The sequence below is a fragment of the Chloroflexota bacterium genome (assembly GCA_013152435.1).
Taxonomy (GTDB): Bacteria; Chloroflexota; Anaerolineae; order DUEN01; family DUEN01; genus DUEN01.
In genome coordinates this window covers 57439-146249 of sequence record JAADGJ010000012.1, presented here as the reverse complement: position 1 = coordinate 146249, position 88811 = coordinate 57439, and the positions used below count along the sequence as shown (strand labels likewise).

The 88811-nt window shown below is 64.7% G+C and carries 65 protein-coding genes and 1 pseudogene (1 of these 66 running past the window's edge); 30 read left to right on the top strand and 36 right to left on the bottom strand.

Annotated features, from left to right (window positions below):
* The 11 genes and pseudogenes from GXP39_01755 to GXP39_01705 all read right to left on the bottom strand — a co-directional run.
* The coding region (locus tag GXP39_01755; protein NOZ26765.1) for a tetratricopeptide repeat protein at window positions 1-1028 on the bottom strand (1028 nt) is incomplete at its 3' end.
* A gap of 2345 nt (window positions 1029-3373) precedes the next feature.
* The gene (locus GXP39_01750) at window positions 3374-4102 is read right to left on the bottom strand and encodes an SIS domain-containing protein (protein NOZ26764.1); all 729 of its coding nucleotides are present in this window, start codon (window positions 4100-4102) and stop codon (window positions 3374-3376) included.
* Window positions 4102-4833, bottom strand: coding sequence for a sugar isomerase domain-containing protein (locus GXP39_01745; protein ID NOZ26763.1), 732 nt, complete (start codon window positions 4831-4833; stop codon window positions 4102-4104). Before GXP39_01745 ends, GXP39_01750 begins: the two co-directional genes overlap by 1 nt.
* Complete coding sequence (locus GXP39_01740) at window positions 4827-5780, bottom strand: hypothetical protein (protein NOZ26762.1); 954 nt, start codon at window positions 5778-5780, stop codon at window positions 4827-4829. Before GXP39_01740 ends, GXP39_01745 begins: the two co-directional genes overlap by 7 nt.
* 3 nt (window positions 5781-5783) lie before the next feature.
* Complete coding sequence (locus tag GXP39_01735) at window positions 5784-8777, bottom strand: DUF5107 domain-containing protein (protein ID NOZ26761.1); 2994 nt, start codon at window positions 8775-8777, stop codon at window positions 5784-5786.
* Window positions 8778-8816: 39 nt separating this feature from the next.
* On the bottom strand, window positions 8817-9701 hold the full coding sequence (locus GXP39_01730) for a carbohydrate ABC transporter permease (protein ID NOZ26760.1): 885 nt from the start codon (window positions 9699-9701) through the stop codon (window positions 8817-8819).
* A gap of 1 nt (window position 9702) precedes the next feature.
* Window positions 9703-10578 carry a sugar ABC transporter permease gene (locus tag GXP39_01725; protein NOZ26759.1) on the bottom strand — a complete coding sequence of 292 codons (876 nt, stop codon included), beginning with the start codon at window positions 10576-10578 and terminating at the stop codon, window positions 9703-9705.
* Between the two features lie 102 nt (window positions 10579-10680).
* Entirely contained in the window at window positions 10681-12144 is a 1464-nt protein-coding gene (gene ngcE / locus GXP39_01720; protein ID NOZ26758.1) for a carbohydrate ABC transporter, N-acetylglucosamine/diacetylchitobiose-binding protein, read from the bottom strand.
* Between the two features lie 112 nt (window positions 12145-12256).
* Window positions 12257-13060 carry a GntR family transcriptional regulator gene (locus GXP39_01715; GenBank protein ID NOZ26757.1) on the bottom strand — a complete coding sequence of 268 codons (804 nt, stop codon included), beginning with the start codon at window positions 13058-13060 and terminating at the stop codon, window positions 12257-12259.
* Window positions 13061-13594: 534 nt separating this feature from the next.
* Entirely contained in the window at window positions 13595-14260 is a 666-nt protein-coding gene (phoU, locus tag GXP39_01710; GenBank protein ID NOZ26756.1) for a phosphate signaling complex protein PhoU, read from the bottom strand.
* Window positions 14261-14539: 279 nt separating this feature from the next.
* Window positions 14540-15887 (bottom strand): annotated as a pseudogene (locus tag GXP39_01705) (transposase).
* Between the two features lie 1100 nt (window positions 15888-16987).
* Between GXP39_01705 and GXP39_01700 the strand changes: the two are divergent.
* The 8 genes from GXP39_01700 to GXP39_01665 all read left to right on the top strand — a co-directional run bounded on the left by GXP39_01700 (window position 16988) and on the right by GXP39_01665 (window position 27814).
* Window positions 16988-19021, top strand: coding sequence for a hypothetical protein (locus GXP39_01700; protein ID NOZ26755.1), 2034 nt, complete (start codon window positions 16988-16990; stop codon window positions 19019-19021).
* 115 nt (window positions 19022-19136) lie between these two features.
* Entirely contained in the window at window positions 19137-20123 is a 987-nt protein-coding gene (locus GXP39_01695) for an ABC transporter permease (protein NOZ26754.1), read from the top strand.
* Window positions 20124-20208: 85 nt separating this feature from the next.
* The gene (locus GXP39_01690) at window positions 20209-21345 is read left to right on the top strand and encodes an ABC transporter permease (GenBank protein ID NOZ26753.1); all 1137 of its coding nucleotides are present in this window, start codon (window positions 20209-20211) and stop codon (window positions 21343-21345) included.
* Between the two features lie 12 nt (window positions 21346-21357).
* A complete protein-coding gene (locus GXP39_01685) occupies window positions 21358-22434 on the top strand; it encodes an ABC transporter ATP-binding protein (GenBank protein ID NOZ26752.1) in 1077 nt (358 codons plus the stop codon).
* Window positions 22435-22442: 8 nt separating this feature from the next.
* Complete coding sequence (locus GXP39_01680) at window positions 22443-23480, top strand: ATP-binding cassette domain-containing protein (GenBank protein NOZ26751.1); 1038 nt, start codon at window positions 22443-22445, stop codon at window positions 23478-23480.
* 17 nt (window positions 23481-23497) lie between these two features.
* Window positions 23498-23833 (top strand): hypothetical protein, encoded by a 336-nt coding sequence (locus GXP39_01675; protein NOZ26750.1) that lies wholly within the window; start codon window positions 23498-23500, stop codon window positions 23831-23833.
* Window positions 23834-24338: 505 nt separating this feature from the next.
* A complete protein-coding gene (locus GXP39_01670) occupies window positions 24339-26069 on the top strand; it encodes an alpha-glucosidase (protein ID NOZ26749.1) in 1731 nt (576 codons plus the stop codon).
* A 35-nt stretch (window positions 26070-26104) separates the two neighbouring features.
* A complete protein-coding gene (locus GXP39_01665; protein ID NOZ26748.1) occupies window positions 26105-27814 on the top strand; it encodes an alpha-amylase in 1710 nt (569 codons plus the stop codon).
* Window positions 27815-28170: 356 nt separating this feature from the next.
* Here GXP39_01665 and GXP39_01660 read toward each other — a convergent pair whose 3' ends face one another.
* The 4 genes from GXP39_01660 to GXP39_01645 all read right to left on the bottom strand — a co-directional run bounded on the left by GXP39_01660 (window position 28171) and on the right by GXP39_01645 (window position 35903).
* Window positions 28171-29217: a hypothetical protein gene (locus GXP39_01660; protein ID NOZ26747.1), complete on the bottom strand. Its 1047-nt coding sequence runs from the start codon at window positions 29215-29217 to the stop codon at window positions 28171-28173.
* An 849-nt stretch (window positions 29218-30066) separates the two neighbouring features.
* Window positions 30067-32475, bottom strand: a complete 2409-nt coding sequence (locus GXP39_01655; GenBank protein NOZ26746.1) for a hypothetical protein — start codon at window positions 32473-32475, stop codon at window positions 30067-30069.
* Complete coding sequence (locus tag GXP39_01650) at window positions 32472-34199, bottom strand: cellulase family glycosylhydrolase (GenBank protein ID NOZ26745.1); 1728 nt, start codon at window positions 34197-34199, stop codon at window positions 32472-32474. The genes GXP39_01655 and GXP39_01650 overlap by 4 nt, the downstream gene beginning before the upstream one ends.
* 324 nt (window positions 34200-34523) lie before the next feature.
* Window positions 34524-35903, bottom strand: a complete 1380-nt coding sequence (locus GXP39_01645) for a hypothetical protein (GenBank protein ID NOZ26744.1) — start codon at window positions 35901-35903, stop codon at window positions 34524-34526.
* A 465-nt stretch (window positions 35904-36368) separates the two neighbouring features.
* Here GXP39_01645 and GXP39_01640 point away from each other — a divergent pair, with 465 nt between their 5' ends.
* Complete coding sequence (locus GXP39_01640; protein ID NOZ26743.1) at window positions 36369-37343, top strand: D-2-hydroxyacid dehydrogenase; 975 nt, start codon at window positions 36369-36371, stop codon at window positions 37341-37343.
* Between the two features lie 244 nt (window positions 37344-37587).
* On the opposite strand, the gene GXP39_01635 is transcribed toward GXP39_01640, so the two are convergent.
* Window positions 37588-38181: a class I SAM-dependent methyltransferase gene (locus tag GXP39_01635; GenBank protein NOZ26742.1), complete on the bottom strand. Its 594-nt coding sequence runs from the start codon at window positions 38179-38181 to the stop codon at window positions 37588-37590.
* A 116-nt stretch (window positions 38182-38297) separates the two neighbouring features.
* Here GXP39_01635 and GXP39_01630 point away from each other — a divergent pair, with 116 nt between their 5' ends.
* A complete protein-coding gene (locus tag GXP39_01630; GenBank protein NOZ26741.1) occupies window positions 38298-39113 on the top strand; it encodes a fasciclin domain-containing protein in 816 nt (271 codons plus the stop codon).
* A 131-nt stretch (window positions 39114-39244) separates the two neighbouring features.
* On the opposite strand, the gene GXP39_01625 is transcribed toward GXP39_01630, so the two are convergent.
* A complete protein-coding gene (locus GXP39_01625) occupies window positions 39245-39832 on the bottom strand; it encodes a hypothetical protein (GenBank protein NOZ26740.1) in 588 nt (195 codons plus the stop codon).
* Window positions 39832-41010, bottom strand: a complete 1179-nt coding sequence (locus tag GXP39_01620; protein ID NOZ26739.1) for a DNA double-strand break repair nuclease NurA — start codon at window positions 41008-41010, stop codon at window positions 39832-39834. The genes GXP39_01625 and GXP39_01620 overlap by 1 nt, the downstream gene beginning before the upstream one ends.
* A 617-nt stretch (window positions 41011-41627) precedes the next feature.
* Here GXP39_01620 and GXP39_01615 point away from each other — a divergent pair.
* From GXP39_01615 to GXP39_01590, 6 genes are all read left to right on the top strand, one after another.
* Window positions 41628-44081, top strand: a complete 2454-nt coding sequence (locus tag GXP39_01615; GenBank protein NOZ26738.1) for a hypothetical protein — start codon at window positions 41628-41630, stop codon at window positions 44079-44081.
* 276 nt (window positions 44082-44357) lie between these two features.
* Window positions 44358-45128, top strand: coding sequence for a helix-turn-helix domain-containing protein (locus tag GXP39_01610; GenBank protein NOZ26737.1), 771 nt, complete (start codon window positions 44358-44360; stop codon window positions 45126-45128).
* Window positions 45129-45158: 30 nt separating this feature from the next.
* Complete coding sequence (locus tag GXP39_01605; protein ID NOZ26736.1) at window positions 45159-46391, top strand: NAD(P)/FAD-dependent oxidoreductase; 1233 nt, start codon at window positions 45159-45161, stop codon at window positions 46389-46391.
* 12 nt (window positions 46392-46403) lie between these two features.
* Complete coding sequence (locus GXP39_01600; GenBank protein ID NOZ26735.1) at window positions 46404-47120, top strand: DUF1641 domain-containing protein; 717 nt, start codon at window positions 46404-46406, stop codon at window positions 47118-47120.
* 72 nt (window positions 47121-47192) lie between these two features.
* On the top strand, window positions 47193-47504 hold the full coding sequence (locus tag GXP39_01595; protein NOZ26734.1) for a TusE/DsrC/DsvC family sulfur relay protein: 312 nt from the start codon (window positions 47193-47195) through the stop codon (window positions 47502-47504).
* 25 nt (window positions 47505-47529) lie between these two features.
* Window positions 47530-48012, top strand: a complete 483-nt coding sequence (locus tag GXP39_01590) for a hypothetical protein (GenBank protein NOZ26733.1) — start codon at window positions 47530-47532, stop codon at window positions 48010-48012.
* Between the two features lie 183 nt (window positions 48013-48195).
* On the opposite strand, the gene GXP39_01585 is transcribed toward GXP39_01590, so the two are convergent.
* The 7 genes from GXP39_01585 to GXP39_01555 all read right to left on the bottom strand — a co-directional run bounded on the left by GXP39_01585 (window position 48196) and on the right by GXP39_01555 (window position 57332).
* The gene (locus GXP39_01585) at window positions 48196-49941 is read right to left on the bottom strand and encodes a hypothetical protein (GenBank protein NOZ26732.1); all 1746 of its coding nucleotides are present in this window, start codon (window positions 49939-49941) and stop codon (window positions 48196-48198) included.
* A gap of 22 nt (window positions 49942-49963) precedes the next feature.
* Window positions 49964-50371, bottom strand: coding sequence for a hypothetical protein (locus tag GXP39_01580; GenBank protein NOZ26731.1), 408 nt, complete (start codon window positions 50369-50371; stop codon window positions 49964-49966).
* A 2-nt stretch (window positions 50372-50373) separates the two neighbouring features.
* Window positions 50374-51393 (bottom strand): ABC transporter ATP-binding protein, encoded by a 1020-nt coding sequence (locus GXP39_01575; protein NOZ26730.1) that lies wholly within the window; start codon window positions 51391-51393, stop codon window positions 50374-50376.
* Window positions 51394-51512: 119 nt separating this feature from the next.
* Window positions 51513-52661: an ABC transporter permease gene (locus GXP39_01570; protein NOZ26729.1), complete on the bottom strand. Its 1149-nt coding sequence runs from the start codon at window positions 52659-52661 to the stop codon at window positions 51513-51515.
* Window positions 52662-52680: 19 nt separating this feature from the next.
* Entirely contained in the window at window positions 52681-53679 is a 999-nt protein-coding gene (locus tag GXP39_01565) for an ABC transporter permease (protein ID NOZ26728.1), read from the bottom strand.
* A gap of 143 nt (window positions 53680-53822) precedes the next feature.
* A complete protein-coding gene (locus GXP39_01560) occupies window positions 53823-55976 on the bottom strand; it encodes an ABC transporter substrate-binding protein (GenBank protein NOZ26727.1) in 2154 nt (717 codons plus the stop codon).
* A 345-nt stretch (window positions 55977-56321) separates the two neighbouring features.
* The gene (locus GXP39_01555; protein NOZ26726.1) at window positions 56322-57332 is read right to left on the bottom strand and encodes an ABC transporter ATP-binding protein; all 1011 of its coding nucleotides are present in this window, start codon (window positions 57330-57332) and stop codon (window positions 56322-56324) included.
* A gap of 624 nt (window positions 57333-57956) precedes the next feature.
* Here GXP39_01555 and GXP39_01550 point away from each other — a divergent pair.
* The 14 genes from GXP39_01550 (at window position 57957) to hemL (ending at window position 76808) form a co-directional block, all read left to right on the top strand.
* Complete coding sequence (locus GXP39_01550; GenBank protein NOZ26725.1) at window positions 57957-59279, top strand: class I SAM-dependent methyltransferase; 1323 nt, start codon at window positions 57957-57959, stop codon at window positions 59277-59279.
* A 628-nt stretch (window positions 59280-59907) separates the two neighbouring features.
* Window positions 59908-61758, top strand: coding sequence for a GAF domain-containing protein (locus GXP39_01545; protein ID NOZ26724.1), 1851 nt, complete (start codon window positions 59908-59910; stop codon window positions 61756-61758).
* Between the two features lie 366 nt (window positions 61759-62124).
* A complete protein-coding gene (locus GXP39_01540; GenBank protein NOZ26723.1) occupies window positions 62125-62334 on the top strand; it encodes a heavy metal transporter in 210 nt (69 codons plus the stop codon).
* 13 nt (window positions 62335-62347) lie between these two features.
* Complete coding sequence (locus GXP39_01535) at window positions 62348-64822, top strand: copper-translocating P-type ATPase (GenBank protein ID NOZ26722.1); 2475 nt, start codon at window positions 62348-62350, stop codon at window positions 64820-64822.
* Between the two features lie 635 nt (window positions 64823-65457).
* Window positions 65458-67101: a nitrite/sulfite reductase gene (locus GXP39_01530; protein NOZ26721.1), complete on the top strand. Its 1644-nt coding sequence runs from the start codon at window positions 65458-65460 to the stop codon at window positions 67099-67101.
* Window positions 67102-67174: 73 nt separating this feature from the next.
* Window positions 67175-68029, top strand: a complete 855-nt coding sequence (locus GXP39_01525; protein NOZ26720.1) for a phosphoadenylyl-sulfate reductase — start codon at window positions 67175-67177, stop codon at window positions 68027-68029.
* Between the two features lie 7 nt (window positions 68030-68036).
* The gene (locus GXP39_01520) at window positions 68037-68732 is read left to right on the top strand and encodes a bifunctional precorrin-2 dehydrogenase/sirohydrochlorin ferrochelatase (protein ID NOZ26719.1); all 696 of its coding nucleotides are present in this window, start codon (window positions 68037-68039) and stop codon (window positions 68730-68732) included.
* 30 nt (window positions 68733-68762) lie between these two features.
* Window positions 68763-69548 carry a uroporphyrinogen-III C-methyltransferase gene (cobA, locus tag GXP39_01515; protein ID NOZ26718.1) on the top strand — a complete coding sequence of 262 codons (786 nt, stop codon included), beginning with the start codon at window positions 68763-68765 and terminating at the stop codon, window positions 69546-69548.
* A 689-nt stretch (window positions 69549-70237) separates the two neighbouring features.
* Window positions 70238-71572 (top strand): glutamyl-tRNA reductase, encoded by a 1335-nt coding sequence (locus GXP39_01510; GenBank protein ID NOZ26717.1) that lies wholly within the window; start codon window positions 70238-70240, stop codon window positions 71570-71572.
* Window positions 71559-72554: a hydroxymethylbilane synthase gene (gene hemC / locus GXP39_01505; GenBank protein NOZ26716.1), complete on the top strand. Its 996-nt coding sequence runs from the start codon at window positions 71559-71561 to the stop codon at window positions 72552-72554. The genes GXP39_01510 and hemC overlap by 14 nt, the downstream gene beginning before the upstream one ends.
* A gap of 47 nt (window positions 72555-72601) precedes the next feature.
* Entirely contained in the window at window positions 72602-73393 is a 792-nt protein-coding gene (locus GXP39_01500) for a uroporphyrinogen-III synthase (protein ID NOZ26715.1), read from the top strand.
* Window positions 73390-74415 (top strand): porphobilinogen synthase, encoded by a 1026-nt coding sequence (gene hemB / locus GXP39_01495; protein ID NOZ26714.1) that lies wholly within the window; start codon window positions 73390-73392, stop codon window positions 74413-74415. Before GXP39_01500 ends, hemB begins: the two co-directional genes overlap by 4 nt.
* Window positions 74416-74419: 4 nt before the next feature.
* Complete coding sequence (gene hemE / locus GXP39_01490; GenBank protein ID NOZ26713.1) at window positions 74420-75451, top strand: uroporphyrinogen decarboxylase; 1032 nt, start codon at window positions 74420-74422, stop codon at window positions 75449-75451.
* A gap of 76 nt (window positions 75452-75527) precedes the next feature.
* Complete coding sequence (gene hemL / locus GXP39_01485) at window positions 75528-76808, top strand: glutamate-1-semialdehyde 2,1-aminomutase (protein ID NOZ26712.1); 1281 nt, start codon at window positions 75528-75530, stop codon at window positions 76806-76808.
* A gap of 276 nt (window positions 76809-77084) precedes the next feature.
* Here hemL and GXP39_01480 read toward each other — a convergent pair whose 3' ends face one another.
* The 11 genes from GXP39_01480 to GXP39_01430 all read right to left on the bottom strand — a co-directional run.
* A complete protein-coding gene (locus GXP39_01480) occupies window positions 77085-78170 on the bottom strand; it encodes a c-type cytochrome (GenBank protein NOZ26711.1) in 1086 nt (361 codons plus the stop codon).
* A gap of 121 nt (window positions 78171-78291) precedes the next feature.
* Complete coding sequence (locus tag GXP39_01475; GenBank protein NOZ26710.1) at window positions 78292-79722, bottom strand: 4Fe-4S binding protein; 1431 nt, start codon at window positions 79720-79722, stop codon at window positions 78292-78294.
* Window positions 79719-80180: a hypothetical protein gene (locus GXP39_01470; GenBank protein ID NOZ26709.1), complete on the bottom strand. Its 462-nt coding sequence runs from the start codon at window positions 80178-80180 to the stop codon at window positions 79719-79721. The genes GXP39_01475 and GXP39_01470 overlap by 4 nt, the downstream gene beginning before the upstream one ends.
* A gap of 7 nt (window positions 80181-80187) precedes the next feature.
* Entirely contained in the window at window positions 80188-80313 is a 126-nt protein-coding gene (locus GXP39_01465; protein ID NOZ26708.1) for a hypothetical protein, read from the bottom strand.
* Between the two features lie 9 nt (window positions 80314-80322).
* Window positions 80323-80643, bottom strand: a complete 321-nt coding sequence (locus GXP39_01460; protein NOZ26707.1) for a hypothetical protein — start codon at window positions 80641-80643, stop codon at window positions 80323-80325.
* Between the two features lie 54 nt (window positions 80644-80697).
* Window positions 80698-81564, bottom strand: a complete 867-nt coding sequence (locus GXP39_01455; protein ID NOZ26706.1) for a DUF2085 domain-containing protein — start codon at window positions 81562-81564, stop codon at window positions 80698-80700.
* Window positions 81561-82190 carry a DUF1405 domain-containing protein gene (locus GXP39_01450; GenBank protein ID NOZ26705.1) on the bottom strand — a complete coding sequence of 210 codons (630 nt, stop codon included), beginning with the start codon at window positions 82188-82190 and terminating at the stop codon, window positions 81561-81563. Before GXP39_01450 ends, GXP39_01455 begins: the two co-directional genes overlap by 4 nt.
* A gap of 60 nt (window positions 82191-82250) precedes the next feature.
* Window positions 82251-82652 carry a hypothetical protein gene (locus tag GXP39_01445; GenBank protein NOZ26704.1) on the bottom strand — a complete coding sequence of 134 codons (402 nt, stop codon included), beginning with the start codon at window positions 82650-82652 and terminating at the stop codon, window positions 82251-82253.
* A 107-nt stretch (window positions 82653-82759) separates the two neighbouring features.
* Window positions 82760-84289, bottom strand: a complete 1530-nt coding sequence (locus GXP39_01440) for a hypothetical protein (GenBank protein ID NOZ26703.1) — start codon at window positions 84287-84289, stop codon at window positions 82760-82762.
* A gap of 109 nt (window positions 84290-84398) precedes the next feature.
* On the bottom strand, window positions 84399-86939 hold the full coding sequence (locus GXP39_01435) for a copper-translocating P-type ATPase (protein NOZ26702.1): 2541 nt from the start codon (window positions 86937-86939) through the stop codon (window positions 84399-84401).
* Between the two features lie 404 nt (window positions 86940-87343).
* Window positions 87344-88811, bottom strand: the 3' portion of a protein-coding gene (locus tag GXP39_01430) for a beta-propeller fold lactonase family protein (GenBank protein ID NOZ26701.1). 119 nt of this gene lie beyond the right edge of the window; 1468 of the gene's 1587 nt are visible here — the last part of the coding sequence; the start codon falls outside the window, past its right edge; the stop codon is at window positions 87344-87346.

Genomic DNA, 88811 nt, shown 5'->3' with positions numbered 1-88811 from the left:
TCCTGGGAGGCCTGCAGGGCCTCCTGCCGCCGCCCCAGCTCGGAGAGTCGAGTGCCCAGGTTGTTGAGGCTCCCGGCCAGATCAGGGAGGAAGGCGTCGGGGTTGCGGTCGGCCAGCTCCCGGTAGTGCTTCACGGCCTCCTGGGAGGCCTGCAGGGCCTCCTGCCGCCGCCCCAGCTCGGAGAGTCGAGTGCCCAGGTTGTTGAGGCTCATGGCCAGATCAGGGAGGAAGGCGTCACGGTTGCGGTCGGCCAGCTCCCGATAGTGCTCCACCGCCTCCTGCGTCGCCTGCAGGGCCTCCTGCCGCCGCCCCAGCTCGGAGAGGATATTGCCCAGGTTGTTGAGGCTTGTGGCCAGGTTGGGGAGGAAGGCGTCACGGTTGTGGTCTGCCAGCTTCCGGTAGTGCTTCACGGCCTCCTGGGTGACCTGCAGGGCCTCCTGCCACCGCCCCAGCGCGGAGAGGATCATGCCCAGGTTGTTGAGGCTCCCGGCCAGGTTGGGGAGGAAGGCGTCGGGGTTGCGGTCGGCCAGCTTCCGGTAGTGCTTCACGGCCTCCTGGGTGACCTGCAGGGCCTCCTGCCGCCGCCCCAGCTCGGAGAGGGCTCCAGAGAGGTTGTTCAGAAGCCGGGCTCGTTCCTCTCCAGCCCCCTCGGGCGTTCGTTGTAATAGTGCCTGGTGGACCCCGGCCACCAGGGGTCGCCGGAGAACCGTGCGATCTGGATAGGGAAGTTCGCTCTCCAGGGTGTAGAGAAATCTCCAAGCGGCTTCCGGGCTCAGGTCGGATTCTCCCAGGATACGGTCCAGATAAGCCTGTACCTGCCTCAGCCCGGCCTGGGCCACGGTGGGATATGGATCGTGTAGATGCACGAGCGCGTCTAAGGCTCGCGACACGACCTGGGCGGCCTCGGCCGGATGCACGGCTACCTCCGCGACCGTGGGCAACGCCCGATCCAGCAGCTCCGGCTGCTCCTGCAGCCGCCTGGCCAACACGAAGTCCGCCAGAGGGTCCGGCCGAATGGGCGCCAATATCCCCCGCTCGTCTGCGTCGGCCGGATCGGCCGGCAGGAGCTGTACCAGATTCCGGGCCAGCCAGGAAGGGAGCGGTGTATGGCCGTACCTGTTCCGTGGCAACCAATCCTGTGCTTCGAGAAACGCGGCCAAGTCCTGCTCCGTCGCGAAGGTCCGGCCCAGGGTGGTCACCACCAGCACCTTTTCAACGATGCCCGCCTGTGTCAGGTCGTCTGGGACCAGGGATCTCAACCAGTCTGAATCCACTTCCGGGTTGTTTCTAAGCCGGTAGCGCCAGCGGTTGCGGATCCAGTCCCATACCCGGGCCAGGATGCTGTTCTCATCGGCTGTATCCTCCGGCCAGGGCTCCCCGGCCACGGTCAGCAGAGCCAGCAAGAGCACGTATAACGGCCGCCGGGGCAATCGGGCGGGAGGGGAGCTGTCCTGCGGTGGCTTCTGATTGATGGCCCTGGCCAGCCCTACCACGCCGGCTTGATAGATCTCCGGCAAATCCTCGGGCTCGATCTGGGGCACTTGGTGCGCTCGGGTTTCCACGGTCGGCGGCAGGGATAACTCGGGGCGTCCCACGTAACCTAGATCCGAGCCCTGCTGCAAGGCGGATCGGAACCAGCTCGGCTGGCTGCGATCCAGCAGCACCAGGGCGAAGGGGTCCTGGCGATGCCGGTTCTCGGCCAGGGCGTCCAGCAGGGCCTCTACCTCGCCGGAGCGGGTCCCTGCGTAGTCCACGATCAGCAGCGTTGGGCCGGGCGCATCCACCAGCCAGCAAGCGTTCTCCTCGGTGGCCCCATCCACGGCCAGGAAACCTGTGGACCAGCCCTCCGCTCGCAGGGCGTCCCCCACCTCCAGGAGCAGGCGGGTCTTCCCCGCACCTCCGGGGCCCACATAGAGACGCACGCCTACCCGCTGGTCCACAGGCTGTTTGGCCAATCCCCGCAGCCAGGCCAACAGCTCGTCTCGGGCCTTCTCATGAGCCTGGCTCTTGTTGTAGTCCACCAGCCTGTATTCCGGTCGCAACATGACGGGCTGCAGGCCCCATTCGGGGGCGTAGCTGCGCACGGGCCAGCGCACGTGGCGACGGGCCCGCACCCGGTCGGCCTCCAGCAGACGCAGCAGGAGGTCCTGTAGTTTCTCGCTCCCTTCCAGCAGGACGGCCAACGCCTCCACACCTACGTAATTTAGGGCTCGTTCATGGGACAGCAGCAGGCGATAGTGCTCGCGCACCAACCGCTTCACCAGGTCTTCCGTGGCCTGCTCCAGGTCCCGTAGATAAGCCGCGCCATCGCGAAGGGTCTGCCGGGCGGCCCGGTCAGGGTCCAGGCCCTGGGCGACTAGCCCGTCAGGCCCCAGACCGTGATGGACCAGTATGCCCAGGGCAGTCTCCACCGCCTGGGAGAGATCAGCGCGGTCCCTCTCGGCCTCCAACAGCTGCTGGTAATCCTTTCTCAGGGAGGCGAGAAGATCTCGGGCTTCCCGGGGTAGGCTCTTCCGCTTCGTGGTGAACAGTGCTGTGAGCTCTGCCGTCAGGGCGGCTGCTCCGGCGAGAAGCGGGCCTTCAGGGGCAGGAAACACATTCGCGGCCTCGACGAAAGCCAGCAAGGCGGCCCGTATGAGGACCCAGCCGCGTTTGGAGCCTATGGCGGGCATGTTCAACACCTCGCGCTTGAGGGGAGGAAGCCGACTTTGCCTGCTCTATTCTACCATGACAGGGAGCCTCGCCGCAACGGATATCGACTCGCTTCGAGGAGGGCAGATATGGAAATCTGCCCCTCTTGGTTTTGCTGCCATGACAGGAAACCTCGCCGCAATGGATATCGACTCTCGCTTCGAGGGGGCAGATATGGAAATCTGCCCTCCTTTGGTTTTGCTACCATGACAGGAAGTCTCGCTGCAATGGATATCGACTCGCTTCGAGGAGGGCAGATGTGGAAATCTGCCCTCCCTTGGTTTTGCTGCCATGACAGGGAGCCTCGCCGCAATGGATATCGACTCGCTTTGAGGAGGGCAGATGTGGAAATCTGCCCTCCCTTGGTTTTGCTGCCATGACAGGGAGCCTCGCCGCAACGGGTGTCGACTCTCACTTCGAGAGGGCAGATATGGAAATCTGCCCTCCCTTGGTTTTGCTGCCATGACTTCGAGAGGGCAGATATAGAAATCTGCCCTCCTTTGGTTTTGCTCGCTGGCGGCCCGTTCGGCAGCGTTCGAGCACGTCCATGCAAGCCTTCGAGAGGGCAGATATGGAAATCTGCCCTCCCTTGGTTTTGCTACTACTACTTTGGTTTTGCTTGCTGGCGGCCCGTTCGGCAACGAGCCAACGGCTGCCGATCATCCCTGGCCTTCTCTGCCCTTCATAGGTACGTGAGCCGTCCTCGGTAGCGTTCGAGCCACTGCCGATTGCTCTCGTCCCCGCCTTCCACGTTGGCGCTGACGAAGATCGGCACCTCCTCCCCCCGCTCGGATAGGATCTCCGCCGTCCGCACGACCACCGCGTTCAGGATCGCCGCCCCCGTCACCGTGGATGACGGCCCGACCCGTTGGGGCAGGCCGTCGATCTCCACCAGGGCATCCCCGATGGGCGCCCGATTGTCCAGCACCAGATCGGCGATCTCGAAGAGGCGGGGCATGCCGGGCCTGCGGGGGGCGACGGAGCGGGAGTACTGGAGCGACGTCAGGGCGATGATCCTCGCCCCACGGGCCTTGGCCGCCTGGGTGGCCTCCACCACCGTCACGTTTCGCCCCGATACGGAGACCGAGATCAGCACATCCCCCGGGCCGATGGGCGTCTCCTCGATGATCTGAGTGCCGAAGCCGGGCAGCCGCTCCAGCCGGGTGGTGAGCGTGACCGGGCGCACGTCCGTCGTCAGGCCGGGGGGGAGGATCGGGTTGATGGGCACCAACCCGCCCGCCCGATAGAAAAGCTCCTGGGCCAGGATGCCCGCGTGGGAGGGGCCGAACACGAAAATCATGTGATCGTTCATGATCGCGTCGGCCATCATCTCGGCCGCTCGCTCCATCGCCTCCACCTGCGTCTCACGGACTTCCTGTAGTAGATCGATGATCTGATCTAGGTATCTCATCAGCATCCCTTCTCCAGGGCTCTTTCTTCCGCTTCCCGTACCCGTTCGGGGCCATCCGGCAGGTTGACGCTGGGGTAGACGGTGGGCGTCAACCCCCGGGAGAGGAGCTCCTCGATGATGCCCGCCGTCACCCCCCAGAGCACGTACGCCGCGCCGATCCCGGAGGCGGGGCAGATGGGGGTATCCAGCCCCTCCACCGTGAGCATCGCGTCGCCATAGGGCGCATGGTTGTCCAGGACCAGATCGGCCGCCTCGAACAGCCGCCGGCCGCTGGGGTGCTCCGACGTGAGCCGGGAGCTGTAGGCCACCGCCGTCAGGGCGATCACGGTCAGCCCGTGGGCCCGGGCCTGTAGGGCCAGCTCCACGATGGTGGCCGATTTCCCCGACACGCTGCCGACGATCAACACGTCGCCACTGCGCAACTGGCCTCCGTCGAAGATATGCTCGATGTAGCCGATACGCTGGCGCACGTCCGGATCGGGTGGGGCGGGCCGGGTGCGGACCTCATTGTCCACATTCAGCGAGAAGGAGAGACGGCTGAGGGCGACCAGCCCCCCGGCCCGGCGAACCAGCTCGTGGGACACCAGGTGTCCGCTATCGTAGATGTGGATGGCGCCGCCCTGGGCCAGCGCGTCCGCGCACAGCCGGGCGGCCTGTCGGATCGGCTCCAGATCCGAGGCGATCTCGGAAAGCTTGGCTTGCATGGCCTCAAAGTAGCGTTCGATCAGCACGGTGACACCTCACCTCTCGAAGAGATATCGTAAAGAGCCAGCCGGCCCAGGGCGACGGCTGGCTCCTCCGTTCCGATTTGGAGCGTGGCGGCGGGGTACTCCGCCCGCAACCGCTGGCGTAGAGGGCTCAGAATGGGCTCCCCCGCGTTCAGCAGGCCGCCGGCCGCCACCACGACGAGCGCCTCCTGGGGGGAGAACAGTTGTCGGACGGTCTGGAGGCCCAGCTCCGCCAGATCGTGCGCCGCCCTGTTCACGACGCGGCGCGCCACCGCATCCCCTTCCGCTGCCGCTCGCGTGACCGCCCGGGCGAAGCCGGCGATCTCCGTGCGGCTCAGCGGCTTGCGGTAAGCCAGGCGGATCAGCGCCTTTTTGAAATCGGGATCGCGCAGGCCGAAGTGCTCGCGCACGGCCTCGATCAGGACGGTGGGCGCCTCCCGTCCCTCCCAGGCCTTCGCCGCCGCTCGCAGCCCCATCAGGCCGACGGCGTAGGCGCTGCCCTCGTCCCCCAGGAGGGAGCCCCAGCCGCCTAAGGCCATCTGGCGCCCGTCGTCCTGGCGCATCGCCCAGGCGCTGGTCCCGGTGCCGGCCACGATCGCCACGCCGTGGGGCCGGTAGTGTCCCGCCCGGGCGAACACCACCTGACCCTCCCCGTATGGCTTCCGCTCGGCCTGGGGGCATGCCCGTTGCAGGGCGTGCAGCGCGACCTCGGGGGTGCTCACCAGCGCGTAGGCGACCCGTTTCACCTCGGTGGGGATGGCGCCTGCCGCACGAAGCACGGCGGCGACGGCCTCCTCCACCGCGGCCCGCGCCTGTTCCGGCGTGGTGAAGTTCACGTTCACCGGGCCCGACTGGGCCGTCGCCAGGAGCTCACCCGTGAGATCGAAGAGGGCCGCCTGGGTGCGGGTGCCGCCTCCCTCGATGGCGATCAGAAGCCCGCTCGGTGGCATGGGCTACCCCTCGCGCAGCCAGGCCCATTGGGCGTCCAGTTGGGCTCGCAGGCTCGGGTCCATCCCGGCGAGCATCGCCTCGGCCTCCTTTTCTCGCCCCAGCGCGCGCAGCGCCAGCGCCTGATGGTATCGCAGCGGCGACTCGGGGGGATGGCTCTCCTGAGCGGCGGCCTGGTAGAACGACGCGGCCAGCTCTCGCCTCCCCAACGCGTCCGCCGCCCTCCCCGCCAGGTAGGCGATCGCCGCGTCCGCCGTCTGATGGGGGCGACCCACCCGGATGTTGGGCGGGTACTCCAGCGCCCGGCGACAGTCGGCCAGCGCGGCCTCGTAATCTCCGCGGCGATACGCCTCGCCGGCTCGTCCCAGGTATGCGTCCACGTACACCTGCCGGGCGCGCTTTTCCCCCTCCCATGGATGGAACCAGGTGGACTCCAGCAGGTCGATCGCGGCGTCGTATTCGCCGACAAGGGTGTGCAGATGGGCCAGTTGGAGCGCAACGCGATGGTCCGCCCGGACGCTGGCGGGGGCCCGGCGCAGCCAATCCAATCGCTGGCGGGGCTCCACGCCCGCCTCCCGCCCCGCCCGATCCCGCTCCAGGTGCGGGCGTACCTGGTCCGGAGCCAGCCGGACGGCCTCCTCGTAGTGCCGCAGCGCCTCTTGGTATCTGCCAGCCTGGTAGGCGGCCAGCCCCAGGTTGCGATGGGCGACGGCCAATCCCGGCTCGTGACGGACGGCGGCGCGCCACGCCTCCTCCGCCTCCGGGCGCCTCCCCAGGGCGTAGAGGATCTCGCCGCGGTACAGGTGTGCACGGGCGTCCGCCGGGTCGTGGGCCAGGGCGTAATCGAGGGCGTCCAGCGTGCTCAGCCGGTGGGGGAAGATCTCGGCGGGGGGCAGCCGGCGGGCCCGTCGGAGCGCCTGTCCAGCGGCCGCCCGATCTTCCGCCCGGTCCTGGAGGCGCCCGAGGTGATACCAGGCGATGGGGTGATCCGCGGCCGGGTGCCCCTCGTCGGTGGCCCAGGATAGCAGCTCCCGGGCTTCGTCCGTGGCCCCCAGATCGGCGTAGAAGAGGGCCACGTCCAGCCACATCTCCGGCTGGTCCATGAGCGCCGCCCGCAGCGCGTCGAAGTCCGCCGTCTCCCGGGTGGCGAACCACACCTCGGCCCAGGCCGCCCCGTCGCAATGATCCCGTTCCACGGCCGCCCGGCTGTGGCGCAGCGCTGACTCCGTCCGTCCGAGGCGGCGGAACGCCAACGAGAGGCGGGGGCCGGTCAGCGGGGAGGCCGCCTGCTCGTACAGCTCGATCGCCTCCGGCCACCGCCCCGCCCGCGCCGCCAGATCGCCCAGCGCGACGAAGGCGGGCGTGGCCCAGGCGGGATCGCGATGGAGCTGCCACAGCGTTGTCTCGGCAGCCTCGTCGTCGCCCAGGGCCGCGTGGGCCAGGCCGGACAGGTAGATCGCCTCCCCGTGATGGGGGTCCCGCTTCAACGCCTGCTCCGTGTGCTCCAGGACATCCCTCCATAGCCCCTGCCGGGCCGACAGCCGGGCCAGCCCCACGTGGGCCGCGGAGAACCCCGGATCACGGGAGAGGGCCTCTCGAAAGAGGTCTTGCGCCTCGTCGTACTCCGCCTCCGTCTCCTTCACGCGCGCGGCGACGGTTAGCTCCTCCGCCGTCATGGACGCGCGGGGTGGACGGGGCCGCTCGGGGGGAAGCGGGACGTCCGGCGTATGCACCTTCGGATCGTAGGCGATGATCGTCTCCCCGGAGATGTCGGTCACGTGTACGGACAGGCGCTCTCGGGCGGACGCGTCGAGGGAAAGCTCCGCGCTCGTCGTGAAGGGGCGCTCGGGCGCCAGATCGGCGTGGGCTTCCCAGAGGATGCGATCGCCGTCCTGCAGCGTGATGCGGCAACGCCCCAGCGGGCGGGAGGGGCAGACGCCCACCTGCACCCGGCCGTCCGTGGCCTGTAGGTTCACGGCCGCCCGATCGTTGGCCCACACGAACCCCCCGATCGCCCGCACGGGCCACCACCGCTCGTCCCAGGCGTGGACGGTCTGGGGCGGGAACATGTCCCACACGTGCTGATCGAGCTGGGGGCTGGCCTGCAACTCGACATAAGGTCCGTCGCCGTCGCTCAGGATCTCGGCCCACATCAGCCCATGCTCGTCCACGCCCCAGGTGAAGAACTTCTTCCCGGGTGCCCGGCGCGCGTCGGCGAAGTGGACCAGCCCATAGTGGGCGTCGTGGTCGTAGCACCCGAAAAAGTCACGGTGGGGTGCATACAGGAAGGCGTCGGAGCTGCCGGGGATGTTGCGGTACCATTGGAGGTCCCGGCCCTCGTGCACGGGCCAGCGGAAGCGATTCCCCCTGGATCCCCATCCGCTGCTGGCCGGGCAGATGATCTGAAGCCCGTCGGTGGCCGCCTCGGCGCTGTTGCTCCAGAAGTAGTAACGGTGGGCGATTCGGGTGGGGTTGCTCAGCCGGATGTCGACGTAAATGGCGGCGTCGTCCGGGCGAAGGGTGATCCGCACCTGCCAGCGCATGTGGGAGACCCACTCCGGGTGTCCCACGATGATGCTGGCGCTGCCGTCGTCGTTCTGGGCGATCCAGCCGTTCACGGGGGACAGCGTGTCCACATGGTGTCCCTTGCGGAAGTTCCACTCGATGCCGCCGGCGATCCAGGCCCCGCGCAGCGCGATGAGGGCGGGCTTGATGACTCGCGTCGTGTAGAACATGTCGCGCTGGCTGATCTTGTCGAGGACGCGATAGATCCGCCCGCCCAACTCCGGGAGCACCGTCACCTGGAGGTAGCGATTCTCCAGCATCAACGCCCGGTATTCGCGGCGCTCCTTCTCCGTGGAGAGGGTGTCCAGCAGAGGATACGGGTAGACGCTGGCGTTGCCCGTGAGCTGGTAGGGCGGGAAGGGATCGGGCGGCCCGATCGGATAGGTATCGAGGGCCAGGGTGGTCTCCCAGGCGCGTACGGGGGAAGCGGACATGATGGCACACCTCAAAATGCTTGTGGTGGGGAGGTCGGCCTATCCCTTCAGCGCGCCCACGGTGATGCCCTTCTGGATCCTCCCCTGGAAGATCGAATATACCAGCACGGTGGGGATCATCACGAGGGTGACCGCGGCGAAGAGGCCGCTCCAGTCGTTCAGATAATACTGCTGATGGAGCATATAGGCCAATCCCTGGGTGAGCAGGTACTTGGCGCTGTCGGACATCAGCACCAGGGGCAGGATATACTGGTTCCACATGCCCAGGAAGTTGAAGATGCCGATGCTGACCAGGCCGGGCTGCGCCAGGGGCAACATGACCCGGAAGAAGACCTGGTACTGATTGGCGCCGTCGATGATCGCCGCCTCGTGGAGTTCGGAGGGGAGCGTCTTGAAGAACCCCGTGAGGAAGAAGATGCTGAAGGGCAGCGAGTAGGCGATGTACACCAGGATGAGCCCCGTGTAGGTGTTCAGCAGGCCGAGGCCGTTCACCAGGAAGAAGAGGGGCACCAGGGCCAGGAAGACGGGGAACATCATCCCGCTCAAGAAGAGATAGAAGATGGCGCGGTTGCCCGGGAAGGGGAACCGGGCCAGGATATAGGCGGCCATCGAGGAGAAGAGCAGGGTCAGCAGCAGGGAGGGGATGACGACGACCAGGCTGTTGAAGAAGTAGGTGCCGATGTGCGCCTTGGTCCACGCGCGTGAGAAATTGTTCCACTGGGGCGTGGCCGGGAGGGACCAGGGATTGAAGAAGATCTCCTGATCCGTCTTCAGAGAGCTGTAGAGCAGCCACAGCAGGGGGAAGATCACCATGATGGCCCATGCCATCAGCAGGATGCCGATGATCAGGCGCACCAGGGTCGCGGAGATGTTGCTCGAGCCTTTCCGTCGGGTCCCGACCGGGGAGAGGGTTTCTGTCGTCATCTCAGAACTCCAGGGCCTCGCGTTGAGTCACTCGCATGAGGATGATGGAAAGCGTCAACACCAACAGGAACATGGAGACGGCGATGGCCGTGGCGTAGCCGAACTCGCTGTTCAGGAAGGCGGACTCGTACAGATAGGTCGCCAGCACGTCGGTCGCCCGGCTGGGGCCGCCCTCCGTCATCGTCTGCACGATGGTGAACATGTCGATGGCGCCGATGGCCAGGAAGACCAGGGCCGTGCGCACCGTATCCCAGAGGAGCGGCAGCGTGATCTTCCAGAAGAGCTGCCACTGGGTGGCCCCGTCGATCAGCGCTGCCTCGTAGAAGGTGATGGGGATGGACTCCATCCCGGCGATGAAGAGCACCATGTAGAACCCCACGGTCTGCCAGACCACGACGGCCCCCACGGCGCCCAGCGCGGTGGACGGGTTGCCCAGCCAGACGGGCGGCGACTGGATGCCGATCAGCTTCAGGAACGCGTTCAGGATCCCCAGGGTGGGGTGATAGACGAAGCTCCACAACACGCCGATGGCCACGACGGACATCACCTGTGGGAAGAAGAAGACGATGCGATAGAAGTTCGCAAAGCGCACCCCCTGGGTCAGGAGGAAGGCCATGAAGAGCCCGATGGCGATGATGATGATGGGCAGGGTGAACAGGTAGATGATGTTGTGCTTGAGCGCGTTCCAGAAGTACTGGTCGTGGAGCATCTTGGCGAAGTTCGCCAGGCCGATGAACTCCGGGTTGGGGGTCAGCCCTCGCCACCGGGTCAGGCTCACGTACATGGCCCGCAGGTAGGGATAGAGGACGAACGTCAGGTACAGGGCGATGGGTGGAAACAGGAAGGGGATGATGATGCGATATTTGCCGCGATACACGGAGCGCCTCCATGCGAGATACAAGGCGTCTGGCCCGCGTCCGCGCGGGACGCAGGCCAGACACGTATCCTGATACCGGTCGCCGAAGCGAGGCGTATGGCTTTAGCGGTGGTACTTCTTGATGTCCGGATCGGCCTTCACCTCGTCCGCCACCTTCTGCACGGCGTCGATGAACTCGTCCGGGGTGATGCGCTTGGTCAGCAGCTCGCCGGTGCGGTTGCTGACCTCCGTGCCCAGCTTGCGGTACCAGCTGCTGAAGCGGTAGACGAAGATCTCGTCCCCGGCGGCCGCCACGGCCTTGATGGCCGAGTCCATGGCCGAGCTCAGCTGCACGCCCTCGGTCCCGCCGATGACCGGCATCATCGAGCTGACCTCGGTGACGAAGAACTTGGCGCTGGCCTTGGACATCAGGCAACGGAGGAATTCCATACCGCCCCTGGGGTGCTTGGCCTTGGCGGGCACGAAGTAGGTCTCCCCGGAGGAGGCGTAGATCGACTCCGGCGATCCCTTGCCGCCCTGGACGCCCGGGACGGGCTCGACCACCATGTCGAAGCCCTCCGGGGTGACGCCCTTCATCTCGTTCTCCAGCCAGGTCCCGCACGGGATGAAGATGGCGTTCCCCTTCAGCCATTCGGCCTGGGCCTCGGTGTGGGTCAGGCCCTCCGTGCCCGGCATGATGAGGTCACGCACCGCGAGCTGGTACATAAGCTCGACCGCCTGCTTGACCTCGGGCGCTCGCCAGGCGTCCGGCTCCAGGTTGTCGATGTTGATGATGGCCTCGTTGCCGCCGATCTTGTAGATGAGCGGCATCAGGACGCCGAACACCATGTAGCCGGGATACTTGCCCTGGTAGGTCCAGGGGTAGATGCCCTCTTCCTTCTTCACCGTCTCGCAGAACTCCAGCATCTCGTCCCACATCTTGGGATAGGTCCATCCCTTCTTCTCGAACAGGGACTTGCTGTGCCAGATGCCGAAGACGGTGTAGGCGATGTTCAGGAAGAGCTGCTTCCCGTCGAACACGCCCACATCCTGGGAGCCGGGGAAGAGGGTCTCCTTGAACAGCTTGCCGGGGGTGTCCAGCGCCGGCGCGTTCATGAGCGGCTCCAGGTCCAGAAGCTGCCCCTCGGCGGCCAGGGCGGTGGTGTCCAGGTTGCCGGCGCCGCTGTTGTCGATGACATCGGGCGGATTGCCCGCGATGAAGCGGGGACGCAGCTGCTCGCCGACGCGCTGGATGCCCGTGACCGACATCTTCGTCTCGGGGTGCAGCTTCTCGAAGATGTCCGCGGCGTACTTGATATAGTCGATCCCGTAGCCGCCCTGGAAGAAGACGCCCTCGATGGTGACCCCCTTCTCGACGTTCAGCGGATCGATGGCCTCGGGCGCCACCTCGAAGGGCAGCTCGGGCGCTGCCGGAGCGGGCGCCTCCGGGGCCTTTGTGGGCTCCGGCGCGGGCGTGGACGGAGCGCAGGCTGCCAGCGCGCTGCCTCCCAGAACGGCGCCGGCGCCGAGGACGGCGGTGTGTTTCAGGAACTTACGGCGGGAGAGATTCTTCTGTGTGCTCATCATGCACCTCCGTTAAGGTTTTGAATGTGGATATTGGGACGGCGACGAAGAAGTGGTCGACCACTTGCCGACAGATCACGACCTGGATGGTGGGCGGCGATGGTGTGGAAGGTCCTCAGGTTTGGGTTGGCAGGACAAGCTGTTGTACGGCGCTCTCCGCTTCGGCGCCTACGTCCAACGCCACGCGCAGGCGGAACCGGTCGGAGCGGTAGACGGATTGCACGAACTCGATGGGCGTCCCGTTCGAGTCGTACGTGATCCGTTCGAAGGCTAGAAGGGGGGCCCCCACGGAGACCCCGAGCAGCTCCGCCGTCGCCTCGTCCGCCAGCGTCGCCTCCACGACCTGTTCGGCCCGCTGCAGGATGACCCTGTAGGAGCGACGCAATACGTCGTAAAGCGAGTTGGCGGCGAAGTCGAACTCGAGAAGGTTGGGGAACATCTCCAGCGATAGCCAGGCCTTCTCAATGGCCACGGGCTGGCCGTCGGCCAGGCGCAGGCGATGCAGGCACATCACCTCCGCACCCGGGGCGATGCGGAGCATCCGTGCGCAGTTGGCCGGGGCGGGGATGCGCTTCTGGGACAGCACGCGTGATGTGGGTGCCAGCCCCTGGTTTCGCATCTCCTCGGTGAACCCGGTCAGGTTGCGTAGCCGCTGCTCGATCTTGGGATCGGCCACGAAGGTGCCCTTCCCGGGTACGGTGTAGAGGCGGCCCTCCAGGATCAGGCTGCGTACCGCCTGCCGGACGGTCATCCGGCTGAGGCCGGTGAGTTCGCTCAGCTCTCGCTCGGAGGGGATCCGGTGATGGGGTGTGAGGTCGCCGTTTTCGATGGCCTCCAGCAGGGATTCTTTGAGCTGGACGTATAACGGCTTGGCCGCCTCTTTGTCGATGGCTTGTAGGAGGAGCCGGAAAGAGCTCATGTGTTTGGCTCCTTGGTGTGCTTGTGGAAGGGTGCTCTATACCAGTCTATACTAGATGATACCACGCGAGGCAAAAGATGGCAAGTGGACGACGGAGCGATCGTGCATCTTTCTTGGTGGAAACACAACGGGGAGCATTGAGGGGCGCAGCCCCTCAAAAGAAATTTTCTGATTCCGCCCCTCACCTGTCTCTCCCGGCCTTATCCACCCGAATCAGGCCGGGAGAGGGCGGGTGTCAGGCGGAAAAGAGGGTGTTTGGGCGGAGGGACCTCCCTTCGCATCACCCCTGTGGACTTGCGATGGGCGTCGCGGGTCGCCTGGCGGGATTCCCATCCTTTTGGATACACTACCGGCGGATCAGGGAAGTCGCCTGTGTGTGTATATCGTGAGGGCTTCAAGTCGTAGGGCGGGCCGGGACCCGCCCTCGCGTGGCTGGATCCAGGGGCGTGGGTACGGGCGGGGATAGTGTGGAGCCGCGTGGCGGATGAGGGCCCCGCGTGCGGCCGATCGCCCCGGTGGGAGGGTGCGCTGGGGCTATATCTCCTCGGTGTCCACCTCGATCATCTCGCCTTCCACGGTGAAGATCACGCGCTCGCAGATGTTGGTCACCCGGTCAGCGGCCCGCTCCAGGTTGTGCGCGGCCCACAGGAGGTAACTGGCTTGTTCGATGGTGCTGTGGTCGGACATCATGATGGTCAGCAACTCCCGATACACCTGGTTGTACAGGGCGTCCATCTCGTCATCTTCCTTGGGGATCTCCCGGGCGGCCGTGACGTCCCGCTCCGCGAAGGCCTTGAGCGCGCGGCTGAGCATGTCGCACGCCTTCTCGGCCATGCGGGGGATATCGATCAGCGGCTTGATGAGGGGGGCGTTGCCGATCAGCAGATTGATCTTGGAGATCCCCTTGGCGTAATCGCCTGTGCGTTCCAGCTCGGTCGCGATCTCCAGGATAGCGGCGAGGGTGCGCAGGTCGCTGGCCATGGGCTGCTGTGTGGCGATCAGGGTGAGGCAGTCCGACTCGATGGCGAACCGCTTCGCGTTGATCTGGCTGTCGTTCGCGATGATCCGGCGGGCGCATTCCTGATCCTGTCTCTTCAGACATTCCACGGATTCCAAGAGCGCCTTTTCCACCATATCACCCAGGGCCAGGATATCATCCTGGAGCCGCTGCAACTCTCGGTCAAACGTTTGTCTCAGCATGCGTCACCTCAGTGGTCGCGTGTCGCCGGGCTTCTCGGTGATCTTGGCAGGGGATCTGCAGGGATAGGGGGATATTAGCGCACATCCCGGATTTGTGCAACCCGATTTCGGCGTGGATGGGGGCGTGTCGCCTCGTCGTCGGCGTCTGCGAATGTGTCTGAAGAACACGCCACGAAGCCACCAAGACACCAAGAAGGGCATGGAAAGGAGTATAGCGAGGCCGCTTCTCACACTCGTAAGCTCTCCAAACTCTGAGGATCTTAGCTCGACTTTGTACGTTCAGGTAGCGTAACAGACGGTATCTACCAGGCGATCCAGAAGGGATCGCGGGATTTTCACCATATCCGACTCGCGAGGCGACATGCAAAAAGTCGCCGTCGGGAACCAGAGTGCTTGACGGACCCAACTGATGGCATCAGAGAAGGTGGGGTGCACCTTCACATACCAGGCAGCCTGGCGCACCGTGACCTGGTGCTGTTGGGCCAGAAGATGGGCTGCCAAAGTGATCCAAGAAAAGAGGCCCAACAGGGCGGGCGTCGTGCGGGCAATGGCTTTGTCCGACCATTGGCGTTGTGTTTCCACACCGAGGTGCATGCGGACTTCTTCAAACGTCACTTCGAGGCGCCAGCGTTGCACAAACCAGTTGACGATCTGGATGGGAGCGAGGTCGGGGTCGGTCGCCAATAGGGCGATCGTTTCATACTCCCCCTGCGGGTCACGCACCAACACCCAGCGCAGCGGGACCGGTGGTTTGCCGGGGTGGTACCAGACGGCGGTATGGGAGACGATTTCCATGGTGCGGGGATGCTGATCATACCAGGTCACGGTCACCGTTTGCCAGACAGTTTGAGCGCTGTTGAGCACGGCCTCCAGGGTGGGCAAGCGTTGGCCTTTCTTGCGGGGGCGTCCCTTGCCGGAGTAGGGAGGGGCCGGTTCATACAAAGCGGCGTCCAGGCGCAGGCGGGTAATCAGGGTCACAGGATGGGCCAACTGCTGACAGGCATGGAGAAGCTCCAGCACAGCATAGCTGTAATCGGCCACCACGACCAGCGGCCGATGGGGGATCCAGCGCCGGAGTTGAAAGATCATCTGCCGGGCCCAGTCCGTCAACGTCTTATGCCGTCGCACCGACGTTTCATAATAGCCTTCCGAGGGTGCGAGCACGGTGAGAAAGGGCAAGGCCCAAGTCCGGTGGGCCCAGGGGATCCATGTCAGCCACATCATACTGATCCAGCGCAGACCACTGGTCTTGACAAAGTGTTGCTTGCTCGAGCGCACCGCATCGCGATAGATGCCCCGGGCCGTGATCTTTAGCCCCCAACATGGTTTCATCGATCCCAAACACGAGGGGGCCCGTGCCCTTATCCAAATGGACCATCAGCAGCGCCAGCAGCATCTCGGCCACCCGGTGGGACGACCAAACCGCTCGGTTCAGCACGTGATGGTACTTGGCAAAACCGCTTTCATCGCTCACCCCCATCACTCGCAGAGCCGAGGTAACGGTGCGCTTGCCCACCGCCAGAATGGCCCCCACGAGCAGAACCTGCACCTTGACCCACGTCGAACGATGGAACAGTGGACAGAACGGCTCCAACAATGGCATAATTGCTTCGGGCAGGGTAAGCATCTTTGACCTCCTCTGGAGTAGAGTCTGGTCAAAGCTTACCTTGCCCACGCTTATTTATCAAACTTCGTACAAAGTCGAGCTTAGAGTGTGTCTGAGAAATGCCATTGCTTCTGCCCCTCCCTGGAGTTTGTCCTTTTTCTTTGAGGTCCTATATATGCGGCCTCTTTTATGGCATCCCCCTATATCTTGGTATGGGTAGCGAAGGGTACTACCCTTCGCTACCCAAAGGGCCAAACCGGAGGGAGGGGCTCTACCTCTCCGGAGAAAGCCTTTCTTCTGCCTTCGACCTGCCTGACCTCGGCCTGGGCCCTTCGGGAAGGGCCGAGAAAGGCAGGTGCAGGCCGGAAAAGTGGGGTTTTCCGTGGAGGGGACCTCCCCCTGTGGAGCTGGTCGCTGAGGGAGACCCTCAGACACCGTGCCGGTAAATTCTCAGACACGCTCTTAGTGCTTTGGTGGTTCCCATCGCATTTTCTGAGCATCTCCGGCTGTGGGCGATCGCCCGCGCTGAAATTTATGAGGCGCTCCCCTTCTCTTCCCTGCATCTCGGGGTGAAAGTGCTTTCATAGAAATTAGGTGTACTTCGTTGACACCCGGGGGAGAAAGTGGTATAATCTCCATCGAGTTGTTGCCCTCTTTATCTTCCCACATTTTCTGCTGTTTCATAATCGCTCATCGGGAGCCTCGACGGGGGCAAGGATGTCACCCTCTTTTCGAGAATGGAAGGCCGGTTGGCGTATCCGGGTGGATCCACATACCGGGAGACGTTCATCGAATCCGGCGGCTTTGCTCGATCCGTGTGGTCATCGATCGGGCGGTTTGATCATTCCTCTCCCCCGCGCCGTTACGGTTCACAGCGTATTGGTTGTAGGCGGATTGGCGCTATAGGGGAAATTGCTGAATGGCGATGCCTATCGACCCCATCCCGTTTGCTGTGGGCGTGGCGCTGGCATCAGATGAGCCGGGGGCGGAGAGAGCCTGTGTCTCCCCTCCCAGGCATTCTGTCGAGGGAAGGAGGTGGTGTGAACGGGCGACACTGGCGATGAACCGTTGATTTTCCGAGCATCCTTGCGCGTTTTCATATCTCGCCTGGAGGTGAAACCATGAGCAAGCGATCCATAACCCGTCGTGAGTTCCTTCGGCTGTCCGCGATCGTGACCGCGGGGGCCGTGTCCGCTGCGTGTGCGGGCGGTGCCGCGCCGACGCCGACGGCGGCGCCGGTGGAGGAGGCCAAGCCGACGCCGACCGCTCCGACCGGTGCCATCAAGGCTGAGGAGGCCACGCCGACTCCTGTGCCGGTGGAGGTGAGCAAGTACAACGAGGCGCCCATGCTGGCGGAGCTGGTGAAGGCTGGCAAGCTCCCGCCCGTGGACGAGCGCCTGCCGGAGGATCTGGACGTCGTCGCCCCGCAGGAGTCCATCGGCCAGTACGGCGGCACCTGGCATGCCGTGACCTGGGATCCGAGGATTCCCAACATCAAGATGTGGCTGTATGACCCGCCCATCCGCTGGAAGCCGGACTACACCGGGTACGGCCCGGGCCTGGCCTACAAGTACGAGTGGTCCGAGGACGGCACGACCGTCACCCTCTACTTCCGCAAGGGCGTCAAGTGGTCCGACGGCGAGCCCTTCACCATGGAGGACCTGAAGTTCTGGTGGGAGGATCTGGCCACTAACGAGGACTACAAGGTCGTCCAGGTGCCGTGGTGGGGTTGGAAGAGCACCCAGGAGCCCATGGATGTGGAGTTCCCCGATGACTACACCATGGTCATGAAGTGGGACACGCCGCAGTGGATCACCCCCTACATCCTGGCTCAGGGCTTCTGGGAGTGGGAGCCCTTGATGAAGCCCAAGCACTACCTCAAGCAGTTCCACCCCAAGTACAACCCCGACAGCGACTACGACACCCTGGAGCAGATGGACAAGTGGTGGGAGAATCCGGACTATCCTGTCCTCTTCGCCTGGCGTACGGTGGAGTATGTCGCCGGTGAGCGGGCGGTGCTGGAGCGCAACCCCTACTACTGGAAGGTGGACACGGAGGGCAACCAGCTCCCGTACATCGACAAGCTGGATATCGCCATCGTGCCGGAGAAGGAAGTCCGGGTGCTCCAGATCTCGCAGGGGAAGTACGACTGCACCTTCCGTGGCACCGACGACCCGCGCGACATCCCCTTCCTGGCCGAGCAGGCCGAGTCCGGTGGCTACCACCTGCAGGAGGGCTGGATGAACGGCGCCGGCGGCTGGCCGTGCTGGCTGATCAACCAGGACTTCGTCGATGACGAGGAGATTCGCGACGTCCTGCGGGATAAGCGGTTCCGCAAGGCCATCTCCGTGGCGCTGGATCGCGAGCATCTCATCGACGTGGTGTGGGATGGCATCGGCACGCCGCAGCAGGCCACCATCAGCCCGCAGTCGTGGCACTTCGCCAGCCCGGAGGGCCAGAAGGTCTTCAAGGAGTGGCAGCAGGCCGACGCCGAGTACGATCCGGACAAGGCCAAGGCCTGGCTGGATGAGATGGGCATGGTGGACCAGGATGGCGATGGCTGGCGCGAGCTGCCCAGCGGCAAGAAGTTCGAGCTCATCATCGATGTGGGTCTGTGGGGTGGTGAGCAGGTTCCGGTCGAGGGCTCCCAGGTGCTGAAGGAGGCCCTGGAGGCGGTCGGGATCAAGTGCATCCTGAACAACCTGCAGGGGCAGCCGGATTGGGACCTGCGGCAGCGAGAGGGGAAGTACATGCTGCGTGCTGCCCACGCCTCCGAGGTGGACATCTGGACCTATCCCGACTGGATCTTCCCCACCCGGGGCAATCGAGCCTGGCCCATGGAGGGCAAGTGGAACGAGACGGGTGGCAAGGAAGGGTGGAAGCCGGAGCCTGGAAGCCCCGCCGATCGGCTGCTGAAGCTCTACAAGAAGGGGCTGGCCGAGCCGGATATCGAGAAGCGGCATGAGATCGTGTGGGAGGCCATCCGCATCCACATCGAGGAAGGGCCGTTCACGCTCGGCGCGGCGGGCGACCAGCCGATGCCCGTGGTGGTCAAGAACAACTTCCACAACGTGTCCAACTACGGCATCCTGGGCCCGTGGGCGCCTGGCAGCCCCGGCAACCAGCATCCGGAGCAGTACTGGATCGAGCAGTAACCGTAGTGGACAACATGGCGGGGACCCGTCCGCCATATCTTTATAGGCAATGAGGTAGCGAGGGCTGACGGGCTTGAAGAGCTCGTCAGCCCTATGCCCAGGTTGGGAGGTTTGTATGCTCACTTACCTGATACGACGTGTGGCGTACGCTCTGATCATGGTCGTGCTGGTCTCCTTCGTCGGCTTCCTCATCATCGATCTCCCGCCAGGCGATTTCCTGACGCAGAAGCTGGCCGAGCTGGAGGCCCGAGGGGATCGCAGCGCCGAGTTGCGCATCGCCGAGTACCGGGCTCGCTACGGCCTGGACAAGCCGCTCCTGACGCGCTACTGGATCTGGGCGTCGCACTTCATCAAAGGGGATTTCGGTGAGTCCTTTCAGTACGAACGCCCCGTGAGCGACCTGCTCAGCCAGCGTCTCATGTTGACGGCGGTGTTGGCGATCGCCACCCTGGCGATCACCTGGATCATCGCGATCCCTGTGGGCGTTTACTCGGCCGTAAACCAGTACTCCGTGGGGGATCAGATCTTCACCACGATCAGCTTCATTGGCCTGGGCACGCCTGGTTTCCTTTTGGCTCTTATCGTCTTGTTCTTCGCCGCCGTGATTTTGAAGCAGGATATCGGCGGGCTCTTCTCTCGCGAGTATCAGGACGCGCCGTGGAGCCTGGGGAAGGTGATCGATCTGCTGAAGCATTTATGGATCCCGGCGTTGATCGGCAGCGTCACCGGCGCGGCCGGCCTGATCCGCATCATGCGGGGGAACCTGTTGGATACATTGGGGCAGCCCTTCGTGGAGGCGGCGCGGGCCCGTGGTCTGCCCAACCGGACCGTCGTGTGGAAGCACGCCGTGCGGGTGGCCATCAACCCGCTGATCGTCATCCTGGGATCCGAGGCGCTGCCCAGCATCATCGGCGGCAACGCGTTGGTCGCCATGGTGCTCAACTTGCCCACAACGGGGCCCTTGTTCGTGACGGCGCTTCAAACGCAGGACATGTACCTGGCTGGCACGGGGCTGGTCTTCTATACCATCTTCCTGCTCATCGGCAACTTGCTGGCTGACCTGATGCTCGCCTGGGCCGACCCGCGCATCCGACTTGAGTGATGGGTGGATGGCATCGCAACGGCGGCTTTGTGGATGGGCCTGCTGTTGGTGAATCACCGGCTGGTACTGTTGGAGGGAAAGCGTGATGACTGTGAACGAGTCGCCTGAGACCACTGGGCGCCCCAAGAAGCAGATCAAGCAGAGCTATTGGAACCTGGTATGGTGGCGGTTTAAGCGGAATAGGCTGGCCATCGTGGGTGCGATCATCGTTTTGTCCTTTTATTTCGTGTGCGCGCTGTTCGCCGAGTTCTTCGCCCCGTATCTCCTGGAGCATAAGTCGGATTACCTGGAGGCTCGGCCGCAGTGGATTCATTTCGTCGATACGGAGGGGAAGTTCCACCTGCGGCCCTTCGTGTACGGTCTGGAGAAGAAGATCGATCCGGTGCTGCGGAAGCGCACGTACGTGGTGGACACGTCCAAGCGGTACCCCATCTATTTCTTCGTGCGCGGCGAGCCGTACAAGCTGCTCGGGTTGATCCCGATGGATATCCATCTCTTCGGCACCGACCCGAACGATCCGGAGGCGCACGTGTTCCTGTTCGGCACGGATCGCCTGGGGCGTGATCTCTTCTCCCGGATCATATACGGCGGCCGCCTGTCCCTGTTGATCGGCCTGTTGGGGCAGATCATGACGATCCTCTTGGGGACGGTGTTGGGCGCCATCTCCGGGTATTACGGCGGCGCGATCGATATGTTCGTCCAGCGCGTGACGGAGTTCCTGGCCGCGTTCCCGGATATTCCGCTCTTCATGGCGCTGGCGGCGGTGATCCCGCCGCAGTGGTCCCCGATCTGGGTGTACTTTATGCTCACGCTGATCCTGGCCATCGTGCGCTGGGGTGGGCTGGCCCGGCAGGTGCGAGGCATGGTGCTCTCCCTGCGCGAGCGGGAATACGTGTTGGCGGCCTTGAGTTTCGGGGCCAGCGATAGACGGGTCCTGTTCCGCCACCTGATCCCCGGCGCCTTGAGTCATATCATCGTCATCGCCACGCTGGCCATTCCCGGCATGATCCTGGCGGAGACGGCGCTGAGCTGGCTGGGGCTGGGGTTGCGGCCGCCGCTCACCAGCTGGGGGGTGCTGTTGCAGGAGGTCAGCAACGTGCGTTCCATCCGCTTCGCACCCTGGCTGCTGACCCCTGTGCCCTTCGTCATCACGGCCATCCTCGCCTATAACATGTTGGGTGACGGGCTGCGGGATGCGCTAGACCCCTACGGTAGCCGATAGGAGGACTGGGTGATGAGTGAGCCGCTCGTAGAGGTACGAGACCTGAAGGTTCAGTTTGATGTGCGGGAAGGCATCATCAAGGCGGTGGACGGGGTCACCTTCGATATCAAGCGGGGCCAGACGCTGGGGGTCATCGGCGAGAGTGGCTGCGGCAAGTCCGTCACCGCTCGGGCGATCCTGAACATGGTCCCCAGGCCGGGCAAGATCGTGGGCGGGGAGATCCTGTATTATCGCCGCTCTCAGGACAATGGCTCTGAGATCACGGAGACGGTCAACCTGGTTGAGCTGGACCCGGATGGCCAGGAGATCCGATCGATCCGGGGTGGGGAGATCGCCATGATCTTCCAGGAGCCCATGAGCTCCCTGACCCCCGTGTACACCGCCGGCGCTCACATCATCGAGGCGGTCACCCTGCATCGGCTCGTGCCCGTGCGCAAGGTCGGCAGCCAGATGACGGAGGCGATCCAGGCGTACCGACACGTCTCCAAGCAGGAGGCGCGTGAGATCGCCATCGAGATGTTGCGCAAGGTCGGGATCCCCAATCCGACCGAGCGCGTGGACAGCTATCCCCATCAGTTAAGCGGCGGCCAGCGGCAGCGCGTGATGATCGCCATCGCCCTCTCCTGTCAGCCGGACATGTTGATCGCCGACGAGCCTACGACGGCGCTGGATGTGTCCATCGAGGCGCAGATCCTGGATCTCATGCGGGATCTGCAGGAAGAGGTGGGCATGGCCATCATGTTCATCACGCATAACCTGGGCGTCGTGGCTGAGATGGCGCAAGAGATCGTGGTCATGTACCTGGGCAAGGTCGTGGAGCGGGCTGACGTCGTCAAGGTGTTCTACGAGCCCAAGCATCCTTACACGCGAGCCTTGCTGGAATCCATTCCTCACCTGGGAAAGAAGAGGCGACAGCGGCTGGCCTCCATCAAAGGCATGGTGCCTGACCCCTTCCATCTGCCGACGGGGTGTCTCTTCCATCCCCGATGCCCGGACTTCATGCCGGGCAAGTGCGACCGTGTCGAGCCGGAGTGGCTTGAGGTCGAAGAGGGGCATTGGGTTAAGTGCCTGCTATACGAGGGGGAGTGAGCGTAACCATGGCGGAGCAAAGGCAAGAGAACATCCTGCTGGAAGTCCAGGACCTGAAGAAGTACTTTCCCATCCAGCGCGGGCTCCTTCGGCGGACCGTGGGATACGTGAAGGCGGTGGACGACGTCAGTCTGTACGTTCGGGAGGGCGAGACGCTGGGATTGGTGGGGGAGAGCGGCTGTGGCAAGACCACCACGGGGCGATGCATCATCCGCCTGTACGAGCCGACCTCGGGCCGGATCCACTTCAGGACGAGCGTGCTTTCGTCCAACGGCGAGCAGGAGATGGTGGACCTGCTCAGCCTGGACAAGGAGCAGATGAAGCTGGTCCGGCAGGAGATGGCGATGATCTTCCAGGACCCCATCAACTCTCTGAACCCCCGCATGACGGTGTTCGACATCATCGCGGAGCCGATGGAGATCCATGGCATGGGGCGGGGACCCGAGGTGGAGGAGACCGTCGTCCGGCTTCTGGAACATGTGGGGCTTCGGCCGGAGCACATGCGCCGCTACCCACACGAGTTCTCGGGCGGCCAGCGACAGCGGATCGGCATCGCTCGCGCGCTGGCCTTGAACCCGCGCCTGGTGATCTGCGATGAGCCTGTGTCCGCTTTGGATGTGTCCATCCAGGCGCAGACGTTGAACCTGCTGCTGGATTTGCAGAAGGACTTCAACCTCTCCTATATCTTCATCGCCCATGATCTGAGCGTCGTTCAGCACGTCTCCGATCGCGTGGCGGTGATGTATGTGGGCAAAGTGGTGGAGATGGCCGACGTGGAGCATCTGTATACGAATCCACTGCACCCGTATACCGAGGCGTTGCTCTCCGCCGTGCCCAAGCCCGATCCGCTGTATAAGTCGGAGCGTATCTTGATGCCCGGGGATGTGGCGGACCCGGCGAGCCCGCCCAGCGGGTGCTATTTCCATCCTCGCTGTCGGTACGCGGAGCCGATCTGTGAGCAGGAGCCGCCGGAGTTCCGGGAGCTGAAGCCAGATCATTGGGTCGCGTGTCACCGGGCGGATGAGCTGCAATTGCGCGGGGTGTGAGCGTTCATAGGAGGGGTATGCGTCTCAAACGAGTGCCGGCGGGCGTGCTTGCCCTGGTCTTGTGGATCGGCACGCTTCTTGTTGGGTTGTGGGAGATCGTGATCATCCGAGACATGCTGTTTCGGATATACGCCCGATTGGGCGGGGTCACGGACGTGCATGATACCATCTATTGGGCGGCCGTCTCTATGGGGCACTGGTCCGTGCTCGTTATGGGCCTGGTGTGGCTGGCGCTCGCCATTGGGACGGGTGAGTATCATTACAAGCGGGTCGGGCAGCGGTCATCGTGGCGGCTGTTCGGCTGGACGATCGGTATCGAGTTGGCGATCCTCTTGCTGGCCCTCGTCGTGTGATGTGAGGTTATCGGGTGTTCATCGACGAATGTGTCGGCTTCCTTCGGCGGCCGGGTGACCTGCCGCCGTTTTTTCGTGGCGTTCACGGCCCACACGGGGAGGCCCGGAGAGGCTCCGTCCCTCCCTGGAGTTTGGCCTTTTTCTTTGAGGTCCTATATATGCGGCCTATTTTGTGGCATCCCCCTATATCTTGTATGGGTAGCGAAGGGCACTGCCCTTCGCTACCCAAAGGGCCAAACCAGAGGGAGGGGCTCCACCCCTCCGGAGAAAGCCCTTCTTCTGCCTTCGACCTGCCTGGCTTCGGCCTGGGCCCTTTGGGAAGGGCCGAGAAAGGCAGGTGCAGGCCGGAAAAGTGGGGTTTCTGTGGAGGGGAGGACCCCTCCACACCTCCCCCTGCGGAGCTGGTAGCTGAGGGAGCCCCTCAGACACCTTGCCGGCAAATTTTCTAAGGGCGTGTCGGCCCGGTGAATCCTCAGATACGCTCTGATAGATCACGTGGAGGAGAATGATGTTGACGTGGTGGCAGAAGGCTGTCTTCTATCAGATCTATCCTCGCAGCTTCGCCGACGGCAACGGCGATGGCATCGGCGATCTGCCGGGGATCATCGAGCGTCTGGACTACCTGCGGGATCTGGGGATCGACGCCATCTGGCTGTCTCCTCATTACCCGTCGCCGCAGTTCGACTGTGGCTACGATATCTCCGACTACAAGGGAGTGGCGCCTGAGTATGGGACGTTGGACGATTTCAGGCGATTCCTCGACGAGGCACATCGGCGAGACATCCGGGTGATCCTGGACCTGGTTCTGAACCACACGTCCCATTTGCATCCCTGGTTCCAGGAGTCTCGCTCCAGCCGGGATCATCCCAAGCGAGATTGGTATATCTGGCGCGATGGGAGGGACGGCGGCCCGCCGAACAACTGGTATTCCATCTTCGGCGGTTCCGCCTGGGAGTATGACCCCGCCACGGATCAGTACTACTATCACTTCTTTCTCAAGGAACAGCCCGATCTGAACTGGCGCAACCCGGAGGTGAAGGAGGCCATGTTCGATGTCGTCCGCTTCTGGCTGGAGCTGGGGGTGGACGGCTTTCGCCTGGATGCCGTTAGCACCATCTTCGAGGATCCGGAGATGCCTGATCACCAGGCTGAGATCACCCAGGTCGACCTGTATAAGGCGCTTCTGGCGCTTCGGGGCGAGGAGACGGAACGTGCGGCCTATCTGCGAAGGCAGCGGCGGGAGATGTTCCGGTACCAGGTCGATCGGCCGGAAGTCCACGACCTGATGCAGGAGTTGCGGTCCGTGGTCGATGAATATCCGGATCGCGTGCTGGTGGGGGAGGCGGACGACATCGCCTTCTATGGCGATGGGACCAATGAGCTGCATCTCGTCTTCAACTTTCCGCTGATGCGGACGGATCGGCTCACGCCGGAGTGGGTGCGCGCCAACCAGCGGGAGCGGTTGTCCGCCCTGCCGCCCGGCGCCTGGCCTTGCAACACCCTGGGCAATCATGATACCTCGCGAATCATCAGCCACTTCGGCGATGGGGAGCACGACGCCGAGTGGGCCCGCATCTGCCTGGCGCTCATGCTTACGCTCAAGGGGACCCCATTCCTGTACTACGGTGAGGAGATCGGCATGACGGATCTGCCGCTCGAGGACATCAACCAGTTTCGGGATATGCTGGGCGTTCGGGCGTATCACACGCTTGTGCAGGAGATGGGAATCCCTCCCACGGAGGCTCTGGCCATCGCCAACCAGATCGGCCGGGACAAGTGCCGCACGCCGATGCAGTGGGCCAACGCGCCCAACGCCGGGTTCAGCCCCGCGGGAGTGCAGACCTGGCTGCCCGTGAACCCGAACTACGCGCAGGGCGTGAACGTCGAGGAGCAGTTGGAGGACTCGGACTCGCTGTTGAACTTCTACCGGCGTATGTTGCGCCTGCGTCGCGAGACGCCGGCTCTCATCGTGGGTGAGTACGAGCCGCTTCATGAGGACGCCGAGGACTATCTGGCTTTCCTGCGTCGCAGCGAGGCGGACGGGCAGAGCTGCCTGGTCGTGCTGAACATGTCGGATCGTCAGCAGGTGCTGAGCTTCGACCTGGAGGACTCCGTATCCCGGGTGCTCTTCTCCAGCCGGGATCGCGACGCCTCAGAGGATGAGCTCTCGGCGCTCTCCGTTGGGCCGTTCGAGGTGTACATCGGCGAGGTGAGGGGATCCCGCGCTGGATCCTGAGCGGGTACGGGTTGAATAGGGGAGGAGTGGTGCACATGCGACATGTCCATAGGTGGCTTTTGCTGCTGGTGTTCGTCCTGGTGGCCGGTTGTGTCTTCCCGCCGATCACGCCCGTCCCGCCGACGCCGACCGACACGCCGGCTCCTACGGATACGCCCACGCCCAGTCCCACGTTGACACCTACCCCGGAGGGCGTCGGGGAGAGGGAGCCGCATGCCTGGTGGAACGACGCCGTCTTCTATGAGATCTTCGTGCGCAGCTTCTACGATAGCGACGGCGATGGCGTGGGGGACTTGAATGGCCTCATCGAGAAGCTGGACTATCTGAACGACGGCGATCCCGCCACGACGGATGACCTGGGGATCACCGGCATTTGGCTGATGCCCATCATGGAGTCGCCCAGCTACCACGGGTACGACGTGGCGGACTACTACCGGGTCGATCCGGAGTATGGCACGAACGAGGACTTCCGGCGGCTCATGGCGGAGGCCCACCGGCGGGGCATCCGGGTGATCATCGATATGGTGCTGAATCACACCAGCTCCAAGCATCCCTGGTTCCAGAGCGCCCGCAGCGATCCGAACAGCCCCTACCGGGATTTCTACATCTGGTCCGACCAGGATCCGGGCTACAAGGGGCCGTGGGGACAGCGCGTCTGGCATCGCTCTCCCACCGGCTATTATTACGGCATCTTTTGGGCGGGGATGCCCGACCTGAACTACGACAATCCGGCCGTCACCGCTGAGATGGAGAAGGTGATCCGCTTCTGGCTGGAGGATATGGGCGTGGATGGGTTCCGGCTGGACGCGGTCAAGCATCTGGTCGAGGAGGGCCGGGTGCAGGAGAACACGCCCGCCACGCACGCATGGCTGCGGGGCTTCTACGCGTTCTATGAGTCGATCAACCCAGAGGCGCTGACCGTCGGCGAGGTGTGGAGCCCGACGACGGAGGTGGTCAAGTATATCGGCGATCAGCTGGACCTGGCCTTCGAGTTCGACACGGCACAGGCGATGCTGCGGAGCGCCCGGTTCGGCGATCGGAGTTACGTGCTGCGGGCCCATCGCCTGGTGACGGAGCGCTATCCGCCCAATCAGTTCGCCACCTTCCTCACCAATCACGATCAGCCCCGGGTGATGACCGAGCTGCGCGGCGATGTGAACAAGGCCAAAGTGGCGGCCAGCCTGCTGCTGACGGGTCCGGGCGTGCCTTTCCTCTACTATGGGGAGGAGATCGGGCAGGTGGGAGGAAAGCCGGATGAGAACATCCGCACGCCCATGCAGTGGTCGGATGCCGAGAACGCCGGGTTCACCACCGCCGTCATGGCCTGGCGGGCGCCTCAGCCCGATTACCGTGACGTCAACGTGGCCGCCCAGACAGGGGATCCGAATTCGCTGCTCAGCCATTACCGGCGGCTGGTCCGTGCCCGCAATGCCCACGAGGCGCTGCGCGTCGGGGACTGGCGGGAGGTGACGGTCGAGGACCGGCGGATCTACGCCTTCCTGCGCCACAGCGACGCGGAGACGCTGTTGGTGCTCATCAACCTGTCTGGGGAGCCGATCTCCGACTATCGTCTGGATCTGGAGTCCGGCCCATTGAGCGGCGAGCCGGTGGAGGGGCTTCCGGTGGAGGTGCTGACCGGGGAGCCGGCCCCCGCCCCCGCCGTTCGAGAGGGGGGCGGCTTTGAAGGGTACCGACCGTTGGGCACGCTGGAGCCCTACGGCACGTATGTCATTCGGCTCCGGTGAACGGCAGGGGACGCTCTCATCGCTTGTGAGCGGGCCGGGCTTCCACGCCCGGCCGCCCTCGGTGGCGCCCGCGTGGGAGCTGGCGCTGCTGTGGCAAAGGGGAAGGCCTCGTCGCTTGTGAGCGGGCCGGGCTCCCATGCCCGGCCGCCTTGGTGGCGCCAGCATGGGAGCTGGCGCTGCTGTGGTGGGGGAAGGCCTCGTCGCTTGTGAGCGGGCCGGGCTCCCACGCCCGGCCGCCCATGCGATGGCGCCCGCGTGGGAGCTGGCGCCGCTGTGCGTGGATGGCGAAAGAGAATCCCGGAGCCTCCCAGGCTCCGGGATTCTGATCGTTCGGATCCCCAATGCCGTCGATGGCGCTATGGCGTTGTGGGTGAACCCGACAGCAGTATGGGCAGATAGGTTCGATCCTCCTCCGGCGTCGGCGTCGGGGTGGGTGTGGGCGTGCTGGTCGGCGTGGGCGTGCTGGTCGGCGTCGGCGTATCGGTGGGTGTCGGTGTGATGGTGGGCGTCTCCGTCGGCGTGGGCGTGCTGGTCGGCGTCGGCGTGGGCGGCGGCCCGGAGTAGTGCCAGATGTTCCCCTGATCATCGCCCACCCACAGGTCGTTCTCATCGAAGGCGAACAGCGACACCAGGTTTGCCGTAGTGGGCGGCCCGCCGATCGGCACCCACGTCTGGCCGTCGGTGGTCTGGTAGACGTTCCCCTGCCAGCCCACGGCGTATCCCACCGTCTCGCTCACCATCTGCAGGCGCTCCAGGACGACCGGGAAGGTCGCCTGCTGTTCGAACGTGGGGGAGCTTGCGGTGGCGTTGGTGACCTTCAGGATGGTGCTGGGCGGTATGCCCGGGGGAGCATCCTCCAGCGTGGTCGCGATCCATCCCGTGTTCGTGTCCAGGAAGCTGAGGTCATAGGCGTAGCGATCCGCCCGGGGCTCCGTGGTCGGGTTGTTCGGATCGTACCACTTCTTCGCCCCCCAGCTCGCGCCGTTGTTGACCGTCGTGTAGAGCCGCCCTTTGGCAGCCGCGTAGCAGATGCTGGGCGTGGGGCATTCGATATCGCGCACCACGAAGTTGTTGCTGACCTGCACCGGGTTAAAGTTCACCCCATCGGTGGCCCGGAGGATGAAGTTCAGCGTGGTCCCCACCAGCACGGTGTTGCCGTTGCCCGTCCAGAGCACGGAGTAAAGGAAGCCGCCGTACAGCCCCCCGCTGAGATCGTTGGGGCGGGGCATCTTCCCCCAGGAGACGCCGCCATTGGTCGTGCGCAGGATGGTGGCGAACCGACCCACCGCCCAGCACGTGTACGTATCCTTGCAATGTATGGCCGACAGGAACCCCTTCTCGGCCGTCATGGGATGGTTGGTCAGCTCCGTCCAGGTCTCGCCGCCATCAGAGGTCTTGTAGATGAAAGCCGTGCCCGTGTTGGCGGTCCACTCCGGCCCGCCCACCGCGTAGCCGATGTCCCGGCTGGGGAAGTAGATCCCCCACACCTTGATCGATGGCGGCGGCTTGGGGATGGTGAACTTCAGCGCCCATCCATACCCTTCAGGTGTGGGGCTTGGCGTGGGAGTCGGCGTGGGGGCCGTGGCGGACAGGTCGACCCGATGGAAGGCGTTGTCGTTTGTCCAGTTGAGGGTGACGGAGGGCGTGGCGGGCACGCCGTCCACCTCGAATGAGACCGGCTCGCCCTCACGCATGCCGGGGGCCGGCGGGTTCTCGCCGTAGACCGGCATGACGCCGTACAAGCCGGGGTAGACGACGGTGAAGGTGCCGACGGTATCCCCACGCGGGTTGTGGGCCGTGACGACGGCGCCTACGGGTGCTGGCTGGCCGTCCACCGTCACCCGCCCGTAGACGAGGGTTCGTTGGTCGCTTGGGGTGAGTGTGGCGGTGGGGGTGGGGGTGACGGGCGATTCGTCGCGTAGCGCGTTGATCACCGGTTGGGCTGTGCTGATGGCTCCCGTAGCCAATGGATGAAGCAAGGCGATGACCAGGATCAGCGTGAGCGGGGCCAGCCAGAGAGAGCGGCCAAAACGCAGAAACATACTCAACATCCTCCTTATGCGGTTGGGCTCGTCCCTGGATAGGGGATACGGCTGATTTGCCTCGATCAGGGAAGCTTCGTTTCCAGGTGAGCCTGTGGTTCACAAGTGCAAACGGTTCACGATGCAGGGCCGTTACTCCTGACGGCCGGTGCCCGGAGGATACCCGCGGATGCAGGGGCTGTCAAACCGTGCCTTTGAGGAGATCAGGATCTACTGCACGGATATTCGCGTGAGCCGGATACGCCGGCCCACCGGCTGCCCGGCGTCCAGTACGGTCAGGTAGAGGGCGTAGCGACCGGATGATAGATCGGCCGGCAAGGGCAGGTCGTGATCGCCGCGTACCACCTCTCCGGCCGTCCACCGGGTCGTGGGATACATCTCGCCCGCCGGATCGGCCTCCACGGTCGAGCGCCCGTCGTCCAGCTCCAGGCGTATAATCAGCCGCCGTCCGGGCGCTTTCTCGGCGCGCCAGTACAACGCTACGTGTAGCCGATCCCCCGGCCCCAGCGGGGTGTCCGGCGCGTGTCGGAATCCCCGCTTGTAGACGTCGAAGCCCAGGAGTCGGATCGGCCCGAAGTCGACCGGGCGGGTGTACTGCATGCCCAGCGTGATGGGCGCGGGGGGCGTCTCCGGCCGTTGTACCTGTATCTGCCCTAGCGTCACATGGTCGTCGTCGCCCACGGGAAGCCGCGCGCCGTCCGTCGCCCGATATACGGCCAGGATCAGCTGGTAGGTGCCGGGCGGGGTGCCGGGGCGCACCAATACCCCCATGCCGTCCTCGATGGGCTGCCCGACCTCCCAGCTCGTCGTCGGCCGCAACCCTCCTCCCGGCTCCGCATCCCGTTGGGCGATCACCTGGGCCCTTCCATCCAGCAGCTGTACGGTGACCTTATAGCGCTCCTCGATGGGGCGCAGCGCCTCCCAGATCAGGCTGATGGGGAGCACCTCTCCGGAGGTGATGGCGTCCGTCCCCAGCCCTACACCGCTCAGCCGCAGCAGCGGGGGATCCCCGAAGCGCCAGTCGGTGGACGTGATGCGGTCGTGAGGGATCTGGAAGTCGGGGATGGCGTAGATGGCAAGTCGGACGTTTCCGTGCCAGCTGTCGGAGGCCTTGAAGGCGGCCTGAGCCAGCCAGTTCTCCACGATGTGTTGGGGATCGGCCTGCTCCGTCGCCCAGAGCAGAGCGAAGATGCGGCCGGGAGTGGCCGTGAGCTGCGCCAGCTCGGCGGTCAACGCCTTGGCATCGGGGGGACGCTGCCGGGGCAGGGGATAGATGGGGAGTTGCCCCCGGTAGTAGTAGGTGAACACCTCCTGTTGGCCGGGCGCGTCCAGGATGATGCGGTCGCCAGGGCGCTCCTCCGCCTCGATGTAGCGGGCGATGCCGCGGTAGTCATCTCGTGCGTAGGTGGGGTCGAAGTAGTAAGCCTGCAGGGTGGTGCCCGCGGCTATGCCCAGCAGGGCGGCAGCGAGCGCATACCAGAGCATCGGGAGCCACGGCAGGCGGGGCAACGCCGTCTCCGGACGGTCCGCGCTCCGTGGGGAGGAGCGCGGCGAGACCATGCTGGCCAGCGCCTCCCCCGGCCCGATGATGCCGCGAGCGAGGAGCAGACAGAACCCCGGGCTGCCTACGATCAGGAACTTCAGGTACGCCTCCGTGAAGAGCCCGCGCATCATCATGAGCGCGATGGGGGCGGCCATCCCTACGAATGGGATCCCCCAGGCCAGCCAATGCTCCCGACGGCCGCGGGCCGGCCGCATGCTGGGCCACAGCCCCAGCGCGATCCCCATGGCGAAGACGAGGTTCCACGACCCCTGAGGCTGCCGGTATCCCACCGGCCCCAGAGCGAGCGTGGTCAGGGAGGCGCTCAGCACCTGGCTGAAATCCATCCCCGCGCTCGGGCTGGGCCACGTGCTGAGCTGTCGTTGGGCGATGGGGAGCCAGGGGAGGAACAGCAGCGCGGCGACCATCTGAAGCCCCAGCCACCATGTGATCCGTTCCAGGATATGGCCGCGGCGATGGCTATCCCACAGCCACAGGAAGTACAGCGCGTTGATGGCCAGGATGACGGCCGGGAAGACGTAGTGGGTGTACAGCCCGCCCGCCAGGGAGATGACCAGCAGGGCAGCGGTCCGGAGGGGCGGGCGTGTGCGCCCGGCCCCCTCATGGAGCACGTAGAGGGTGAACCCGTACAGCGCCAGCCCGCTCCACAGCCCCAGTAGCGCGTACATGCGGGCCTCTTGCGAGTAGTAGATCAGGAATGGATTGAGAGCGGCGACCAGGGCGGCGGTCAACCCGACCTGTTCCCCTCGAAGGCGGCGACCCATCCGGTAGATCACGTAGACCAGCGCGACGCCGGCGAGGGCCGACAGGGAGCGCAGCTCCGCCTCGCTGGTGCCGAGCAGGCGGGTCCACAGATGGAGCAGCCAGTAGTAGAGCGGCGGATGGATGTCGGCCGCGACGTCGTGGGTGATGCGGGCCAGGCTGCGGGCGGCCAGGGCCGCGCTGTTCCCCTCGTCGGCCCACAGCGATTGCTCGCCCAGGCGGTAGAATCGGAGCCCGGCGGCCAGTGCCAGCACGGCGATGTGCGGGGGAATCAGGGGGCGTGACTCGCTCCTCATGGCGTGGCGTTTCCTCCCCGGATGTAGGCGATAAGGCTGCAGGCGACGGCCAGCGCGGCCGTGATCACGGTTGCGATCATGGGCCATCGCCAGAGGGGCGTGCGGCCGATCACGCGTATCCCCTCGATCTGTAAGGGGCCGCCGGAGGGACGTAACTCCAGCTCGTGTGCCCCCGCGTCGAGCCCTCGCGCCAGCCAGACGACCGTGTGCGGTCCCTCGCTTTGGGCGTCGTCGGGCTTCAGGCGGCGGGGTGGGCTCCCATCCAGGCGCACTTCAGCGCCGGGGAATGGCCGTCCCGTTGGGACCAGCAGCGCTGCACCTGTGCCGTCGAACCGGAATCGGAGCGAGGCCGCCGGATCCTGCGCCTGCCGGATGGGGAGCCCGGCGGCCGACTTGGCCTCCTCCCAGGCCCCCTCGTAGCGGAGCGCCCAGTGGTCGGCCGGGTGCGCGCCGGGATAGAGGGTGGGGGAGAGGCTGTTCGTGTAGTCCTTAATGGCCCCATATGCCGGCAGCGGGGTGAAGTCCGCCTGCAGCAGCCGGAAGAAGGCTTCGGGATGGTTCGGCGAGCGCGCCCATTCGTCGGTGGCGCGCTTCAGGAACCAGACGTTGGCCACGCCGATCCACGGCCACTCCCGTTGGATGCGCTCGTAGGCCAGGACCAGGTAGCGGGCCTGTTGTTCCTCCGTGTAACGGCCGTAGATAGGCGGGGCCGGGTGGCCTTCCGGGATGGCGTTCCAGTTCATCTCGCTGATCCAGATGGCCTTGTGGGCGTCGCCGTTGCGCACCATGATGTCGCGTATGTATCGGAGCCGGGAGAAGTTGACGACGCGCGGGTGCATGCGACGATCGGTGGGGCCGGACCAGAGCCCGTATCCCTGGGTGGCCAGCACGTCGAAATAGGGGGCCGCGCCCGCGTCGTACATGCGCTGCAGGAAGACGAAGTCGTTCATGTCCCGCGGCCCCAGTTCAATGGTGGAGGCCAGCGCGCCGCTGATGATGATCACGTTGGGATCGGCCGCTTTGGCCCGGGTGTAGGCGACTTTCAACAGCTCGACGTACTCCTCCGGGCTGACCGGGCGCTCGCCCCACTCGGGGTAGATGTTGGGCTCGTTCCAGATCTGGTAGTACCGGATCCGGCCGCGATATCGGCTGACCACCGCCGCCACGAAGTCCCCGAAGTCCTCGTAGTTATCGGGCGGCGCGTATGTGCCCACGGCATCCCCCTCGGCCCGGGACCAGGCCGGCGGATTGCTGAGGCGCACGATGAGCTCCATGCCGTACCGTTCGGCCAGGTCAACGATGTGGTCGTATTTCTCCCAGGCGGAGCGGTACGGCCGGTGGCGCCGATCCTGGAAATCACCCTTGCCGTGGATCTCGATGTCCTCCCAGGGGAACTCCTGGCGTAGCCAGTGGAAGCCGGCCTCGGCGGCCATGCGCACAGCCTGCTCCCGCTTGCTGGGCTCCACCTCTTGTTCCAGGAACACGTTGACGCCGAAGGGGTTCACGCCGGCGTGGGCTGCAGGTGTGTCGTTCGCGGTGTCCACGCGGGGGCGTAGGAGGTCGCCGGTGAGGTCCGTCAGCGCCTTGATCTGTGGGAATAGCTCCTCCTCGCCGGTGATGGCGAAGAGGCCGCCCGGCAGAGATCGCAGAGCGATCGCCGCGGTCAGGATGCCCAGGGCGATGGAGATCCACAGGAAGAGAGGACAAGGGGACGGTTTCCGCATAGCTGGATTATACCGCAGGAGGGAGGAGATCAAAAGCCGGAGCTCTCTGAGAGCCCCGGCTTTTCAGGCGGATCTGGTGTCCGGATTATCTCTCTTGGAGTGTGTCTGAGAAAAGCCGTTGCTTCTGCTGTGGGGAGCCCTTCCGAGAAAAGTCCTTCTTCCGCTTTCGACCTGCCCGGCCCCGGCCTGGGTCCTTCGGGAAGGGCCGGGAAAGGCAGATGCGGGCCGGAAAAGCGGGGTTTCCGTGGAGGGAGGTCCCCTCCACACCTCCCCCTGTGGAGCTGGTAGCTGAGGGAGACCCCTCAGACGCCTTGCCAGTAATTTTCAGATACGCTCTTGGGGCGTCGTATCGTCGGTGGGCGACTCTGAGGGGACCGTGGGGCCCGCATCGGGTGGGCCTGCATCGGCCTCCTGGTCGGGAGACGGGAGGGTGTCCGTGTCAGGCGTCGCCGATGGGGTCTCCTCGATGGAGGGCGCTTCCGTCGAAGAGGGCTCGACGGCGCTCTCCGACGGGGGCCACTCCGGCTCCGGTTCCTCGGCGGGGGGCTCGTTCGGTTGTGGGGTGGCCGGGGCTTCGCTCTCCGCTGCGACCGGAAGCTCCGTCACCGAGATGGAGGGGGGCATAGAGGGCTCCGGCAGCAGCAGCCGCTTCTCTCTGGAGGCCTCCACGTCCTCCCATGCCTCGTCGATGGAGCGTCCGAGGGTGTAGTCGGAGACAAGGGCCTGCCCGGCCAGGGTCAGTGGCAGCCCTCGGCGGGCGGACGGCTCCGATTGCTGCCACAGCTCCCGCAGGGCGTAGAAGTTCAACTCGGCCGTGATGAGCCCTTCGGCGCGTGCGGTTCCCATCTGCACCATGATGCCCGTGTTACGCGCCGTCATCTCCACCGGTGCCATGATGGCCGACCGCCCGGTGAATTGGGCGTCGCCGCCTCGGAAGGGATCGCTACCGATCAGGAAGCTGGTGAGGACGAACAGTTGATTCTCCTGCGCCCGGGCCAGGGCCGCTGCGCGAATACGTGCGGCCAGCGCCGGATCGCTAGTCGCCGCCACGACCACTAGGATCTCCGCTCCACGATAGGCCAGCAGCCGGGCGGGCTCCGGGTAGAGCACGTCGGCCCCGATGAGCAAGCCGATCCGGCCCACGGGCGTCTCCAGGATCTCCCACCCCTCGCCCGGCGCGATCAAGTCCTCATCCTCCGGGGACACGCTGACGCGGGCGGCCTCGCCGATCATCTCCCCCTGAGAGCTGAAGGCCAGCGCCAGCGCCTGTTGCCCTGGGCCCTGACCGGGGAGATATCCCGCGCCCACGATGATGTGGGTGCCGTAACTGCGGGCCAGCCCGGCGAACAGCCGTTCCACCTCCTGGCGGAGCGTGTTCCCCTCTTCCGCCAGATGGCGGGCCAGCGCCCCCCGAAAGTCCACTCGCAGAAGCTCGGCCGTGGACCCGGCCATGCGGGCTTTCGCCCGCTTCCATAGGGAGGCACCGCGCTGGCGTCCCTGATCCGCCTGGCGCAGCAGGCTGGCGCGCACGCCGGGGAGGCGTGGCACGGCTGCCATGACGCCTGATAGCTCCGGGAAGACGACCAGGGACACCCCTTTGCTCTGGGCCATGCGCAGGAAGCGTATGCAGTCGTGCCGGTAGTCCTCCAGGGACGCGTGCAGGCGCAGCCGTTGTTGGGCGCAGGCGACGATCGCTGTATCCATCCGAGCCTCCTCAAGCGGGATCCACGACGTAACGGCAGGCATTGTACCACGCCCGCCCGGGGGGGACAAGGACGATGGCGGGGGGCAGCGGCGCGTCCCGTGGCTCGCACCTGGCGGCGTCGGCGCTTCGGGCGGATGCATGCATTGTGGTAGAATGGGCCCCATGTGAGAGTGTGTCTGAAAAATGCCGTTGCTTCTGCTGTGGGGAGCCCCTCCGGAAAAAGCCCTTCTTTTGCCCTCGGCCTGGGTTCCGCGGAAAGGGCCAAGGGAGGCAGGTACAGGCCGGAAAAGTGGGGTTTTCCGTGGAGGAGACCTCCCCTTGTGGAGCTGATCGTTGAGGGAGACCCCTCAGACATCTTGCCGGTAAATTTTCAGACGCGCTCTGAGAAAGGGCGTGTGTCTCGAGATTCGGAAGGGCGATATCGTCGAGGAGATAGCCATAGCATCCTGGAGGAGGTTGGGAAATTGAGTCGGAGAAGGATAGGGACGATTTTGATCGCTTATGAGTTGCAGGACCGTCATCTGCAGGCGATTCGGGAGGCGGCTCCGGAGGCGGAGCTGATCGTTGTGCCTGATCGTGAGGAATTGGAGCGCCGGTGGGATGCGATCATCCCAAGGGTCGAGGTGGTGCTGGGCGGGCTGCCTCGGGATCGAATCCTGGAGGCGCCCCGGCTGCGTTGGCTGCAGACCACCGGCGCGGGGGTGGATTGGCTGCTGCGGTATCCGCAGATCGCCCAGAGCGATCTCGTCATCACCAACGCATCGGGGGTGCACGCCATCCCCATCAGCGAGCATATCCTGGCCCTGATGCTGGCGCTGACCCGCGATATCCAGCGTTGCGTTCGGGATCAGGTGCAGCATCGTTGGAATCGGGGACATCGGATCACCGAGATGGATGGGTCGACCATGGGGTTGATCGGCGTGGGGGCTATCGGGGAGAAGACGGCCGAGAAGGCCAAGGGGCTGAATATGCGGGTGTTGGGCTTGCGACGTCACCCGGAGAAGGGATCCCCGTGGGTGGATCGCATGTACGGGCCGGATCAGTTGTTGGAGATGCTGCCCGAGGCCGATTGGGTGGTCATCACCACGCCGCTGACCCGGGAGACCCGGGGGCTCATCGGGGAGCGAGAGCTGCGGGCCATGAAGGAGACGGCCTACATCATCAACATCGGCCGGGGGGCCATCATCCAGGAGCGGGCGCTGATCCGGGCATTGCAGGAGGGATGGATCGCCGGCGCCGGGCTGGACGTGTTCGAGCAGGAGCCGCTGCCGGAGGATTCGCCGCTGTGGGATATGGAGAACGTGATCATCACGCCGCACTACGCCGGTCTCACGCCGTATTACGCCGACCGAGTGGTGGAGATCTTCACCGAGAACCTGCGGCGCTATCAGGCCGGCCGGCCGTTGATCAACGAGGTGGATAAACGGTTGGGATACTGAAAACGTGTCTGAGAAATGCCGTTGCTCCTGCTATGGGGAGGCCCGGCAGGATGAAACCCCGCCGGAAAAAGCCCTCCTTCCGCCTCCGACTTGCCCGGCCTCGGCCCTGATCCCTGCAGAAAGGGCCGAGGCCGGGCAGATACAGGCCGGAAAGGAGAAGTCCTCCATACCTCCCCGGATTCCGGGGCGAGCGGTCTTCCCCTGACGACCCCGGTTCAGACGGCTTCTGCGTTGTACCATTGCGTTATCCTGTTGCCCGGCGCATCAGATACCAGAACGCGGGCGCTCTGTGCTCCTCTCCCTCGCGAGTCCAGAGGATCTCGAACGCGTCCCCAAACAGCGCGGCCACCTCGGGTGGGTCCAGCCCGGCCCAGCCCCGGTTGCTCCATGCGTACAGCAGATAGTAGCCGCCGGGACGTATGTGCCGGGCCAGCGCGGCCGCGTAGTCAGGCCGATCGGCCTCCCACAGCCCGTGCAGACATCCGATATCCAGCGCGAAGTCCACCGGCTGGCGCAGGAAATCCAGGCGGTGGACCAATCCCAGATGGAAGCGCACCTGCACGCCGGCGCGGCGGGCCTTCCAGCGCGCCTTGAGGATGGCCAGCACCGCGCTATCCACGCCGATCACGTCAAAGCCGTGCCGGGCCAGGTAGATGGCGTTGGTGCCCGTGCCGCATCCCAGGTCGATCGCCCGGCCGGGGGGCACCACGCCGCCTTCCACCACCTCCACGACCTCCGGTGGGGTGACGCCCGTATCCCAGGGGGGACGTCGCAGGTACATGAGGTTGAACCGCACCAGCCTGCGCCAGCGCTCCCAGCGCGAGGGAGAGATCGCCATCGTCTTGGCCTCCAAAAGTGGTGTGATCTCCGGGATTTGACCGGACGGCCGCGCGTGTGGTACGTTGAGTGTGCACGGAAATAAGGGCGCCTTCCACGCGCTCCTGAGGAGGATGGATGATGAAACGCTTTGTCGTTTTCGCTTTCGTAGCCGTTCTAATCGCCGTGGGGATCGTGGGCGCCTGCAGTCGGCCGACCCCAACGCCGCAGCCGACGCCGACCCCCATACCCCCATCGCCGACGCCACTGCCGCCAACGCCGACGCCCAGGCCCACGGATACTCCCATACCTACGCCAACGCCGCAGCCGACCACGCCTCCCACGCCTACGCCGGTGCCGACGGCGACTCCGACGTTGGTCCCGACCCCTACCCCTACACCCGAGCTCGTGGACGTCTTCAACACCGCTTTCCGTAACGAACAGCTCACCACGTTCGTGTTGCTGTTGAGGGCTTCGGGGCTGCAGGATCCACTGAAGAGCGAGGGGCCTTTCACGATCTTCGCGCCGGTGGACGATGCCTTCGATAAGCTGCCCAGGGGGACGGTGGGCGACCTGATGGAGGATCTCCCCAGGTTGAAGAATATCCTGCTCTACCACATCGTGCCCGGCCGGGTGACGGCGGCCGAGCTCGCGGCCATCGACTCCGTACAGACGGTCACGTTGAAGACCGCCCTGGGCAAGCCGATCACCATCACCATCGACGATGGGAAGGTGACCCGGATCAACGGCGCCCTGATCGTCAGCGCCGATCTTCAGGCCACCAACGGCGTCATGCACCTCATCGATGCCGTGTTGGTGCCCCCCGGCGTGGAAAGCCCCGTGTCCCCGTCGACGCCCTCGGCGTCCTCTGCACCCACGGCGACCGATACGCCTGTGCCATCCCCTACGCCGAAGGGCTCAGCGACGCTGACGCCGGTGCCGGGGAAGAAATAACGGGCGCTTCGCCCCGGCTCCTCGATGAAAGATATCGGTGGGATTCAAAAGCGGGTGCGGCCATGGCGTCTCGGCCGCACCCGTTGTTTGTTGGATTCTTTCCACCCTCGCCCGGCGGCCGCTTCGTCGGGCTATGGCTCGATGGCCTGCAGCACGCTCATCAGGCGATCGTAATCCTCCCGCAGGAGGATGGCGACCTCCTGGGCGGCCGCCTCCAGCCAGCCCAGATCGTCGCCGCGAGCCGTATAGGCGGCGCGGATGTGGGCGGCCAGCAGCTGCTCGGCCGGCAATTCCCCGCTGGCGTTCAGCAGCAGACGGAAGTACGGCCTCCTCTCCGTGAAGGCCCGCACCTCGTCCGGCTCACAGGCCCATACCGAGTAATGCAACGGCGGCGGCTGGGGCGGCAGCACCTGGCGTATCGCCCCCTCGCCGTCGCGATAGCCGACTAGAAGCGCCCGGAACTCGGTGTGCAGCGTCCGCTCCAGTTGCGGATGTTCTCGGTAGACGGCCTCGTCGAACACCGCGTCGGTGGAGCGGCGCACGGCACGCCGGCCTGGATCGAGGCCGGTGGTGGCGCCGAAGCTGACGATGGCGTAGATGGAGCGGTCGTCCGTGTTGACGCGCACCAGGCTGCCCAGCGCGGGGGGCTGGTGTAACGTGAAGCTCTCCGCCACGAATTCCCGGCTGTTCGTCTCGATGATCTCGCCAATGCGTTCCATCAGATCCCTCGCATTCGTTTGCTTCGGTCCTTCTCCGAGCGGGTGTATACGACGGCACGGTCGGCCAGCTCTCGGGCGACCATCTCCTCCACGAGCTCCCGTTCTCCCATGGTGATGACGGCCTGTTCGTGGGCCTCCACCAGCGCGGGGGGATAGCCGCGCCCCCGCTGGCACTGGTCGTAGATCACCGCGTGAACGCGGTCCAGCAGCGCCGGCGTCTTGGCCACCCACGCGGGCACCTCCACCCGGGCGATCTCCTCCCCGACGTTGAGGTAGAAGAAGTACACTTTTTGCTTCTCGTCGTAATACTTGAGCACCGGGTGGCGGCTCAGGAAGAGGTCGCTGCGCTCGCCGTCCGCCAGGTGTCGGGCGAAGAGGTACCGATCGACCAGCATGGCCAGATCGGCGCAGCGGGCGCGCCCCTGGGAGCGCCGCGTCTCGCAGCGGTTGCAGATGACGACCTCGTCCGGGCACATGCCGACGCGCAGCGCGTTGATCACGTCGTCCGCATTGGGATAGCTGATGTAGGCGGCCAGGGGGACTTGCAGATCCCGCAACTGCTCCAGGGCCTCCCGGTATGGGGCCAGGAATCGCTCGCGCACCTCTCTGGTGATGCCGGGGCTGTCCAGCCCCCACAGGATAAGCGTGCCGTCCCGCAGCGCCACCGCCTCGGGCTGGGTGATGGCTGTCGTGGCGTCCACCAGCGCCGTCATCTCGTCCACGGCCATTTTGACCGCCAGGATGGCCCCCTCCACGGGAAACGTGTGGTGCTCCGGCTCGATGAAGACGTCCTCGTCCCGATAGTACAGGCGGGACGTGGCGTCCATCTCCGCGCTCGGCTGGCTGCCGTAGGAGAGCACGGCGTGGCCCGTGTTGATGATGAAGTAGCGGACGGGGCTATGCCGGTCTGGGCCGTGGGAGGAGCCGTCGGCGGCGATGACGGTGAAATCGGTCGGGCACGGGGGGAGGGGGTACGTCTTGGTGAAGGTGTGCTCCGGGTAGGCGACCAGCCAGCCGGGTCGTGCCTGGCGATCGTCCAGGCGGGCGCGCACCTGTGCCGGGTCCGTCGTGCGCAGCCGCTCCAGGGCCGTCTCCAGCCGCGAGCGGCGCTCGTCGCCGTTGAACGCCAGGACCATCTCGTGGATGGCCTGGACGATGGCTTCCAGTTTCAGGGGCATGGATCGTCACCTGCGGTAGAACAGATTTTCGGTGGATATTATATCCCGAATCGTTGAGACCGCCAAGGTGAGGGATGGCATCGCCTGTGGGTGCGTCGGTGGGGAGAGGCATGGGTGAACCTGCTCGCGGGCGGACATCTTGGCCCGGCGAGGGGACGGAACTTGTTCACGATCCGCGGTTGTGTGCGGGGCGAGCAGGCGGGGGGCTGATGGTCAGGATTTTTATAAAAGGGTGTGGATGAGGGTAATCTCTGCTCGCTGCGTAGACGCGTATAATATCGGTTGGAGCCGCATGTATGCCGATGCGAGACGGTCATCATCAACGCCTCTAGAGGGGACCTACAGGGGCGGACTTGCCGCTTACCCTCCACCCGAGCCGATACGGGAATCGGACCTGTATATGTAGTGGTTGATCCTCTATGAGTCCCCAATATGTTGGGGGCAACCTGCCTAGGGCGTGTTTGAAAAATTTACCGGTAAGGCGTCTGAGAGGCTGCCTCAGTTACCAGCTCCATAGGGGGAGGCGTGGAGGGGACCTCGCGAACGTCGTCGGTCCGCTTTCAGGAGGCTCTGGAGGGATCTGCCCTCCGTGATCGAAAATCATAGGAGGCGCGAGGATGAAGGGCAAATGGATTCTCTCGGGCATTCTGGCGGCGATGCTGCTGCTGTCCTCGGCCTTGGGCCCAAGTCTGGCACAATCCCCTGTGATGGATTACCATGACGTCAGCGAGGCGAGGACGCTGCTGCGGAGGCTGGATGCCGACCCTCACGCTCGGCTGTTTATCATCGGATACTCCTATGACTACCGAAGCAGCCCCAATAGCCCCGTATCCTACCCGATCTACGCCATTCGCATCTCCGCGAACACGCCGGATTCCGTCGAGGACAACCACCGGAAGAACGCCATCCTCTTCGAGTGCGGCATGCACCCTCGGGAGTGGCTGACCTCTGAGAGCTGTCTGATGCTTGCCCAATACCTGGTCGATCATATCCATGACGCCAAAACGGGCGTCCCGGAGCTTCTGCGCGAGGTGGATGTGTGGATCATCCCCATGAGCAACCCGGCCGGGCGGGCTATCGATGATGTTCGCGGGGGTGATCCGAGGCATTACTCCACATCCCCTCTGAGCGCCGGTTGGCGGGGAAATGGGGATACCCGCCTGTGTTCGTACGGGGTGAACGTGGCTCGCAACTTCTCCCGCGGGTTCAACGACGCAGGCGCCCACGTCTATTGCTCCGGGAACTACCGGGGTTTCGCTCCCTTCTCCACCTCGGAGGCCAACGCCTTGCGGGAATTCGTGGAAAACCACGGCATCTCCATGGCGGTGATCCTCCACGCGCCGGGACAGCAGATCTGGAATCAGTGGGGAGGCGGCGATATCGCGGGAAGCTTTATGATCGAGGAGGCCGCGCGCATCTGGCGTGCGGGCTGGTCTGACCCCGCCGATCGAGCCAGGTACGATCTGGCCCGTGAAGGGGTCGGCGGCGGGAACGGCCAGTTCTCAGCCTGGCTCTCGCGTGAATCCACCCGCTCGGACGGAGAGACGGATGCTTCCGGCGGCCCCTGGGGCGTCAGCGGGGATCTTCCCATCGCCGGGGACTTCGATCGCGATGGCGAGGTGGACGACGTGGCCGTCTTCCGCCCGTCGGAGCGCAAGTGGTTCTATGATTACGACCATGATGGCGACACCGATGAGTCTCGAGGGCCCTGGGGGTGGTCGGGGGATCTTCCCATCGCCGGAGACTTCGATCGCGATGGCGAGGTGGACGATGTGGCCGTCTTCCGTCCGTCGGAGCGTAAGTGGTTCTACGATTACGACCATGATGGCGACACCGATGAGACTCGGGGGACCTGGGGATGGGACGGGGATCTTCCCATCGCCGGGGACTTCGATCGCGATGGCGAGGTGGACGACGTGGCTGTCTTCCGGCCCTCGGAGCGCAAGTGGTTCTACGATTACGACCACGACGGCGATACCGACTACAGCGTAGGGACGTGGGGATGGAGAGGGGATCTTCCCATCGCCGGGGACTTCGATCGCGATGGCAGGGTGGACGACGTGGCCGTCTTCCGCCCATCGAAGCGGATATGGTTCTACGATGTCGACCATGATGGCACGACAGACCACGTGAGTGGCCCTTGGGGGTGGAGTAGGGATCTCCCTGTCGCCGGGGATTTCAACGGCGATGGCAGAATGGATGATGTGGGCATCCTCCATCCTCCTACCCGCATGTGGTACTATGACGTTCGTCACAATGCTACCGTTCGCCAGCCGGACGAGGGGACCCTTCGCGCCGTTCAGACCATCATGGTCGAGTTGCCCTTCGCGGATCATTCAGAGTGCGGTCAATTCGGCGACCCTATAGGGGTCTGTAACGGATCCCTCGATTACAACAATTACTATGGGGGCCCCTATCAGGCTGCCAATGGGGACGGGAGCAACACCTTCCACCCTTCCGGCACCGCGATCCGAGATCTGATCCAGGATAGCTTCATCCCCATGGCCAAGTATCTGATCCGGCAGAGTCGTTCTCCGGGCTGCCCCACCCGAAGCGATGGCTCTCCGGAACTCACCAAGTGTCCCCACCGGGACTTTGGGATCGTAGCGGCGAAGATCGCGAGGGGCGGCGACGAGGCAGGCCAGCTCAAGAGCTATCCGGCTCAGCGAACGAGCTGGGAGAAGATCTCCCCCGCGTATGAGGAACTGCCGGCGGGTCACGTGCTGTTCTATAGGGCGCAGAACTTCAGCCGAAGGGTGGCAAGCTTCGATGTCCAGGTGCGGGTGGAGTGGGTGGAATGTCAGGGTACGGATTGCTGGGAGATGGTTGATACACGCCATCGTCGCTTTGCGAACGTGCCGGTTCAAGGGGCGGTCTCGGACGCGATCATCCTGAACCTGAAGGAGGACACCGATTACACGATCACCGTAGAGGTCCGCCCCAGTGGCGGATTCGAGTCCGGTGCCCGGGATGACTTTGCGCCTAACGACAAGAAGATCTTGAAGTTCCGCAGCAAGACGCGCTCCATACGGCATGTCCTCTCCTTGCCCCTGTTGTTGCAGAACGACTAGCCCCATCCCCCCGCAGGCGGGATTCGTCCCCTTTTCGCCTGCGGGGGGATGATGCGGCGATTGCCCTCTCCTTTCCCGTTTAGCCCTTTCCCTTTTGTTGTATTTGATGCATGGCTATCTGTGTGCGCATCAAATGCATCAATTACCTAATTATCTAGTGGATCTCGTGATTTGTGATGCAAACACATGAGATAGATCATATTCGTTGACGGGGAATCGTGTTATATATTTCACGCAGTCGTGAATCGTGCCACAGGAGACGCCGGGGGAGGACGTATGTCAGACCTACTCACCACACGCCAGCTTCAGGAGATGCTGCAGGTCGACCGGACGACGATCTATCGCATGGTCGGCAGCGGTCAGCTGCCCGCCGTGCGGGTGGGCAACCAATGGCGCTTTCCCCGTGAGGCGGTTGAGCGGTGGCTACAGGGGCATACCGTCGCCGGCACACCGCCGTCGGCGGAGGCCACGATCCCATCCCCGCAGCCGTCTGAGGATGCGCACAGCCTCTTCCCTTTGGAGTGCGTGCAGCAGATTCAGGACGCCTTTGCCGATGCCCTGGGCGTGATGATCGTCGTCACTGATCTGGAGGGGCGTCTCATCACGCGGCCCAGCAACCCGTGCGGGCTTTACACGGCGGCCGATCAGGTGCCCTCAGCCCATAGCCGATGCATCGAGCTGTGGGTGCGGATGGCCCACAACCCCACCTTGCAGCCGCGCTTCATTCCCAGCCATCTGGGGCTCTTATGCGCTCGCGGCCTGGTGCGGGTGGGGGCGGAGCTGAAGGCGATGGTGATCATCGGCGGGATCGCGCCGGACCGGTGGCCTCCCTCGGAGGAGGAGATCGAGCGGATCGCCCAGGACCTGGGCGTCCCCGTCGAGGTGCTACAGGAACACATTCACGAGGTGCATCGGCTGAGCGAGGAGGAACAGGCGCGCGTGCTGCCCTTCGCACAGCGGATCGCCGACATCATGTCCCATATCGCGATGGAGCGGTATGCGTTGCTTGACCGCTTGCAGCGCATTGCAGAACTGACCGTTCTGTGATCTTCGAAATTGGGTGAAAGGAGCGAACAGATGAAGCGGGTGTTGATTCTCGGGGCGGGAACGGCCGGAACCATGGCGGCCAATCGTTTGGCCCAGGAGTTGGATCGAGACGAATGGCGGATCACCGTGGTGGATCAGGAGGAAGTTCACTATTACCAGCCGGGGTTCCTGTTCATCCCCTTTGGCATCTATAGCAAGAACGACGTGGTCAAGCCGCGGCGGGATTACCTGCCGCCCGGTGTGGACGTGATCATCTCCGAGATCGAGGTCATCGAGCCCGATCACAATCGGGTGCGCATCAAGCGGGAGAATCGCTACCTGTACTACGACTATCTGATCATCGCCACGGGCACCCGGCCCCGGCCGGAGGAGACGCCCGGCCTGCTGGGACCGGAGTGGCATAAGAGCATCTACGACTTCTACACGGTGGACGGGGCCGTGGCGTTGGCGCGCCACCTCCGCACCTGGCAGGGGGGCCGTCTGGTGCTCAACATCGTGGATATGCCCATCAAGTGTCCCGTGGCCCCGTTGGAGTTCCTGTTCCTGGCCGACTGGTTCTTCCATGAGCAGGGCATCCGTGACCGGGTGGAGCTGAGCCTGGTCACCCCGTTGCCGGGCGCCTTCACAAAGCCCAAAGCCTCCGAGGTCTTGAGCTACATCTTGCAGGATAAGGGCATCGAGGTGGTCCCGGATTACCTCATCGAGCGGGTAGACCCGGAGAAGAAGGTCATCGTCTCCTACGATGAGCGGGAGATCCCGTACGATTTGCTGGTGACGATCCCGCTGAACATGGGCAGCGATGTGATGGAGCGCTCGGGCATCGGGGACGATCTGAACTATGTGCCCACAGAGAAGTACACCCTGAAGGCCAAGGACTTCGACAACATCTTCGTCCTGGGGGATGCGACCGATCTGCCCACCTCCAAGGCCGGATCGGTGGCTCACTTCGAGGTCGACGTCTTCGTGGAGAACTTCCTGCGCTACATCGACGGCCTGGATCTCCGCCCGACCTTCGATGGGCACGCCAACTGCTACATCGAGTCGGGCTTCGGCAAGGGGATCCTCATCGATTTCAACTACGACGTGGAGCCGTTGCCGGGCAAATACCCGTTGCCGGGCGTGGGCCCGTTCTCCCTCCTCCAGGAGAGTCGACTGAATCACTGGGGGAAGATGATGTTCCGCTGGATGTACTGGAACATCCTGCTGAAGGGGAAGCAGCTGCCCATCACCGCCCAGATGACGATGGCCGGAAAGTGGAGCTGAGGAGGCATGGCGATGGAACAGGCGGTGCAATCGGCGACGGTGGAGGAAACGCTCACGGAGCTCAACGCCAAGATCGACGCGCTGACCGAGCAGGTGGCGTTCCTCACGGAGCAGGCGCGAGCCGCACAACGCCGTCAGCAGGAGTGGGATGAGCTGAAGCAGGACATGATGCCCATCGTTAACGACCTGTATCTGCTCAGCGTGGAGCAATTGCAGGAGGTGGAGAGCTACGTCCAGCTGGAGGACATCCTCCATCTGTTCAAGCGCCTGCTGCGGAACGTCCGTAACTTGGAGCTGTTGTTGGATCAGCTGGAGAGCCTTCAGGACTTCCTGGCGGACGCGGGCCCGTTGACCCGGGACGCCACCTTGCACCTCATCGAGATCATGGATCAGATGGAGCGCAAGGGATACTTCGCCTTCCTTCAGGAGGCCATGCGCATCGTCGATGTGATCGTGACCTCCTTCACCCCGGAGGATGTCCGGCTACTGGGGGACAACGTGGTGCTCATCCTGAACACGGTGAAGGAGATGACCCAGCCGGAGATCATGCGGCTTCTGCACAGCCTCACCAGCGCGTATCGGGAGGCGGAGACCCGCCCGGAGGCGTTGCCTTCCTCCACGCTGGACCTGGTCAAGCAGATGCGCGATCCGGAAGTTCGGCGAGGGTTGGCTTTGACCATGCAGATGTTGAAGATCGTGGCCCAGAATCAGGCCCGGGCGGCCGATTGAGGCGCTCGGGATGGTGCCACGCTGATCATGTGGATAACCCATCATTTAACAGAGAGACAGGGAGGATCAATCATGGCGACGGTGGATTTGACGAAGGTGCAGTTCGATGCGGAGGGGTTCATGGTGAACCCGGACGATTGGACGCCGGAGATCGCCGAGGCGCTGGCGGAAGAGGAGGGGATTGCCCCGTTGACCGACCGGCACTGGGAGGTGATCAACTTCGTGCGCAAGTACTACCAGGAGAAAGGGGAGCCGCCCACGCTGCGGCGGATCACCAAGCTTTCGGGCGTCTCCACGAAGGAGCTGTATCAGCTCTTCCCGGGCGGGCCGGCCAAGAAGGTGGCCCGGCTGGCCGGGCTGGGCAAGCCCAAGGGATGCATCTAATAGGAGAACCGGAGGGGGTATCACGATGGCGAACGACGGAAACGGGACGGCCACGCGCAAGCTGGCCATCATCTGCTCCAAAGGGACGCTGGACATGGCGTATCCGGGCCTGGTCCTGGCCAACGCCGCCCGCATGCTGGGCATTGAGGCCATGATCTTCTTCACCTTCTGGGGCATGGACATCATCCATAAGGAAAAGGTGGACCGCCTGAAGGTGACGCCTGTGGGCAACCCCTCCATGGGCATGCCCATGCTGTTGGGGGCGCTGCCGGGCATGACGGATATGGCCACCATGATGATGCGGAAGAAGATCGACGAGCTGGACCTGCCGCCCGTGCGGGAGTTCCTGGAGATGCTCCATGATGCGGGGGCGAAGCTCTACGGTTGCCGCATGGCTGCAGACATGATGGGGCTCACCAAGGACGATCTCGTCCCCTGGGTGGAGGATATCGTCGGCGCGATGGAGTTCCTGGAGATGGCCGAGGGGGCGCAGATCATCTTCGTCTGAGGATCTGGCTTTCGAGATGTGGAGAAAGGGCCTCGCCCGATCGGGCGAGGCCCTGCTTTTTCCGATGGGATCGGCTCTGGTTGCCGGGGAGGGGGGCGGTGCTGGGGCCCCATCTCCGGCGAGCACCCCGTCATGTGCGTGTCATCGATCTTGCCGACCGAACCGGCCGGCGTCCTACGGCGTTCATCTGGGGGTGTCGAAGCGCCTCGTCTCCAGGACGATGGTCTCCTCTTCCATGAGGATATCCGGATCGTCCCAGCCCTTCCACTCCATCAACTGCGGGAAGGCCCGTCGGTAGATCAGCCGGACCCGGATGGTGGCCTGTCCCACGCCGGGCGAGGCGAAGATGTAACGGCTGACGTCGGTCGCCATGGCCGGGATGCGGGTGTCGGACACCACGCGGATGGGCCGCCAGTAGGCCGCCGTCGGGGACTCGCCGGTCCACAGATCCTCCAGGATCTTGGCGAACCCACGCCCGGGCTGGCCTGCGTAGTCGCCGGCCCAATCGGGCAGTGTGGGACCTCCGAGCGGCAGCAGCGGGTTGCCCTTCGCGTCCGTGGCCTCGAGGACCAGCAGCATATTCCGCATCGGCGCGCCGGTGGGGACGTGATGCCCGGTCTTATCGTTCGTGATCTGGACCTCGACCGCGATGGTGTCCCCTTCCAGCTGGGCGGTGGCGGTCATGGTGACGGAGTTCTGGAGCAGCTCCTGATCCTGGGCACCCGGCATGCGGTGATTGTGGATGCGATCGGGGCCGCGGCGCAGCCCTCCCTTCTCCGGGAGGACGAAGGAATCGTAGTCCACGGTGGGCATGTGGCAATCCTGGCAGGTCTTGCCCGTCTCCGGATCGCTGTATGGGCTCTCCAGCCACTCTCCGTAGGAGTTATAGATCACGACCCCGCCGTATTTGCCGTCGACTGCCCCGAACACCCCTCGGTGGCAGGGCGCACAAAACGCGCTTTCCTTCTGCAACGGCAGGTAGGTGTCCACGTCCGCTGCCACGTCGTCCAGGGGGCCGAAGAAGATCTTCTGTCCCTCCTCAGGACGATACAGCCGCATGGACAGAATGCCGGGGCGGTCCGTGTGAGGGAGCTTCGTCTTCGGATCGAGGATCACGTCCCCGATCTTATGACAGAAGTCGCAGGTGATCCCCTCCGCTGCCACCCCGGTCAGCCCGGTGGGGTCGATGCCCTCCAGGCGGAACCCGTAGCGGGGCAGGGTGGACCTCGTCTGGGCGGCCCTCTGCTCGGTGTGACACCCCTGCCAGGCGCAGGTCTGCAGCGGGGCGGATTCGGCCAGCGGCGTGTGACAGGCCGCGCAGTTCCCCGCCCGGTCCGGGAAATCGAGCTTGTATCCCGGCCCGTAGTACGGCTGGTCGGGGTCGGGGGGCAGGACCCCGGCGGGGCCATATCGCGTGGGTGGGCTCTGGTTGCCGTGCACGTCTGTGCCCTTGTACATGGTCAGGAAGCGGGGATTGACCGCGGTTTGGGAATGGGCGTCGTCCTTCCACTCCGGGTAAGCCATGTGGCATTCGCTGCAGATCTCGGAGCTTGCCCAGGAGTAATCGAGGTTGTCGCCGGTCGAGAAGCGCTTCAAGGTGATCGTGACGGGTTCGGCCCCGGGGAGGGCGTTGGCCCATCCAAAGTAGTATCCTTCCGCCCATGCGGTGACCGTGACGGGTTCCGTGGCGACGATCCCCTTCAGTATGAAGGATCCGTCCTCCGCCGTCGTCGTCTTGTTCTCCGTGTTCTGCACGCGCACCACCGCGTCGGCGATGGGTCCCTCCGCATCGCGGACCACGCCGGTGATGATATCCTCCTGCGAGCGCGGTGCCGGTTGGGGCGCAGAGGCGAGAGATCGTGTGACCACGCCCCCGGCCGCCATGAGGGCGAGGGTGATGAGTAGGGCGAGCGCGAAACGTCGTCTCACAGCATCCTCCTTCCGTTCCCTTCTAAGCCGGATTCGTCCCCGTCTCCTCCGCCATGCGGCTTCCCGGATAGCTCACGCCGATGGGGAGCCGGGCCGCCCGCCCGCCGATGATGGGGAGGGGGGTGGCCTTGGCGCGCAGCGCGTTCACCATGCCGATGATCCAGGCTATGGCGATGTAGATGTAGACCAGTATGACCAGGGCGAACAGGGCGGCCGCGGAGATGGGGCCGATTAAGGGGATCCAAGAGAGAACCCAGGCGACGATCGCCCACACGACCGGCGCCCCAATGGCCAGCACGGTGAGCGCGATCGATTGCTTGGCGTGGTACACGGCGAATTCGTCCTTGCGATGGAAGAGGAGCACGTATAGCCAGCCGAATATCCCGAACAGGTAGGCGAGAAAGGCGAGGTATCGTTTGGGCCCGTGCACGTTTAGCCTCCAATTCCCTGCAGACTGAGCTCGTTGGCCCGGTGGCAGCTGACGAAGCGTTTGGGCTGGACCTCTGCCAGCGGGGGGGGCTCGGTGCGGCAGATGTCTTGAACGTAGCGACATCGGGGATGGAAGATGCAGCCGGATGGCGGGTTCGCCGGGCTGGGGACGTCGCCGGGCAGGACGATCCGGGACAGCCGGATGTCCGGGTCGGCCGGTGGCACCGCGGAGATCAGGGCCTCCGTGTAGGGGTGCAACGGATTTCGCAGCAGCGCCTCCGTCTCCGCCAGCTCGACGATCTTGCCGACGTACATCACCGCGATGCGATCGCACATGTACTCCACCACGGACAGATCGTGGGCGATGAATAGCATAGTGAGCCCGAACTTCTCCTTCAGCTCCTCCAGCAGATTCAGGACCTGGGCCTGGATGGACACGTCCAGGGCGGAGACCGGTTCGTCTGCGATGATCAGACGAGGGTTCAGGGATAGCGTTCGGGCCAGGCCGATGCGCTGTCGCTGTCCGCCGGAGAACTCGTGTGGATATCGGCGCATGTAGGCGGGATCCAACCCCACCGCCCGCATCAGCTCCGCAACCCGGTCCTCCATCTCCCTTCCCTTGGCGATGCCGTGGATCACCAACGGCTCGCCGATAATGTCCTTCACCGTCAGCCGGGGGTTCAGGGAGCTGAAGGGGTCCTGGAAGACCATACGCATCTCCCGGCGCAGGGGCTTCATCTCCTTCTGGCTCAGCTTGGCGACATCGACCCATTCCCCGTCCTGCTTGCGGAACCAGATCTCGCCGCCTGTGGGATCATAGAGGCGCAGGATCGTGCGGCCGGTCGTCGTCTTGCCGCAGCCGCTTTCCCCCACCAGTCCCAGGACCTCTTCCGGGTGGACGGAGAAGCTGACGCCGTCGACAGCTTTGATGTAGCCGACGACCCGCCGGAAGAACCCCTGGCGGATGGGGAAATACATCTTCAGGTCTTTGACTTCGAGGATGAACTGGTCACGATCATTCATCTTGCCTTTTCCTAGGTGTAGGCTTGGGCGGGCGCCGTGGCAGCCATTGGGTTGGGACGTAGGGCGGCGCGAGGCCGGGATGTGGGATCTGGCTGCTCCGCCGGGCGCTCAGGCGTCCCTCACATGATGGAGTACGGATCGGCCGCGTCGCGCAGCCCATCGCCCAGGAAGTTGAACCCCAACACGGCGATGATGATGAAGATGACAGGGCTCATGATCCAGGGATGGGTGCCGAGGGTCTGCAGGTTCTGGGCGTTCTTCATGAGGAATCCCCAGCTCACCAGGGGCTCCTGGATGCCCAGGCCGAGGAAGCTGAGGAATGCCTCCGCCAGGATGATCTGCGGGATCATCAACGTCAGCACGACGATGATGTGGCTCAGGGAGTTGGGATAGAGATGGCGGAAGATGATGCGGAGGTCGGAGGCGCCCATCTCCTTGGCGGCCAGGATGAAGTCCGTCTCTCGGAAGGCCATGACCTTGCCGCGCACCTCCCGGGCGAGGATGGTCCAGGAGAGCAGCGCGAAGATGATGGACATCATAAAGAAGATGGTCAGCGAGCTCCATGTGCGAGGGATCACCGCCGTCAGCGCCATCCACAGCGGCAGTTGCGGGAAGGAGTTGACGAACTCCACGAAGCGCTGCAACAAGGTGTCGATCCAGCCGCCGTAGTAGCCGGAGACGACTCCCAGCACGGAGCCCACCGCGATGCTGACGAAGGTGGCGAACAGGCTCAAAGACAGGGAGACACGTCCCGCACGGCAGGATCTGCCCCACAGATCTCGTCCCATCTTATCCGTCCCGAGCAGATAGAGGGTGCCCCCCTCCTCCACGCCGAACAGATGCCATCGGGTGGGGATGATGCCGAACAGCTTGTACTCCCAACTTTGGACGAAGAACTGCAGATGATAGCGGCGGCTCGTGTCCTCGGTCCACTTCGGCTGAAACGTCTCGGGATCGAGTTCGATCACCTGGAGATAGGTGAACGGCCGCAGGTGGAATTTCCCCTCCGCATCGATGAAGTGGATGCGTTGCGGGGGGGTAAAGCTGGCCTGCATGTTCAGCTCTCCTGGATCCGTCGGGGCGAAGAAGTCGGCGAAGATGGCCAGGATGGTCAATACGAGGATCATCAGGCCGCCGGCGATGGCCGCCTTGCTCTTCTTGAACCGCATCCAGACCAGCTGGAAGTAGCTTTCGTGTTGTTCCTTCTCTTCAACGGCAATGGGTTCCGTAGCGGGTGTTGATCGGGCGCTCTGATTCACGTTCTCCATAGCTCAGTCCTCAGGCCACTTATTCATAGCGAATGCGCGGGTCGAGAATGCCCAGGGCGAGGTCGGCCAGCAGATTCCCCACCACCAGCATCACGCCGTACATCAGGAGCAGGCTGCCCGTGATGTAGATATCCTGGTTGATGAGGGAGTCATAGAACAGCGGGCTCACGGTGGGCAGGCTCAGGACGATGGCCGCCTCCAACTCGCCCTGGATCATGTAGGGAAGCACCATTCCCTGATACATGATGATCGGGTGCAAAGCGTTGGGGACGGCGTGCTTGTACATCACGGCCCGTTCCGTCAGCCCTTTGGCCCGGGCGGTGGTCACGTACTGAGCGTTCAGGACGTCCAGCAGATTCCCTCGCATGACGCGCATGTTCCTGGCGACCCCACCCAGCCCGGCGATGACGACCACCGGCCAGATGTGCTCGATGAAATTCAGGAGCTTGCCCCAGGACCAGGGCGCCAACACATATTCGGGTGAGAAGAAGGAGCTCACGTGCTTCTGCCCGAAGGTGAAGACCAGCGTGTAGATGATCACGAGGGCGATCCAGAAGCGCGGCAATGATGCCAGGATGAAAGCTAACAATGAAGCGATGTTGTCGCTCAGGCTGTACTGCCGAGGAGCGACGTAAATGCCGACCAGGATGCCGACGATGGACGAGGTGGCGTGTGCCAGCAGGGCCAGCAGGATCGTCCGTGGCAGCCGTTCGGCGATGAGCTCCCCCACGTCCTTGGAATAGGCCATGGAGTAGCCGAAGCTTCCCTTCGTGACGATCCCCTTGACCCAGTTGAGGTATTGGACGACCATGGGCTTGTCCAGCCCATATCGTTGCCGGAAGATCTCCGCCGCCTTTTCCGCCTCCGTGGCGGACATCCCCCCCTGATTGATCAGCCTCTCCCGATATACGGTGGCGAAGTCCCCGGGCGGCAGCTGGATGACGATGAAGGAGACGATGCTGATCCCGATGAGCACCACGATCGCAAACAACAGCCTGCGCAAGATGTAGTTGATCATAGAGGATGCCTCACCTGTCTATGAGAGTAGGAGGAGAAGTTTGCACCCCTCCTCCTACCTCTCACCAGACATCAAGATCACGATGGTGGAGAGGGCGAAGGCGTTCCCCTCGCCCTCTCGCCGACTCGTTTCCGGATGCTGGCCTACTTCTCGTAGAGCGGGACCACGCCGGGCTTGAGCTGTTGCAGCTGGTCCTCCGGCGCGACCCAGATCCGCTCCGGCACGCAGTTGGCCCACGTCCACTGATAGAGGAACGTCGGACAGGCGACCGGGACGTTCTTGAACCGCTTGGCCAGGGCCAGCCCGTATCGGCCGATCACCACGCCGATGTCGTAGATGTTCTCGGTGAAGATGCGGTTGTACTCGGCCATCAGCTCCTTCCGCTTGTTGGAATCCGGCTCCAGCGCGAACTCCTTGACGATGCGCACCAGTTCCTCCTCAAACGGTCGGAGCTGTCGGGGCTCCTCGCCCTCGCGGTGCCACATGGGGTATTCCTTCGTGATCGGCGCCAGCATGCGAGCGCGGGTGAAGGGGACGGCGTACTCCTGGCCGCCGCGGTAGACCATCATCTCCCACTCGCCGCTGATCTGAGCATCGCCGAGCACGGTGGGCTTCGCCGGGCGGAAGTTGACCTGGATGCCGACCGCACCCAGCATGGGCACCAGCGTCTCCGCGATGCTGACGGAGGCCTCCTGGTCCTCGGGGGCGAGCAGGGAGATCACCAGGTCCTGGCCAGCCAGCGGGCCGGTGGTCCAGTTCAGGATCCCGTTGCCGTCGGTGTCCTTGAAGCCCAGCTCAGCCAGGAGGGCCTTGGAGGTCTCCGGGCTGTAGGGATAGTAGACCACCGACTCCCGATCGAAGTAGGGCGATCCGGGATAGAGGCCACCCGGCCAGGCCCGCAGGAAGGGACCACGGATGATGGCCTGTGCGATCCCGTCCCGGTCGATGGCCTGACTGACAGCCCGGCGGAAGCGGATGTCCCGGAACAGCTCCCGCAGCGCCTTATCCCGATCGGACTTCACCCCCAGGGTGGCCGACTGATTCAGGTGCAGGGAGAAGGCCAGGGTCTCGGGACCCCACTCCACGTAGAAGTGGGCGTCGGGCTCCTGCATCCGCTTCAACACCTCCAGGAAGGTGCTGGGGTTCTCCAGGTTCGTGTGGTCCAGGCTTCCGGCCAGGGTGCCCAACGTGCGGCCCACGCCGGAGGAGCCCTTCTCAAACACGACCTCGTCCAGATAGGGTAGCTGGTTCCCTTCCTCGTCCACCTTCCAGTAGTAGGGGTTGCGGCGCAGGATCATGATCTCGTCGGTTTTGTACTCCACCGCGACCCACGGGCCCATGGTGACCGGAGGCAGCTTGTCGGGCGGCCAGGCCTTCTCGAAGCTCACGTAGTCCATCTCCGGATTGTACTTGGGATGGAGCGGCTTCCAGATGTGGGCCGGCGCGACGTAGAAGTCGTACTCGTCCATGTCGAAGAGCTTCTGCACCGGGAAGGGCACCGGGAAGGTCCACTTGATGGTGTAGTCGTCGATCTTCTCGAGCGTGATGTCCTTTCCGTCGATCTGCCAGGAGGTGCGGGAGGTCCAGGAGTTCACGTTGGGATCCAGGATGATGTCCTCCCAGGTGAACATCACGTCGTCGGCGGTGAAGGGCTCGCCATCGGACCACTTGGCACCCTCGATCAGGTGCATGGTGAGCTCGTAGCCGTCCTCCGACCACTCCCAGCTCTTGGCCAGGTTGGGCAGGGGCTCGATCTTGTCCTTACGCATGAAGATCGGCCCGCTCACCACCAGGGCCTCCTCGTAGATGATGTTGATGCCGAACCAGCCCTGGGTCTGGCCGGCGGCCAGGTTCCACCCTTCCGTAGGGCAGGCGGAGAAGTCACGCCAGAGGCCACCATACGCTCCGATTCCATCCGTCATACCGGCCTTCAGGAGCACCTGCGGCTCCTTGGGCAGTCGCTCCTCCACGGGAGGCAGGAGGCCCTTCTCGACGAACTCATCCATCCAGGCCGGCTGGTGGTACTCGGGGAGCGCCTTGTAGGTCAGGATCTCGTCGAGGTTGTACTTCACGGGCTCTCGGCCGCCGGGCATGGGCTTGCCTTCCGGATAGGGGACCGGACCCTGCAGCTCGACGGCGGGCGCCTCCTCAGCGGGCGCTTCCTTCGTTGGTGTCGCCGCCTCGGCCGGCTTCTCCTCCGCTGGAGCGGGTGTTGGGGCGGGTGCCGATGGCTGGCAGGCCACCAACACGAACGACAGGATCACCAAGAGGTTCAGAGCGATCCGAAAGGATTTCATGTTTTCTCTCCTTTGCTCGAGCGTAGTGGCTTCGAATGCTCGCCTCCGGAAACGATGCCGACCGTGGAGTGCCGACGCGAGGAAGTGAGCGGCCGGATCGTTTCCTGAAAACGCGTTTCCCCTAAATGACATCTGGCGCTTCGTTGGACCCTCACATAACGATCCCCCCTTTCCGTTCGATGCTCCCCCCGGGAGAGTAATGGATTCGCCTTTCGATCCTTCTTTCAGGTGCGCCTGTGCCCCTCTTTGCTGCGTGGGGAGCTCTTCTTGATGATCTCTATGAGCCTGCAGATGGATCGCTTCGCCTGTGATCGGTGATCGTCGGACGCCCGAGGGCGATCCAAATCATTCGTAAAGCCAGCAGGAGGCCAGATGCCCCGGCTGCACCTCCTTCAAAGTGGGATGCTCCTCGGAGCAGATGGGCATCGCCTGCGGACAGCGGGGTGCAAAGGAGCACCCCGGGATCACCTCCGTGGGGGAGGGGACGATCCCCTTGATGGGGATCAGTTTGCGCTTCCTCCCGAACACGGGAATGGACTTCAGAAGCCCGGATGTGTAGGGGTGCAGAGGGTTATGGAAGACCTCCCGCACGTCCGAGTACTCCACGATCTTTCCCAGGTACATGACCGCCACATAGTCGGCCATCTGGGAGACCACGCCCAGGTTATGGGTGATCATGATGATCGATGAATCGAAGTCCTCCTGAAGCTCACGCATGAGATCCAGGATCTGCGCCTGGACGGTGACGTCCAGCGCGGTGGTGGGCTCATCGGCGATGAGAATGGAGGGATTACAGGAGAGGGCCAGGGCGATCATGACCCGTTGGCGCATACCGCCGCTCATCTGGTGGGGATACTCGTGCAACCGCCGCTCCGGGTCGGCGATCTGGACCTTATGCAGCATCTCCAGGGCCCGCTCCATGGCTTCCCTGTGGCTCACTTTCTGATGTAGTTGCACCGCCTCGGCGATTTGGGATCCAATCGTGTACAGGGGGTTCAGGGAGGTCATGGGTTCCTGGAAGACCATCGCGATCTCGGCGCCTCGGATGCTTCGTATCTCGGCTCCACGGGGATCCAGCGAGGCCAGGTCCACGATGCGCTGGCCGCCGTTGCGTCGGAGGAGGATCTCGCCGTCAACGATTCTACCGGGAGGGGACTGGATCAGCCGCATAATGGACATGGCCGTCACGCTCTTCCCACACCCGCTCTCCCCAACCAACCCTAAAGTCGTCTTTCGCTTCAGCGACAGATCCACCCCGTCGACCGCTCTGACCGTACCTCTATCGAGGAAGAAGTACGTTTTGAGGTTGTGGATCTCCAAAATTGTGTCGGGATCTGTGTGTATCGAGGGCGTCATGGCGTTCGCAAATCCTTGGGCATGGTAAATCCTGAAACCTGATCTGGGTAAAGAGAGATTGATATTCCGAGGCGCCTGTTGTGCGAGAGGGGGTGGAACCCATCTAAGGAACGCCCCAGGAAGTGGCGCCTGTATTATACCTTACCCCTTCCATCCTTGTCAATGCGATATGCCATATAGGACATACATCGGAGGATCATCGGCCCGGCCGCCGACCTCGTCCCTTGGCCTAATGATCCCCGGCCGATGGGGGCTGGGATCGGCACGGGCCCTCCGAAGGGGCTGAGAGAGGTGGGTGCAGGCCGGAAAAACGGGGTCTCTGTGGAGAGGAGGTCCCCTCCGCACCTCTCTCTGTGGGCTTGCGATAGGCCTCGCGGAATTTCTGCCATTACCCCGCCGAGAAAGGCGGTGACGAGATGCCCTCGTTGTGTTACAATGGAAGGGAGGTATCCTGTGGGCACAGGGAGGGAGCGGATAACCGAATAGCATCGGCGACGACGTTGCACCAGACGGGGCCGGGTTTTGCGTGTGCGAAGGGCACGCCACGGTGGCGTGATGAGGTAAGGTGCTCGGTGCGACCGTGACCGGGCTGAGATCGACGTCAGAAGGGCAAAGGAGGCTATCATGACGTCCAGAAGTGCGCAATCCGATACGGCTCTTCGCGTGACGCGGCGATTGTTGGATGACCTGTTGGGGGACGCGGCGGCCCGGACGGTAGCCGTCCGGCTGTGGGACGGCTCCTACTGGCCTGATGATGCACCGCGTCCCGTCACGATCGTCCTGAAGCATCCGGGCGCGCTGCGGGCGATGCTTTGGCCTGGCACGGAGCTGGGGCTGGCCGAGGCGTACCTGTACGACGACTTCGACATCGAAGGGGACATCGAGGCGCTGTTCGGCGTGGCGGACGCCTTGACCCAGAACCTGGACGATTGGACGAAGAAGGTGCGCGCAGCGCGTGACCTGTTGCGCCTGCCGTCCGGCGATGGTCGCCGGGTCGGGCGGCGCGGCCCCGCCCGGCTGCGCGGGAAACGCCACTCCATCGAGCGTGATCGTCAGGCCGTCACGTATCACTACGATGTCTCCAACGATTTCTACGCGCTCTGGCTGGACCGGCGCATGGTGTACTCGTGTGCCTACTTCCATACGCCCGATGAGGATCTGGACACGGCCCAGGAGCGCAAGCTGGACTACATCTGTCGCAAGTTGCGATTGCAGCCGGGCCAGCGTCTGTTGGACATCGGATGTGGTTGGGGAGGGCTGGTGATCCACGCTGCCCAACACTACGGCGTGGACGCCACCGGCATCACCCTCAGTCAGCCGCAGGCGGATCTGGCCAATCAGCGTATCGCCGAGGCCGGGCTTGCCGATCGATGCCGGGTGCTGGTGCGTGATTACCGGGAGGTGGATGAGCCGGAGGCATACGACGCGCTGGTGAGCGTGGGGATGTTCGAGCATGTGGGCGAGGCACTGCTGCCCACCTATTTCGCCCAGGCCCGGCGCTTGTTGCGGCCCCGTGGCGTCTTTCTGAACCACGGCATCGCCAAACGCCTGACGGATCCTCCCCCCAAGGGGCCCACTTTCTCCGACACGTATGTATTCCCTGATGGCGAGTTGGTGCCCATCAGCACGACGTTGCGGGTGGCGGAGGAGTGCGGGTTTGAGGTCCGGGATGTGGAGAGCCTGCGCGAACATTACGCGCTCACGTTGCGGCATTGGGTGCGTCGGTTGGAGGCTCATCACCAGGAGGCGTTGCAGTTCGTGGACGAGCCGACCTATCGCGTCTGGCGTCTCTTCATGTCCGGCTCCGCTCACGGGTTCACCGTGGGGCGGCTGAACGTCTATCAGGCGCTGCTGGTCAAGCCGGACGAGGATGGGCGCTCTGGCCTCCCGCTCACGCGCGAGGATTGGTATCGCGCCCGCGAGGAGCCCGCACCTCAGGTGGCGTGACCGGCCTTCTGGGCGGGAGCTCGACGAAACCTATAGGGGGTCATCGCGCGCGTTTCTTGACAGCCCCCCGGGGTTGCCGTATCCTGGGGGGCTGTTGGCTTATCTGTGGGGATTGAGCCCGCCTCGCATGAGACACAAAGTGATCTGCATCCTGTGGGTGCTTACTTGTCTTGCAGGTGGACTTGCGTTATTATTGTCACGTCTGGCAGGGATCGGCGGGGATCGGCCCGCCCGTGAGGTGGGCGCTTCTCAACGGGTTCGCCGGCGTATCCCCGTTGCCGGATCGCTCTGGAATTCGTGTTCCTCTCCGGGGAGGGCATACTGGGATGTCTGGGCTCTTGTGCCCCGCTTCTCGGGCGTCTCCTCAGGGAGGAGCTTGGATGGTGCCCCAGGGGGGATTGCCCCGAAGTGAAAACGTCTCGAACTTCGTGATGTCGTACATTCGCATGTCTGTTGACATCCTGGCTTCGCCTTTGTTTCTAGCCCCACGGCGACATCGCATAGCTTGACACTACCAGGCCGAACGTCCACAGGACACAAGCGAACATCTGAAAGGGCATAGCGTTCTTGCCCTTCTGGAATGCTGGCATCCACGCGAGCATGCCTTGCAACGGGGGGGATCGCACAAGTGAATTGTTCTGACCGACATCTGGCGGCTGTGCTTCGGGTGATCTCGGAGACGAACCAGTTACGTGACCTCGACGACGTCCTGAGAAATGTGGCCAGCATCCTTGTGGAGTATCTCGGCTTTGAGTCCTGCTGGATCGGATTGCTCGGTAAGAACTCCCAGGTCCTGGAGGGTCGGGCTGGGGCTGGAGCGATCGCCCTGAGTCGGGTGCGGGATCTGCGGCTGTCCGTGTCCTCCCCGTCCCAGATCCCGGCAGTGGCGGCGGTCGCGGAAAGACAATCCCTGATTTTGCTCTCCAATGGTGCGTCTGCCCCCTCGGAGGTGGAAGCCGCCATACACCCCGCCCCTTTGGGGAGCCGGGCTTATGTGCCCATCCTCGATTCGGAGAAGGTGCACGGCGTGATCTGCGTGACCCGCGATGCTGCCTCCCCCATCACCGCTGAGGACATGCAGGTTTTGGAGGCCATCGCCCAACAGGTGGCCATCGTGGTGCGGAACGATCACCTTCTCGCTCGCTTGCAGAAGGAGGCGCGCCGTTGGGAGGGGGTGGCCACCGCGTGCGAGGCGGTGCATCGCAGCGTGGCCCTCACCGATGTATTGGAGGCGATCGCCCGTGGCGTCGTCGATGCGTTAGGGTTCCGGATGGCCGTGATCAACGTGCGCCAGAACGATATGTTTGACGTCATGGCCATCGTGGCCCCTCCCGAGGCGGTAGAAAAGCTGTCCGGGCAGCAGATCCCCTGGTCGGAGTTCGCCGACCTGATGCAGGAGAAGTTCCGGGTCAGCCGCTCCTATCTGATTCGACACGATCAGGTGGACTGGGGGAAGCTGTCTATGGGATCCCGTATCTATCGCCCGAACCTGCCGGAACGCGGGGAAGGGTACTGGCATCCGGATGATATGCTCCTGATCCCCATGTATTATGACGGCGAACTCATCGGGATCCTCTCCGTGGATGACCCCGAGGATGGGCTGATCCCCAGCATGAGCGCCATCCAGACGCTGGAGGTCTTCGCCAACCAGGCGGCGGTGGCCATCGCCAAGGCCAGGCTGTTCGATGAATTGCAGGCCCGCAATCAGGAGTTGGACGCCTTCTCCTACTCGGTCACCCACGATCTGAAGACTCCGCTTACCACCGTGCGAGGGTATGCCGAGGCGTTGAGCATGATGTACGGGGAGCAGCTGGGCCCGGAGGGGCGGGAGCTGACCCAGCGCATCCAGGAGGGGGCGGATCAGATGGCCACCATCATCGATGATCTGCTCATGCTGGCCCGGGCGAGTCGCCTGTCCGGGCCGGCCGAACGGGTCGATCTGAACTGCATCCTCCGGGCGGTCCTCCGGCGCTTTAATGAGGTGCTGATCGAGCGCAATGTGCAGGTGGAGGTGGGCTCCGATCTGCCGTTCGTGTGCGGCCATACGACCTGGGTGGAGCAGGTGTTCGCGAATTTGATCGACAACGCCATCAAGTACGCCGGGCGTGAGAACGATGCTCCGCATATCGTCATCGACGGCCGGCAGGAAGGGGAGATGGTCCATGTGTGGGTGCAGGATAACGGGCTGGGGTTCGCACCCGAACAGTGCGCTCAGCTCTTCGATATGTTCTCCCGCTTCCACGAGACGGAGGCCCCGGGCACGGGGTTGGGGTTGACGATCGCTCAGCGGGCGATTCAGCGCATGGGAGGGCGGATCTGGGCGCACAGCGCGGGGCCCGGGCAGGGGAGCACGTTCCATGTGTTGTTGCCGGCGAAGTGCGATGTGTGTGACTCGCAGACGGGAGATGCGCCATCGGAGGAGCGACGGGGTTGTGATGGCGCTCGATTGCGTCGGGCGGGGGATAAAGGGGAGGGATAGGGAAGCCCGTGTGCTCGCCGGCTCACATTAGGTATTTCGAGGCCTGCATTCGCATGTGCGGGCCTTTTGCTTTCCTGGGATGTATCGGAAAGCGTACCGGCGGCGTGTCTTCCTGCATCTCACAGCCACACGCTGTCGTCGAATTTTTTGACCGCGGATATCCATTGCGCTACACTACGGGGTGGATACCCCCAACGTGTATTCGCATGAGAATGTGTCTGAAAAACACACCACGAAGCCACGAAGACACCAAGAAGGGCATGAAAAGGAGGATATCGAGGCTGCCCCCCTGTGGAGCTGGTCGTTGAGGGAGACCCCTCAGACATCTCGCCGGTAAATTTTCAGACGCGTTCTGAGGAGAGGATGATGCCGAGCAAGACGTTTCGAGTTCCTAACATCAGTTGCGGACATTGCGTGATGACGATCCAACGGGAGGTGGGCGAGCTGGAGGGCGTCGTCTCCGTGAAGGCGGACGAGGCCACCAAGATGGTGACGGTGGAGTGGAACGAGCCTCCCGCCAGCTGGGAGCGGATCCGCACCCTGTTGGAGGAGATCAACTATCCTCCCGAGGATTGATTCGGAAGGGAGTATGGCGGAGAAGCGGGTGACCCTGCCCGTCGCGGGGATGCACTGTGCCAACTGCGCGGGCACCATCGAGCGCAACCTGAAGAAGCTGACGGGTGTGCTTGATGCCCATGTCAACTATGCGACGGAGCGGGCGACGGTCGTTTTCGATCCGTCGGCGGTGGGCGAGGACGCGATCATCCGCAGGATCAAGGACGTGGGATATGACGTACCCACAGCCCGGGTCGAGCTGCCCATCACCGGCATGACGTGTGCCAACTGCGCGGCGACCGTCGAGCGGACCCTGCGGAAGCTGCCGGGCGTGGTCGATGTGGCCGTGAACTTCGCTACGGAGAAGGCGACGGTCGAATACGTCCCGGGCCTGGCGTCCCGCTCCGACCTGGTGGCGGCCGTTGAGCGGGCGGGCTATGGCGTCGTCGAGGCGCCCGCCGGCCAGTTGGAGGATGCGGAGCAGGCCGCCCGAGAGGCGGAGATCCGGGATCAGACGCGCAAGTTCTGGGTGGGCGTGGCCTTCTCCCTGCCGCTGTTCCTGCTCAGCATGGCCCGGGACCTGGGTTTGCTGGGGACGTGGGCGCATGCGCCCTGGGTGAACTGGTTGATGCTGGCCCTGGCCACGCCGGTGCAGTTCTACGTCGGCTGGGACTACTACGTGGGCGGCTGGAAGGCGCTGCGCAATGGGTCGGCCAACATGGATGTGTTGGTGGCCATGGGGTCCTCCGCCGCCTACTTCTACAGCCTGCCCGTCACCATCGCGCTCACGCTGGGCTCCTCTGCCCTAGGCGAACACGTCTACTACGAGACGGCGGCGGTCATCATCACCCTCATCAAGCTGGGGAAGCTGCTGGAGGCTCGCGCCAAGGGTCAGACCAGCGCGGCCATCAAGAGGCTGATGGGGTTACGGGCCAAGACGGCGCGGGTGGTGCGGGATGGCGTCGAGGTGGACATCCCCATCGAGCAGGTGCAGGTAGGGGACGTGGTCATCGTGCGCCCTGGCGAGAAGATCCCGGTGGACGGCATCGTCATCGAGGGGCACTCGGCGGTGGACGAGAGCATGCTCACCGGCGAGAGCATGCCGGTGGAGAAAGGCCCGGGCGATGAGGTGATCGGCGCCACGCTGAACAAACAGGGGATGCTGAAATTCGAGGCCACCCGGGTCGGCGCCGAGACGGCATTGGCCCAAATCATCCGGCTGGTGCAGGAGGCGCAGGGGAGCAAAGCGCCCATCCAGCGTCTGGCCGATCGGGTAGCGGGCGTCTTCGTCCCGGTGGTGATCGCCATCGCCCTCGTCACCCTGCTGGTGTGGTGGTTCGGCGTGGGCGTGGGATTCACGCCGGCGATGATCCGCATGGTCGCCGTCCTGGTGATCGCCTGCCCGTGCGCCCTGGGCCTGGCCACGCCGACGGCCATCATGGTGGGGACGGGCAGGGGGGCCGAGCAAGGGATCCTGTTCAAGAGCAGCGAGGCCCTGGAGCGGGCTCACGCCCTGAAGGTGATCGTCCTGGACAAGACCGGCACCATCACCCGGGGGGAGCCGGAGGTGACGGACGTCATCGTGATCGATGGGCGGTCCGGGGGCGGCGATCGTGAGTCGGAGATCTTGCGCCTGGCGGCCTCGGCCGAGCGGGGCAGTGAGCACCCGTTGGGCGAGGCCATCGTCCGGGCGGCTCAGGCTCGCGGCCTCCCGCTGGCGCAGCCGGATCGGTTCGAGGCGATCTCCGGCCAGGGGATCATCGCCCAGGTGGAGGGGCACCAGGTTCTCGTGGGAACCCCCGCGCTGATGGCCGGGCGCTCCGTGCATCTGGATGGCCTGGAGGGGGTGGCCCGGCGATTGCACGCTGAGGCCAAGACGGCCATGTGGGTGGCGGTGGATGGCGAGGTCGTGGGGATCATCGCCGTCGCCGACACGGTCAAGCCGGGGTCCCGGGAGGCGGTGGCGGAGATGCGCCGGTTGGGGCTTCAGGTCGTCATGATGACGGGCGACAACCGAGAGACGGCGGAGGCGATCGCCCGTGAGGTGGGGGTTGACCGGGTGCTGGCGGAGGTCCTCCCGGGCGACAAGGCGGCCGAGGTCAGGCGATTGCAGGAGGAGGGCGTTGGGCTGGTGGGGATGGTGGGGGATGGCATCAACGACGCGCCGGCGCTGGCCCAGGCGGATGTGGGATTCGCCATCGGCACCGGGACCGATGTCGCCATGGAGGCGGCGGATGTCACCCTGATGCGGGGCGACCTGCGCTCCGTGCCCCAGGCGATCGCTCTGAGCCGGGCGACGATGCGGATCATCAAGGAGAACCTGTTCTGGGCCTTCTTCTACAACGTCATCTTGATCCCCGTGGCCGCCGGGGTGCTGTATCCCTTCACCGCGTTGCCCATGATGCTGCGGGCGCTTCATCCGATGCTGGCCGCTTTCGCCATGGCGTTCAGCAGCATCACCGTGGTGAGCAACAGCCTGCGGCTGCGGCGGGTTTCGCTCAGCATTTGACATGCCAGTGGAAATGCATATAATGCGGAGCAATGCGAGGTCTGAGCGAAAGGTGCAACGAGATGCATTTGAATGCATTTGAGTGGAGGTCGGGACGAGCTTTTGTATGGATGTGTACCTGTCGCCGGCGGGGGCATCAAGCATCGCGGCCGGTAGACAGGTGATGCGTATGGGATAAAACCGATACCGACCCGATGTAGGTGCCCCTGCGAGTATGGTGATACCATCTCGGGGGCAGGGTGAAGGTACGTATGATACGGAAGCCTGGGACTGCTCCCAGGCTTTTTTGTATTCGGCGGAGGTGAGGTAGATGGCTCGTTTCTCTACGCGTTGCATCTGTATGAGGCGGGGGCAATAGGCACCTCGTCTCGCGACCATCGTTGGCGCGAATCGCAAGGGCAGCGACGGGGGCAAGTCCTGTTACCCCCGCGCGATCGTTGACGAGCGGATATGCGCTGGCCATTGGCCAGTTCATGATCGGCTCCCCATGTGAGGGGCGGAGTGGGTTGGGCGCCCGCCAGGGTTGCGCGCCGGCGGTGTGTCGTGTCCTGTCGTGTCCGATGTCATCCTGGGCGAGACCCTCACGTGAGGGCCTCGCCCTTTGTTTTTTGGCAAAGCGGAAGAGGAGGTTATCGATGGTGGTTAAGCGTTCTCAGAAGGACCCTACCTGGGACCTGGTTTTGAAGCGGAACTGCATTGAGCGGTTGAAGCAGGAGAAGAGCCCCGAGCAGATCCTGGAGGAGTTACCCGAGCTCATCTCCTGCGGGTACGAGGAGATCCCAGAGGAAGATATCGTGCGCATGCATTGGTGGGGGATCTTCCATGACAAGCCGAAGATCGGGAATTTCTGCATGCGGATCAAGGCCCCTGGCGGCATTCTGCTGCCCCGGCAGCTGCGTGGAATCGGAGAGCTCTCGGTGGAGTTCGGTCGGAACGAGGTGGAGCTGACCACGCGGCAGAACGTCCAGATCCACTGGCTGCGGCTTCCCGCCCTTCCCAAGGCTTTCGATCGCGTGCAGGCGCTGGGTCTGACGACGAAAGGGGGATGTGGCGACACGGTTCGCAACGTCACCGGGTGCCCGGTGGCCGGATTGGATCCCGATGAGCTGTTCGACCCCACCCCGTTGCTGGTTCGGGCCTCGCGCCTCTTCGACGAGATACCGGAGTATTCCAACCTGCCGCGCAAGCACAAGATCACCATCAGCGCCTGCCCGGACTGGTGCAACGCGCCCGAAATCCATGATCAGGCCCTGATCGCCGTCCAGAAGGATGGTCGAATCGGGTTCTCCCTGTGGGTGGGAGGCGGGTTGGCTTCCACCCCACGACTTGCCAGATCCCTGGGGGTGTTCATCGAGCCCGATGACGTGATCCCCGTGTTGCGCGCCGTCATCGACGAGTGGAGCAGCCAGACGCGCTATCGCGTCAGCCGCGTCAAGGCCCGGATCAAGTTCATGATGGATGACTACGGCCCGGAGGCCTTTCGGGCGCTCATCGAGAAGCGGCTGGGCCGCAAGCTGGAGGATCTGCCGGAGGAGCCGCGCCCGCGCGGCGCTGCCAACCACATGGGCGTTCATCGACAGAAGCAGCCGGGGCGCTACTTCATCGGCTTTCCCGTCGGGTCGGGCAGGATGACGGGGGAGCAGATGATCGCCATCGCTGAGATCCTGAGCCGCTTCGGGGGGGACTTCCGGATCACCCGGCAGCAGAACTTCATCATCACCCATGTCCCGGAGTGGGAGCTCGCGCGCGTGCTGGATGAGATGGAGGCGCTGGGATTTACGACGAAGGCCTCCCCGCTGTGGGCCAATAGCGTCGCATGCACCGGGAACCCTCACTGCAATTACGCTTTGGGGGATTCCAAGGGGACGTTGCAGCGTATGATCCAGCACCTGGAACGGGCTTTGGGGGCGGAGGCCGTGCGGGGGTTGAACCTGAGCCTGTGCGTGGACGGGTGCCCCCACGCCTGCGCACACCACTGGGTGGGCGATATCGGGCTTCAGGGCACGACCGCGCGTCAGCGCGGCGGCGGCAGGGCGACCATCGAGGCCTATGACATCTACCTGCGAGGGGGGCTGGGGCGGAATGCCGCCATCGGGCGTCCCATCATCCGCCGGGTTCCAGCCGACCAAGTCCACCTCTATGTGGAGCGTTTGATTCGGAGCTATCTCACCGGGCGGCGGGACGGCGAGTCCATTCAGGAGTTCTTCGCCCGTCACACGGACGAGGAGCTCATCGCGATCGGCGTCGGAGGGGCCGAGGTCCCGGCCGCCTCCGCCTGATATGGGGAGGAGTCCGCCTTTCGGCGGCGGCACAGTCATGAAGTCATGTATGGGGATAGGAGGATCACGAACCATGTACGAGGAGCGTGGGCTGTTGGATGAGTTCGAGGCGGGTGAACTGGCCGTCCAATTCGACCCGGAGCCACCCGAGGTAGTTATCGAGTGGGCTCTGGAGCGCTGGCATCCGCATATCGCGGTGTGCACCAGCTTTCAGGCGGAAGGGATGGTGATCCTGGACATGGCCTGGCGGATCAACCCGGAGGTGCGGGTCTTTACCGTCGATACAGGGCGGTTGCCTCAGGAGACCTATGACATCATCGAGGAGGTCCGAGATCGGTACGGCATCGAGGTGGAGGTCTACTTCCCTGATGCCGCCTCGATCGAGGCCATGGCCCGGCGGTTTGGCCCGAATCTTTTCTACAAGTCGGTGGAGGCGCGCCTTTTGTGCTGCAAGCTCCGGAAGGTCGAGCCCATCCGACGGGTGCTGAGCGGGTTGGACGCGTGGATCACCGGCTTGCGACGGGGCCAGTGGGCCAGCCGGGCCAACATCCGCAAGATCGAGATCGATCACGACCACGGCGGCCTGGCCAAGATCAATCCGCTGGCCGACTGGACGCACGAGGAGGTGTGGGATTACATCCGGGCCAACGATGTCCCCTATCATAAGCTGTATGATCGAGGGTACACCAGCATCGGCTGCGCTCCCTGCACCCGGCCGACCCAGCCCGGGGAGGACCCTCGCGCCGGACGCTGGTGGTGGGAGAAGGACGCTCCCAAGGAGTGCGGTATCCACTGCCCGCTGGAGACCGGCGGCTTTGAACACGAGCTGGAGGCGTTGTTGGGGCATCAGCACGAAAGCGTTCCCGCTTCGGAAACGGCCGGCGTGCGGGCGCGAGGAAACGGATATGGGGACCGGGAGGGCCTCTGAGGGGACGATGGGCTACTATCCGGTGTATCTCGACCTGCGGGGCCGCCGCTGTGTGGTCGTCGGCGGCGGCCCCGTGGCGGAGAGGAAAGTCAACTCGCTGTTGGAGGCGGAGGCGGAGGTGGTGGTGATCTCCCCACGCCTGACGCCCGGCCTACGGGCGCTTGTGGCGGAGGAGCGGATCGCCTGGACGGAGCGCACATATCGGCCTGGCGATCTGGTGGGGGCCTTTCTGGCCATCGCCGCCGCCGGCGAGCGATCCGTGAACCGCCGGGTCTGGCAGGAGGCCACCCGGCGGGGCGTCCTCGTCAACGTCGTGGACGATCCATCACACTGTGATTTCATCATGCCCTCCGTCGTCCGACGAGGGGATCTCATCGTGGCCGTTTCCACCGGCGGTCGGGCGCCCGCGCTGGCCGCCAGATTGCGCCAGTGGTTGGAGGGCGTCTTGGGCTGGGAGTATGCCCGTTTCCTGGAGATGGCTGGGGCGTTGCGGGCGCAGGTGACGGCGCGATATCCGGACCCCGGGGAGCGACGCCGGGTATGGTATCAGCTGGTGGACTCCGACGTGTTTGATCTACTGCGTCGTGGTGATGAGGAGGCGGCGTGGCGGCGCGTGGAGGAGATCGTCGGGTTTCATCCCCGGGATGTGCGCCTCCGTTCCGTCGGAATGGACGCGTCAGGCGAGGGGGCAGATGGTGCATAGTCTGAAGCGGGGAAAGGGGTGAGGAGCCGCATGGCAGGGATGGGGAAGGTCTTCCTGGTGGGAGCGGGGCCGGGTGATCCGGAGCTGATCACCGTGCGTGGGTTGCGGTGCCTGCGCGAGGCGGATGTGGTCATCTACGATCGCCTGGTCAGCGAGGCGCTGCTGGACGAGGTGCCTCCGGAGGCCGAGCGGATCTTCGCGGGCAAGGCGCCGGGGGCTCATACGATGTCCCAGGAGGAGATCCACGCGCTGATGATAGACCGGGCCCGGGCTGGGTATACCGTCGTCCGCCTCAAAGGGGGCGACCCATTCGTGTTCGGGCGCGGCGGCGAGGAGGTGGCCGCGTGCGCCGCCGCCGGCGTCCCGTGGGAGGTGGTGCCCGGCGTGAGCAGCGCCACGGGCGTTCCCGCCCGGATGGGCATTCCCGTGACCCACCGCGGGGTGGCGGGCTCCTTTGCCGTGATCACCGGGCATCGCGCGGACGGGCAGGACGATCAGGATTGGGCTGCCCTGGCGCGGGTGGACACCCTGGTCGTCCTCATGGGCGTGAGGCGGCTCCCGCATATCGTTGCCCGGCTGACTCAGCAGGGACGATCGCCGGACACGCCGGTGGCCGTCATCGAGCGCGGGACCTGCCCAGGCGAGCGCGTGGTCACCGGCACCCTGGCGGATATCGCCGTGCGGGCGGCTGCGCTCGATATCCGTCCGCCGGCGGTCATCCTCATCGGCGAGGTGGTGCGTCTGTGGGAGTGCTGGAAGGGATGTCTGCCCGTCCAGATTCCCTTTGGCTTCCATCCGGTGCCTCTCCGTGGGTGAAGGAGGCGCGCATGGGTGGGGACGACTGGCCTTTCCCTGTCGGCGTCCGTTGGAGGGATGGATGTGTGGCTCGCATTCTGAGGCGGCCTGGGGAAGGCCAGCCGTCTCTCTGAGGGCGTGTCTGAGAAGTGCGGGTGCTTCTGCTGCGGGGAGCCCCTCTGGAAAAAGCCCTTTTCCCGCCTTCGACCTGCCCGGCCTCGGCCTGGGTCCTGCGGAGAGGGCCGAGAGAGGCAGGTGCAGGCCGGAAAAGTGGGGTTTCCGTGGAGGGGAGGCCCCCTCCACACCTCCCTCTAATTTTCAGACACGCTCTGAAAGAGCTGTTCGCTTCGCCGGTTTCCCTTGTCGCCTCGTCAATTTGACACTCGATGGAGTCCGTGTATACTTATTGTAGGTTTTGTAGATTTTGGAGGTATTGGGGCTTCTCGATGCGTCGCCGTTGGTCGCCTGGCTTGCCCGAACCTCAACTGGGCGTTATCGATCTCACCTCGTCGATACATGGCCAGGCGTTGTTGCGTCCAGAGGAGCTATGCTTTGGCTTTCCGGTAGCGCCACGCTGAGATGTGGGACATGGGGGAGGCCAACCTCCGATCTCGGAATGGGCGTCTCTTCCCCGTGGCCACGGCTCCGCGCAGCGTTACCTGATTTTCCCGGGGGACCCAAATTACATGGCGGAATCGCGAGGATGACCCATGCGCATCGTGCTGGTAGGCATGAATCACACGACTGCTCCTGTCCAACTCCGTGAACGAGCCGCGTTGAGAGGAGAGGCGCTTTGTGAGGCCCTGGGATATCTGCGCACGATTGTGCGAGCGCCTAAGGGGGCTCGCAACGGCCGGCCGAGGAGAATGGGCGAGGGGGTGATCCTGTCCACCTGCAACCGACTCGAGGTCTACGCGGCCGTGGATGAGGATGACCCGGACATCATGTGTCGGATTGAAGCATTCCTCGCCGACGTGGGCGGCTTCTCTCGGACATTCCTCAGCCCTTACCTGTATCGGCTGGAAACGGAAGAGGCGGTGAGGCACCTGCTGCGGGTGGCGGCCGGGCTCGATTCGATGGTTCTGGGAGAGCCTCAGATCCTGGGACAGGTCACGGATGCTTACGAGGTCGCCATGGCTGCGGGAACGGTGGGGCCTATCCTGTCGGCCCTTTTCCGTCAGGCCATTCACACTGGAAAGCGCGCCCGCACGGAGACGGCTATCGGCCGTCATGCTACCACCGTGAGCCATGCAGCGGTTGCGTTGGCCTCACGCGTCCTGGGAGGGGTAAAGGGACGGCGAGTCCTCCTGGTCGGCGCGGGAGAGATGGCCCAGCTCGCTGCCCGCAGCCTGGTCGCCGCCGGCGCTTCCGAGTTTCGAGTCATCAGCCGTACGTACAGGCGGGCCGATTCCCTGGCCCGCCAATTTGGTGGCAAGGCGATGGCCTGGGAGCAGATCGGCGAGGGCCTGGTTTGGGCCGACATCATCCTGACCTCCACCGGCGCGCCTCATACCATTATCCATGCGGAGGGCGTACGACAGGCCATGTCGGCCCGTGAAGGACGTCCTCTCTTCTTCATTGATATCGCCGTTCCCCGTGATGTGGAGCCGGAGGTGGGGGACATCCCGCACGTCTACCGTTACGACATCGACGATCTTCGGGCCACGGTGGACGCGAACCTGAACGAGCGCCGCCGCGAGGTTCCCAAGGTTGAGGCGATCGTGGCCGAGGAGGCCGAGGACTATCTGGCCTGGCTGCGTGCCCAGGATGTCGTCCCCACGCTCAAGGAATTGCGATCGAAGGCGGAGGCCATTGCCGAGGCGGAGCTGGAGAAGACGCTGCGCCGGCTGCCCGACCTGAGCGAGTCGGAGCGGAAAGTGGTCATCGCCATGGGACGCAGCATCGTCAAGAAGATCCTGCACGAGCCGACGGTTCGCCTGAAGACGTACGCGGGCAACGGGTGCGGGCATCGCTATAGCGAGGTGTTGCGCGACCTGTTCGGGCTCGACGGGCAGCTTGAGAGGAGCGAGTGTGAGCTCAACTGAATCCGCCTCGCGCTCGGAATCCTCTCGTCCTCCTCGGAATGGAGAGGGAGCCCCGCTTTCCCATCTGCGAGCGGGCACTCGCGGCTCCGCGCTGGCGCGCTGGCAGACGGATCGCGTCATCGGCTGTCTGCAGGAGGTCTGGCCGGATCTCCGGTGTGAGGTCGTGGTCTTCAGCACCCGGGGGGATCGGGTGTTGGAGACGCCGCTTCCGTTGGTGGGAGGAAAGGGGCTGTTCACAGCGGAGCTGGAGGCGGCGCTGCGATCGGGGGCCATCCATTTGGCCGTGCACAGCCTGAAGGATCTTCCCACCGAGATGGCCGACGATCTGGCGCTGGCGGCCATCCTGGCGCGCGATGACCCGCGTGACGTGTTGGTGAGCCGGGAAGGGTACACCCTGGAGGCCCTGCCGACGGGGGCTGCGGTGGGTACCAGCAGCCCGAGGCGGGCGGCTCAACTGCTGGCCCGGCGCCCCGATCTTCGCATCCTCGATCTCCGCGGCAATGTGGACACCCGTTTGCGTAAGGCGTTGGCCCCCGATGGCCCCTACGACGCCGTCGTGCTGGCGCGGGCCGGCCTCGCCCGCCTGGGCCTGTTGGAAAAGGCGACCCAGGTGTTGCCCCTGGACGTCATGCTCCCCGCTCCCGGCCAGGGGGCTCTGGCCGTGCAGGTGCGGGCGGATGCCCAGGCGGTGCGGGCTCTGATCTCCCCGTTGGATGATCCGTCCACGCGGGCGGCGGTGGTGGCTGAGCGCGCCTTCCTCGCCGCGTTGGGGGGCGGCTGCGCCGTGCCCGTCGCCGCCCATGCCGAGGCGGACCCGGCCGCCGGGGTGTTGACCCTGCGCGGGCGCGTGGCCAGCCTGGATGGACGGCGCGTGATCGATGTGGTGGAGGAGGGGCCGATGCAGGAGGCGGCCTCATTGGGGGCGCATCTGGCGCGCCGGGCCATGGAGCAGGGGGCAGCGCGCATCCTGAACGGCGCCTGAGGGACCCTCTGTGCGCCATCGCTGTGGTAAAGGAGATGCGGCTCAATATGGACAAACCTCTCCTGGGGCGCCGCGTCGTCGTGACGCGGGCGGCTCATCAGGCGGGTGAGCTGAGCGCCAAGCTGCGCGCCCTGGGCGCCGAGCCCATCGAGTATCCGGTGATCGCCATCGCTCCGCCGGAGGATCTGGAGCAGCTGGATCGGGCGGTCTCCCGCGCGGCGCATGGGGCGTACGATTGGATCGTGCTCACCAGCGCCAATGGCGTGACCGCAGTGGCCGGGCGGCTGGCCGCCCTTGGGCTGGCGGGAACGGACTTCGGAGGCGCCCGCATCGCGGCGATCGGCCCGGCTACGGCCGAGGCGGTGCGATCGATCCTGGGCTGCCGGGTGGCCGTGGTGCCGCCTGCCTATGTCGCCGAGGTGCTGGCGGAGGCGTTGGGGGACGTCCGGGGGCAGCGGATCCTGTTGGCGCGAGCGGATATCGCCCGGCCGGCGCTCCCTCAGGCCTTGCGGGAGGCCGGCGCTCAGGTAGATGAGGTGGCCGCTTATCGCACCGTCATCGCCCGGGAGGGGCCGGATGTGCGCGCCATGCTTGCGCGCGGCCAGATCGACGTCGTGACCTTCACCAGCTCGTCCACGGTACGCAACTTCGTGGCCCGGGTGGGGCGAGATGCGCTTCCCTACCTGAGCGACGTGGTCATCGCCTGCATCGGCCCGATCACCGCGTCCACGGCTCGTGAGCTGGGGTTGTCCCCGGCCATCGTGGCCCAGGTATATACGGTGGACGGCTTGCTCGAAAGCCTGGTTCAATACTACGCACATATGGAAAGATCGCCATGACGAGAATCGCTTCCTTTCCTGCTGCTCGACCGCGGCGTCTGCGTCTGAGCGCCGCCATGCGCCGCATGGTGCGTGAGACGACGCTGGCGCCGGACGATTTCATCTATCCGCTCTTCGTGCGCCACGGGCGGGATATCCAACAGCCCGTGGCCTCCATGCCGGGCGTCTACCAGTGGTCCGTGGATCGGCTGCCGGCCGAGGCAGAGTCCATCGCCCGACTGGGGATCCCGGCTGTGATCCTCTTCGGCATCCCGGCTCGTAAGGACGCCACCGGCAGCGAGAACTACGATCCGGATGGGATCGTGCCACAGGCCATCCGGGCGATCAAGGCAGCGGTCCCCGAGCTGATCGTCATCTCCGATATGTGCTTCTGCGAGTACACCGACCACGGGCATTGCGGCCTGATCAATCCCGGCCCCGGCGACGAGACGCGAGTCGCCGCGCTGCCGGAGGGCTACCTGCTGAACGATCCCACGCTGGAGCTGCTGGGCCGCGCCTCCGTCGTCCACGCCGAGGCGGGCGCGGATATCATCGCGCCATCGGGGATGCTCGATGGCATGGTGGGCGCCATCCGCCAGGCGCTGGACGAGGCGGGTTTTGCCCATGTGCCCATCATGAGCTACGCGGCCAAATATGCCTCCAGCTTCTACGGCCCCTTCCGGGATGCCGCGGAGAGTCCGCCGGCCTTCGGCGATCGCAGCCAGTATCAGATGGACCCGGCCAACGCCCGCGAGGCGCTGAAGGAGTGCGCCCTCGATGTCGTGGAGGGGGCCGACATCCTGATGGTGAAGCCCGCGCTGCCCTATCTCGATATCATTCGGGCCGTCCGGGAGCGCTTTGATCTGCCCGTCGCCGCCTATCAGGTGAGCGGCGAGTACAGCATGATCAAGGCGGCGGCCGCCAACGGCTGGCTGGACGAGCGGCGGGTTGCCCTGGAGGCGCTGACGGCCATCAAACGCGCCGGGGCGGACATGATCCTGACCTACTTCGCCAAGGATGCGGCGAAGTGGCTGCGGGAGTAGCCCGATGAAGACCTGGCGCTTCCTGGCCGCCTGTCGGCGCGAACCGGTGGATTGCACGCCCGTCTGGCTGATGCGACAGGCGGGCCGCTACATGTCGGAGTATCGGGCGCTGCGTGAACGCTACAGCATCCTGGAGATCATCAAGACGCCCGAGTTGGCCGTGGAGGTCACGTTGCAGCCCATTCGGGCGTTCGACCTGGATGCGGCCATCATCTTCGCGGATATCTTACCTCCGCTGGAGGCGATGGGGCTGGACCTGGCGTTCGTGAAAGGGGACGGCCCCGTGATCCACAACCCCGTGCGCAGTGCGGCGGATGTGCGCGCGCTGCGTCGGCCCGATCCCGAGGAGGACTTGCATTTCACGCTAGAGGCCATCCGCCTGGCCCGCCGTGAGCTGGAGGGGCGCGCTCCCCTGATCGGCTTCTCGGGCGCCCCGTTTACGCTGGCGAGCTACGCGATCGAGGGGGGCTCGTCGCGCCATTATGCGCGGACCAAGGGGATGATGTACGACGATCCGGCCGCCTGGCATCAGTTCATGGAGAAGCTGGCGGATCTGGTGGGGCGATACCTGCAGGCCCAGGTCAGGGCGGGCGCCCAGGCGGTGCAGCTGTTCGATAGCTGGGTGGGCGCGCTCAGCCCGGCGGACTATCGGGAGTACGTGTTGCCCTACTCGCGACACGCCATCGATGTGGCGCGCCAGGAGGGCGCGCCGGTCATTCACTTCAGCACGGGCACGGCCGGGATGCTGGAGCTGATCAAGGAGGCGGGCGGCGACGTGATCGGCGTGGACTGGCGGATCGATCTGGGCGCGGCATGGCAGCGGTTGGGGGAGGATGTGGCCATTCAGGGGAATTTGGACCCCGTGGCGTTGCTGGCGCCCCGGCCGGAGCTGGAGCGGCGCGCGGCGTCAGTGTTGCAACAGGCGGCGGGTCGGCCGGGTCACATCTTCAACCTGGGCCACGGCGTGTTGCCGATGACGCCGGTGGAGAACGTTCGGGCGCTGGTGGACTTTGTGCATGAGCACAGCCGGCGGTGAGCGGCGTGGCCTGAATGGCAGATCATCTCGGAATCCGGGGGACAAATCAGTTGGATCATCGAGGGTAGGACGACCGATGGATACAAGCAGATCGGCAGAGCTTTTCGCATCGGCCCAGCAGGTCATCCCCGGCGGCGTCAATAGCCCGGTACGGGCGTTTCGGGGCGTGGGAGGGATCCCACGCTTCATCGAGCGCGGCCAGGGAGCCTATGTCTGGGACGTGGATGGGAACCGCTACGTGGATTACGTGCTGAGCTGGGGGCCGCTCATCCTGGGACATGCACATCCCCGGGTGGTCGAGGCCGTTACGCGGCAGGCCGCACGAGGCACCAGCTTTGGGGCTCCCACGGAGATGGAGACACGCTTGGCGGAGCTGATCCTGGAGGCGATGCCCGGGATCGAGATGGTGCGCTTCGTCAACTCGGGCACCGAGGCGACGATGAGCGCGCTGCGCCTGGCCCGGGCTTTCACCGGACGTGACAAGATCATCAAGTTCGAGGGGTGTTACCACGGCCACGCGGACATGTTGCTGGTGCAGGCCGGCAGTGGCGTGGCCACGCTGGGTCTACCCGACTCGCCCGGTGTGCCGAGGGGGGCCACCCAGGACACGCTGGTCGCTCCGTACAACGACCTGAGCGCCGTCGCATCCCTCTTCGACCAGTATCCGGAATCCATCGCGGCCGTCATCGTCGAGCCCGTGGCGGGGAACATGGGGGTGGTGCCCCCCGTGGATGGGTTCCTGGCTGGCCTGCGGGACCTCTGCACCCGGCACGGCGCGTTGCTCATCTTCGATGAGGTGATGACCGGCTTCCGGGTGCATCCCGGCGGCGCGCAGACGCTATACGGGATCGATCCGGACCTGACCTGCCTGGGCAAGGTCATCGGGGGCGGGTTGCCCGTGGGGGCCTACGGCGGCAAGCGCGACATCATGCAGACCGTCGCCCCGGCGGGGCCGATGTATCAGGCGGGCACGCTCAGCGGCAACCCGTTGGCGATGGCGGCGGGCATTGCGACGCTGGAGGAGCTGCGTCGTCCTGGCGTGTGGGACGAGTTGGAGCGCAAGACGCATCAACTGTGTCAGGGGATCGGCGAGGCCGCCCGGAGGGCCGAGGTGCCCATCTACCAGACGCGGGTGGGGACCATGTTCTGCGCCTTCTTCCAGGAGGGCCCTGTGACCGACTATGCGGCGGCCCGGCGCAGCGATACCGAGGGATATGCACGCTTCTTCCACGCCATGCTGGAGCGGGGCGTGTACCTGGCGCCGTCGCAGTTCGAGGCCGGGTTCATGTCCGTTGCGCACGGCGATGAGGAGATCGAGGCGACGATCGAGGCCGCGGCGAGCGCCTTTGCGGCGTGATTATGCGGCTTCTTTCCCTTCGTCATTTATACGTCGGGGTGGCGGAGGGCATTGCCCTTCGCTACCCTACGGGCGTGTCTGAGAAATGCCGTTGCTTCTGCTATGCGGAGCCCCTCCGGAAAAAGCTCTTCTCCTGCCTCGACCTGCCCGGCCTCGACCTGGGTCCTTCGGGAAGGGTCGAGGGAGGCTGAAGGCCGGAAGGGTGAAATTTCCGTGGAGGGGAGATCCCCTTACACCCTCCCCTGGAATCGAACGGCCCGGTCGCCGGGTCGCGAGTTAACGCTCCTGGGTGGATAGGTCAAACGGGAACGTCCACAGGTAGTCTACCAGCGCCCACAGCTCCTGTTCGGTGAAGATCGTCCCCCAGTAGGGCATGCCCGTGCCCATACCGCCCCGCACCAGCTTGCCGTAGTAGATCATGCCGGTGCCGCCGGCCATAGAGCGGGCGTCCGTGAAGTCGGCCGGCGATTGCGGCCCATGCTTCCCTTGCAGGTCGCGCTCCATGGAGGACGAGAGCAACGACGCTGCCGCGGGCCCCTGTCCGTCCCCGTTCTCGCCATGACAGGCGGCGCAGTTGGTCTGGTACAGTTCGCGACCCAGCTCCACGCTCTCCGCGGCGGTGCCCTCACGCCAGAGGAAGGCGACCACGTCCCACAGATCCCCCTCGGGCATCCGGCCCAAGGGCGCCAGCGCAAGGTCCGGGACGCGATCCTCCTGGAGCATCTCGAACACCTGAGCGGGGCTTTGTCGGCGCAGGTCCAGCCGGGCCAGCACCTGGTCGGGGGTGGGCAGTTCGGGCGTCCTCTGCCAGATGGCGGCCCCACGTGCTGCGGAGGGGCGCTTTGCGGGGAAGATCTCCGCCAGGTGAGGCGCGTCGAGATCGATTCCCTCGGCCTGCCAGTCGGTTTGAGGGGGATCGACGGGCTCATTCACGGCGGAAGGGTCTTGGGGATCGTACACCTCCAGGGTGCCGCGCATGCGCCAATGCCCCTCGGCACACCAGGTGGTGCAATAGAAGGTATATCGTCCGGCCCGCTGCGGGGTGAATTCCACAACCTTGGGCTGTCCCGGATAGACCCAACCGGCGTCCACCCCCATCTTGCCGATGGCGAACCCATGGACCACATCGTCGCTGGTGAGGATCAGGCGCACGGGCTTGCCCACCTGCACCCGCACCGTCTCCACCGACCATCCCCCGCGCTCGGGGAGGCGACCGACGATCTCCACCTCCTGAACGTTCGCGCTCAGCAGCGGACGCAGGCCGAACTGATAACCCAGGGTGGCGGCGGGCAATCCCACGACGATGAGCAGGACGATCGCCAGCGCGATGGCCTCCTGCCGCCTCCACCTCCCGATCTCCACTTTTTTGATCCCTAGTCCCTGAATCCCCAACTCCCGATCTCCCATTTGAGAGTGTGTCTGAAAACACACCGCGAGGACATCTGAAGGGCTCCCTCCACTCCAGCCTGACCTGTCCTTTCTCCTACCCCAAATACAGCCCGAGAAAGCCGAACGTCACCACGAGCAAAAGGGCGGCGATGGGCACCACGCTCCGCAGCGCCTGCTCGGGCGCGGACGCGTGCTCATTGGCGATGCGCCAGGTGATGTAGAGCCCGAAGATCAGCCCGACGATCAGGATCGGCACCTGCAGGTAAGGGATCCGGGCGGGGAAGTAGGGCGTCCAGGGGAAGTCCCGGGTGCCCAGCAGGTTCCATCCCCAGCCGAACGGGTCGGACAGCACCGGCAGCGCGTAGGAGATGTTCACCAGCACGAAGGACAGGCTGAAGGCAATCCAGGCCATCAGCCCCAGCGGCACCAGCGCGTAGGCGAAGTCGATGAAGAGCTGGCGGGTCGGCGCGTGGCTCAGCCGTGCCCACCGCCGGCTCAGCCAGGTGGCCGCATAGAAGAGCCCAGGCACGACGGCGAGGTTCATGGCGATGAACCCGATCGCGTAAACCACCCAGGTCCTCCAGTCCTCCATGTTGGCGGCATCCTTGAGCGCACCCCATGGCCCCAACAGAATGGCCGAGTAGAGGAGGGCGCAAGTCGACATAATGAACGCTTTATACGCCTCGTCCAGCCCCCGCTCTTTGGAGACGAGCAGGTCCAGCCCGGGCGGCCGCAGGTTGAGCGCCACGTTGTTCATGGAGCAGGTCTTCAGGCACTCGGTGCACAGGCCGCAGTAGGCGTTCCGCTTCAGGCTGCCGGGGAAGACCAGCCAAGGGCAGCCGAACCCGTTCTCGCTGCCCAGGTAGCATTCCTTCGTCTTGTGGCGTCGGCACACCTCGGGGTCCTTCACCCGCAGCTCCAGGGGGGCGATCATGCTGTACAGGCCGATGAAGCCGCCCACCGGGCAGAAGTAGCGGCAGAAGATGCGGCGCTCGTATACCAGGCTGAGCCCGATGGCCAGGAGGACGAAGGCCAGGAGCACCAGCCCCGTGACGGCCGGCCGTGTCAGGATGATCGCGCTGAAGACGGCCACGCCGAGGAAGGCGAAATTCTGGATCCAGATGTTCTTGAGTCGGTTGGGCCAGCGCTTGCCCAGGGTGCGAAGCGGGCGCGGGGCGATGAACGCCCGTCGCTGGAGCCACTCGCCGGGGGCGGGGATAGGGCACACGGCGCACCATAACCGGCCGGCTAGCGGCACCAGCAGGCTAATCACCAGCGCCCACCAGACGATCCAGACGAAGATGATGCCGAAGTTTCGGTTCCCGACTGGCGTCCCCACCAGGCTGGTCAGGATCGCCAGGACGAAGAAGCCCAACGTCGCGGCGATGAGCGTGAATTGCAGGGGGCGCCATCGGAGGATGGCGTCCAGCCAGCGGATGGACGTCAGCTCGAATCTGGGGACGCTGACGGGGTGGGGCGTCGGGGCCCTGCGTCGGCGCGAGGCGGGCGCCCTGGCCTGGGTCATCGGGCCACCTCCCGGGAGCGCGTGTACAGGAAGGCCAGCGCGCCGGTTGCGGCGATGGTCGTCAGGGCGATGGCGCGCCATAGAAGCGTGTTCGGCCCCACGACCAGCTCGCCGATCATGAAGGGGTGCAGGCTGCCGCAGCTTACGGAGCAGCGATAGCGGAACTTCCCCGCCCGATCTGCGACGAAGGTCGCCTGGGCGGAGATCCCCGGCACAGCTTTGAGATTCACATCATAGCCGTCCAGGTACAGCCCGTGTACCACGTCGGTCGCGTGCAGCACCAGCGTTACCTGGTCGCCCCGGTTCACATGCAGTCGGGGCGGGTCGAAGGCGAACTGCCGCGCGTTGACGTGGATCACCCGCTGGGTCGGGGTGGCCCTCTCACCCGGCCATGGGAGGACCGCGGCCCCAATGGCCAAGGTCGTGGCGAGGATGAGCACGAGGGTGCTGGCCTTCACGGATCGGCTACTCCACAGGCTGTGTGTCGGTCGGCGGGCCGAACTGGCTGTACTTCCGGTCGATGGCCGCCCGGATCGTCTTCAGGTCTTTGCCGTCTTTCAACCCTTTCATCACGTCACGCGTGATGTCCACGCAGATGCCTCAGCCATAGGCGTGGGAATCGAAGACGATCTGCCCGTCGGCGGAGCTATCGTCCTGCACGTAGCACATGTAATTGCTCTGGTGGCCCATGCCGCCACAGCCGCAGTAGCAGGGGATCTTCTCCAGGATGTCCTTGTTGGCCAGGGCGAATTGATACGCCTCTCGCACGTTGATCGGCGCCTGCTGAAGCGTGGGCGGCAGCTCCGACGCTGGAGCCATCTTGAGCTCGACCTTGGATCCACCGCACGCGCTGAGCCCTCCGGTCAGCAGCAGGAAGGTGAGCAAGAGCGGTGAGAGCAGCTTCTTCACGGTATGTCGCATCGTGCGTGATCGACCTCCTGTTTCGAATGTGACGTTGTGGTGAAGGTGAGCGCATCATAACGGCCTGGAGGCCTCCCGGCTATGACGCCGGTCATGTGCGCTTTCCCGCGCGGCCGTCTGCGGTCCCCCGACGGCTTGCACGTCTGGGGCATCCTCCTCGGCGGTCATCAGGCGATCCGCCCAGGGCAACCCGAAGAAGGCGATCCCCCACGCGCCCAGCACACCGGTGATGAGCCGCATCCACCAGTTGAAGGTGCCGAAGTGATCGCCGGCGTAGAAGCCCGGCCACGCGTGGCCCGTCAACGCCGCCAGCCAGGCGTTCGTGTCACGGAACCCGCCTCCGGATATGCCGTACAACAGGTCGTTGAGCCAGTGCGTGCCCCCATCCAGGGCCATCGGGGCCAGCAGGGCGATGAACGCCCACAGCGGGATGGGGGGCAACGGTCGGCCTCGCCGCCTCCGCAGCCAGGCGTACAGCGCGCCGTACACCGGGATCATCCCGTAGAAGCTGATCATGCGATCGCTCCAGGCTACCTTCCACCCCATCTCCGGCGAGCCGTAGAAGAACCGCAGGTGCCAGGGGTTGGTGGATGGGTAGACCCGGTTGATCTCGTCCAGGGTGTACGTCAGCTTCTCTCCGAAGAGGAACCAGCTGCGCTGCGGCAACTGATGGCAGAACGGGATGTACATCGTGTAGATCAGCTTGCCCAGCCAGGTCCAGCCGGCCGCCATGGCCACCGGCGCCAGGAAGGGCAGCGTGACGAAGATCCCCATCCCGATCAGGATGATCGCCAGCCAGTGCCGCGCTACTCGATCGATGATCGCGTCGATGCGGCGTGCGATGGTGGCGCTGGCCGATGCGGAGGCCGCCCCCACCGCGGGCGGTGTCGGGGGCAGGCCAGAGGACATCGAATCGTTCATCGTGTGCGTTTCCCTCGGTGAGCCAGCATCAGGTACGCGGCCGTGATAAGCAACGTGATCCCCCCGGCTATCCACATCATCGTCTGAACGGATACGCCCGGGGGCAGGCCCGGCCGCGTGTGTAAGGGACCGTAATCCACCCAATCGTTGAGGAGGAACCAGGCGCCCAGGCCCAGGGCGACGGGACGGGTCAGCCGCGTGTGGTACAGCAGAAGCAGCCCTTCGGCGATCATGATGGAGTGGGTGAAGGTCATGGCCATGCTTTCCAGGGTGAAGGGGCCTCCATTCGTCCAGTAGAGGGACCAGAACGCCACCGTCCACAGCCCATACTTGATGATGCCGAAGGCGGCATACGCGTTGAGGAGCGGCCAGCCCGGCCGCCTGCGCAGGATCAGCGCCAGCGCGGGCAGCACCATGAAGGTGCTGCCGGGAGAGTCGGGGATGAAGGGCCAGAGGTACCAGGGGCTGGCTAGCAACTGCCTCCCGTACCAGTAGATCACGCCCGCGACCGCGCCGATCCCGTTGCCAATGAAGATGGCCGCGACGATCGGCGGCGACAGCGCCCAGGAGATCAACGATGGGAGATATGCCGTTGGAGATCGCTTGCCCGTCACGGTGCCGTTCACGGTCCTCGCGTCCTCAGTGAATCCGCCCGTGAGCTCCGATGACCACCCTCATGTGGCGGATCATCTGGATAGCGCTCCGGAGGGCGCTGACATGGCCATGCTCCCATCGCCGCCTGGTTCAGGAGGCTGGACGGCCTCCACGATCGCCTTCATCCCGTCGAATCCCGTGATCCGGACCTTCTGTCCGGGCTTCAGCCTCTCCGATGACACGACACTCCACACCTCCCCCCGATAGCGGATCTGCCCGTAGGGGTTGACCTCGGACACGACCTCGGCCACGACCCCGATCATGCCCTCTCTCCCCGTGATGACGGGCTGTCCCATCGCCCGGAAGATCTTCCTGTACAGGGCGAGGGAGGTCAGGGCCACCGCCAGGTAGATGGGCAGAGCCAGTGGGAGGGGGAAGATCACGAATAACACCAGGCCGATGATCGGCATGGATAGCAACAGATGACACCACATGAACGTCTCTCCTCAAAACCGTTTCGCTCGTCATTGAGATACACAACACCAGGTAAGGGCAAGGCATCGCCTCACCCTATACGCATCGAGTTAACCGTATGTTGACATCATGCCTCGAACGGGCGCTGTCCGTTCTCCCCGTCCTCTTTCTCCAGGGTGATGGGCATAAGCTCCTGGGGGCGTTCGTCCCCACATACGGGAGGCTCGGTCACCCGCTCGATCCCTGAGTCCCGAATCAGGCGTGGCACGATCGACTCCCATCCGACGGCCATGATGTGGATCCCCGAGATGCCGGGGGTATGCCTCAGGCGATCGATGATCTCCAGGGCGATCTGGACGCCCTCCTCCGCCGGGTCGGCCGCCCGCTCCATGCGGTCGATGAGGGTCTGGGGCACGACGACCCCGGGCACGTGGTCGTTCAGGTAGTGGGCCGCGTGCGCGCTGTGCAGGGGGGCCACACCCGCCAGGATATATGTCTGTTCCAACAGGTTCCGTTTGTCCAGCTCCTCCAGCCAGCGCTCGAAGGTGTCGAAGTCGTAGATGGGCTGCGATTGGAAGAATTGGGCGCCGGCGTTGATCTTCTTCTCCATGCGCAGCGCCTCGAACCTGGGATTGGACGCGTAGGGCGAGGCTGCCGCCCCCAGGAAATAGCGAGGGGGCGTCTTCAACGTGCGCCCATCCAGCAGCCTGCCCTCGTCTCGCATCCGCCGCAGGATCCACAACATCTGGATGGAATCCACGTCCAGCGGCTCCAGCACCGTCATGGGCGCTGGCCCCAGTTTGGGATGATCGCCGGAGATGCAGAGGATGTTGCGGATGCCCAGCGCGCTGGCCCCCAAAGCGTCCGCCTGGATGGTGATTCGGGTGCGATCTCGGGCGGTCATCTGCAGGACGGGCTCCACGCCGCAGTCCAGGCAGATCAGCGCCGATGCCAGGCTGGACATGCGGGGCGTGGCCGATGCGCCGTCGATGAAATTGGCGGCGTCGATGTACCCGGACAGCATGTGCGCCTTCCTGTCCACGGGGCGGCCGGTGGAGGAGCGTGGCGGCGCGATCTCGGCGGTCACCACGAAGGCGCCGGACTTCAGGCGGGCCTCCAGATTGGATATCGCGCCTTCGTAGGCCGGCGGGTGGGGCTGATCGTCCCCCTGCCACCAGTCGGGCTGGCGCACCTCGTAGAAGAACTGCTCCAGCGCCTGGGACAGTCGCCGTCGGTCGAGGGCGCCTCGCACTCCCAGCCCCAATCCCCCTCTCTGCCTCCAGTGGCGGTAGAGGTCCAGCCAGGTCTCCCGCCCCATGCGGCGGCCGTCCAGGGGCGCCTGGATCTCCAGCAGCCTGTCCATCCGCCCCATGCGCTCGGATCGTTCGTAGATCTTGTACCAGACGCAGGGGCGTGTGGGGTCCACGTAGCATCGTTCCGGCGTGGAGCCTCCACAGGGGCCGTTTCGCAACCCCTTCGGACAGGCCATCGGGCAGATGAAGGCCGTCTCCTGCAGGATGCAGTTGCCGCACATCCGACACCCGAAGAGCGCCCCCTTCACCGCTCGCTCGAAGGCGGTAAGCCATCGTTCGAGGCGGGGGGGTGGCTCCATGGGATAGTAGGGCGGCTGGAAACGTTTCGGCGTGAAGAGTGGCATCCTTTTCGTTCCTTGGATTGGGGGGTAGCGGAGGATCGTGCTCTCCGCTACCCCCAAGGATAAGATGTCCCCCGCAGGACGTCCGGTTGTTATGCTCCGTTGGATAGCGCTAGTTCACCGAGCGCGGGGACGGCAGCGGCGTCGAGGGCGTCTCCGCCGGGCTCCCCTCGGTTCGGCTGGGCGTCGCCTCGTAGCTGGGCCGAATGTCCACCCTGCGCAGCCGGTTTGCGTTGGTGACCACCGTGATCGAGCTGGTCGCCATGGCGATCTCCGCCAGCACCGGGTGCATCCAGCCGATGATGGCCAGCGGGATCATGGCCACGTTGTAGAAGAAGGCCCAGAACAGGTTCTGCTTGATCTTGCGGAACGTGGCGCGGCTCAGATTGATCGCCTCCACCACGCCCGTTAACTCGCCGCGTACCAGGGTCACATCGGAAGCCTCGATGGCGATGTCGGTGCCGGTGCCGATGGCGATGCCCACGTTGGCCTGCGTCAGCGCAGGGGCGTCGTTGATGCCGTCTCCAACGAAGGCCACCAGGCCGAACCGCTCTTGCAGCTTTTGCACCTCAGTCACCTTGCCGTCCGGCAGCACCTCCGCCAGCACGTGATCGATGCCCACCCGGCGGGCGATGGCCTCCGCCGTCCGCTGGTTGTCGCCGGTGATCATGGCCGTCTGGAGCCCCATCTCTCGCAGCTCACGGATGGCGGCCACCGAGTCCTCTTTCAGGGTATCGGCCACAGCGACGACCCCGGCCAGTTGACCGTCTACGGCCACCAGCATGGCCGTCTTGGCCTCCTCCTCCAGGCGGCGCAGCGTGTCCTCCAGGGGGGCCGGGTCCAGGCCGTGCTCTCGCATCAATCGACGGGAGCCCACCAACACCTGGCTGCCGTTCACCGACGCCATCACCCCTTTCCCCCGAACCGCCTGGAACGCCTCCGGCTCGGCCAGGGGCATCTCCTCCGCCTGGGCCCGCTCCACGATGGCGCGACCCAGCGGGTGCTCGCTGCCTCGCTCGGCCGACGCGGCCGCCTTCAGCAGGTCCTTCTCGTCGAACCCGTTCACGGGGACGATGTCCGTCACCTCCGGCTTGCCCTTGGTAATCGTCCCCGTCTTATCGAAGATGATCGCTTTCACGTCCTTCAGCGTCTGGATCGCCTCGCCGGTGCGGATGAGGATGCCGTGCTCGGCCCCCATGCCGCTGCCCACCATCAGCGCCGTCGGCGTCGCCAGGCCCAACGCGCACGGGCAGGCGATGACCAGGACGGCCACGGTGGAGACGATGGCCAGGGTGATCACGCTCAGGTCGGGGTTCACCCAGGGCAGGAAGGACCCCGCCTGCACCAGGACCCGCATCGTATCCGGGAAGATCAGCCAGGCGACGAAGGTGAGCACGGCGATCCCGATGACGACCGGCACGAAGACGCCCGTCACTCGGTCGGCGAACTCCTGGATGGGCACCTTGGACCCCTGGCACTCCTCCACCAGCTTGATGACCTGGGCCAGGAAGGTGTCCTTGCCCACCTTGGTGGCCTTCACCTTCAGCAGCCCTTCCTGGTTCACCGTGGCGCCGATGACCTCGTCGCCGGGGTGCTTGTTCACCGGCATGCTCTCGCCGGTGGCCATGGACTCGTCCACGGCGCTCTCCCCCTCGATGATGACGCCGTCCGTGGGGATCTTCTCGCCGGGGCGCACGACCATGATGTCGCCCACCTGAACTTCCTCGATGGGGATCTCGATCTCCTGCCCATCTCGCAGCACGCGGGCGGTCTTAGCCCCCAGCTCCAGCAGCTTGCGGATGGCCTGGGATGCCCGTCCCTTGGCCGTCTCCTCCACGTAGCGCCCCGTCAGGTGGAAGGCCATGATCATGGCCGCCACGCCGGCGTAGTTCGCCACCGGGAAGAAGAAGGCCGCCGGCCCGGTGAGCAGGGAGACGCCGGTGCCCAACGCGATGAGCGTGTCCATGTTGGCATATCCGTGCAGCACCGCCGTCAGGCCGCTTCGATACGTCTTGCGGCCGACCCAGAACAGCACGGGCAGCGCCAGGACGATCATGCCCAGGTTGTAGATGGTGGCGTTGGGCCAGACGATGCCGAAGAACATCTCCGCGAACATCCAGAGGATGATCGGGATGGTGAACCCCCAGGCGACCCACATGCGGAAGCGGGCCTCACGCATCTTGCGCTCGGCCTCGTCCTCCTCCGACTCCTCGCCGGCGCCCTCCTCCTGGGCCAGTTCCAGCACCTCGTATCCCGCGTCGGCCACGGCCCGCTTGAAGTCCGCCAGCCCCGCCACGCCCGGGACGAAGGTCACCGTGGCCTTCTCGGTGGCCAGGTTCACCGCGGCATCCAGGACGCCCGGCACCTTCTTGAGGGCCTGTTCGATGTGATTGGCGCAGGAGGCGCACGTCATGCCGCCGATGGGCAGGATCAGCGTCTCCGTGGGGACGTCATAGCCGGCGTCCCTCACCGCCTGAATCAGTGCCGTCAGAGGGACCGCCCCGTTGCTGAACGTGACGGTCGCCTTCTCCGTGGCCAGGTTCACCTGGGCTTCGGCCACACCTGGCACGTTCTTGAGCGCCTGGCCGATATGATTCGCACAGGAAGCGCAAGTCATGCCTGTGACAGGAAGGATGATCTGTTTCTCCGTCATCATTGCCTCCGACTTTCATACGTTCGCACTACCGCTTACTCGCTGCCCACGCATCCTCCATGTCTTTTCCTCCTGCCTGTCCAGCAGAGAGTTAAGGCATGTTGGGAATGAGCTACGGGATCTGCCCTGTTCTCCTTCTGCGGGCGGAGCTCCCACGCCCCACCTGCGGCGGCATAAAGGCCACCGCCAGGGCGATGATCCCATGCGCTCCCTATTGTGCCTCTACAGGGATGACAATACCAGCGCTATTCAACCTATTGGCACCCGCGCCAAAAGGCGTATATCCCCGGTCCGGTACCCCCCAGACCTTCAAAGGGCCCCGCCGCCCGGCGCCGTTGGCGGGCGGTGGGACCCAGAGGAAAGGGATACGGGCGACATGAGAACGAGCGCCGCCCGGCTCCCCATCAGCGGATCATCAGCTCGTGGCCTGCGGCCTTCCATGCGTTGAATCCGCCGTCCAGCTCCATCACGTTGGTGTACCCCAGGCCGACCAGCGTCCTGGCGGCCGCCGTGCTCATGGAGCCGCTGCGGCAGTACAGGACGATGGGGGCATCCTTGTCGGGCAACTGATCGAGGTTCTGAGCGATCTCATTGAACGGGATGAACAGGTCCGTCCCCGGGATCTCCCCCTCGTAGGGGATGTGGACGTTGACCAGGGTGAAGCCCTTGCCCGGGAGCATCTCCGCAAGCTGTTGGACGGTGATATCGGAGAAGCCGTCCATGTTCTTCGAGAACATCGGCATGGATGCCGATGCGGGGGCCTGGCGTACGGGCGCTGAGACCGCTTGGACGCCATAGGCGCCCTCGCCCACCCGGACGGTGTGCACCACTTCACCGTTCTCCGTGTCGATGATGGAGACCGTGGCGTCGCCGTTGTTGCTCGCCAGGAGCCATCGCCCATCCCGGCTCAGGTCGATCTGTTCCGGCTTCTGCCCGACGGGGGTCCTGCCGATGACTTCCCCGGCCTCGAGATCCACGATGGCCACCGCGTTCTCCTTGCTGAGCGCCACGTACGCGATCCTCCCATCTGGGCTGATGCGAACGGCATGGGCGCCCTGCCCCACCGGGATGGTGGTCTGCGTTTCGGCCGGGATGTCGATCACGCTCAGAGTGCCGTCCCCTTTGTTCGTGACGTAGGCGATCTCCCCGTTGGCGCCGCCGATGGCCACGCCTCGTGGCTTCCGGCCGACGGCGAAGGTCTTGACCACCTGCCTGGTCTCCGTGTCCACGACGGTCATGGTGCTATCGCCGCTGGTCGCCAGGTAGAGCCATCGGCCATCTGGCGTGAGCTCGCCATCGTGGGGTTCACTGAGCCCCGGTATCGTCGCCACCACCTGCCATGAGGCCGTATCCACGACGCTGACCGATCCCTCATCCGTGTTGGTTGCGTAGACCCAGCGGCCATCCGGGGATGGCAGCGGATGGGTGGGACCCTGGCCGACGGGAACGCGGGCCAGGATCTCGCCGGTGGTGGTGTCGATGGCCCACAGGCTGTTCCCCTTGGCCTCTTCCTCCATATCCATATCCATGCCCATGCCGCCCATGTGGTCGCCGGACTTGGACGACTCGCCCATGGGCTGACCTGCCTTGTCACCCGAGGGTGACTCGTGGGCGCCCGCCTCCCGGTCATGCCCTCCCGCGTTGATGACGTACAGGATGCGCCCATCCGGGCTGACGTTGAGGATGTGGGGGTTGATCCCCACCGGGATCGTGGCGACGACCTCGCCGGTCGCCAGGTTGATGGCGCTCAACGAGTCCTCCATGCCGTTGGCCACCCAGATCGTGCCCTGGACCTCCGCGGGCGCCGTCTCCGCTTCCGTGGTGGGGGATGTGGCCTCGCTGGCCTCGACCGGCGCCGCGACGGTGGCGGGC

Bases quoted from the DNA above. Each gene is read 5' to 3' on its own strand.
- GXP39_01680 (NOZ26751.1), top strand. From the start codon at position 22,443: ATGGCGGAGCAAAGGCAAGAGAACATCCTGCTGGAAGTCCAGGACCTG.
- GXP39_01540 (NOZ26723.1), top strand. From the start codon at position 62,125: ATGCCGAGCAAGACGTTTCGAGTTCCTAACATCAGTTGCGGACATTGC.
- GXP39_01440 (NOZ26703.1), bottom strand. From the start codon at position 84,289: ATGCCACTCTTCACGCCGAAACGTTTCCAGCCGCCCTACTATCCCATG.
- GXP39_01555 (NOZ26726.1), bottom strand. From the start codon at position 57,332: ATGACGCCCTCGATACACACAGATCCCGACACAATTTTGGAGATCCAC.
- GXP39_01650 (NOZ26745.1), bottom strand. From the start codon at position 34,199: ATGCGGAAACCGTCCCCTTGTCCTCTCTTCCTGTGGATCTCCATCGCC.
- GXP39_01445 (NOZ26704.1), bottom strand. From the start codon at position 82,652: ATGTGGTGTCATCTGTTGCTATCCATGCCGATCATCGGCCTGGTGTTA.
- GXP39_01715 (NOZ26757.1), bottom strand. From the start codon at position 13,060: ATGAGCTCTTTCCGGCTCCTCCTACAAGCCATCGACAAAGAGGCGGCC.
- GXP39_01595 (NOZ26734.1), top strand. From the start codon at position 47,193: ATGGCGACGGTGGATTTGACGAAGGTGCAGTTCGATGCGGAGGGGTTC.
- GXP39_01615 (NOZ26738.1), top strand. From the start codon at position 41,628: ATGAAGGGCAAATGGATTCTCTCGGGCATTCTGGCGGCGATGCTGCTG.
- GXP39_01565 (NOZ26728.1), bottom strand. From the start codon at position 53,679: ATGATCAACTACATCTTGCGCAGGCTGTTGTTTGCGATCGTGGTGCTC.
- GXP39_01670 (NOZ26749.1), top strand. From the start codon at position 24,339: ATGATGTTGACGTGGTGGCAGAAGGCTGTCTTCTATCAGATCTATCCT.
- GXP39_01535 (NOZ26722.1), top strand. From the start codon at position 62,348: ATGGCGGAGAAGCGGGTGACCCTGCCCGTCGCGGGGATGCACTGTGCC.
- GXP39_01655 (NOZ26746.1), bottom strand. From the start codon at position 32,475: ATGAGGAGCGAGTCACGCCCCCTGATTCCCCCGCACATCGCCGTGCTG.
- GXP39_01435 (NOZ26702.1), bottom strand. From the start codon at position 86,939: ATGACGGAGAAACAGATCATCCTTCCTGTCACAGGCATGACTTGCGCT.
- GXP39_01665 (NOZ26748.1), top strand. From the start codon at position 26,105: ATGCGACATGTCCATAGGTGGCTTTTGCTGCTGGTGTTCGTCCTGGTG.
- hemB (NOZ26714.1), top strand. From the start codon at position 73,390: ATGACGAGAATCGCTTCCTTTCCTGCTGCTCGACCGCGGCGTCTGCGT.
- ngcE (NOZ26758.1), bottom strand. From the start codon at position 12,144: ATGATGAGCACACAGAAGAATCTCTCCCGCCGTAAGTTCCTGAAACAC.
- GXP39_01455 (NOZ26706.1), bottom strand. From the start codon at position 81,564: ATGAACGATTCGATGTCCTCTGGCCTGCCCCCGACACCGCCCGCGGTG.
- hemE (NOZ26713.1), top strand. From the start codon at position 74,420: ATGAAGACCTGGCGCTTCCTGGCCGCCTGTCGGCGCGAACCGGTGGAT.
- GXP39_01675 (NOZ26750.1), top strand. From the start codon at position 23,498: ATGCGTCTCAAACGAGTGCCGGCGGGCGTGCTTGCCCTGGTCTTGTGG.
- GXP39_01550 (NOZ26725.1), top strand. From the start codon at position 57,957: ATGACGTCCAGAAGTGCGCAATCCGATACGGCTCTTCGCGTGACGCGG.
- GXP39_01625 (NOZ26740.1), bottom strand. From the start codon at position 39,832: ATGGAACGCATTGGCGAGATCATCGAGACGAACAGCCGGGAATTCGTG.
- GXP39_01685 (NOZ26752.1), top strand. From the start codon at position 21,358: ATGAGTGAGCCGCTCGTAGAGGTACGAGACCTGAAGGTTCAGTTTGAT.
- GXP39_01735 (NOZ26761.1), bottom strand. From the start codon at position 8,777: ATGTCCGCTTCCCCCGTACGCGCCTGGGAGACCACCCTGGCCCTCGAT.
- GXP39_01525 (NOZ26720.1), top strand. From the start codon at position 67,175: ATGTACGAGGAGCGTGGGCTGTTGGATGAGTTCGAGGCGGGTGAACTG.
- GXP39_01695 (NOZ26754.1), top strand. From the start codon at position 19,137: ATGCTCACTTACCTGATACGACGTGTGGCGTACGCTCTGATCATGGTC.
- GXP39_01645 (NOZ26744.1), bottom strand. From the start codon at position 35,903: ATGGATACAGCGATCGTCGCCTGCGCCCAACAACGGCTGCGCCTGCAC.
- GXP39_01690 (NOZ26753.1), top strand. From the start codon at position 20,209: ATGACTGTGAACGAGTCGCCTGAGACCACTGGGCGCCCCAAGAAGCAG.
- GXP39_01600 (NOZ26735.1), top strand. From the start codon at position 46,404: ATGGAACAGGCGGTGCAATCGGCGACGGTGGAGGAAACGCTCACGGAG.
- cobA (NOZ26718.1), top strand. From the start codon at position 68,763: ATGGCAGGGATGGGGAAGGTCTTCCTGGTGGGAGCGGGGCCGGGTGAT.
- phoU (NOZ26756.1), bottom strand. From the start codon at position 14,260: ATGCTGAGACAAACGTTTGACCGAGAGTTGCAGCGGCTCCAGGATGAT.
- GXP39_01460 (NOZ26707.1), bottom strand. From the start codon at position 80,643: ATGCGACATACCGTGAAGAAGCTGCTCTCACCGCTCTTGCTCACCTTC.
- GXP39_01635 (NOZ26742.1), bottom strand. From the start codon at position 38,181: ATGGCGATCTCTCCCTCGCGCTGGGAGCGCTGGCGCAGGCTGGTGCGG.
- GXP39_01475 (NOZ26710.1), bottom strand. From the start codon at position 79,722: ATGACCCAGGCCAGGGCGCCCGCCTCGCGCCGACGCAGGGCCCCGACG.
- GXP39_01700 (NOZ26755.1), top strand. From the start codon at position 16,988: ATGAGCAAGCGATCCATAACCCGTCGTGAGTTCCTTCGGCTGTCCGCG.
- GXP39_01620 (NOZ26739.1), bottom strand. From the start codon at position 41,010: ATGCCCCTGAAACTGGAAGCCATCGTCCAGGCCATCCACGAGATGGTC.
- GXP39_01630 (NOZ26741.1), top strand. From the start codon at position 38,298: ATGATGAAACGCTTTGTCGTTTTCGCTTTCGTAGCCGTTCTAATCGCC.
- GXP39_01610 (NOZ26737.1), top strand. From the start codon at position 44,358: ATGTCAGACCTACTCACCACACGCCAGCTTCAGGAGATGCTGCAGGTC.
- GXP39_01520 (NOZ26719.1), top strand. From the start codon at position 68,037: ATGGGCTACTATCCGGTGTATCTCGACCTGCGGGGCCGCCGCTGTGTG.
- GXP39_01590 (NOZ26733.1), top strand. From the start codon at position 47,530: ATGGCGAACGACGGAAACGGGACGGCCACGCGCAAGCTGGCCATCATC.
- GXP39_01730 (NOZ26760.1), bottom strand. From the start codon at position 9,701: ATGACGACAGAAACCCTCTCCCCGGTCGGGACCCGACGGAAAGGCTCG.
- GXP39_01500 (NOZ26715.1), top strand. From the start codon at position 72,602: ATGGACAAACCTCTCCTGGGGCGCCGCGTCGTCGTGACGCGGGCGGCT.
- GXP39_01530 (NOZ26721.1), top strand. From the start codon at position 65,458: ATGGTGGTTAAGCGTTCTCAGAAGGACCCTACCTGGGACCTGGTTTTG.
- hemL (NOZ26712.1), top strand. From the start codon at position 75,528: ATGGATACAAGCAGATCGGCAGAGCTTTTCGCATCGGCCCAGCAGGTC.
- GXP39_01750 (NOZ26764.1), bottom strand. From the start codon at position 4,102: ATGAGATACCTAGATCAGATCATCGATCTACTACAGGAAGTCCGTGAG.
- GXP39_01605 (NOZ26736.1), top strand. From the start codon at position 45,159: ATGAAGCGGGTGTTGATTCTCGGGGCGGGAACGGCCGGAACCATGGCG.
- GXP39_01510 (NOZ26717.1), top strand. From the start codon at position 70,238: ATGCGCATCGTGCTGGTAGGCATGAATCACACGACTGCTCCTGTCCAA.
- GXP39_01570 (NOZ26729.1), bottom strand. From the start codon at position 52,661: ATGGAGAACGTGAATCAGAGCGCCCGATCAACACCCGCTACGGAACCC.
- GXP39_01740 (NOZ26762.1), bottom strand. From the start codon at position 5,780: ATGCCACCGAGCGGGCTTCTGATCGCCATCGAGGGAGGCGGCACCCGC.
- GXP39_01560 (NOZ26727.1), bottom strand. From the start codon at position 55,976: ATGAAATCCTTTCGGATCGCTCTGAACCTCTTGGTGATCCTGTCGTTC.
- GXP39_01575 (NOZ26730.1), bottom strand. From the start codon at position 51,393: ATGAATGATCGTGACCAGTTCATCCTCGAAGTCAAAGACCTGAAGATG.